We start from the raw sequence: 109219 nt of genomic DNA, 5'->3' as shown, positions 1-109219 counted from the left end.
GTATGGCCCTCGACCTGCTTGGTCACGTCGAGCAGCATGTCGATCTCACGCTTCTGCGCCTCGCCGCGCACCAGCCGCTCCATCACCCGCCACATCCAGCCGGTGCCTTCGCGGCACGGCGTGCACTGGCCGCAGCTCTCGTGCTTGTAGAAGTAGGAAAGCCGCGCGATCGCCTTCACGATATCGGTCGATTTGTCCATGACGATGACAGCCGCCGTGCCAAGGCCCGATTTCAGGTCGCGCAGCGCATCGAAATCCATCGGCGCGTCGATGATCTGCTCCGCCGGCACCAGCGGCACCGAAGCGCCGCCCGGAATGACCGCCAGCAGATTGTCCCAGCCGCCGCGAATGCCGCCGCAATGCGTCTCGATCAGCTCGCGGAACGGGATCGACATCGCCTCTTCGACGGTGCACGGATTGCTGACGTGGCCGGAGATGCAGAACAGCTTTGTGCCGACATTGTTGGGCCGCCCGAAGGACGAGAACCAGGCCGCACCGCGGCGCAGGATGGTCGGCGCCACCGCGATGGACTCGACATTGTTGACCGTCGTCGGGCAGCCATAGAGGCCGACATTGGCCGGGAATGGCGGCTTCAGCCGCGGCTGGCCCTTCTTGCCTTCGAGGCTTTCGAGCAGCGCCGTTTCCTCGCCGCAGATATAGGCGCCGGCGCCATGGTGCATGTAGATGTCGAAGTCGTAGCCGGACGTGTTGTTCTTGCCGATCAGCTTGGCCTCATAGGCCTCGTCGATGGCGCGCTGCAGCGCCTCGCGCTCGCGGATGAACTCGCCGCGCACATAGATGTAGGCGGCGACCGCGCCCATGGCGAAGCCGGCGATCAGGCAGCCCTCGACCAGCGTGTGCGGGTCATGGCGCAATATATCGCGGTCCTTGCAGGTGCCGGGCTCGGATTCGTCGGCATTGACGACAAGATAGCTCGGCCGGCCGTCGCTCTGCTTAGGCATGAACGACCATTTCAGCCCGGTCGGGAAGCCGGCGCCGCCGCGACCGCGCAAGCCTGATGCCTTCATCTCGTTTACGATCCAGTCGCGCCCCTTGGCGATGATGCCTGGCGTGTTGTCCCAGGCGCCGCGCGCCATCGCGCCGGCCAGCGACTTGTCGAAACGGCCGTAGATGTTGTTGAAAATGCGGTCTCTGTCCTGAAGCATTGTTCGTTCCTCAGACCGGCTTCTTGCCGAAGACGCGGATATATTCGGCGACCCCGCCCTTGGCGAGCGCCTTGGCCTGCTTGACCCAGTCTTCGCGGTCTATGCGGCCGTGAAAGCTGAGATAGCCGTCGACCCATTCACGCTCGGCCTTTTTCCAGGATGCGACTTGCGCATAAGTGAAGATGCCAAGCGAATGCAGGATGCCTTCGATCTTCGGGCCGATCCCCGAGATCAGCTTGAGGTCGTCGACCAGTGCCGGCTTTGCGATGCCGGCCGGACGGTTCTTGTCCTCGAGCGAAGGCTTGGTCAGCTTGGCGGCTGCGCCGAGCTGTGCGCCCTTGGCTTCGGGCGCCTTGAAAGCGGCGGCTGGTTCAGCCTTGATTATGGGACCGCTACGCTGTTTCGAAACCTTTTCGACCTCCGGCGCGGCCTTGTTGGCGTTGGCCGCCGAATGCCGCGGTGCGGCGACGCTCGCCGCCTTTTCCGTCTCTGGTGCGACCTTTGTCGGCGAAGGCGATCTCAGCGCCGGGCTGGTTTCAGGCGCATCGGTCTTCGGCTTGCTGGCTTTCGATGGCGCAACGGGGGCAGCCAGTGCCTGCGCGACCGGAGCCGGCACCGCGGCGGCAGTCGACGCTGCACCTTGCGCGGCCTTGGCCGCCGCCTTGGCTTCCCTGTCGCGGGTCGTCTTCAGGATTGCCTTTTCGTTCTTCAGCGTCGTCAGACCGCTGATCGGCTCTGAGGTGATGCGGCCGTTCTGCGGCCCCGGCGCCACCGAGGCGCCCTTGCCGGCGTCGTAGAGATCGATGATCTCGGCAAGCCGCTCCGGCGTCAGGTCCTCGAACGTGTCCTTGAAAATCATCACCATCGGCGCGTTGACGCAGGCGCCGAGGCATTCGACCTCTTCCCACGACAGCGTGCCCTTGTCGTTGGTGTGGAACTGGTCGTGATGGATTTTCGAGCGGCACACGTCCATCAGCGCTTCCGAGCCGCGCAGCATGCAGGGCGTGGTGCCGCAGACCTGGATATGCGCGCGGGTGCCGACCGGATTGAGCTGATACTGCGTATAGAAAGTCGCGACTTCGAGCCCACGGATATAGGGCATATCGAGCATATCGGAGATCGTCTCGATCGCCGCCTTGGTCACCCAGCCTTCCTGCTCCTGCGCCAGCATCAGCAAGGGGATGATCGCCGACTGCTCGCGGCCCTTCGGATACTTCTTGATCCATTGCTTCGCCGCTGCCGCATTCGCCCGGTTGAAGGCAAAGGAGGCTGGCTGGAGGCTGGCTTCTGCGAGACGGCGGACTGACATTTATCGATCGACCTCACCAAACACGATGTCGAGGGAGCCGAGGACGGCGGTGACGTCGGCCAGCATGTGGCCACGGCACAAAAAGTCCATGGCTTGCAGATGCGCGAAGCCGGGCGCGCGCAGCTTGCAGCGATAGGGCTTGTTGGTGCCGTCCGAGACGAGATAGACGCCGAACTCGCCCTTCGGCGCTTCGACCGCCGCATAGACCTCGCCCGCCGGCACCCGATAGCCTTCGGTGTAGAGCTTGAAGTGATGGATCAGCGCTTCCATCGAGCGCTTCATCGCCGCACGCTTCGGCGGCACCACCTTGCCGTCGAGGTTCGACACCGGCCCTGCGCCTTCCTTGCCGAGCAGCAAGTCGACGCACTGGCGCATGATTTTCGCCGACTGGCGCATCTCTTCCATGCGCACGAGGTAACGATCGTAGCAGTCGCCGTTCTTGCCGATCGGAATGTCAAAATCCATCTCGGCATAGCATTCATAGGGCTGCGACTTGCGCAGATCCCAGGCGACGCCGGATCCGCGCACCATGACGCCGGAAAAGCCCCAGGCCCAGGCATCGGCCAGCGAAACGGTGCCGATGTCGACATTGCGCTGCTTGAAGATGCGGTTGCCGGTCAGCAGTGCGTCGAGATCGTCGAGCGATTTCAGGAACGGATCGATCCAGCTGCCGATATCTTCGACCAGCTTCTGCGGCAGGTCCTGGTGGACGCCGCCGGGCCGGAAATAGGCCGCATGCATGCGCGAGCCGCTGGCCCGCTCATAGAACACCATCAGCTTTTCGCGCTCGACGAAGCCCCACAGAGGCGGCGTCAGCGCGCCGACATCCATCGCCTGCGTCGTCACATTGAGAATGTGCGACATGATGCGGCCGATCTCGCAATAGAGCACGCGGATCAGCTGGCCGCGCTTCGGCACCTCGATGCCAAGCAGACGCTCGGCGGCAAGCGCAAAGGCATGCTCCTGGTTCATCGGCGCGCAATAGTCGAGCCGGTCGAGATAAGGCACGGCCTGCAGGTAGGTTTTGGCTTCGATCAGCTTTTCAGTGCCGCGATGCAACAGCCCGATATGCGGATCGACGCGATCGACGACTTCGCCATCGAGCTCCAGCACGAGGCGCAAAACGCCATGCGCCGCAGGATGTTGCGGGCCGAAATTGATGTTGAAGTTGCGAACGGAGGTTTCAGCCATTTACTGCTTTGCCTTCTCATCCCCCGGAAGCACGTAATCCGTACCTTCCCACGGAGACAGAAAATCGAAATTGCGGAATTCCTGCTTCAATTCCACCGGCTCGTAGATGACCCGCTTGGCCTCGTCGTCATAGCGCACCTCGACGAAGCCGGTCAGCGGGAAATCCTTGCGCAGCGGATGACCCTCGAAGCCGTAGTCGGTCAGAATCCGCCTGAGATCGGGATGGCCCGAAAACAGCACGCCATAGAGATCGTAGGTTTCGCGCTCGAACCAGTCGGCGCCGGGATAAACGCCGGTGATCGACGGCACCACAGTTTCCTCGTCGGCCTGGACCTTGATGCGGATGCGAATATTCTGCTTCGGCGACAGCAGGTGGTAGACGACGTCGAAGCGCTTAGCCCGCGACGGATAATCTGCGCCACACACGTCGATGATCGAGATGAACTGACAGTTTTTATCGTCGCGCAGGAAGGTTACCACCTCGATCAGATCGTGCGGCTCGACAGAGATGGTGAGTTCGCCATAGGCAAACACCGCATCGCCGATCCGGCCGCTCAGCTTCTCTCCGAGATAGGTCGAGAGTTCATTTAACGACAGGCTCATCATCCCGCTCACCGTTCGATCGTGCCGGTGCGGCGGATCTTCTTTTGCAGCAGAAGGATGCCGTAGAGCAGCGCTTCCGCGCTCGGCGGACAGCCGGGCACGTAGATGTCGACCGGCACGACGCGGTCGCAGCCGCGCACCACCGAATAGGAATAGTGGTAATAGCCGCCGCCATTGGCGCAGGAGCCCATCGAGATGACGTAGCGCGGCTCCGGCATCTGGTCGTAGACCTTGCGCAGCGCCGGCGCCATCTTGTTGGTCAGCGTGCCGGCGACGATCATGATGTCGGACTGGCGCGGAGACGCGCGAGGAGCAACACCGAACCTCTCCGAGTCATAGCGCGGCATCGAGGTGTGGATCATCTCGACCGCGCAGCAGGCAAGACCGAAAGTCATGAACATCAGCGAGCCGCTGCGCGCCCAGGTGATCAGCGCCTCGGTCGAGGTGACGAGAAAACCCTTGTCGGCCAGCTCGTTGTTGATCTCGAGGAAGAAAGGATCACTCGCCCCCACCGGCTTTCCGGTGCTGGGGTCGAGAATGCCTTTTGGCTTCGGCGCGACGAGCGTGCCGGAATTGTCGCTCAATCCCATTCCAGCGCTCCTTTCTTCCATTCATAGGCAAAGCCGATGGTCAGCACCGCCAAAAACACCATCATCGACCAGAAACCGAGCATGCCGATCTGGCTGAAAGACACGGCCCACGGAAACAGGAAGGCCACTTCCAGATCGAAGATGATGAACAGGATCGACACCAGATAGAAGCGGATGTCGAACTTCATGCGGGCGTCGTCGAACGAGTTGAAACCGCATTCGTAGGCGGAAAGCTTTTCCGGATCGGGGTTGCGGTAGGCCACCAGGAAGGGTGCGGCAAGCAGCGCCACGCCGACGACCAGCGCCACGCCGATGAACAGGACGATGGGCAGGTACGAACTCAACAACGCGTTCATGCTGCGGCTTTCCGTTGGCGGCCAATCCACTCTGATTACAGCACCGGACCCACTTGCGGAAGCGTGACAGTTTAACCACTGAACCGTTTTAGGGGGCTCTATGCTGCAACGCGGCGAGGGTTAGCGCAGGCCTTTCGGCGAAGCAAGTCAAACCTTGTTCAAAACACGGTGCTGGACGGCATATCCGGATAAACTGGTCCGATCTGCTCCTGTTTGATTTCCTTCACTTTTTACTCCACTTTTCTCTCCTGACATAGATGCCGCCAAAACCCTGCTAGCATGGCGCGGAATCATCGCCCCAACCTTTGGTCGAACGCCAACAGAGTGCCGTCTGCATGAAGGAAAAAATCTCGATCGCCATGGCCCGGCGCATCGCGCTTGCCGCACAGGGCTTTACCGATGTCAGGCCGAACGGCACGCCCAATCGCCGCCATCTGGCCCGCGTCCTTGCCCGCACCGGCCTGCTGCAGATCGATTCCGTCAGCGCAGTGGTGCGTGCCCACTATATGCCGCTCTATTCGCGGCTTGGCCCCTACCCGCTTGCGCTGCTCGACAACGCCGCCGTGACGCGCAAGCGCACGGTCTTCGAATACTGGGCGCATGAAGCCTCTTTTCTACCGGTCGAAACCTATCCGCTGATGCGCTGGCGCATGGAACGGGCCGAGCGCGGCGAGGAAATGTATAATGGGCTGGCCAAGTGGGGGCGCGAACGCACCACTTACATTGAAGACATTTATCGCGAGGTTGTATCGCGCGGCCCGCTCGCCGCGTCGGCTCTCGAAGGCCAAAAGGGAAACGGCGGTTGGTGGGGCTGGAGCGACGCCAAGCACGCTTTTGAATGGCTGTTCTGGGCCGGCCGCATCACCACGGCATCACGTCGTGGCTTCGAGCGGCTTTATGATCTGCCGGAACGGGTGCTGCCGCCGGCAATACTCAGCTTGCCGGTGCCCTCCCCTGAGGATGCGCATCGCGAATTGCTGCGCATTTCCGCCCGCGCCCACGGCGTCGCGACAGCGGGAGACCTGCGCGACTATTTTCGTCTCTCTCCCGCCGACATCAAGGGCCGCATCGAGGAACTGGTCGAGGCAGGTGATCTTTTGCCGGTTCGCGTCGAAGGTTGGGACAAGCCTGCCTATCTGCACAAGGACGCCCGTTTTCCGCGCCGGATCGAGGCGCGCGCCCTGCTCGCGCCGTTCGATCCTGTCGTCTTCGAGCGCTCCCGAACGGAAAGACTGTTCGACTTCCGCTATCGCATCGAGATCTATACCCCTGCCGAAAAGCGCCAGTACGGTTACTATGTGCTGCCGTTCCTGCTCGGCGAAAGGATCGTGGCGCGCATCGACCTCAAGGCCGACCGTCCCGCCGGCGTGCTGCGCGTCCATGCCGCCTATGCCGAGCCCGGCGCCCCGCCGCAAACCGCTGCTAAGCTTTTCGAGGAATTGAAGCTGATGCAGGGCTGGCTCGGCCTGGAACGCATCGAGGTGACGCCGGCCGGCGATCTGGGGCCCGTGCTCGCCAACATTGCCGCCTCGTAGACGTGCGTTGACACGACTGCCTCCACAAGCCTAAATCCGGTCCAGACGGTCTCCTCTCGGCAAAGGGAGGAGCCAAGAGGGAATGCGGTGCGAAATTCCGATTTCAAATCCGCGGCTGTCCCCGCAACTGTAAGCGACGAGCCAAGGCCGAAAACCACTGGGACGGTCCCGGGAAGGCGGCACCAAGGCGATGACCCGCGAGCCAGGAGACCTGCCGTCTAAGACAGAAGAATCCGATTCGCCTGGCGGGTTTTCCGGGCAAGGAGCCTGATTTGAAACGCGACAGCAGTTTTTCGGCTGAGACAGCGGACGTATTGTCCCGCGATAGTGATGCCTTGGCCGGCGTTACCGTGATCGTCTGCGCCTCCTGCCGTGACGAGACCGGCTCCGATGGCCATCCCCGCGCCGGCGAACTGCTTGCCGATGACGCGCGCCGCGCCGCTTCCGGCGAAAATATCCGTATCCGCACCGTCGAATGCCTCGGCAACTGCAAGCGCCGGCTGAGCGCCGCGATCCTGCGCGACGGCTGCTGGAGCTATGTCTTCGGCGACCTGACCGCGACAAGCGGCGCCGATCTCGTCGCTGGCGCAAAGCTCTTCGCCACCTCGACCGACGGCCTCATTCCATGGCGCGGCCGCCCCGATTGCCTGAAGCGCGGCCTCGTCGCCCGCGTCCCTCCCCTCGACCTTTTGAAGGACCAGATATGACCGCTTCCGTCTCCCGCGTGCCCTGCACCGTCGTCACCGGCTTCCTCGGCGCCGGCAAGACGACGCTGATCCGCCATCTGCTCGAAAACGCCGGGGGCAAGCGGCTGGCCATCATAGTCAACGAGTTCGGCGACATCGGCATCGACGGCGAGATCCTCAAAGGCTGCGGCATCGACACCTGCCCCGAGGAAAACATCGTCGAGCTGGCCAATGGCTGCATCTGCTGCACCGTCGCCGATGATTTCGTCCCGGCGCTCGATCAGATCCTGTCGCTGACGCCGAGGGTCGACCATATCCTGATCGAAACCTCCGGCCTCGCTCTGCCCAAGCCGCTGGTCCAGGCCTTCCAGTGGCCGACGGTCAAGAGCCGGGTGACGGTCGACGGCGTCATCGCCGTCGTCGACGGACCGGCGCTGGCTGATGGCCGCGTTGCCAACGACATGGACGCCCTGCAGGCGCAGCGCGCGCAGGACGAGACGCTCGACCACGACGATCCGGTCGAGGAGGTGTTCGAGGACCAGCTGGCTTGCGCCGACCTGATCATATTGTCGAAGAGCGACCTGATGGACGCCGCCGGCTCAGCCCGCGCCAATGCCATCATCGGCGAGCACACCGCGCGCGCCGTCAAGATCGTGCCGACCTCGCAGGGCAAGGTCGATCCGTCTGTGCTGCTCGGCCTCGGCCTTGCCGTCGAGGACGACATCGAGAACCGCAAGACCCATCACGACGACGAGCTCGACCACGAGCACGACGATTTTGACTCGTTCGTCATCGATATTCCGTCGATCGCCAATCCCGATGAGCTGGCTTTGCGCGTCGCCACCGCGGCGGAGGAAGAAAACGTTTTGCGCGTCAAGGGTTTCGTCGAGGTCGGCGGCAAGCCGATGCGGCTGTTGCTGCAGGCCGTCGGTCGGCGCGTCAATCACTATTACGACCGCGCCTGGACCGCCGACGACGACCGCCGCTCGCGCCTCGTCGTCATCGGCCTGAAAGGGCTGAACCGCCCGGCAATCGAGCGTATCCTCGCCGGCTGACCTCAGGCACGAGCCGCGATGCACATCCTCACCACAACATCCGCCTCGCTCGACGATCTCGCCGAGCCTGTCGATCTCAGGCAGACGCCTGCGGATATCGTGGCGCTGTCCTTCACCGACAGCGATCTGGCCGGCTTGGCGGCGGCGTGGAAGGCGGACGCGGATCGCCTGCCGTCGATGCGGCTGGCGGCTCTACGCGATCTGCGCCATCCGATGTCCGTCGATCTCTGGGTCGACAGCGTCGCCCGCCACGCGAAGGTTATTTTGGTTCGCATCCTCGGTGGCTACGACTGGTGGCGCTATGGCTGCGACCAGCTCGCCTCGACCGCCCGCGCGCGTGGCATAAAACTGGCGCTGCTGCCCGGCGAATGCCGCGACGAGGATCTGCGGCTAATCGAATGCTCGACGCTGCCGCGCGAAGAGCTCGACGGCCTGCTCGGCTATTTCCGCGAAGGCGGGCCGGAGAATATGATGGCGCTGGTGCATCAGCTGGCAAGTCTCGCCGGATCAGGTGTGGCGGTCGCTGAACCTGTCAGCGTGCCAAAGGCGGGCTATTATCAACCGGGACTGGGGGTCGTCGAGCGCGATGTCCCCCTCCCCCTCGAGGGGAGGGTCCGGCCGCAGGCCGGGGGTGGGGTCGCCTCTGACGCGCGCCAACAGAAAAAAACGTCGAGCACTGCCGCAACGACCCCACCCGGCCCTTCGGGCCACCCTCCCCTCGAGGGGGAGGGAGACGCCGCGCCCATAATCCCGATCCTCTTCTACCGCTCGATGCTGCTGGCAGCCGACATCGCGCCCATCGACGCCCTTTTTGAGGCCCTGAGCGCGCGCGGCATGGTCCCCGTCCCCATCTTCGTCTCCAGCCTCAAGGACCCGGCCTCGCTCGCCTTTGTCGAAACCGCGCTGTCGACGCTTAAGCCCGCTTCCATCATCACCGCCACGGCCTTCGCCTCCGGTGCCGAGCCCGGCATCGAGACCCTGTTCGACCGCGCTGGCGTGCCGGTGTTCCAGGTCATCGTCGCGACGACACGCCGTGACATCTGGCAAAACAACCAGCGCGGCCTCGCCCCCGCCGACCTAGCCATGCATGTCGTGCTGCCCGAGCTCGACGGCCGCATCCTCGCCGGCGCCATTTCCTTCAAGGGCGAGAGCGAAACCGACCCGGCATTGGCCTTCCGCGGCTTCGCTAACCGGCCGGAGCCGGACCGCGTGGCGCAGGTGGCGAACCGTGTCGAAGCTTTCATCCGCCTGCAGCGGACCCCGCGCGCAGAACGCAAGCTCGCCATCCTCATCCCCGACTACCCGAGCGCGCCCGGCCGCACCGGCTACGCCGTCGGTCTAGACGTGCCGTCCAGCGTGCTTGCGATGCTGCATGACTTGAGGGAACAGGGCTACGCCGTTGAAGAGATTCCGCAAACGCCGCGTGCGTTGCTGGATGAGTTGGAGCGCGGTGACGAGGGGCTGAGGTTGGAGGACTATCTCGACTTCTTGGCGGAATTGCCTGCAGAAGCGCGAAAGACCGTAGAGGCGGCTTGGGGTCAACCGGCAACCGATCCGGTACCGGCTGAATCTCAACGTCGACCCTCTACGTTGCCCCCCTCTGTCCTGCCGGACATCTCCCCCACTTGGGGGGAGATTGTCCCTTCTCCGACAGTCTCACCCACGACCAACATTTCAGAAAGAGGCGGGACAGCAAAGCTGCCGATCTCCCCCCAAGTGGGGGAGATGTCCGGCAGGACAGAGGGGGGCGTGAAGGATCGCCTACGTCCGCAGCCGACCACCGCAAATTTCCCCTTCCGCGCCGCCACCTTCGGCAACATCACCGTAGCCCTCGCCCCCGATCGCGGCCGCTCCACGAACCGCCGCGCCGACTATCACGACCCGACATTGCCGCCGCGCCATGCGCTGATCGCCTTCGGTCTTTGGCTGCGCAAGTCGCTCGGTGTCCATGCCCTCATCCATGTCGGCGCCCACGGCACGCTGGAATGGCTGCCCGGCAAGACCGTTGCGCTCAGCGAAACCTGTTTTCCCGAGATCGTCACCGGCCCCTTGCCCGTCATCTATCCCTTCATCGTCTCCAACCCCGGCGAGGCAGCACAGGCCAAGCGGCGCATTGCCGCCGTCACCCTCGGCCATTTGCCGCCGCCGCTGACCGGCGCCGGGCTCGATGAGAGCCAACACCAGCTTGAGCGGTTCGACGAATATGCCCAGGCCGACGGGCTCGACCGCCGCCGCCGCGATCGCCTGGCAAAACTGATCGTCGAAACCGCGCAGAAGACCGGCCTCGCCTCCGAGGCCGGCGTTGCCAAAACCGACGCGCCCGACGAAGCGCTGCGCCGCATCGACGCCTGGCTCTGCGACCTCAAGGATTTCGCCATCAAGGACGGCCTGCATATCTATGGCCGCGCGCCTGAGGGCGAGACCGATCCGTTGCGCAAACAAAGTGCCGCAGCCGAGAAGGCAGCGCTCCTCGCTGCCCTCGACGGCCGCCATGTCGTTGCCGGGCCGGCCGGCGCACCGGCGCGGGGCCGGCGCGATGTCCTGCCGACCGGCCGCAACCTGTTCACATCAGATCCACGCACCATGCCGACGCCGACATCCTTCGATCTCGGCAGGGCGGCCGCCGACGAGGTCTTGCGCAGCTACATGCAATCGCATGGTGACTGGCCGCGCTCGCTGGTCATCGACCTGTGGGGCTCGGCCTCGCTGCGCACCGGCGGCGAGGAGATCGCGCAAGGCCTGGCGTTGATGGGCTGCCGGCCGCAATGGGATTCCGCGACCGGTCGCGTCACTGGCATTGAGGTGCTGCCGCCGGCAACGCTTGGCCACCCGCGCGTCGACGTCACCTGGCGCATATCAGGCCTGTTCCGTGATATGTTCCCGACCCAGATTGCGCTGATCGATGCTGCCGCCAATGCCGTCGCCGCCCGCGACGAGGATGCATCGGAAAACCCGCTCGCGGCCAAGACTCGCGCAGACGGAAAGACCAGCCCGCGCATTTTCGGCACCTCGCCCGGCACCTACGGCGCCGGTGTCGAGGATTTATTGTCGAGCGGCGACTGGGCCGCGCGCGAAGAGATCGGCCGCGCCTACCTCGACGCCACCTCGCATGCCTATGGCGGCGCAGAGGGCGAAGGGATTTCGGCGCCCGGCGCCTTCGAGGATCGTATCGCCGAGGCGGACCTTCTCGTCCATACCGGAGACGACCCCGGCCGCGACATCCTCGAAGGCTCCGCCGACGTCGCCTTCATCGGCGGTTTTTCGGCGGCGCTAGCCGCACTCGGCAAGAACGCCGATGTCATCGTGCTCGACACCACCGATCCGCAAAAGCCGAAGCCGCGCTCAGTTGGAGAAGCCGTGTCACGGGTCGTGCGGGCGCGCGCGGTCAACCCGCGCTTCATTGCCGGCCAGATGCGGCACGGGCCGCGCGGTGCCTCGGAATTCGCCGAGACGGTCGACCGTCTCGTCGGCTTTGCCGAGACCACCTATGCCATACCGGGCGCGCTGATCGAGGCCGTGCACGACGCCTATCTCGGCGACCCCATTGTCCGGGCGTTCATCCTGCGCGAGAATCCGGCGGCGGCGAAGGTCATCGCCGAGCGTTTGCTGTCGGCACGGCGGCGCGGTCTCTGGCATCCGCTGCGCAATTCCATCGATGACGATCTCGCCACACTGATCGCCGAGGCCCAGGCGCTGGGGGTGGCGGCATGAACGCCTTCTCCCGACGCGGCGCCTGCCCCGCTTTGTCGGCGCCGATGCAGACCGGTGACGGCCTTTTGGTGCGGCTCAACCCGGTCGCTGGAGGACTCTTGCCGAAAGCCTTGATCGGACTCGGTGAATCCGCCTTGCGGCACGGCAACGGCATCATGGAAGTGACCGCACGCGGCAGCCTGCAGATACGCGGCCTGACGCCGGCAAGCGCGCGGCTGCTGGCGGTGGAGGTCGATGCACTTGGCATTGCCGTGCGCACCGGCGTGCCGGTCGAGACCGGTCCACTGGCAGGGCTCGACACCAAGGAGATCGTCGATCCGCGCCCGCTGGCGGAGCGGATTCGGGCGGCAATTGATGAAGCTGGGCTGGCACAGCGCCTTGGCCCGAAGGTCTCGGTGATTGTCGACGGCGGCGGACGGCTGACAATGGATGCGGTTACCGCCGACGTGCGGCTCGTCGCAACGCGCACCAATGCGGGAATCAAGTGGCAGGTGGCTGTCGCGGGTGATGGGCAGAATGCGAAGCCGCTCGTTACGGTGGAAGACGATGCGGCGCGCGATATTGCAGTCGCGATGCTCAGGATGATCGCCGAAAAAGGCCGCGAAGCCCATGCACGGGATTTGACGGAAAGGCAGTTAATATCCCTCGCAAGCTGGCATTCCTTCGCGCCCCCCTCTGTCCTGCCGGACATCTCCCCCACTTGGGGGGAGATCGGCAGCTTCGCCGGCGGCTCCCCCTCGGCATCTTTGGCGATTGGCGAAAGCGGAGATGAGGGCGCAATCTTCCCCCAAGTGGGGGAGATGTCCGGCAGGACAGAGGGGGGCGCCGTAGAGCGCCTTCCTGTTCCGGCTCGCTTCCCCATTGGCATTTTCGATCTGACAGATGGCCGTGCCCTGGGCATCGGCCTGCCTTTCGGCAGCATGCCAGCGAAAAAGCTCATCGACCTCACGCGACACGCCATCACCTTCGGCGCAACCCAAATCCGCCCCGCGCCACAACGCGCGCTGCTTTTCATCGGCCTTTCGCCGACCGCTTGCCACTCACTTCAGCACGCCGCCGCCACCCTAGGCTTCGTCACCAACCCCACCGATCCGCGCACCAGGATCGCCGCTTGCCCTGGAGCTCCCGCCTGCGCCTCTGGCCGGATCGCGACGCGTGACATTGCCGAGACCATCGCCGCAGAAAATCGTGACATCCTCGATTCCTCCTTCATGCTTCATATCTCCGGCTGCGCCAAGGGCTGCGCGCATCCCGGCCCGGCGGCGCTGACACTGGTCGGCGGCGAAAACGGGGCCGGACTTGTCGTGGACGGGACGGCGAAGGCCCTTCCCGCCGGATACAGGCCAGGCTATGACGCCGCGCGCGGCGTTGGCCGCATTGCGGCTGCGATCCGCCGCACACGACTTCGAGGTGAAACCGCCGCCACTTGCCTGGCAAGGCTTGGCGCGGCCGAAATCATCGAAACTTACCGACAGGAATGAGCATGCCCGCCCACATCGCCTACGACTACATCCATGACGGCACGGCGATCTATGAGCGCTCCTTCGCCATCATTCGTGCCGAGGCCGACCTGTCGCGGTTTTCCGATGCCGAAGCCGATGTCGCCATTCGCATGATCCATGCCTGCGGACAGGTCGAGGCCAGCAGGCACTTCGTTTTTTCCGAGGATTTTGTAGCCGCCGCGCGCACGGCGCTGGCGGCCGGCGCGCCGATCTTCTGCGATGCGGAAATGGTCTCGCATGGCGTGACGCGCGCCCGGTTGCCGGCCGGCAACGAGGTGATTTGCACGCTGCGCGACCCGCAAACTTCAGACATCGCGAAAAAGATCGGCAACACCCGCTCGGCCGCGGCCATCGACTTGTGGGGCGAGCGCATGGCAGGTTCGGTCGTCGCCATCGGCAATGCGCCGACAGCGCTTTTCTACCTGCTGGAAAGGCTGCGCGACGGCGCGCCGAAACCGGCTGTTATCATCGGCATGCCCGTCGGCTTCGTCGGTGCTGCCGAATCGAAGGACGCACTGGCCGAGAATTCCTATGGCGTGCCCTACGCGATCGTGCGCGGCAGATTGGGCGGCAGCGCCATGACCGCCGCAGCACTCAACGCATTGGCGAGGCCGGGTCTGTGAACGCGATTGCAAAAGGCAGGCTTGTCGGCGTCGGCACCGGTCCCGGCGACCCCGAGCTGTTGACGCTCAAGGCCGTGCGCGCGCTGGCCGAGGCCGACGTGGTCGCGCATTTCGCCAAGCGCGGCAACAACAGCAATGCGCGCGCCATCGTCGGCGCCCATTTTCGTCCCGATTTGATAGAGTTGCCGCTGCTCTATCCCGTGACCACCGAAATCGACAAGGATCACAGCGATTACCGGTCGCAGATAACGGATTTCTACGAAGAGTCGGCCGAGAAGGTCGCTGAGCACCTCAGCGCCGGCAGAATGGTCGCCGTGCTTTCGGAAGGCGACCCGCTGTTCTACGGCTCCTACATGCATCTACATGTCAGGCTGGCGCACCGCTTCCCAACCGAAGTCATTCCCGGCGTCACTGCCATGTCCGGCTGCTGGTCGGCGACAGGTCTGCCAATCGTCCAGGGCGACGACGTGCTGACCGTGCTGCCGGGCACGATGAGCGAGTTCGATCTGACCCGCCGCCTCGCCGACACCGATGCCGCCGTCATTATGAAGGTCGGCCGCAACCTGCCCAAGATCAGGCGCGCGCTGGAGGCGACCGGCAAGCTGGCGCGTGCCGTCTATGTCGAGCGCGGCACCATGCCGGGCGGCATCTCGATGCGGCTCGCCGACAAGCAGGACGACAAGGCACCCTATTTCGCCATCGTGCTGGTGGCTGGCTGGTCCGGCCGTCGCGAAGCATTGATGGAGGCCGGGGCATGAGCGGCCGCCTGACCGTCATCGGCCTCGGACCCGGCAATGCCGACCAGGTGACGCCGGAAGCGAGCCGCGCCGTGGCGGAGGCAAAATTCTTCTACGGCTACAAGCCGTATCTCGATCGGCTCGACCTGCGCCCGGACCAGACCCGCGTCGCCTCTGACAATCGTGAGGAGCTGTCCCGCGCCAACGACGCGCTGGCAAAGGCTGCGCAAGGCCACGATGTCGCCGTCGTCTCGGGCGGCGACCCTGGCGTCTTTGCCATGGCGGCCGCCGTCTGCGAGGCGATCGAGGCCGGACCGGCCGAATGGCGTGCCGTCGATGTCGCAATGCTGCCCGGCATCACCGCCATGCTTGCGGTCGCTGCGCGCATTGGCGCGCCGCTCGGCCATGATTTCTGCGCCATCTCGCTGTCCGACAATCTGAAGCCCTGGGACCTGATCGAGCTGCGCCTGCTGGCGGCGGCCGGCGCCGGTTTCGTCATCGCGCTCTACAATCCAATCAGCAAGGCGCGTCCCTGGCAGCTTGGCCGCGCCTTCGAATGCCTCACAGCGATACTGCCCGGCACCACGCCGGTCGTCTTCGGCCGCGCCGCCGGCCGTCCCGACGAGCGCATCGAGGTTTTTCTGCTGGCCGACGCCGATGCGGAAAAGGCCGATATGGCGACCTGCATCATCATCGGCTCGCCTGAGACCAGGATCATCAAGCGCGGCGAAAAGCCGGCGCTGGTCTACACGCCGCGATCGGCAGCGGGCCCAAGAAAATGATTGACCATCGCGGCAAGAGCTTCGACGGTCTCAGCCGACGTAACGTCCGGCAGCGCCGGCCTACGGATCATGACCACCTCGATGCCAAGCGCCCGCGCCGCCGCGATCTTGCCGTAGGTCGCCTCGCCGCCACTGTTCTTGGACACGACGACATCGATGTGGTGGTCGCGAAGCAGCGCCTGTTCGTCCGCTTCCCGGAACGGGCCGCGCGCCAGGAGATAGGTCGCATCGGGCACAGCAAGCCTCGGCTCGACTGGATCGACGCTGCGGATAAGATAGTGATGCTGGGGCGCGGCCTCGAAAGCGGCCACCTCCTGCCGGCCGAGTGCCAGGAAGACGCGGCGTGGAGCCGATCCCAGCGCCGTCACCGCGTCGGTTACTCCATCGACGAGCGTCCAGCGGTCGCCTTCGGCTGGCTCCCAGCCTGGGCGCCAGAGCGCAATGATAGGCACACCGGCCCCATGCGCCGCTTCCGCCGCATTGGCGGAGATCTGCGCCGCATAGGGATGCGTGGCGTCGATCAGCAGATCGATCTGGTTTTGGCGGAGATATGCCGCCAGCCCATCGGCGCCGCCGAAACCACCCACCCTCGTCGGAACGCCTTGCGCCACCGGGCTTTCAGTGCGGCCGGCCAGCGACAGCGTGAGCGACACATCAGTGCGCGCGGCCAGCTTTCCCGCCAGTTGCCGGGCTTCGGTAGTTCCGCCGAGGATCAGAATGCGCTTCATTGGCACCACAATGGGCGACGCCGAGCAGCCCCTCACCCTTACCCTCTCCCCGTGAAGGACGGGGAGAGGGGGACGCCAGCGTTGCGGCCAGTTCCCTTCTCCCCGTCACTATACGGGGAGAAGGTGCCGGCAGGCGGATGGGGGGCGGCGCGGCATGTCAAATAATAAACAGCCAACACCCAAATGGCTCACAATCGTCGGCATCGGCGAGGACGGTGTAGCGGGTCTCGGTGACGAGGCCAAGCTGTTGATCGCCGAGGCCGAATTCGTCTTCGGCGGCACGCGTCACCTTGCCCTTGTCGGGTCACTCGCCAAAGGCGAAGCCCGCGCCTGGCCGACCCCTTTCGATACGGAGATGCGCGACGTGCTGGCACTTGCGGGCAAAAAGGTCTGCGTGCTGGCCTCCGGCGATCCGTTCTTCCACGGCGTCGGCGTCACCCTTACCCGCAAGGTTGCGGTTGACGAGATGCGCGTCATCCCTGCGCCTTCGGCCATGTCGCTGGCTGCCGCCCGCCTCGGCTGGGCGCTGCAGGATGTCGAGACCATTTCGCTGCATGGCCGCTCGCTCGACCTGATCCGGCCGCTGCTGCATCCGGGCACCCGCATCCTTGCGCTGACCTCGGACGGCGATGCACCAGCAGCGATTGCGCGCCTGCTGACCGAACTCGACTTCGGCGCCTCGCGACTGACGATCCTGGAGGCGTTGGGCGGCCCGAACGAAAAGCTGCGCTCGGCGCGCGCGGACGCCTTCGATCTCGAAATGATCAACCCGCTCAACGTGCTGGCGATCGAAGTTGACTCAACTCCAGAAGCACGCGTCCTGCCGCTGACCTCAGGCCTTGCCGACCATTTGTTCGAGCATGACGGCCAGATCACCAAGCGCGAGATCCGCGCGATTACCCTGTCCGCCCTCGCCCCCAGGCGCGGCGAGTTGCTGTGGGATATCGGCGCCGGCTCCGGTTCGATAGGCATCGAATGGATGCTGACCCATCCCTCGCTGCGCGCCATTGCCGTCGAGGCCGATCCGACCCGCGCCGCCCGCATCCACCGCAACGCTTCACACTGTGGCGTGCCCGACCTTGTCGTCGTTGAAGGCTCGGCACCAAAGGCGCTTGCCAAGCTAGGCACGCCGGATGCGATCTTCATCGGCGGCGGCGGCAGCGATAGCGGCGTGCTGGGCGCGGCCATCAAGGCCCTGCGTGTTGGCGGCCGGTTGGTTGCCAATGCGGTGACGCTGGAGATGGAGGCGCTGCTGCTTGTCCATCACGCTTCGCTCGGCGGCGATCTCACCCGCATCGCGCTATCGCGTGTGTCACCGGTCGGATCGATGCAGGCCTGGCGGCCAGCGATGCCGGTCACCCAATGGAGCTGGGTCAAGCCATGATGGTCGCGGGCATCGGCAGCCGCAAGGGCGTCAGCGCAAGGGATGTGCTTGCCGTCATTGAAACCGCGCTGGAAGCGCACGGGCTGGCGATGACGGCGCTTTCGGCGCTCGCAACTGCTTCTCTGAAGCAGAACGAGCGGGCAATCTTCTCTGCCGGGCGCGAGCTCGCCCTGCCCGTGATCATTGTCGAGGACGATGCGCTCAAGGCCGCGTCGTCGCGCGCAATCAGCCGCTCGAGCCTGTCGCAGGAGCGTGCCGGCACGCCGTCGGTATCCGAAGCCTCCGCGCTTGCCGCTGCCGGAAAAGACGCGAAACTGCTTGGGCCGCGCATTGTGCTTGGCCCGGTCACCTGCGCCATCGCCATCAGCGGAGACGCGGCATGACCGTCCACTTCATCGGCGCCGGACCGGGCGCGGCCGACCTCATCACCTTGCGCGGCAGCAGGCTGCTGGCAAGCTGCCCGGTCTGCCTCTATGCCGGCTCGATCGTCGCTCCCGAGCTGCTGCAACACTGCGCACCTGGCACGAAACTGATCGACACCGCGCCGATGTCGCTCGACGAGATCGAGACCGAGTACCTGGCGGCTCACCAGGCCGGCCACGATGTCGCGCGCCTGCATTCCGGTGATCTCTCAGTGTGGAGCGCCGTCGCCGAGCAGATCCGCCGGCTGGAAAAGCACGGCATCCCATATACACTGACACCGGGCGTGCCCTCGTTCGCCGCTGCAGCCGCAGCGCTACGCCGCGAACTGACCATTCCTGAAGTCGCGCAGAGCCTGGTGCTGACCCGCATCTCCGGCCGTGCGTCAAAAATGCCGCCCGGCGAAACCCTGGCCGGTTTCGGTCGCACTGGTGCGACGCTGGCCATTCATCTTGCCATCCACGCCATCGACCGCGTCGTCGCCGAGCTGACGCCATTCTATGGCGCCGACTGCCCGGTAGCGGTCGTCTTCCGCGCCTCCTGGCCGGACGAGCGCGTGCTGGCCGGCACACTGGCCACCATCGAGGCGCAGTTGGCCGCCGATCCGATGGAACGCACGGCGATCATCTTCGTCGGCCGCTCGCTGGCAGCGGAAGGCTTTGGCGAGAGTTCACTTTACGACGCCCATTACCAGCGGCGTTTTCGCGGACGGGATGGACTGTGAACGACGGCACCGGAAACAGAGGCGGAAACACCACAATCGAACAGGCTTTGGCCCGGCTGAACTTCAAACCGCGCCAGCTGGAGCCGGGTCATGTCTGGCTGGCCGGCGCCGGCCCCGGCGATCCCGGCTGCCTGACGCTGGAAGTGCTGGCGGCACTTGGGCAGTGCGATGCCCTCGTTTACGACGCGCTGGTGTCTCCCGATGTCGTGGCAGTGGCGGCGAGTGCCGAGCTTTTCTACGCCGGCAAGCGCGGCGGCCAGCCGTCGATGAAGCAGGACGACATCACCGCTCTGCTGGTGCGGCTGGCGCACGAAGGCCGGCGCGTCGTCAGGCTGAAAGGCGGCGACCCCTATATTTTCGGACGCGGCGGCGAAGAGGCGCTGGCGCTGGCGCGCGAGAACATTCCGTTCCGTGTCCTGTCCGGCCTGACCTCGGGCCTCAGCGCGCTTGCCGGTGCCGGCATCCCGGCGACCATGCGCGGCATCAACAAGGCGGTGATCCTGGCGACCGGCCACGCCGCCGGCACCGATGACGACCTCGACTGGGCGGCAATCGCCCGCACCGGCCAGCCGGTTGTCGTCTACATGGGCATGGCCAATCTGCCGCTGATATCAGCCTCGCTGCTCGAGGGCGGGCTGGCGCCGTCGACGCCTGCCGCGGTGATTGTTGCCGCAACGACGCCGCAGGAGCGCATCGTTGTCGCCACGCTCGCCACCATCGCCGAGGAAGCGGCTGCAGCCGGGTTGACCTCACCGGCGCTGATCGTCGTCGGCGGCATCGTTGCGATGCGCGCGGCATTGGCGGGCGAGCCATGACCCGCGCGATCATCATCGGCGCGCCGCGCTCTGGCTCGGGCAAGACCAGCGTCACCATCGGAATCCTGCGCGCGCTCGCCCGGCGCGGCCTTAAAGTGCGCGGCGCCAAATCCGGGCCGGACTATATCGATCCAGGCTTCCACACCGCCGCGACAGGCCTTTCCGGCGTCAATCTCGACAGCTGGGCGATGCCGCCTGCGTTGCTCAACGCGCTGGCCGGTGACGCGACTGAAGATGCCGATTTCGTCTTCCTGGAAAGCGCGATGGGCCTGTTCGACGGCATTCCTGCTGCTCCGGGCCGCACCGGCTCAGCCGCAGACCTTGCCCGGCTCTACGGCCTGCCGGTGCTGCTGGTACTCGACGTCTCCGGGCAGTCGACCACGGCGGCGGCCGTCGCCAAGGGTTTTGCTACATACGATCCCGATGTGCGCATGGCCGGCGTCGTGCTCAACCGGCTGGGTAGCGAACGCCACCGCCGGCTCTGCAGCGACGCCATCGAGGCAATCGGTCTGCCGGTGGTCGGTGCCATATTGCGCGACCCGACGCTAAACCTGCCGGAGCGCCATCTCGGCCTCGTTCAGGCCGGCGAATATGAGAATTTGATGGCGCATCTCGACCGCCTGGCCGACATGGTCGAACGCTCGCTCGACCTCGACGCTATCATGGCGCTGGCGGCGCCATTCGCGCCTGCATCGGGCAGTTTCGGCGATGCGCTACCGCCGCCCGGCCAGCGCATCGCATTGGCGCAGGACGCCGCCTTCACTTTCCTCTATCCACATGTCGCCACGCATTGGCGCAAGGCCGGGGCGGAAATCATTCCCTTCTCGCCGCTCGCCGACCAAGCGCCCAGCGACGATTGCGATGTCTGCTGGCTGCCCGGCGGCTATCCCGAGCTGCATGCCGGCCGCCTCGCGGCGGCTGCGAATTTCAGGGCCGGCATGGAAGCGTTTTCCGCAACACGGCCGGTGCACGGCGAGTGCGGCGGCTTCATGGTGCTCGGCGAGGCGCTGGAGGATGCATCGGGCGAGACGCACAGGATGCTCGGCCTGCTCGGTCACTCGACCAGCTTTGCCAAACGGAAGATGAATCTCGGCTACCGCGAGGCGCGGCTGCGGGCCGATTGCCCGCTGGGAGCCCAAGGCATGCTGATCCGCGGCCATGAATTCCACTATGCGCAGATGACCGCGACCGGCAATGACGAACCGCTGGCCGACCTCGCTGATGGCCAGGGCAATCCGCTCGGCGCCTCCGGCTATCGGCGCGGCCATGTCAGCGGCACGTTCTTCCATGCCATTGCGAGAGGCGAGAGCATGATCCCGAACCGAAGGACCGCGTCAGCGAAAAGTGGGAACCGGTTTTCGGTATAGATCATGCTCAAACTCCAGATCCCCTCGCCTCGGCAAATCCTCGATGATATCGCGCTCTGCCTCGTGTTCTTCACCCGGCTGCCGGTACCGGTCGTAGATTTTCGCGGCCGTAGCCTTGCCGACGCGATCTGGGCAGCGCCGGTCGCCGGCCTCGCCGTCGCTCTGATCTGTGCCTTGGTTTACGCGGTCGGGACTTGGCTCGGCCTTGCCGCCGGCCCGGCAGCGGCACTGACCCTTGCCGCAACCTTGCTCGCCACCGGCTGCCTGCACGAGGATGGGTTTTCGGATGTCGCCGACGGTTTTGGCGGCGGCAAGACGCGCGACAAGAAACTGGAGATCATGCGCGACAGCCGCATCGGCGCCTTTGGCGCCTGCGCTCTCGGCATCTCGCTGCTGATGCGCTGGAGCGTGCTTTCGGAATTCGCCAGCCCCGTCTACGTGTTCTTGGCTCTCATCGCCGCGCATGCCGCTTCGCGCAGCTTGTTCGGCGCGTTCATGCATCTGTTGCCGGCGGCTCGCGCTGACGGCCTCTCGGCCGATGCAGGCACCGTGTCGGCCGAAACTGCCATTGCCGGTGCCGTGCTCGGCGCCGTCGCGTTGCTGGCGCTAGGGTTCGGTGGCGCGGTCGCTGCATTCATCCTGCTCGGCCTGTTGTTTGCCGCGTTTCGCGCGCTTTGCCTCAACCAGATCGGCGGCCAGACCGGCGACACGGTCGGCGCCCTGCAGCAGCTTGGCGAAATCGCAATCCTGCTCGTCGCTTCCGCTTCCCTTTCCTGACTCTGTTTCGGAGACTTTGCCCCCATGCCTTTCAAATCGCTCGATGAACTGCGCGCGACCTGCCTCGATCTGCCTGCGGGCAGCGACGCCGCGGCCAGTGCCGTTGCCCGCCGCCAGGACACGCTGACCAAGCCGCAAGGCAGTCTTGGCCGATTGGAGAGCATCGCCGCCTGGCTGGCCCGCTGGCAAGGCCGCGACATGCCGCAGCTCGACCGCGTCAAAGTCTTCGTATTCGCCGGCAACCACGGCGTCACCGCACAGGGCGTGTCCGCCTTCCCGTCGAAGGTCACCGTGCAGATGGTGGCGAATTTCGCCAGCGGCGGTGCTGCCATCAACCAGCTCGCCCGCATCGCAGGTGCCGAACTCGATGTCATTCCGCTGGATCTCGATCGTCCGACCGGCGATTTCACGCAAGTGCCGGCGATGGACGACGAAGCCTTCCTCGCCGCCGTCTCGGCCGGCTACGGCGCGGTGACGAAAGACCTCGATCTCGTCTGTTTCGGTGAAATGGGCATCGGCAACACCACGCCGGCTGCCGCCATTTCGGCCGCCTTGTTTGGCGGCGGCGCGGAAAAATGGACCGGGCGCGGCACCGGCGTCGACGATGCCGGCCTGATACGCAAGATCACCGCCATAGAGGCCGGCCTCAAGCGCCACGCCGAGGCGCTTGCCGACCCGCTGAAGATCGCAGCCGCCCTTGGCGGGCGCGAACTCGCCGCCATCTTTGGCGCGACGCTGGCCGCGCGCCATTTAGGCGTGCCGGTGCTGCTCGATGGCTTCGTCTGCACCGCCGCCGCCGCACCGCTGGCGAAATTGCACCCTGCCGGCCTCGCCCACGCGCTCGCCGCGCATGTCTCTGCCGAATCCGGCCACCGCCGCTTGCTCGAGGCGCTCGGCCTGCCGCCGCTGCTCGACCTCGGCATGCGGCTCGGCGAAGGCTCAGGCGCCTGCCTCGCCGTCAACATCGTCCGCTCCGCACTCGAATGCCACGCCCGCATGGCAAGTTTTGCGGAGGCTGGTGTTTCGGAGAAGTAAATGTTCGCAAACTCGGGAGAGGCGACACACGCATCGGCTCGACACGGGGCGTGAGACGGCATTTTACCGCCTCACGTTCTCACCCTGTTTCAGGGTCTTTCCACCTAAGTCTTTGAAATCTTTGGTGGGTGCGACAGGGATCGAACCTGTGACCCGCTGATTAAGAGTTATCGCGCCAGCCATTCCAGCCGTGCCCGAACGGCCTCAAAGCGTATCGTTTCCGCGCTTTTCATAACTCATCCGATATCACCTATTTGCACCCGCTGCCAAAAATTTGATGGCAATGTGTTGGCAGACGTTGACAAAACGCAAACGCATTCGTATTCATGATGCATACCGATGTTTGCAAAAGATCAATGAGGATCGCCATGCTTGAACATACCCACGCCCATACCGACGAAGCTACCGCCTCGAAATCTGGCGGCAAGGCCGCTGCCAAGGCCGCCAAGGCAGGCCCCGCCTTTTCCGTTGACGTGGACGCCGCCCCGTTCCGTCGCGCGCTGTCGGCCCTCATGCCATACAGCGAGCCCCGGAACACAATTCCGATTCTCGGATGCGTTACCATTTCCATGGATGCCCCCGCACAACGCCTCGGCGTCTCGCTGTTCGATATCGACATGGCGATTGAAACGACACTGCCGGCTCTTTCCTCTTTTGGTTCTGGCGACGCGTTCGCGGTGCCGCTGCGCACCCTGGCGGCCTTCATGAACGGCGCCGATGGCGAGGTCGTAGAGATTCGCAAGGCGGCCACCGACGAACGCGTCACCTTCACCTGTGGCGATTTCAGCGCCGCCATAATCCCGATGCCTGCCGACGAGGCGCCGCGCCTCACCGGCCCGAAATTTTCCGACGCCGGCTTCCGCCGCATCCCGCTCGCCGAGGGCGTTATGTCATGGCTTCTCGGCCTCACCTTGCCTTTCGTGTCGACCGAGGAAACAAGGTACTATCTCAACGGCGTCGCCTTCGAATTCGGCGTTGACGATGACGGCATGTTGCGGGCCATAGCTACGGACGGCCACCGCCTCGGCTCGCGCCAGACGAAGACGACCGCCAATATCGTGGGCCGGCCGACCGTCATCATCCCCCGCGCCGCGATCAAGGCGGTCGCACACCTCGCCGCCGGTAAAGAGGTCGTGCTTTCCGTTGATGACATGAAAGCTGAATTGAGTTTCGGCGACACTGTCATTCGAACAAAGTTGATCGACGGCACCTTCCCCGACTGGCGGCGGGTCGTCCCCAAAGGTCCGTTTAAGGAATTCGAACTGGACGCCGGCAAGATCGGAAGGCTTCACCGCGCCTCGGGCGGCGTGAGGCGGGAGCGGGGAGTTGCCGTCAAGGTGAAACCCTGCGAGGGCGGCATGTCTGTTTCTGCAAACAACCCCGAGTTTGGCGAGGTGTCCGCCGTCTTCCGTGGTGAGACGCCCGAGGGCGTCGACGCGTTCGGCGTGAACAGCCGTTATTTCGCGGACATGGCAAAGGCCTTCGGGGCGAAGCGGATTCGGCTTGGCTTCACCGGCTCGGGCGACCCGCTCATGGTGAACGTTTCGGGCGGCCCTGCCGGCGAGTTTGCCGTGCTCATGCCTATGCGCGTGTAGTATGGCCGAGGAAAAGGACCGGCCGGCCGCCTCGGGCGCCCCTGGCACGGCATGGAACGACCCGAAGGTGCCAGGCCTTCGGCTTCGCTACCTCGCGACCAAGGCCGTCTATTACCTCTCCTATAGGACCAAGACCGGAAAACAACGCGCCTACAAAATCGGCGACGTCCGCTTCGTCACGCTCACCGCTGCCCGCACCAATGCGAAAGACGTTTTGGCGCGGGTTGCCAAGGGCGAAGACCCCGCCGGGGAAAAGGCAACGGCCGCGAGTCGGCCCACCATCGATCAATTGCGCGAATGGCACGCGGAACGCCATTCGGCGACCAAGAACAAGAAATCGTGGGCCGATGACGTCGCCGCGCTCTATGTCAATCACATCATCCCTCACCTCGGCCCCGACATGGCGGTGGCGGACGTCGCGGAGTCTCATATCGAGGCCTTGCACCACAAGATGAAGGCGACGCCGAACCAAGCGAACCGGGTCGCGGCCTGCCTGCACAAGGCTTTCAATCTGGCCGAAAAATGGGGGTGGCGGCCCCGCAAGTCCAACCCGGTGCATGTCGAGCGGTACAAGGAACGGAAGCGGAAACGGTTGCCGCAAGCTGATGAGGCTATCCGGCTATTGATCGCCCTCAATGCGATGCGCGAGAACGACCCGCACTTCGTCGGCCTGGTGGAACTCCTATGCTTCACCGGCGCTCGCTTAACCGAGATCATGCACGCGCGTTGGGATTGGGTGAAACCGGATGGGCTCCATTTGCCGGACTCGAAGAGCGGCGTAAAGATCCTTCCGCTGTCCGCCCTCGCACGCGAAGTCTTGAGGGACATTCCGCGCCTGCGGCGCAACCCTTACATCATCTGCGGCAGGCTTCACGGTCGCCATATGGTGAACGTCACGCACCCATGGAAACGGCTTATGGCCGCCGCGAACATCACCGAAAACTTGGTGCGCCATGATCTTCGGCGGTTCTTCGCATCGGCCGGCCTATCGGGTGGACTCGAGCTATCCCACGTCGGGAACTTGCTCGGGCACATGGACCCGCAAACGACCAAGCGTTACGCCTTCCTGCTTACCGGCGCCGCGCAAAAGATGGCGGACACCGCTGCGGAACAGGTCAAGGAAATTATGACCGGCGGCGGCAAGGTTGCGGTATTGCGGCGTTGAATGAAAACTATGCACAATGTATATTCAGCGCATGAACACTGCAGCCGACGACCAGCGCGAATTCGAATTGCTCTTTGAGAAATCGGGGCTTGAACAGAAACAGCTTGCCGGCTTGCTCGGCAAGACACCGGTTCAAGTGAATCGCTGGCTTACCGCGCGGAAGGACAGCGGCGCCCCGCCGTTCTATGCGATACAATTCCTGCGCATGTATTTGATGCTGCCGGTTTCGGCTCGGGCTCACTTGCCAGCCAGGATCATAGAATATCCTAAGAAAGCGGCGTAGTGGTCAATCCCGCTTCCGATGGCAAATCTACCCTAGTGAAAGTCAATCTTTTTTGACGGCCGCGCGGTGAGGCTTTTGAGACTGATGAGCGCAGGCGTGTCGATCTTCGATGCTATGCGCCGGGCGAGTTCCCGCAATTCGAAAAAGCCGTCAATACTCATCAGGCTCAATGGTTGGCCTGACGAAGTATCCCACCGCAAAGGTGCTTTGTCTTGCCTGTACGAAGATCCGTTCATCTCGCAAATGGCGTCGTATATCGCCTGTGCGATCAACATTTCGGCACGGATACGCTCTGCGTCTTTTTGGCTATTCACGAGAATTTTCCCCCAAACCCGCGCTCCCCCTTAGTCGGTTTTATTGGGCGCCGCTAGATCACGCGGATGTGACACGTCGGATAAAATCGATTGATATGGCGGGGGAGAGCACGCCGCTGCTCCCGAGTCCCACTGCTCACTAGTTTTAGGCCTAGACCCGCTTTCTAAGCGGCGCGTACAACGCGCATGATCGCTTCCCACCAATAGGCGAGGAACCCAACGGCGACGCCGCCGAGGGCCGTTCCAGCTATGCCAGACACGAACAGCGCACCGATCCCGCGTTGCTTCCATTGCTTCACCTCGTCGGTGATCGCTTTGGAGTCCTTGACATCGCCCTTCATGGCGGCGACTTCGACGCTTAGCTCGCCGATGCTTTCAACGACCTCGTCAACGCGGCGATGCACTACGGCGCGATGTTTGTCGCCGTCCGCAATGCTCTTTTCGATGCCCTCGACCTTGGCTAGCAAGATACCAAGCGTGCGCTCGACGGAGGTTTGCGCCATAGCTAGAGCCCTGCATTCCATTCGCGGACGCCATCCACCTGGCCCGAGCACGTATCGAGCCCGGCGCCGTTGACGTCGCCGCGCACGATCCAATCTTCTGTTTTCTCGGGGCCGCCCTTTTTGTGCCAGCGCTTCGGGCACGGCTGAATCAGATACGCCGGCACCTTCTCCCGAACCGTCACAGTCTTGACCACAACCGGCGGGCTAGTGGTCGTACAGCCGGCGCAAACTGTCAGGGACAGGAGCGTCGAGATAAGAGCGGACGTTTTCATCTTTGCCTTTCAGGTCGGCCCGAGCCGTGGTTGTTTCGATTAGCGCGGTGTTCGCGGCGGCAAGCTTCAAGGCTAGGTCCGCCGCGATCTTGTCGTTGGCGGCATCCTGCTTTTGCATCCTGTCAATGGTGTCAACGCTCACCTTGTTGGCATCGAGCGCCAGGTCGAGAGAAGCTTGCACCCGAGCGGCTTCCGCCTCGGCCTTGATGGCGTTTCCCCGATAGACGGCCGCCGCGCTAAAGAGCCCGAGGAAGGCGAGCGCGACGAGGCCAGCGATGATGAGCTTGATTTGCATCAGCGAAGCCCCGACACGCAAAGCTCGGCCTCGCCGATACGTTGGGCGTCACCCATTTCGCGGCGATTGATGAGGCCTTTGACTACTTGCCCGCCGGCCCGGTTGAAAGCGGTCTGCGCTTCGCACGCCTCGCGGTATTTGTTCGCGCGGGTGAAGCGTGCCGCCGATGATTTGCAGGCGGCGCCGACCCCGAAATTATAGGCGCCGGAAATGAGAGTGGCTTGAAGGCTGATCGGCTTGCTATCGAAACCGGTGATGCAATTCGTCAACGGCTTATAATAGTCGTTGGTTACGCGTGAGATCAGCATGTCATAGCACTCGGCTTTCGTCCTCGTCATGCCGGGGCCGATGCCTTTGGTTTCGCCGTAGCAGATGTCGTAGATCTTCGCGTACCGGTCCCAATGTGACTTGAGCACCAGGCCTTCCCACGGGATGATTGCGGCGTCGACGGCGAGCCGCACCGCCGCCGGGATTGGCTCGGGCTTCGCAACCATGTAACGGCCGCCGACAAGGGTCGCGACCGCCATGACGGCGGCAATTGCGTTGCGTGCGCGGTTGCTAGACTTGATCTTATTGATTGGCATCTGAGGGTTTCCCTGAAACGGTTTCTTGAGGAATGAGGCGGGCGATAGCCGCCGCGAGTGAGAGCAGGCCGGCAACCATGCCGAACACGGGCGGATCAATCGGGAGGTAGCCGAAGAAAAACGGCCACGCGGTATCGATGGCGCCGAGCACGGCGGCGATGACGGCGGCGACGTTGAGGCGGAACGACCAAGCGCGGCAGACCACTTTTCGCCAATTGCTGATGAGCTTCATGGCGCGCCCCTAGCTCGGAACATCGATAATGAAACCATCGGTCGGCGGCGTGGATTCCACCGGTTCCGCCGGGGCGTCCGGGTCGATCTTGTCGTCGTCGGTTGGCGTGGTTTTCTTGACGCCGGCCGGGACATCGGCCTGCGCCTCGGTGAACAGTTCGGCGTCGATGGCGGTCGTGTAGGCGCCGCTGGCCGAGAAGGTATGCGTCGCGCTCTTGATGCGCCATTCCGCCGGAATGTACGGCCGGAAGTTGGACAGGATTAGCTTTGCCTCGGCCTGGACCGATGGACGGCCGCCGATGGTGCAAGAGAATGAAGCTTTGCCGCGCGCGCTCTTGTTGCCATACGACTCGGCGGCGGCCTGTGCCTCGGCTTCGTTGTGATAGGTGTAACGGAGGTCATGGAACGGCTCTTCGCCGGTCGTGGCCTCTTTAAGCTCGCCGGTGCGAAGATCCGTCCAGAAGGCACGGACGCCGCCCTTGGCATCGGTTGGCGCGTCGTCCTGGGTATCAATGATGTATTCGCCTTCGGCTTGCTCGGCGGCGGTGTTGCCGGCGGCACCGGCGGCGCCTTGTGCGGTGGATCCGCCGCCATCAAGGCCGTTGGCTTCACCCGCTTCGTCTCGGGCGGAATACTTAAACGCCCAGGTCGAGCAATCCGCTTCGATAAGCGTGACCGTTGCCAGGGCTTCGCCTGTGACCGCCTTGGCAGTTCCGCGCTTCGCCACCGCAAGCTTGCCCGCCACGGGGCGCGCCACGGCGTCATGCCCGGCGGCGAGGCGAGTCGCAAAGGACATGTCCGACTCGTTGCGCTGGTCAATATGGCGCATGACGATGCCGGACAACGCGGGGTCAATCCTGGCCTCATATCCGTTCCGGCCGGCGATTTCCGACATGATCGCGCCGAGCGTCTTTTGATGATAGCTCTTGGTCTTCGGCGTCCGGAACGACTTCGGCATCGCTGCAGATCTGCCTGTGACTTTCAGCACCCGAGGCGGCGAGGAAACGTCGAGGTCATCGATAAGGTAGGGGCCGAAGGTGACCGCTTCGCCTTCGCGATAGCCGAGGGTCACAGTGACGGTCGAGCCGATAAGCGGCATCGCCGCTACGGCTCCGTCGCTCCACCTGGCGCGGTCGTCAAGTTCTATCGTGACCCGGTCGGACTTGTCTTCCGCCTCGTCATGGCACTCCACCGACAAGAGCCGGTCGGCGAGCCCGCCGGTGATGTCTTTGCCATCGGACGAGAAGGAAGCGAACGGGGTCATATCAACCCCAAATCCGAATTATTGGCGTGGCTTCCGGGCGCGGAAGTTCCGGCAGATTGACCAGAGTTCCGGCCGAGAGTACCGGCCCGAGGCGCGCCAAGCCGGGGTTTGCTTCGTACACGCGTTCGACAGCAAGCGGTTGCTGGCCCTTCTCATAGAAGCGCCAACAAATTTCATCGACCATGTCGCCGTCTTTGGCGCGGTAAAGGTCCACAAGCCACCTGTTTGCAATTGGCAAACACTGTACTCGACCCGAGCCGCCGGTCGTACCCACGATCCGGGAAAGCTGGCTTATCCGCCATCTGGCCCATAGCTTTTGAGGTCAATATTGAATTCCTGTTTTCGGGGCGCGCCGTTGTCCAGAAAGAACGTTTGCGTTTCATCGACACCAAGGATCACGAACAATCCGAAAATCCGGCCAAGACCAGAAACCAGCATGTTCGGTTGACCAAGCGAGGCAATGGCCCTCATGGCGTTCAATTGCCCGAGCCCGCCGCGAAAGGCCGGGTAGATCGTGCCGCTCAAGAGGAACGACGTATGGCCGGCGCCGATGAACTGCATCGCGGGATGGCGCCCGATTCTGTCCTGGGAAACCCACCTGTATTCATCGGAGCGCTCAAGCGCCTGATAGGCCGCCGTGGACAGGCTGAAACGAAACGGACCAAGACCCATCATTATCGACATCGCATCAATCCGACAGGCTTGATTGGAGGTTGGCCGAGTGCTGCGCCGCCGCCGCGCCGAGCGCGCGCGTGACCATGCCTTGCGCCTCGGCCGGCGTCATGCCCTGGACGTTGACGGTGACACCGCCAACATTGAACGGCGCGTTGACGGTCTGCGGCTCATGGGCGATCAGCGGTTCCGGCATCACGAAGCTGTTCGTGGTGACCGTCCCGGCCTCGACCTTGTCCGTCTTCTCGGTCGCTTTGCCGAGGTCACCAATCGGTTTCATCAGGTCGCGCCAGGCCGCCGTAAACCCGGCGGTCACGTCTTCCATGGGCTTGACGCTCGGGGCGAACGCTGGCGCCGCCGCCGGCCGCTGTTCCGCTGGCGGCTTCTTAACCATCCCGCCAACCCTGGCGCCGGCATCGCCAGCCGCCGCATTCGGTGCGACCGTGGCGAGGTCAAACCCGAGGGTTGACTTGATGCTTTCGGGAAGCCAGCCAATGAGGTCCGCAACGGCGCCTTTCAACCACGCCACGACATCGCCCCACTTCGATTTAAGGCCTTGCCAGATGGAGTCCACCATGGCGGCCCCGACGTCATAGAGCTTGCCGGGAATCGATTGGATATAGGCCACGGCAGACGCAAACAGGCCGGTGACATAATCCCAGAAATCACCGAAGAACTTCGCGATGGAATCCCAATTCGTATAGATCAGGTAGGCGGCGCCAGCGATGGCCGCGACGGCGGCGAGGAACCATCCGACCGGCGTCGCCATGATGGTGATGCCTAGGGTCACAAAGGCGGCACCAACGGCCGTTAGAGCGGTGATGAGCGGCGCCGCCGTCCATGCGCCGAGCACAATGAGGGTCGTCTGCATCGGCCCGCCGAGGAAATCCACAACAGGTTTGATGGCGGCCAGGAAGGCCGTAAAGTTTTCCGCGATGCCGCTGATTTCCTGCCGGATATCCGACGCCGGATTCATGAGGTCACGAAGGACACCCGCGAAGGTCTTGACCCAATCCGAGATAGTGGACCGAACCAAGGTTGCGTTCGCGTCAAACCACTTCGTGGTCGCTTCGATCATTTCGTTCATGACCGGCAAAAGCTGGACGCCGAGGAACAGCTTGAGGCCGTTCACCCGGACTAGCAGCGCGTCGAGGTTGTCGCCGAATTCATCGGCCGCCGCTGCGGCGCGAGCGCTCATGACGCTCCCGGTGCGCCGAGCCTCGGCCCTCAATTCGGCGAGCCCATCCGCGCCGTCCGTAAGCATCTTGACCATATCGACGCCGGACTTGCCGAAGAGCTTGAACGCGAGCTCGTTGCGGCGAAGCGGATCTTTGACGCGGGCGAGCGCGGACAACGTGTCGTTCAGTATGTCCTCGGTCGAACGAAGCTGCTTGTTTGGCCCCTTGAGGACAACCCCGAGCGCTTTAAAGTCCTTCGCGAGCGCCTTATTTCCGCGAGACGCGGCAGACGCATTGATCCCGAGCTTTTGAATTCCCTTGGTCAGGGACTCCGATTCTATGCCGCTCATTTTGGCGGCGAAGCGGTATTCCTGCAGCGCCTCGACGCCGACCCCGAGCTTGAACGCGGCTTCGCCGATCTCGCTGCCGAGGTCCGAAGCGCTCTTCGCCAGCGCATAGGCGCCAGCAACGGCACCGGCACCGCCAAGGCCAAGGAGTCCGACGAATGAAGATAGGCGGCCCGTCGTTCGCGCCAGGCCGTCACCAAGGCCGCCTATGGCGCGCCCGAGGCGCCCCACGGACGCGCCGATGCGGTCGAAGCCAAGACGGGAGCTAAGAGCGGCGAGGCGCGCCTGTAGCCGCTTAATCGGCCCGGAGATCCGGTCGATTAGCGATAGCCTTACGGCGGCTTCTGCTACTGGCTTCCCGGCCATTTACGTTTTCGCCTTTTGCCGCTCGGCGGCGCGAGCACGCCACATGACGATTTCCGAGAGGTCCATTTCCCACATTTCGGAAGGCGGCCAATGGAAGATGACGGCAATATCCGCCATAAGGTTAGAGACGGACTCGAGCGTTACGCCCGCTTCCGCCTCCCCATAAAACCCTCAATGACCTTGGACAGCCCGTCGATGTCTTCGGCATCCAAAAGGTCGAAGGCCTCGGGCGGCCACCCGGCGAGCCGGCAAATGATGAACGCGGTCTTGTCCAGGCCGGACTCCGCGCGTTCCATGTCCCGAATGTCTTTGCCCTTGATGCGCCGCAAAAGCGCCTCGGTGACTTCCTTGCCCTCAAGAGTGATCGGGTCGAGAAGGGGGAATTTCGTCTGCTTGCGAATATCGGTCATGACGGACTTTCTTAAAGGCCGATGGCGTTGCGCTGCGTCGCAAGCTGATCGACGCCGCCGATGCGGCGAACCATGTTGATGATGTCAATTTCCACGTACTCGACGTCGGCCTGGCGGTAGCGGAAGTAATCGAGTTCGTAGGTGAGCGTCTTGGTCGACTTGGTGCCCGGCTTCCATTCGCTGAATTCGGTCACCGCCAGGAGTCCGCGCATGTTCACAACGGCGGCTTCGGCGTTCTTGCCTTGCGCCTGCACGGCACCGCGAGCGGTAAGCGGAATGTTGTCAACGCCGATAAGGCTGATGATTGCGGGGTCGTAGTCGGAAAGGATGATGGTCGCGGTCATCGCCTCCATACCCATTTCCAGTTTCTTCGGCGCGTCCATGCCGCCGGCTCGGTGCTCTTCGGTAAGCAGCGTGATCGTCGGCAGCGTTATGGAATCGCAGCGGCCCGCAAAGGAACCGCCGTCGAGATAGAGATTGAACGCCTTTAGCTGGCGCGGAAGGGCAGCGGTCATATGACAAGATCCTCAAGGAAATCGTTGACGATGCGCGACCGGAAGATGACGTGCTCGGCCGGATAGGGCGGCGTGAAATCGATGTTGAACCACACCTTGCCTTCGGATATCGAGGCCGGCGAATTCAGATCCGGGTCGGCGTAGCACCGGCCGCCGATAAGCGCGCCCATCGCGACAAGGCTGCGAATGTAGGCGTTCACGGACTCCTCAACATCATCGATATAGGTCTTCGTGATGTTGCGATCCACGGCCCAAAGATGGGCGCGAAGGATGGAGTCGTTGATGATATCTGCCGTGCGCACCACGGACAGGAAGGCGAATTTCGCGTCGCTGGAAAGCGTGCGGTTGCCCCAAAGCCGGTAGCCATCTTCGCGGATGATGGTGGCGACGTTGCCCTCATTGAGAAGGTTGGCGCGGCTGTTGAAATCACCCAGGGCGAAGTCGATGGCGCGAGCGGTGCCGACGATCCCGTTGATGTTCTGGTTTGACGGCGACCACCAGAATCCGCGGTCATTGTCGATCTTGGCGATAAGCCCGGCCACGGCCGACGAAGCGGGCTCATTGACCACGTTGGCGCCGCGCGCAACCTTCACGTAGGGGTCGACCACATAGACGCGTTTCGAACCGAAGTCGTCGGCATAGGTGAGCGCGGCGGCGTCCGTGCTGTTCGGGCCGTCCGCGATTATGACGGCTTTAAGGCGTTCCGCGATGCCAATCAATTCGGCGACAACCGCGTTCGCTGTGGCGCCGAGGGTGACGGATGCGGCGGCGCCGGCAAGATTGGCCGAGGCAGCAAACGAGAAGGTCGGGGCAACCGTGTAGCGGCCCGCCGAGGTGATGGCGATAGCGGTAAGCGCGCCGCCGGCAACCGTGAACGTGCCAGCGGCACCGCTGCCCGTGCCGCCGACGAAGGCGAGCGGGAACGTTCCATTGGTGCCAGTCGCGCCGGGCGTGATAGCGCCGTGGCCGGTGACGCCGAGCGGACGCTCCCCGGTGAACCCAGGCGCAATAAGAATGCGAGGGGTGACGCCAACGGCGGACTGCGAGTCCATGGCGATGTGGACGCCATCAAGGATGTTCGCCAGCGTTTCGCCGTCGTCTTCGCCTTCCTCGACGCGGCAAACCACGATGACGGCGCCGATCTGGTCAAGGATGAGGTCGACCGCGTTTGGCAAAGTGCCGAGGCGGGTTGCCCCAACCGAAACGTCCAGCTTCGCGGCCTCGCCACGACTTCCCGCGATGAGAACAGGAGTCAGAAGCGGGTAGACCAGCGGGTCAGCGTCCGGTGCGGTCCCAACAATGAAAATGACCGAGGAACGGACAGTGCGGACCGGGCGCGGCCCGTCATCGATCTCGATGAGTTCAACGCCGTGAAGGAAGCCGGGCATATTTGCAAATCTCCGATGTCAGGATTTGCTATAGGCCCGCGTTGACGTTTCGCAAACGAAGAATGCGGGGTTTGCGGCCAGCCGCCGTTAGCTGGCAAGTGCGAGTTGCTTTAGGCGAGCGTATACGATCCTCGCGGCCAGCCAGTTTCCACGATAGCTAAGATGGATTTTGTCCTTGCGAATGCTTGCCGGTAGAACGTCATCGGGGTTGTGCCCGCCAACGCGAGCGATCAATGCTTCTCGAATATCCAGAAAGTGGTCGCCGAACCTGGCGGCCTGCCTCGCATTGTAGGCGGTGATCTTTTTATAGCCAGCTTCGCCGAAGCGACGGCCAAGATAATCGCCGTTTACGAGGCCGACCACGAGAAGCTTTGCGGAGTCGCCATGTAACGCCGCAATAGCATCGACGTCCGCCTCAACGGCTTCGGGATCATCGAAATTATTGTTTCCGGCCCAAACCACTAAAACCCCATCTTGACGTGCAGTTTCTCGATAGCGTTCTAGGATATGATCTGAAGTCTTCCCGCCGAAGCCGAGACGAGTGGCCTCTATTCCCAACATGTAGGATAGAAAGTGCGGGTACACTCCCAACGTGAGGCTGTCACCAAGACACGTAATTTTAAAAGGCGTGTGAACGCCGCGCGCCGCTCGCGCCATGCGCAGTAGACCGCGCCTTAAATCTTGCCCGCTCACTGTATCCCCCTAAGCCCAAGGGGATTGTTACCCTACAACTATTAGGCGAGGCAAGAGCGGCGGTCATACGAAAGCCCCATTGAACGCCGCCCATTCCATAGCGACGGCCTGGCTGGCCGTGCGGTGGGTCGAACTCGCCTCCGCCGCGATCTCCTCGATTGCTGCACGATAGATCGTGCCTTTGGTCGTAAGGGACAGCCAGATGTGGCCGGTGGGGACTTCGGCCAATGCTAGGGGGATGGCCGACGAACTGACGCCGACCTGCACGCCGTCGTGAAACAACCTCGCCTCCGTTCCGGGGACGAATGAAAAAGCGACTAGGTGAGCGGCGCCTCTCGCCAGCACGGGCGGGGGGGAAACGGCTACAAAGGCTTCAACGTCGCCGTCACCGTCAGTATCACCCGTGGCTTGGCCCTCCGCGCGGGTTCCATCCGAACCATAATCGAACGAGAACTGGCAGGTAGCCACGTTGGAAGATGTCACGCCAAGCTGACGCCGAAACCATGGGATATAGGAGGTAACCGACCCATCAGCATCCTGCTTGAACCACAGCATAAACAGGGCAGCCTTCGTGCGATCAAATCGCTGACTTGTTCCAAGATCAAGATTGTCAAAGGTGACGTTGGAGCCGATGCGGTCATACACTAGTCCGTGCCTATCGGCTGTCTGCTTGATGCGATAGTTGGTGCCCGCAAGGATTGACGCACCGGCGCCGCCTGCGAGATCGTTGAAGGTCGCGCTGGTGGGAATTGTCGTCGCCGAACTCGGGTTGCAAAGCGGGTTGGTGAAGTCGAACAGGCACTTCGTCCCCTGCGCCTGGTTCTTGTCCTTGAAGCCCTTCGGCGGCAGGTCGCCGCCAACGAGGGTAGTGCCCATGCTGATGATGCGCGATGCCATGTTACCAACCTTTTCCTGTGATGAATGCAGCAACCGCCACACCCAAAACGGTGTTGCAGGCGGGGCTTAGGTGCCGATTGTCGACGCGAAGGCCAACGGGGGTGATGTCGCGGCCAATATCGATTGAGTTTTGGTCGCCTGGGACCGGCGTTATCCCTAGTGCCGTAAGCCCGTGGTCGATCAACCACCTTCGAGTGTCGAAGAAATTGTCGGGAAAGCGCTTTGCCAAATTGCGGTTGAGCGTGTTGATGTCTGCATAATTGGCACCTCCGACATACTCGACCGGATATTCGCCATTGGGGAGGCCCATCACCACGAATTTGTTGTTTCCGAAACGAATGAGCTTATCGACCATTTCGGTGACGTAAGTCGGGATTTCGTCTGTTGCCCAAACCTCACGGGCGCCGTTCATGCCCGCCCAAATGACTTGAATGAGGGAACGATCAGTATCCGCACTGCCCTTTACGAACATTGGCGTGCGTGGCGGACATTGGACCGGAACTGTTTGATCTGCCGCCGGGGTAAAGGTGTAAGTCTCGACGCCGCCGCCCGCCGAGCGTTGCAGCGTTCCGGCCACGCCAGCAATCACCACTGACATTGTGCGGGTTACGTTGTCAGCAGCAGTGCTTAGCGGTAGCGTGTCACCGTCGACCGTGGACACGATGTTGTTGAAGTGGGTAACGGAGTTCGACCCTGAAACGATCTGGTTTGATCCGATTGTTACATCAAGCACATGCCCTCCCTGCCGCGCCGCTATCTTCTGCGCGACCTGGGAGCCGATGCCGCGATTGTTGACCGTCCGCCCCAGGGCGGTTCCGAGAGCAGCCGCAAAGCCATTGGCCGTAAGACTGTCGCCATAGACGGCGCCTGATGTAGCCGGCGACTCCGGCTCCGGCTCGGGGTCCCCATTCGGATTGTAGCCGTGGACATACGCGCTGCCGTCGTCAAAGACCGCGATGGGGAAGCGCTCGTTATCATCCCTAAAGCCAGACGCGACCTTTTTGCCGTCGATATAGTAATCTGCCGGCTCGATCAGGATATCTTGCAGTTCTTCGATGTCACCTCCGTATTCGGGCAATTCGGAAGCCGGTACATAGCCTTTCAAATACAAGCTGCCATCGGGGAAAACCGCGACGGGGAACCGGAAGTTGTCATCTCTGAATCCAGCGACCACACGCTTTCCGTCGATGTAGTAGGTTGCTTCCTCGGTCATGAGTGCAGCGAGCGCCGCCACGGACGCATCCAGGCCCGCCTTGCTTGGGTAGCTAGCTATCAACGTTGCGACGCCGGCAGCGTTCTTGTACATCAGGGCATAGGTCGCGACACCGTCGCCCTTGACGATGAAGAATTGGCCATTGGTGGTCGCCGCAATACCCAGCGCCATCGTGTCGTAGATGACGCCGCCAACTGCGGCTGCGGCCAGCGCTGCGCTATCGGCGGCGTTGGTTTCGCTGCCCTCGGCGGCGTCAGCTTTCTCGACTGCGATATCGCGTGCGTCAATCGCTTCGGACGTAGCGGCCGCCGCAATATCGTTTACATAGAAATTCAGCCATTCCACTTCGGTCCCAACAAACCCGTTGTCGACCGCGACTTGGTATGCGCTCTTTCCCTGCGGGCCTGGCTCGCCCTCGCCTGCTTCTCCCTTTGGACCCCTGTCGTCGGTCGCCTCGGCGATGTCAGCCACAAGCCCGAACTGCCCGAGATAGCCGCCGACGTCCGGCTTAATACCTTCCCCGCCGGTCCAATCGATTAGCTGCCTTACGCGGCGTTCACCATCGGCGACAAGCGCGGTCACCATCGACCAGCCATGATGCCCGCGAAGGCCGGATGCCAGGGTTGGATCGACCTCAACGCCGGAGTCGCCGTTTTCGTAAATAGCGTTAGGCATTTTCGGTCACCTGAATATCAACGGGCCAATGGAATTTTCCGGGGATAGCTCGGGCGTCATCGCCAACGCTTCTCACGAAATCGAAAGTTACCGGCTTCGGCAGCATCAACGCCGAGGCGGAAGCAGGAAGAGAGATTTCAAGCTTGCGATTGCCCGGCCTCACTATCGAAGCGTCGTCTGTGTCCGCCGTCCAAAGTGTCTTTCCGTCCTGGGAGAAGCCGGCTCTGATACGGCCGGTGTCCATTTGTTCCGCGTCCCAAAACGCTTGTCCGAAACCGACCTCAATTGTGGTTGAAAAGCCGACCTTGATTGACTCAACGTTGGTGAAAATGATCTTCACGACGGCCACCCGCTTTCGATATCGAGCGCGTCGAGCGAGGCCGAATTCGCCGCCAGAATAGCCGCCGTCAATTCGTCCTCGCGGTCAAAGCACGCTTGAACATGCTCCCGTACCGCCGCAGCCAGGGCTATGATCTGCGGTGCCGAGACGGTGACAAAAACACCGTTCTGGACTTTCCAGCGGATCGAATATTCCGGGTCATTGCTTGCCACCACGAAAGCGGCGGTAAGCATCGACGTTGTCTCGCGGTCGGTGGAAATTGAGACCCCGTCGACAACCACGCCGGCCGTCTCGGCCTGCCACCGGCGGGCCGCGAGACGGGCGAGCGCCTTTTCGCGAAGCGTGGCGATAGTATCGGCCGGCACAGAGAAGACCCCGCCGCTGTAGCGGTAGCCCGGCACGACGTTTTCCTGCGCGGGAATGAAGCCTTCCGGTGGCTTGCCCGAGCGGTCGGATTGAACGACAAGCCCGCCGGAAACCAAGACGTGGTTGCTCATTGTGCCCCCCAAAATAGTACGCGCGTGTAGACTTCTATATCTCCGCTTCCAACGGGACTGCCAAAGTCGCTTCCCCCTAGAAAGTCAGTACAGTAGTGTTGAAGCTCATATGCGTTGCCCGCGACGACAGGCGCGCCGCCTACGCTGCGGCTCGCGGCCCGGTTTCCTTTATTCGTGTACTCAGAACTGCCCGCGCCGACTGTTGTTCCTGCCGTAATATTGCGAAGCCTAGTTTTGTGGTTGTCGATGGAATAACCCGGCGCATCCCATTCAACCCACCCGGCAACAGATGGTGTGAACCGATTTGCCGCCAGCGAAATGGTGGAAAATGCGTCCTTGACTTTTGTGTTGAGAGTTCGGGGATTCCAAACTCCAATCGAGGCCGACCCGCCACCTGTTCCGGAGAGTTTTTGATCCTCCAATATTGCGTCCGGGCCGCGCCCCGCCGCACGCGCCGCATCCCTCAAATCGGTCGCACGCCAGGTCCGCTGTATCGCCTCGACGCCGGCCCGAGCGCTGGCCTGCGTGCCGTCCGCCTTCGTCGCCTTGCCGGCAAGCAAGGTCGTCATGGTGGTTGCGAAGTTCGGATCATCCCCGAGCGCGGCGGCGAGTTCATTCAATGTGTCGAGCGTGCCCGGTGCCGCCGCGACAAGGGCGGCGACCGCCGCATTCACCTCGGCCTTGGAAAAGACGTCGAGGGTTGTGCGAGCCTCTGCACCCGAATTCTTGGTAAGCACCGTCCGCATAAAGGACGCCACCTGAAACGAAAGGCGGGCGTCATTAATCGTCCCGATCAGACTTTCCGCGTTCACAACGGGCGGCGAAAACGAAAGCACCGCCGCCGCTACAAAGGCGGTTGTGGCGAGCAATGAGCTGTTGTCGCCGGGGTCTTGCGTCGGCGCTGTTGGCGAGCCCGTGAACGCCGGGCTATTGAGCGCTGCCCGCAACGCCAGGGCGGCGAAAGCCGCTGCGACGTCGCCGTCTATCGCCCCGAGCGCGGCCACGACCTTGTCGAAAGACTCTTTCAGGTCCGCCTTGATGGGCAATTCGTAATTGCGATTTGGAGTCTGTGCCATTGCTCAACCTCAAATCGAAAACGAGCGGAAATCGGAAACGGATGGCCGAGCCGCCGGTGTTCCCGTCAGCGTCAACCGAAGCCGGCCTTGAACCGCGGTATAGGCGGCATCTGAATAGGTCCGCTCAAAAGTGCCATCGGAGAGCGCCTCAACAGCGACCTGCGGGAGCACTTGCCAGACATCGTCGGCGGCATCGTTTTCAACGACCAAGGTGGAGCCCGAGGGCAACTTGGTCTTCATGACGGCGTCGAGCCGGATAGCGGTGCCCATCGGCATGGCTCGGCTGACATACACACCGGTCGCCTGCATCTTTCCGGCGATGGCGAGGACATCGCGCCCCATCACAGGCGAAACCTTCTCTGTGCCCGTCAGAATGGCGCGTAGGGCCACAAGACCACTAAAGAAGCCCTGCCGTTCCCAAACCTGGCCGGGCTCGATACGCACCGGCTGTTCGCCTTCCGGTTCAACCTCGAAAAGCATGCGGGTATCACCGGTCGGGAGGAACACTTGCGCCTCGGCGATGAAGTCGGACATATCAACCGCCGGGAAGGTGCCGAGGGCCACTGTCTTGGTGACAGGCGCGAACTTGGCACCGTTGATCCGGCACGTAAGATCTTCGTCCTGATGCGCGGTCCAAGTGCTCGCGTTCGAAGAACTGAAACGGACGCCGACCGTGTAGGGCTGCGCGCCAATCCATTCCTGCCGAGCCGCATCAAAGCCACCGCGCGCCGCGAAGGAAACCGAGTGATCCGGGTCGTTTGTTTTCAGCACAAAGGCTGTTTCCACGCCGGCCGGGATGAACACGGGCGGGTTGAAAGAGAACTTGTGCCAAGCGCCGACAAGCGCCGTGTTCATATCGGTTTCGGTTTGCGCGATGACATCAACGGTCGGATAGCCGTTGTCCATCGTGACCAGCTCACAAAGGACGGGTTGCGAGACGTCTCCGAGTACACAAAACTTGACCTCAATCGAGGATACGTGACGCCCTTCTGTGAACTGGAAGGACTGCGCAACCGGGTCGGGGCTACCGCGACCGCCACCTTCGCCACCCCGCCCGCCGCGTGCCGGCGCCTCTTGGAAACGTTGAACGGTCGTCACTTGCTGATTTGTGTTGATGTCAATTCGGCCTTGACCGATAAACGACGCCTCGGCGGTGGCCCCGCTGCCGCCCGTGGCGTCAACAAGTTTCGATCCGGCGGCCACATTGGCCGGAATAACAAATGATCCCTCGACGCGCCCGTTTGCATCGCCAACAAGCGGGCCGGCCGGGGTCACCGCGATGCCATCGAACAAAAGACTGCTGAGGGTTTCGCCGGGGCCGAACCCGTCAATGACGAAGGCGACCGAGATCTGCCGAAGAAAGCGCGCTGTTACCTCGCGCGTTGAAGTGACGACCTCGACCTCGGTGACGCGGCTGCGGTTGCCTTGGCCGAATACCTGGGTATCCGGCGAAAGCCAGACATCCTGCGTTTCCGTCCAGAAATCTTGCGAAGGCGTCAAGCGCATCTTCGCCGGCAGCGGCGCGAATGCTTGATATGGATTGATCTTTGTACAGCCGGTCACCGCCTCTTGAGCGACGACAACTTCCTCGGAAAAATTGAGGCAGACCGGCGCCGCAAGCGACAGTTCGTTGAACGTCGGAACAATCGGAATCTGAAACGAACCGTTGAACACGGCGCCGTTCTGTGCCTCGCCGGCATCGCGGTAACGGTCGCTGTTGAAAGGATCAACGAAGACGCCTTTTTTGGCGACGGGCTCACGTGCCGAAATGTCAAGCTGCAACCTGGCAAGCGCAACAAGGCCGATGGTGTCGACCAGCTTGTTGTACATGCGGTCGATCTGCCAAAAGGGATAGGAGCGGATGCCGTTGTTAATGACAACGGGAGTGCCGAACCAATCGTTTTCGACCACGCAAAGCGGCAACAAGGTCGCGGGCGCCGCTGGCGGCTGCGGCTGCTCAACGGCGGGAATGCCCTTGAGATAGACGATAAGGCCGTTTCTATCGAGGCAGATAAGATCATGGCGCGGTAGGCTGTAATTGTAGCTCACGAAAACCGCGCCGCCGGTCACACCGCCGGCCACGGTCAGAGCTTTCGGCCCGACTGCCGAGGGAACCACGTCGTCAAGATAGCGATAGGTCACATCATAGGAAGACCCGCCGGCCGGCTCGATGCCGCCGGGCGCCCAATCAACCCGATCTCCCGTGAGGATATAGTCGGCCGTCACGTCATAGGTTGTGGCGCCTTGCACCACTTGGGAGATCGAGACAACGCCGGGATGGCCGAGAAGATCGGTGGTGTTAGCCACGGCGCCACGCGGGATAGTTTCGGTCACTTCCTTGGTGATGATGACGGACGAAACCGAATTGATCGGCGTGCGATTTAGAGTGATGACGGCCGTTCCGGTGCCGCCGTCATCGAATGTGTGAGGTTCCGAAGCAATGTTGAGAATGTCCGGCGCTTCGGTTTCACCGTAACGCGTCGCGGTGTTGCGCGTGCGCTTGAAGCCAAGAATATTTGCCGTGCCTTCCTCAATCGAAAACCATTGCTTGCCGGCGGACAGCCCGAGCGGCGTTACCCGGCATCCGCGAGCGATGTAGTTTTCGTGCGCGTCATAGTCATAGACCGCGAGGGCTTGGTTGAAGCCTGACAGGCTCGGCGGTGCGGTTTGGTCGACCACGAATCCGTCGCGGATCTGATACACGCGGTAAAGGTCACCGTCCTCGCCGTCACCGTCCCATCCCCATGTAAGCGAAAGCTCTTCGCGAACCGCGCCTGGCTCGCCATAGGAGCGGATCGCTTCCTCATGCAGGCCGAGGAGCGAAGGATCTTCCTCATGGGTGATGATGTCTGACAGCACCCGGACGCCTACGACGACATCACCGAGGATAGGCAGGCCAGCGAAGGTCGCCGCATCAACGGGGCGGACGTCGCCACGCACGTAAACCTCGCCCGCCGCAAGCGTTGAATCGCCGGTAAACGGGTCCAAAATGATATCGCAACCCTTCACCCGGTCGCCGTCATGGGCAACCAAATTGCCGATGTTTGTACGTTTCCGGCTTTCGATTGAAAATGCTTCGTTGATCTCGCCGCCCTGCGCAAATTTGCGCTCGCGGATAAGCACGCGCTCACGCGGCACGCTCACTTTCGAGCGGTCGTAAATGTCATTGAGATCCGGGCGAACCGCCGGATCAAATGCAAGATATTCTTCGTTTTCCGCCATGTCAGATTTCCATTGTGATGGTGACGTGCTGGCGCACCGTCCGGCGGAATGCGAAATTGGCGGCCACCGTGCCCACCGTCATATCGGCCGCATAAAACCCGTCTTCAAATTCGAGTTCGCTTGGCTCAAGCCAGAGCTTGCCCGGCTTCTCGGCGTCAACGTTGCCGGCGCGAAAAACCAGAGCAATGGAAGTGCAATGCGCACCCTCGCCGTCGCGAAAATCTGTCCTGGCCTCGATCTCGAGGAAAACGCGATCCGGCGCGGCGTCGTGGTTGGCCGTCATGTCACGGACGGCAACCGGCCGGCGGTAGCCGATGGCCTCGCCGTCCGCATCGAAGAAGCCGACATAGACGGGCAAGCGGCGCACAAGAAACGACTTGAAGGCGGCGACGTCTGTAACGCCTTCCCACGAAATACCGGGCGCGTCCCACGGGAATTCGCCCCACTCCAATTCGTCGCCGAGCGCGATATCTACGCCGAGTGCGTTGCGGTGATCGTCGTCCACAACGACGCTGCCGACGAGGTCTTCGCCGTGACTCCACTTGACCGAACCGCCGTCAAGGCGCTCGCCGCTGTCATCCCCCCAAAGCGAGTCGCCCCAAAGCCCGTCGCCATATTCGAGGGTGCGAACGTCGTAGCCGTGCCACCCACGAATGAAGACGGAGCGAGCCGGGTCGGACAAGCCGACAAGGTATTCGGCGTCACGAAGCACCGGCAGTTCCGAACCGGGAATCGAGCCCATGCCAACCTGATAACGGTTCCATTTCCGGCGGCGGTCGTTCTGATCTTCGATGAAAGGAACGGGGTAACCAATCCATGACAACGACATGGCGACGCCAAGCGGCGTTCCGCGCACGCGCTGCCAGGCGATGCCGGCCACGATCAGCATTCCATCATCAAGGAAGTATTCCGAAATCGGGCCAAGACCGTATTCGGCAATGACCCAGGGCGAGAAGGTCGCCGGGATCACAGGGCCATATTTCAAGCCCGCAATAGTGTCGATGTACGGCCCGAAAAATGGCGTCCGGTCCAGCGACTCCGAAAGCGCGCGCTCAAGGGCCGTGGAATTGTTTGGGAGAAGGTGAAGCGCTGTCAACGCAACCTCCCCGCGTAATTGATGGTGATCGTTCCGAGCACAATGGCTTGGTTGTCACCGGCCACAACAGGCGCGGCTGGCGTCACGACGTCAACCTTTGAAACGCCAGGGATATGGACGCGAGAAGCGATCCACGATGGATTGAGATCGAAGCCTATTCCGCCCTCGTCAAACCACGCGGCGCGGATCAGCGCTTCCATGCTGTTCGTGATGGCAAGCGGCGCATTCGGCAGGAGCCAGACGTTCAAGACGATGTTTTGCGGCGCCTGGGTAGCCGACAGGACTTCGACAACGTCATTGACAGCACGAACGCCGGCACCGGTCACCGCGTCCGTTACGGCCGCCAGCATGGCCGCATCAGGCACGCCGCCATCGGCCGAGGACAGAATCGCAATGCGGATTCTCGGGCCGCCATCAACCTGATAGACAGCCACGTCTTTGACCCGCAAGTCGGCGGTGCGCGCGATGAACGAATAGCGTTCTTCGGTGCCCGCCGTCGACCGCCCCTGTATCGCCAGAACGGTACGGGTGCGAAGCGATTCATCTGTCTCGCCGACAAGCCGGAACACGTCATAAAAAATGGAAAGGTGGTCGAGGTCCGAGCCCGCGGCAAAGAACAAAAGGTTTGCCTTGGCGACGTCGTTGACGCGCTCGCGCAACACGATGTCTTGATAGGACGACGCTTCGATTACCTTGATCGCGGGGTCGCTTTCGAGCAACGCCGAGTAAGCCGGGTCGATTTCGATTAGCTTATTGATCGTTTCGAGGCGGATTTCCTCATACGAAAGCGTGGCAATAATCGCCGGGACTGGTAGTCCGTCCAGCGTATATTGCGCTTGAGTCATTTGATGACGATTCCGTTGAGGGAAATGATCTTTCCGTCCGGCAGATAGTCGCCGGATAGACTGAATTCTATAGCCCCGTCGCCGAGCGGAACAAACGAAGTTTCCCGCAATCGTAGGCGCGGCTCCCATCGCTCCAACGCCTCGGCGAGCGCCATATAGATGTCGACGGGAAATTCCGCGGTGACCGGTCGATCAATAAGATTTGGAATGTTGGAACCGTAGTCACGGCGCATCACGCGCGTACCGATGCGCGTCGACAAAATGTCCGCAATGGATTGTTTCAGGTGGTCGAGCCCTTCAAGCTCTTTGCCAGTTCCGGCGTTCATTCCGCGCATATCAACCTCCTACGCGACGGGGCCGGTGGTGCCGCCGCCTGGCTCAACGCCGGTATGCTTGTGCTCAAGCGAGATATCTTTGCCGTTGTGCGTGAGTTCGGCGGACTCGATATCGAAGGCCCCAGGCGCCTTGATCTTGATGTCGCCGCCGCTGGCTTTTATCGAGACGCCGCCGCCGATGTTGAGCGCGAAGCTGCCGCCTTCGGCGACATCCATTTTGTAGGCCTTGGCCTCGTCGTCGTATTCAACGACCGTGCCGTCCGGGTAAACTGTCCGGTGAATGTTGCCCTTGTCCGCCGCCTGCTTTGCCTGGGTAGCAATGGACCCCACGATAACGGCCTGTGACGGGTCGCCAGACGGCGAAACCATTACGACCTGTTCGCCTTCGTCCAGGCTGTCATAGGTCCGCGTGTTGCCCGCCCTGGCGCTGGTAAACGGTAGCCAGTCGCTTTCGAATTCTCCGGCCTTGACCCGGTAACGAGCCTTCCCATGATCGACTTGCGAAACCTTCCCGATAAGGACGGTGTTCGAAACCCGGCGTTCAAGATCCGTGAGGTTTTTGTCGCGGCGCTCAAGCATCAGATCTCGCCCGTGATGTCGGTGTAATCCGGCTCATGGCCTGGCCCTGTTTCAGGGTCAAAGCCGAGCAAGACAGTCGTCGGGCGGCCAGTCTCGTCGGCGACGAGGTGCGTGTAATAGATGACTTCGAAGGTAAGAATCGCGGTCCAAAGCGACACCTCGCCTTGTTCCGCGAACGCTATTGCGGTGCCCGTGAGGGTACACCACTCAACAAGGTTATTGATCGTGGGGTTCGCATGGATCGCGCTTTCAATCTCAAAAGCGCCATCGTCCACGGCCTCGGCCCCGGCATCGCCGACACCATAGAATTCGACGCGTAGCTCCATGATGCGGCGGCGCACCCCGCCATCGTGGCGGAAGTCCGGGTCGATGCGTTCGTCGGCGCTGTAGACGACACCCACGGGCATGGTGCGGACATCAAGGGAGAAGTCGCGGCTATCGTAAAAGCGCGCCTTCGCGCTCGTGGGGAACACCGGCGGTTCGCTTTCGTCCGGCGTCACCAGCAAGGCGGCAACAGCGGCGCGGATGATCTTACGCGGGTGCGCCGCCATCGCTAAATCTTTCGAAGGTGAAGCTTCGTGTTCTTCGAAGAATCGCGAAGCGTGTCGATGACGCGAAAGACGCCGTGACCCGAGATCGTCACTTCGTCATCTGGCAACGGTTCGAAGCCGAGATCCGCGTTGCGCACGTCGAGGACGGGAATGCGAGATCTTGAGGGAAGGCTACCGCCGGCCTCAAGCGCCTCGGGGTTGTAATCGAAAATCGCGGCGAGGTCCGTCTTGATGGCGCCGGTTTCTGTCCGCTTGTAAATGACGAAAACGGACTCCTTGAAAGTATTCCGCACGACTGCGGTCATACCATCTAGGAGCCCGTCCCAATCCATGGCGAGCCGGGGTTAGCCGGCGGCCTTTTCTTTGGCGGTCAAGAGCATTTCCGGCCGCGTGCAGATATACAGCGGGTAGGAATAGACCTCGGGGCGCACCCAAAAATTGCGCTTCTCGTCGCGGATCATCATCGCGTAGAGCGGGCGACCCAGGGTGTTGACCATGTCGAAAGCTTCGCCCGGTGCAAACGTCTTCTGGAATACGTCTGGCGCGCCCATCGGGAAGAACTTGCACTTGGTCGACCGGATGCCAAGGCCGGCCTTGGTGCCCGGCGCGGCGCCATCACTGAAATCGTCGGTGCCGCGATAGTTGATGAACAGGATGCCGCCGTAGTCGAAGACGGCGTAGGAACCGGCGTTGAACACGGACTGCGTCGCCACGCCGAACGCCCGGCTAAGCGTCTGTGCCTGCGAGGTGTTCAGATACACTTGCTTGACGGTGACGTGCCCGGTGAGCTTGTCGAAGAAGCTGTCGCCGCAAAGACCCACAACCCGAGTGCCCATGGTCCAGGCGCCGCGCGCCGCTTTCATCATGAGGCGGATGACGTCGCGGCATTTCTGTTCGACGTTGGTGCCGGCGGTGTCCAGCGCGAAGTCGATTTCTGCCGGTTCCGCGATGCCCCATTCATCGAACCAATCGACAATGACACTGCCGTCCGCGTCCAGCACTTTGCCCTGCAGCGCACCAAGCTGCATGTTTTCCCAGGTCAGTTCGACGTCGCCGATAAGGCGCTGTTCGTAGCGGCCGACATAGGTGATCATGGTTTCGAGGTCGGACTCGGTCCCGAACGCCCGCATGCCCTGAATTTCGGATGCCTGAATCGTCTGACCCTTGGCGATTCGGGAAGTGCCGTACTTGCGAAGATTGGCACGATCCCTCTTGCCTTCGTCCAGGGGCGCGCCGCGTTCCGAAGTCTGGATGATGGAAAGCACGTTGCCGGCGCGACGCTCGACCGAAATGGTGTCCGTCATGGTCGGAACATCGCCGAAGAGGTTCATCGAGCCGATCAGGTTTGGCTTGAATTCGTAGTCCTCAAGCGCCGTAGTCATCGAGACGGTGGAAAAGGCGTCGTCGTTGAAGATGTCCATATGCATAGTAGCGATTCCCCGTTTTCCCCGTCGCCGCGTTAGCGAACGATGATCCCATTTGCGGCGAGAGCCGCGATTGCCGCCGTCTTGGCGCCGCCCGAGATACCTTCGGGCCAGGTGATTTCTTCGCCGTTCACTTCGGTTTCGCGAACGCTCACAACAGCGTTCTTGTCCGCGAGCGTGGCGTCGACATTGCCGAACAGAACGGCGCTGGCGACTTGGGAGCCGTCCACCCCAGCGGGGTCGAGCGCCTTGAATTTCTTGGTTCCGGCCGCCACGGTGATATTGAAGCCGTCACCCGCAACCATCGGCGTCGCGCCGACCGTGATGGTGAAGCCGAGGTCGTCCGCGTAGGCGGCACCGGTGGCGCCGGATTTGATCTTGAAGCCGTCCGGGTCAATCACGTCGAACTTGGTCGCCGCCGTGAACTCCACCGAGTAAACGCCGGACTTCGCGCCGGCACCGGTGACAACTGCGGAGATCGTCGCGTTGCCGGTGTTGCCGCCCTTAGCGGCAGCAACGGCGGCGCCGACACTGACCTGGCCGAGCACGGTTCCGTCGACCAGCGATGCGGCACCCGTGATGACGCCAACTTCGCGGGAGCGCATCCCGCCGGTCGCGCCTGCGGCCTCGCTAACGATGTAAGCGCCGTGGCGGCGGCCTTCATTGAAAATGGTGGGCATTTCGGTCGACTCCTGTTGATGCGCTTACCGGCGCTTCATTGCCTTTTTCCACGCGGACACCTTGGCGCCCTCGTCCAGAACTTTGGTCGTTTCGGCTTTCGCCTTCGGCACTGCGATTGCGGAAATCGGCGCGGCGTCGCCGGCTGCGGCGGCGTCCAGAACCTTGGAGCGGGCGTCGGCGACGCTCATGCCCTTGGAAATGGCTTCGCTCACATTGAACGTGACGCCGAGGCGGTCGGCCTGGGCGGTGATGGCGGCGAGGCCTTCGCATCGGGTGCGTTCCGCCGTGGTGGCTCTTTCGGCGTCCGTGGCGTTCGCCTCGGCGGCTACCCTGGCGGCTTCCGCGTCTGCCTCGGCCTGCACTCGGGCGGCTTCGGTTGCGGCGGCGGTCACGGCGGCGGCGTCTGCCTCGGCCTGCACGCGAACAACTTCGGCGGCGGCGGCGATCTCGGCGGCGGAAAGAAGCTTCGGCATGAGTCCAACCTTCAATTTCGATTTTGACGTTTGCGGTGACACCGTTTGCAATTCGTCAACACTGGCCGCAAATGCTTCAAGGGCTTCGTCAAAGGTGCCGGACATATCGGCTAGACCAGACTCGACCGCCTCAACACCGCGATACATGCGAGCGTTGGTAGCACGGATCGCGGCGGCGTCGATTCCACGATGCTGCGAAACGAGTTGCACGAACATTTCGCCGAGGGCGTCGACATCGGCCTGCACGGCATCCCGAGCGCGATTGCTCAAGGGCTCATGCATGTTGCCGTCCGCCTTCTCGTCGCCGTAGAAAATATACGTCCAGCGGACACCAGCCATTTTGTCGGCCTCGCTCACGTCCACATGGGCGGCGAGACAACCGATTGATCCGAGTTCACTAGTGGTAGTGGCCCATATTTGGGCCGCCGAGCTTAGGATGCCGTAACCCGCTGATGCCGCGACCTCGTTAGCGTGTCCCCAAACGGGCTTGCCCGTTGCTTCGCTCGCGCTGCGAATGAACCGTGCCAGGTCAAAGCATCCGTTGGCTTCGCCGCCGGGCGAGTCGACTTCCAGCATGAGGCCGCGCACCGCCGGGTCGTACATGATTTCCGTGACTGCATCGGACAACGCGGAATAGCTGGTAAGGCCGGACTCGGAGTCCAGCCAAGACCCGCGCCGAATGAGCGTGCCGAGCACGGGCAGCACGGCGATCCCGTTGTCCGCCATGTAGCCGCCGTTACGGAAGGCTCGACCCGTTCCCGCCCGCGCCTCGCGTTCCGGGCGCGGAATGTCACTGACTGACACCGCGAGGCCGTCGAGGATGCGCGGCCCGATGGCGGTAAGGATCGTGTTCGCCTTGCCGCGATGGATAAGCAGCGGCGTGTCGAAAAGCAGGCTGGCAACCAGCGGAAGATCACGCGGCATTTTTTACGTCCTCATCATCCGGGTCGACATTGGCACCCGGACCCGGCGGCGGGGCCGCTGGCGCCGGCACGCTGCCATCGGTGTCAAACACAAGCCCGGCGAGTTTCGCCGCTGCACGCTCTTCTGCGATCTCGGCGTCGATGTCCTCGCGGTCATAGCCGCGTTCCGCGACGCTTTGCGTCCGGCTCTTGAGGCCGCCGCTGATCGCTTCCTTCTCGGCCTTGATATCCTTCGCCGGGTCGACCCATTCCTGCCGGGGCGGAAGGTGGTCGCATGCCCAATATTCGGTCGGGTCCGTGTCGTAGCCGGGAAGGTCCGCCATGCCGGCCATAACGGCACGCTCGACAAACGCGACCCATACCGGACGGCAAAGCTGGAAGATCAGCGTATGGTTCTGCCACTGCGAAATGCGGCGGCGGAACCGGATGATGTCAGTTCGGACGTTAGAAAAATTGCCCTTGGTCGTGTCGCCGGTCATGTAGGCGTAGGGCACCCCGAGGCCGGCCGCGATCTTCAAAGTCGTTCGGTATTGGAAGGCCTCATATGATCCGCCAACCTCGGCCGGCGTGGAAAACTTGATGTCTTTGTCCATCCCGAGGTCGATGATGGCCCCAGGCTCCATGCCGGCAATCGGCGTGTCTTCGTCGTCGCCGTCCACGTCTTCGTTGACAGAGATCGGGTTGTCGCCACGACCGATAAGAAACGCGGTGAACAGCGCGGCCGTTTTCTTCCGCTCGATTTCGGCGTCGTCATAGACCTCGAGTCCGAAGATCTTGACGAGCACTCGGGCGACCCGAGGAACGCCACGGATCTGCCCGCCCTGGCGGCCATCGAAAACGTGCAGCACTTCGGCCGCTGGCACCCGTACACGGTCACGCGCGTTCGACGTATTGGGCGGCCGGACATCGTTCGGATGGTAGCGCCAGAAATGATAGGCGACGCGGGCGCCGATGGCGTTGAATTCGATGCCGGCCACGATGAAGTTCCCGCCGGGTAGCGTGGCGGTGAAGGCCATGTCGAGCATTTCGGACGGCAGCATTTGCAACTGAAAAGGGACCGTCCACATATCGGAACGGCGCCGCGAGCGGATGCGGACAAAGCATTCGCCGGCCATGTAGGCTTCGCGGGCGATCTTCTCTTGAAGGCCGAAATAGTCGGTCAAGCCCTCGGCGTCGGCCTCTTCGGTCCAGCGCCAAAACAGGTCGAGCAACGCGGCCTTCTTTTCCTTTTTGTTTTTGAAGCGGGGGCGCGGCTTAATGCCGTCACCAACTGCGGCGCTTGTCCATTCATCGATACCGTTTCCGGCGTGGCTTTCGTTCTCGTAAAGCCAGCGGGCCCGAGCAACAAGTGTCGGGCCGGCGGCGCGGATCGCGACGTTGACGTGGTTTTTCGAAGGATTGAAGCCGCGCAAGCGCCGGCCATTTCCGGCGGCCTCAAACGAATTGTTGCCGCCTCCGTTCAATCGGAACGCGCTCATGACCCGCGAGACAACGCTCATCAGTAGCCCCGCCTGACATCGAGATAAAAGACTTTTTTACGTGGCTTGCCTTCGGCTTCCGCGATCTCGTCGTTGAGCCCGGCGAGCGCGTCTTTCATTTCCGCGATGCTGCGATACTGGACGCTCTTGTCGCCGTGCCGGACGATAAGCGCGCCGGTGCGCATCGCAGCCAGTAGCGCCGCCTTCGTGGCCAGGAGCAATTCCAAATCGGGCATGACATCACATGAACGGACTGCCGACGACGCGACGGCGTTTCCGGTTCACCTTAACACCTGGCTTCGGCGGCTGGATTCCACGATGCTGCGAAACGTCATCGTCTAGCGGTAGCGCCACGGGCGGCGGTTCCGGCTCATCGCCGCGCCTGTCCTTCAGTAGGCGTTCCACCTTGGCGGCCTCGCGGTTCAAGACGAAGCCGGCGGCGACAAGCCCTTGCAACGCGGCGTAGGCGTAGACACGGCAATCCAACGCCTCATTCCTGGCGTGGTCAGGCTTCCACCAAAACACATCTTTGAAGCCTTTGACGTACCGGGTTTTCTTTACCTCGGCTGTCATCTGATCAAAGTAATCTTTGTCGCGTTCCATCGGGAAGTGACAGGCACCGGCACCGCTCACGGTGGCGCCCGTCTTTTCGAGCCGCTTGACGATGGTCGCTTTCGCGCTATCCACGCCGATGGGGAAAAGGTTGATCCTGCCTTTGTTGTTTCGGGTCGGCTTCTTCGGCCAGACAGCCCGAGCACCGGCATAACCCTTGATACCCCAAATCCGGCGCCCCTCGCGCGGCTTCACGAATCGATAAACGTCCTGGGTGTTGGCACCGCCGGTGTCCACCGCCGTCGCCGCGATAGCCATCCCGTTTTCAAAGGCGGGATGCGGCCAGCGCCTAAACAGATAATCGTCGAGTTGATCCCAAACCTCTTGTTGCGACGGGTCACCGACAAAGACCTGGTAGTCGATGGACCACGACTCCTCGTCTCGGCCCCATGCCACGGCCTCGACCTCAAGGCGATCCGGCTGGACATCAACGCCGGCCGTCATGAGTGCGGCGCCGGCCTGGCAATCCGAGAATGCTTCGCGCTTCGCCATCAATGTGTCCGGGTCCGCCTTCTCGCCGCCGGTATCTTCCCAGGGCTCGCCAAGCACGGTGTTGACGAAGATCTGCAGCAGCGCGGGGTCGTCCTTCGCGCTCATGAATTCGGACACGCATTCCGACCACTTGAACCAAGGCGAATAGAGAGCGGATAGGTGATAGCTGCGAATGTTCGGCCGCACCGGAACAGCGGTTGGCACCCAGGCGGCGCCGCGCTCTTCCGAAAGCAGGAACTTTTTCCGCGCCTCGGTATGGCGGTGCTCGCAAAGCTCGCCGGTGTCCGGGTCCGATGCCTGGCAGACGAAGGCCGCCGTTTCCGGGTGTCCCGCTTCCCATTTGATGGCGGCCCAAACTATGGGCTGCGCGGTGCCGCACTTCTCGCACTTCACGTTGTAGTACCGCTGGTCGCCATCGGCGAAGGACTTCGCGATGCGGCTGTTCAGCTTGAGCTTTGGCGACGACGTTATGAAGATCTTGCGACGCGGAAAGTTCGCGGTTCGCTTGATCGCGAGCATCGCGGGGTCGCCTTCGTCATCCGCTGATGCCGGGTAGGCGTCGACTTCGTCAAGCACGAGCCGGGACACCGGGGAGCCGCGAAGGCCGGAGCCCGAGTTCGCCCCGGTCATGAATAGGGCGCCGCCGTCGAAATCCTTCTGCATCACGGTATTGCCGGAATCCCGTGAGCGCGCCGGCTTGATCTTTTCTGCGAGCGCCGGGCTTTCCGAAATCATCGGGTCGATGCGGGTTTTCGAAAACTTTTTCGCCATGTCGATGGTGGGCAGCACGTACATAATTGGCCCAGGCGAATGGTGGATGGTGTAGCCGACGAAGTTGAAGCCGCCTTCCGAGTTGTGCGTCGGGATCATTGCTCGTCCGCAGAGGTAGAGGTGCGAGGCGGACTCCACTTCGATGCACTGGACCGGGCGCGACGGGACCGGCATTATCTCGACAATGCGCCGCCGCGTCGTTTCTGTTGCGCGCCTACCTTCGCTTGGATTCAGTCGCGCCACCTTGCGCTTGAGCCGGAACACCGGCGTTTCCGCGTAGGCCAGGAACGTGACGCGGTAGGTCGGCAGCTTGCTTATGACCTCGCCTACCGACTTGCTCGGCGGACGAAGCTTGATGACAGGTTTCAGGCCGAGGCTCGCCGCCAGTTCATAGACGCCGTTCGCAATGTTTTCGTTCGTATTGACGAACTCGGCGGCGCCGAGTTTCGAGCAATGGCCGTCCGTGTCCATGAGCCCTTGCAGGAGCCGTAGGCGTTGGTCGCGCGAGGCTCGCATGTAGGCTTGCGGGACCGCCTTGGCGCCGAGGATGCCGAGGCGGCGAAGCTCTATCGCCATGCCCTCTTGGTGACGAATCACCGGGTCCATGACGAAGCCGTATTGATGCCGCTTCGAGTGCTGGCGCATGCACTCCGCGCAAACCGGCTTCCTCCCGCCCTTGCGGTCATAGGTGCCGACATCCGCTATGACGTGGCCGCGAGTGCATGTCTCCCGGTCGCGCTCGATAGCGTCGATGTGGATGACTGACATTCCGTCATTCGACGTTGCCGGCCTGGCTACGGCACGGTGCCCGTCTTCGCGGAAGTAAGACGCCATTTCTTCGGCGTCATTCGTGATTTGCGCGACCTGGGTTGCGTAGGTGTTGCCGTCGCCAAGCCATGCGCCGAGCACGTAAGGAGCGATGGGCAACGCCGCGTCTTCGGCTTCAATGGCGCCGGCAACCTTCACGGCATACCGGTTGTGCCCGCGAGCGTGCTTGACGTTCCCGGCCATGTCCCGAGTCGTCAACGTCACAGTGCGCTTGTAGGAACAACGGTGATCGTATTCGTCCACCGTCCAGCGGTGTCCGGCGTCCGCAATGATTTCCGACCCATCCGAGAAGTTCACGGCGAAGCAATCGTGATTCTCCATGTGGCCGGACTTCCAAGCCACACGAGTCGGCCTGCCTGATTCGTCAAAGACGGTATCGCCGACCTGAATGTCACCCATGCGGGTCCAGCCCGTAGGCGTCGGCAACGGCGTATCGAGGTCGAGCGCGGCGCCGATCTGGACGCCCTTCATGAGCGCAACAGTTTCAATGGCCGAGTACGTGGACAGCGAGTCCATGATCTCGCGTAGGTACGGGGTCCGCGAGGTCCGCCACTTGCCGGGCTCCGAAGACGATACCGAAGTCAGGTGGCGGTGTTCGTCCGCCCATTCCGAAACGGTGAAAGGCGGGTCCGGCTCAACAGCCGCGATCCCGTCTTCAAATAGAAATTCGTAGGCGTCGGCTAGCACGCGGAGTCACCGAAGGCGCCGGCATCCATCGGCGCCCGCGTCTTCGCCAGTTCGGCGAGGGCGACCCGCATCTGTGTTTCGAGAACGCCGGCAAGTAAGACTGCGTCGGCGTCGACTTCCGCCGCGATATCGGACGCATACCGGTTCGCGAAATTCAGCATTGCGGCCCGGAAGACACGCATCAACGAACGGATCGCGCGGCGCGCCTCTTCCTTGTCAACGGTGGTTTCTTTGAGCCGTTCAAGATTGATCTTGGCGGCCTCAAGGTCGACCTGCATCCTCTCGACTTTGAGATCGTATTCGCTGGTTTCCTCGGCGCCCTCGGCATCGGCGCGAAGCTTAGAAGTCTTCGTCGGCGCCTTCCGTCGCTGTTGGTTCGGGTTGCAATTCGCAAACCAATCGACCCGCGCCACGACGGAATCAATGGAGCCGTCCGGCAGGACAGCCTTTGCAAGCCTCCCGCTCTTCACTCGCTGGCGCACCGCGTTAGGAGAAACGCCCATTTCTCGGGCAAACGCGGCAAGGCTGATACCCTCAACTTTTTTTCGCCCCGCCACTTTTCTGATCCTAAGCTATATACATCACGCATATCGTGCGCTACATGTCGTTTGCGAATTGCAAACACTCTAGCTGAATCGGAAACGACAATGAAGTCCTACAACGTGAAGTCGAATGCGAAGCGTTTCGCCCGCCAACTCGCGGCGAAGTATCCCGGCTACATCGCTGATGAGCCGATGCCTGTTATCCCTGGGGCAATGGAATGGTTCCCGCATGTGGCGGCACCAACCAAGGTGCTCGCTGCCGGCATCCCCGAAGAGATCAGCGGAACCGCGTACGTCAACGGCAAACAGGCGACCCCCGTCATCGTCGCCGAGGCGGTCATTGCCGGCGGCGACACTGCCAGCCACGATATAGACCTCGCCGCCGAGGTCGCGAACGCCAGCAAGGCGAGAGAAGCCCGCAAGGCGCCAGCGCTGCGGCCCTACCAGCAAGAGCTCGTTGACGCGATGACTGAGCCCGCGCCTGCCGCCATGAAGATCGGCAAGTCAACCATGATCGTCCATAAGGCGGAATTGGTGGCGATGACGCCGGCCGCGATGAAAGCGGCGGTTGCGGACCTGCCCCCAACGAAGTCGACACCGGAAGAGATAGCGGCGAGACGCGCGGCCCGAGCCTCACGCGCGGCGGAACCGAAGCTGGCGAAGGTGGCGAAGAAGTCGACCAAGGCTGACACCATCCTTGAACTGGTTTCGCTCGCGGATGGCGCCACGATCCGCGATATCATGGCCGCCACCGATTGGCAGGCCCATACCGTTCGCGGCTACATCGCCGGCACCTTGCGGAAGCGCGGCCACAACATCGTTTCGAAAAAGATCAAGGGCGAAGAAACCCGCTACGTGATCCCGCGCGCCGAGGTGGAAGCGTGAGCGGGTTTCCGCAACCAAGCCGGCGCGACGGCAAAGAGCCGTGCGGCGAGTGCCATATTCAAGCGGGCGAAACGTGCGACATCTGCGGAGCTACCCCCGGCAAACAACCGATCACGTCTGCCGAACTTATCGCGCGGTCTGACAGGCCAGAAGTGCGAGACGCGATCCGCGTGCCGCCGGGCGTACGTGACCCATTTGGGCCGGCCGCTACGGTTGTGGCCGTCGACCCGGAATGGCGGCTTGTCATTCTTGAGTCGCCCTATGCCGGTGAAGTCGAAAGGAACGTGGCCTATGCTCGGGCCGCGTTGCGGGACTGCTTGAAGCGCGGCGACGCACCGGCGGCAAGCCATCTGCTCTACACGCAACCCGGCGTCCTAGACGATGACGACCCGGCGGAACGGGCAACGGGCATCGGCGCCGGGCTGGCGTGGGGCAGGAAAGCCGAGGCGACCGTTGTCTACACCGACCGGGGCATCTCGCGCGGCATGGTCGCCGGCATCGAGCGCGCCCACGCCGATGGCAGGCCGGTCGAGTACAGGACGCTTGAGGGATGGCAGTCATGAGCGGCATTCCCGGCTACGACGAATGGAAGCTGATGACACCGGAGGAAGACCGCGAGTCCAGTAGAGGCAAACCCTGCCCGGTCTGCGGTGCCTACTCCACCGAACAATGTGAGGACTGCGACCGCGATAGCGGCATCTGTCCGGCGGAAGAAACCGAACCGGACCCGGACGATCTGCGAGACCAACGCGAAGAAAACAAGCGGCTGGAGTCGAGGCCATGACGCCGGCACAGATGCGAGTCCTTCGCGGGTTGTCCGATGATTGGACCGATGCACCGGCCGATGGGCTCGGCAAGGTGTTCATGGCCTTGGTCGACGCAGGCCTCGCTGATATGAGACAGGGCAATTGCTGGCAACGGCGGATCACCTCGGCGGGCCGCGCCGCGCGCGGGGCATCATCGTGGAAGGCGCGAAGCTTGGACACGGCGGCATGAACTTCACAGACGATCAAGTCGAGGGCTTCATTCTGTCCTTTATGGGCTCGCGGTGCGCCGTGAGCAGTCAGCACAAGTTGCCAGGCCTGGCCGAGATCTTGGGCACCGTTACGGTCGAGTTCATCGGCGTGGAACGCGCCAAGACCTTGATTGAAAAGATGGTGAAGGATGGCCGGCTAATCGAGTACGGGCCGTATCTAAGCGACCACGAAATCGACGTGCTGTAGGAGGCCAGAAATGGGAGCCCTTGAAGAATTGCAGGCCAAGCGCCCCGAGCTATTCCAGTGGCGCGACAGGGTCACGGCGGAAATTGAAAAAGCCGAGTTGGCGGCGCACGAGCACCGCGAACGCCTGCACCGATCAAACTTAGAGGGTGACGAGTTGGAGCGCCAGGTGCAAGACTCCTTCGAGCGAACGCATCGCGCCCTTTCGGCGCTTCGGCAACATTTGGACCAGATAGAAAGCGAGGTCGCCAGGGAATTGGCGCGCGCGCCGATCCCACCGTTTGTCTTGCGGTAAAAGTTTCGGAACCATTTTAGCTAATGCTGAATTGAATCACGGTCCCGTGAGTCAGTTCATGCGCCTAGCGTTCATCCCGCCAATGAAGCCGAAGCTTGTTGATAGCCCGCCCCTCGGGGATGGCTGGACGCATGAGATCAAGCTTGACGGCTACCGAACCCAAATCATCATCGAGGGCGGCGAGGTCCGCGCCTATTCGAGTAGCGGTGCGGACTGGACGAAGCGATACGCCGGCATCGTTGAGGCGGCCCGAGAGCTTGAGGTGGAGTCCGCGATCATTGACGGCGAGGCGGTTGTTCCCGACGAGAAGGGCCGCCCGGATTTTCACAAGATGCAACGGGTTATCCAGAAAGACCCTTACGCCGCCATCCTCGGCGCCTTCGATATCTTGCATCTGAACGGCCACGACCTCCGCGACATCGGCTGTAAGGCGCGCCGGGAAATGCTGCATGGCATCGTCAAGCCAGACACCCGGATTCAATTCAGCGAGGCCATACCAGGGGACGCGAAAGCGATCTTCTATCTGGTGGAGCAAGCCGAGCTTGAGGGCGTTGTTTCGAAGCGCGCGGACAGCAAGTATCGCAGCGGCCCGACCACGAATTGGGTGAAGGCGAAAAGTTTTATGTACAGTGATCTTGATCTAATTGGATATCAGCGGGAGCGAGGCAAGGCGGCTCAAGCCCTCTTCGCCGAACCGGGCACCGGGCACTATATCGGAACCGCTGTAATCACCCTCGGCCGCGACATGCGTGACCGGCTTTGGCAGCGGGTCCAGGCCAAGGCCGGCGGCGCCCCGCCTAACGCCGTTATGAAGAAACGGCACCCCGCGACGCAATGGATCAAGCCGGGAGTGAGGGCCAGGGTGAAGCACTTGCGAGGTGAAGTGATCTTGCGGCACGCATCAGTCAACGCGCTGCTAGACGATGGCGAAGAGGGCGGCGCCTAGACCTCATATCGGCCCACGCCAGGCCTCGCCCCCGCGTCATCCTGCCAAGCTATTGATCCGATTGAAGGATTCCGCCGGGGAAGTGAGCCGCGGAAATCGTGGACCCATTCACAAAAGCGATGGCCGATCAACGTGGCGAATAGAATAGGTATGCTTTCCTAGATTTCTGTCGCTAGTGAAAAGGTGCGATGCAGCGCTCCCCTCACCCTGCCACCGCCTGGGAAGGACCCGCGTTTTTCATAACGGCTTGAAATGGTTGAGGTTTTCGGTTTGAGGTCGATGGGCATTGATCGCGAGGCGACGCGATGGCTCAGGGACGAGCCATTTCAACACATCAATATTCTTGATGGATCAACCTTTGAAGGCGGCGCGCTTAAGCTGCCTGACAACGTTGGTCAACAGCTTGTCTTGAGCTTCCGCCATGATCCCGCCGGACTCAATCGCCTGTGTCATCACCTGGGTGACACCGGCCCCCCATAGCTCTTTTACGGGAACCCGCTTCTTTGTTTCCCGGACGAACACCCCGGTATGCCCGGACCGCATCGTCGCAATGAAGGTGCCCTTGTAGAGCTTACGTGTTCCCCAGGCGTTGGCGGTTACACCTGGCTTCGTCTGGCGTGCCGCGAACTTCACCAGCGCTATGGGGCGCCCCGAACCCCGAACAGTAGCGGTGAGCGTTGACGGTCGGGAATAGGGATAGATGCGGATCGAGGGGTCAACATCACCGCGCTTCAATCCGCCTGCTTTAGCAACGATGCGAGCCGCAAAGGTGCGGACCTGTTTCGCTGTGGTGTTGACGGCAATGTTGAGCGCATGGTTCAGCTTCGGGGGCTGCAGCTTGCGCATCAAGGCGCGGACCTCAGCGGTTTTCCAATCCGCCCTGATCTCAAGCTCGGCCATGCCTACTTAGCCTTGCCCTTCGGGGCCGGCTTCATCACGGCTTCGGCCTTCACGGGAGCAAGCGCACCGGCACGACGCAACCGGCCCACGGTATCGGCCCCGACGTCATCGGGAACAGGCCCTTTGAGGAACTGCCTTGCCTTCCCTCGGTCCGCGACAACCATGTTCCTGATGAGATCAACCACGATGCTAGCTCCCGAGCGATTCGAACGTTGGTGCATTAAGGGCCAATCGTTGAGGAAACGTCAACGTTCCGCTTCGCAAAAAGATGTATTAGGCCTATTTTCCTAAAAACCGGAACATACAGGGAATACATACACCTAACCCACTGTTCTATATATATAAATGTATTTGTATAGAAATATATATATAAATAGAGCCTTATACGCATGCCTCTATGCGCATCCCCGCTATGCGCTATGCATGTATAGCTCTATGTTTTTCGCAAAAATCCATACATCTAAATATTCGCAATAAAATCAGCGGGTTGACTGTATTTTAGCGTGTATTTCAGGGTGTATTTTTCCCGATGTATACGCCTCGGGCCTGTCCTGGCTCGAAAAACGTTCGCATTTCGCAAACTTTCCTCTTGTGTCCCCGATATTCGCGACGTATATCAGAGTTGTTGAAACGCAAACGGAAGCCGCCCCGATGTCAGACTCCGCATTCAAGACCGCCGCTTACCCCGCCTACTCGACCGGCCAGCTTCGCGACATGGTGCTGAACAAGCGCAATGACATGATGGAGGCTGAGATCGCCCGCCGCGAGCGTGTTGCCGCTGGTGACATCACCGTGATGACGGATGGCGAACGCCTCCGCTTCGCCCGCAAGTCATAAGGAGCCGCCCCGATGTCCCCGAAGACCGCCGCCGCCCTCGCCGAAATCAAGAGCGCCGTTGCATCAGGCCAAGCCCGCTTAGTGCCGGCCCTGTTCTCATGGCAGTTCGGCCGCGCCGCTTCCTCGGCCGCGTTCAAGGCTGCGAAGGCGGCGGGCATCATCGAGGTCGCCTATCACAGCATGTACGGCACACCGGTCTATCAGGCCGCCGGGATACATGCCGCTCTCGCCACCTTCTCGACCTCAACAAAGCACTAGGAACCGCCATGAACGCCATCGCTCGGCAAAGCACGGTCACTGACCTGATCGAAGAATACGACCAGAAGCGAGCCGCCATTGACGCCGAGGTGCGGTCATTCGAGGCGGCTTACACCCGCCTTGAAATGGCGGCCTGCATCCAAGGCAAGTTCGTCGGCCCGGTCTCCCAACACCGCCCCTACGTCAACGCTGATAGCCTCAAGCGCAATCTGTGCAAATCGGGCTGGAAGGCTATCTATGACCGCCTACAGATTGACCGGATCGCCAGCGCTCGGGACCGCAAGCTTTTCGACCAGACGGTTGAGAACCCGCCGGATCTGACGTTCGACAACGCCAAGGCGACGTTTGGCGACTATCTGGAACGTCCACGCCATCACATCTTGCGTGGCCTCGCCGAGGTCTTCGCGGATCTCGATCCCGCCTACAAATCGCATTCCAAGGTCAAGATTGGCGTAAAGGGTCTGCCCAAGCGGGTGATCCTGTCGAGCTTCGGGAGCTATTTCGGAACCTACGGCCGGGACAAGCTACGCGATATCATCAACGCGCTCGCCGCCTATGGTGGGCAACCTCTCATGGACCATGCCGAGTTCGGCGCAATCGAGGTTGCGCATAAGACTGGCGACGATGCTGTTCTTGACGGTCGCGCCTACACCAGCGAGCCGCGATATGGAAAAGCGGACGAATACCAGACATTTGATCGCGGCATCACCATCCGAAAGTATGGGAACGGCAACGCGCATGTTTTCTTCGCACCCGCCACGCTGCTCGACATCAACCGCGCGCTTGCCGAGTTCTATGGCGAAGTGTTGCCAGACGCCGAAGAGGAAGGCGCACAGAAGCGCCCCGGCACCGAGATAGCCAAAGACCTGCAATTCTACTGGTCGCCCCAGGCCGTCATTGAGAAGGCGCTTGACCACGCCGGCATCTATCAGCCTAGCGACTATTCGCGAGGATCAACACCGCCAGCGCATCGCGTGTTGGAACCGTCATGTGGCGACGGGCGCATCCTCGACGCCCTCACCGCGCGCGGATGCCGGCCGTTTGGTATCGAGGTGCATCGGGGTCGCGCCGCCGAGGCCCGCGCCAAGGGCCACAACGTCTTGACTGCCAATTTCCTCGAATGCCCCGCAAAGCCTGAATTTGATTTCGTGGTGATGAACCCGCCGTTTTACGGGCGGCACTACCTCAAGCATGTGCGTCACGCCCTCGCATTCTTGAAGCCCGGCGGCACTCTGGTTTCGATCCTGCCCGCAACCGCCTGGTACGACCATGGCGAGATCAAGGGCGATTGGCACGACTTGCCCGCCGGAAGCTTTTCGGAAGCCGGCACCAATGTGCCAACCGGCATTCTCAAAATGCGGAAGCCGGCAGAAAAAGATCACGTCTAGTTTGTTTGCGTATTGCAAACACGATATGCATAGCGTATATCGAGGTTATCGAAACGCAAACGGAAGGCCTGCCAACATGTCCAACCTTAAGACCCTGATGCAAGCCGAGGCCAAGGCACACCGCGCCCTCATGAACGACCCGCGCTGTCTGGCTGACCCGAAGGCGGAACACACACCGGCCATTCTCGCGGCATGGGAAGCGGCGGCCGATGCGTTGCGCGCCCACCGGCAACAAATCGCTGCCTGACAGCTTCGGTTGCCGGCCCCGAGCGGCCGGCTTCCCAAACTGTCATCAAACCGAGGAGTCCCCACGATGCAAACACCGACCTTCAAGCGCGCGGTTCGCGTATGGGATGACGGCAGCAAGAGCTTTGTTAGCCGTTTCATCGAAATCACGATTGATCTTCAAAGCGTCGCCGACGCGCTCGCCCCAAAGGCGATCAAGAACAAGTCCAAGCAATCCAAACTCGTAGCCGGCGCCATCGTCGGCAAGTTGGTCTAGCGCCATGGCCGTAATGTCCGACGCCGAGGTCCAAACCGCGGAACACGCCTTGCTCGCCGCCAAGGTCCGCCTCGCCCTCTTGGCGGAATGCCACGTCTTTGAGCGTGCGGGGCGGCCCGAGGTCGCCGCCGCTCATTCCTCATTCGTTCACGCCCTTTCCTATGATCAGATCTTGCGCCTTCGCCGCGCCATCCTGGGCGCCTGACATGCAGCCGATCAATCCGCTTCGCGTCCTCGTCGCCTGCGAATTCTCGGGCACCGTCCGCAACGCCTTTCTAGCCGCCGGGCATGACGCCTGGTCATGCGATGTCCTGCCCTCGGAAGACGGCAGCAACCGCCATATCAGGGGCGACGCGACAACCATCCTTGATGATGGATGGGATCTCCTCATGGTGGCGCACCCGCCTTGCACCCGGCTTTGCAATTCCGGCGTCCGATGGTTGACGAAGGCACCGCCGGGGAAGACGGTCCCGCAAATGTGGGCCGAACTGGACGAAGGCGCCGCGCTGTTTTCCGCGTTCTGGAATGCTCGGATCGACCGGATCTGCATTGAAAATCCGGTGATGCACAAGCACGCCAAGGAAAGGATCACGAACTACGAACCTTTCGCGCAAAGCGTCCAGCCCTGGCAGTTCGGGCACGGCGAGGTGAAGCGAACCTGTTTTTGGCTGAAAAACCTTCCACCACTGACACCGACCAGCATCGTCGAGGACCGCGAGGCCCGAGTCCATCGCTCCACCGGATGGGGCAAGCACGCCGCTAACAGGTGGCGGGAGCGCGCCCGCTTCTATCCTGGCATCGCCGCCGCCATGGCGGACCAATGGGGCGGCCTGCAGCCCATCAACAGACTTGCCGAGGCGGCGTGATGGCCGCGCTCAAGCACGTTGCCGGCGAATTCTATTTCCGCGCCTGGTTTGATGACGAGACAGGCAAGGTCGAGATAGACGAATATGGGTTGCGGTCGATCATCAAAGGCCGCGCCTATTTCACGGTCAAGGCCCCATTCACATGGGGCAAGAGATCAACGAAGCATGGCGACTTCGGATGGTTGCCGAACATACCGGCTTGGGCGAGGTCCGCCGAGGGCGTCGGTGGCGTCTACATCAAAGTATATGCCAAAACGAAGGTGCAGGCCCTACGGGCCGCCATCGCTGAAAAAAGGCGCTACCGGAAGGGCTGCACCCTTCCCGATGTTTTCGCCGAGTGCGACGCCGCGATTACCGCTTTTCAGGCCAGATTGAAGAGGACTCCGAAGTGACCCGCCGCGACCCGCCGTGCAAAACGTGTTTCCACTGCTACCGCATCGTCTATATCGCGACGGCGCGGTGCCCTGGGTGCGGCCTCGGCCTCACGTTCAAGGGCCGAGAGAAGGTGAGAGCCGAGCACCAAGCCGCGATGCAAGCGGCATGCGACGCCTTCAACGCCGCGCACCCGGTCGGATCAACCATCATGTGTTGGCCTGGCATCATCGAAGGCGAGCCCGTGGAGCGGACTATCAAAGCCCCAGGCGCTACCATTCTAAGCGGACATACCGCCGTTGCGTATGTGTCCGGTGGTGGCGGCTGTATCGCGCTAAGTCACATTAGCGGCGTGTGAAGTAATACAGTCGGTACATACTTACGTTCACAAATTGTTACCGACCGAAACTTCTATTGCGACGCCCCGCGTTTATGGTAGGACCACACCGGGCTTAGCAACCCTGATCGAGACTGAGGCGCATCACGCGCCGAGACGTGCGAACGCTTAGCGGCGCCGCACACCCTGGCTTTGGCCGGGGGCGGCGCGCGCATGTCCAGTGCTGCGAGAGCAGCTAAAGGCGCGTCGGCTCGTCGTCTCGATGAGTTGCTAACCCCCGGCTTGGTGCCCCGACGCAACAATCCGAAGATATGGGCGATTTAAGTTTAGCTCCGGTGATCGTTTGAGTTCAGCGATTTCGCTTGAGTTATGCTTTTATCCCTTGTACGAACAGAACAGGAACAAATTCCTAGCCACGCATGCATTGCCTTTCTCATAAGAACCGGCGCCGCGCGCCCAAAGAGGAAATACCGTGACACATGCCAGCCCGCAAACCAGCTACAGCAACATCGCCGAACATCGGGCCGGCGACGCGATCAGCGTTTACACCGGCGGCGTCTTTGTTGGCCGAGGTGGCATGAAGGTGGGGCCGCTCCGCCCCTTTCGTGACGAAGAGGACGGCGCCACTTCGGACGCCGCCGGGCGCTCCGCATGGTTCATCGCCGAAGGCATCGGCGCCTATGACAGATACGGCTGTATCCTGTCCGGGGTCACCCACGAAAGTCCGCTGGACTGCGTCGCGTTGTGGCCTGTCGAACCCATTGAAATTGATCTAGAAATTTTGTTTTAGCCCATTGCGTTCTGATATTCGTAATGTATATTACGGATACCAACAAGGGAATGCAGCCATGACCTCTTTCGAAGCCGGCAAGACCTACAAAACCCGCTCAATCTGCGATAGCAACTGCTGGTTTTCGATCACGGTGGCGTCTCGCACCGCGAAAACCATCAAGACCGAAAAGGGCAAGACTTTGCGTATCGGCTCCTATGACGGCGCCGAGTTCGTCAAGCCGATGGGCTCTTATTCCATGGCGCCCATTATCCGGGCCGCGTGAGGAGCTATGAACATGGACATCGCAACTGCTCAAAGGCTCACCGGCGCCGCTGTTGATATCAAGCTGGTCGGCCACAAAATCGGCAACGCCTATGAGATATGGGTTTGGGCCGATGCCACGGGGCAAGGCTACGTCACCAAGGATGAAGGAGTCCGGGACCAAAGCATCTACAAGAGTGCCCGCCCGCCCTACGGGTGGAAGCTGGTTGCCCCGCACTGGACCGCCGACTCCTTTCTCAAAAACAACAAAACCATCACGCGGGTCGAGGCGTGACGGCCCCGAGGCGAACCACGGTCGATGTGCAGGGCATCACGTACCGGCTCTACACAACCCGGAGCGCGGCGGTTCGCGCCGCTCGGGCCGCCTGCCGCAGGGTGCTTGGTTCCGCCATCTATGAGGCCTACGAAGGGCCTGACTATGAGATCCACCCGCAAGCCCGCCCCGGCGAATGGTGGGAACAGGACTACTATTTCAGGCTACGGGGTCCCGCTGGCGACGCCGCGCCCGCCGGCCGAAGCGGTTGAAAAAAGATCATCGGCCAAGTGTTTGCGTATTGCAAACCGATATTCATAATGTATAGTGAGCATATCGAAACCGGAGCCGACGCAAATGACCATCGCAAACGAAATCCTCGCTCAACTCGGCGGAAACCGCTTCCTCGCCATGACCGGCGCGAAGAGCCTGGTCGATTGCGGCGACGCGCTGCGCTTCGCCCTTCCTCGCGGCTTCGCCGCCCAGGGCATCGACCGCGTTGAAATCAAGCTGACCACAATGGATGTCTACGAACTCACCTTCGGCAAGTGGAACGGCCGCAAGCTTGAGGTCGCCGAGGTGTCGAAGTCCAGCGGCGTCTACGCCGAAGACCTTCGCCGGTTTTTCAGCGGCGCCACCGGCCTGGATTGCACCATGGGGCGCGCGTAGCGCCCCGAGCAGCCGGCCTTTTTATTTCGCCTTAGTGTTTGCAAAACGCAAACACTTTTGCTAGCATTGTTGACGGATTGGAGATCATCACATGACCATTCAAACCTACCACTACACCGACGCCGAACTCGAAGAGCCGGCGGTGTCCGGCAAAGATGTCGCGATGGTCTGTCTCGGACTCGTCCTCGGCACCGCCGCGCTCGCAATCTTCCTTGGCGCCGTCATGTTCGGCGGTGCGCTCGGCGCCATGATGTTCGGAACCGGCCTGTGAGCGACGCTGTCCTGTTCTGCCCGCCGAGTCACGCCGACAACGTGGCGCGCGTCGACAAGGGGTGGACGCCAGCGCCAGGCGCTACGCGGACCCGGCCGGCATGGATGACGCCCGAGGGAGAGCGCGTCGAGCACGTCGCCAGCCTGAACGCCTTAAGGGGCCACGCCCCCGGCCTTCGTATCCACCTCGGGTTCGGCTGCGCATGGGAGGACATCAGAGAGATCCGCGTCGAGGCCCGAGCGGGCAGACTTACAATCGTAGGAGAAGAAAGACCATGACGACCCAGGCGGTTCAGGAATCCTTGAGTGGCGCCCATGCGCCGATGTCAAAGGTGTTCCCCGGCAAGATCACCACAACAGTAGGAACGCGTAACGCCTACGTCCAAAGCGATGGCGACGTCGTTGTCATGTGTGTCGGTGAAGACGCCGAGGAGCGGGCGAAGACGGTGGCCCGCGCCATCGCCTCGCATGACAAGCTCGTCGCAATGGGGAGGCTTCTGCAGCCCGCCTTTGGCGTCGACGGCGTCCGGTTCACGATTACGCCGGACTCCTTCAACCGCCTCGAATCGCTGTTGCGGCCGTCCCCGGTCCTGGACCGCAAACTATCGAACGAAGAGCTTCAAGAACTGATCGCCGCCGGCGCCAGCGAAGTCGTCTTTATGTCGTCAACCGACGATGACTATTCTGCCGAATTCCCTTCGACGGAGATCAGCCGCCAGCCGCCTTATTCCGGCTACACTGTCGATGATATCTGCTTCACCATCGGCGCCGCCATCCGCCGCCGGAACCGCTCACTTACCCGCACCGAGCAACCGATAGCGCCGAGTTGCGAACTGGCCGCAACCGACTTGGTGCTCAAGGCCCTGGCCGAGTGCGGCTACAAGGTGTCCCCGCCGCAACAGGCAGCGGCCGAGGATCTTTGCAGCACCGCGCTAGCCGAAATCGTGGCCGAATGTGACAAGGTGCAAGCCGCGCTAAAGGACACCGGGCACGCCCACGAAGGCGCTTCCCTGTCCGCCCTTGTATGGGGCGCCATTGACCGCGAGCGCTCGCTGCGCCACGAAGAGGTTCAACGGTATAGGCGCTTCGTGGTCGCCATCCGCGAGGCCCATTCAAGCCTGAATCTGGCGGCCTAGCCCGCCCTGTTCCCGTAGGCGCGGACGATTCCGTTTGCCTTGCCTTGGCACGGGTAACACGGCCGCTCGCACCTGCTATCGCAGATCATTAGCGCGACCTCGGCGGCCGTTGGCTTCGCCGAGGCCGTGATAAGCTTTAAGGCGACGAACATCGCCGTTTCTGGCGACAGTGTCACCCGCTTCCCCGCGTTGGCGCGCGTCATCATGAGCGCGGCTAGTTCGGCCTCATCAGCCCATCGCCTCGGCATCGTCTCTTCCGCTTGAATTTATTCCTATGTGTACACATCAGGAACATCGGTCAAGACCGGCGCAACAAAAACGCGTCGCCCGCGTTGCCGTTTGATGCGACGAGAATCAAAGAATTCGGACCTGCCGAAGCGGCCACCAACCAACAATGCGGGGACCGGCTACAAGGGCGTTGACCATGACGCGCCCTATAAGGACGACGCGAAACATTTTCAGATATGCCCGGTCTGCGGCCAGGAAATGGACATGCGGGATCTCGGCGAGGCTCTTCACCACGGCACGCCAGGCCACAAGCCTTTGAGGTACGTTCGCGCCACTCGGCAATGAAAAAAGCCCGGCGTTTGGCGCGCCGGGCTCGGGATACATTAGAGGCTGTCAGACTTCCCAGGGAACCGCGAAAGTTCGGTGGCGGCCGATGGCCGGGGCGGTGGTGCTGTAGACGGCGAAGTAAACGGAGGCGGTGCTTTCGGCGCCGCTGGCCCGCGTTCGGCTCGAGTCTTCCGTGGCCGAGACGATGGCGAGATCCGCCGGAACCGCAATGGCGGCGGGCTGGTGTTCCACGCTGGCGGCGGTGACGGTGACACGCTCGAATTCGAAAGCCGGCGCCGAGCATACCGAAAAGGCGAGCGCGACGACGGCAAGTGCAGACATAAGAAATCTGGTCTTGTGCATCTTGGTTCCTCTTTTACCCGCCGGAATGGCGAGACTGATTGCCAAGGGAATCAACTGCCTTACCCCCTGGCCGTAGCTGCTTCTCGCCGAGTCGTTCCACCGGGCTGTGCAGTGCTTTTGCGAACTGAGTAGACGCGAGTCGTTTGCGTTTTGTCAACGCTCATTCGTCGTCTTCGCCGGGCTCCCGCTCCCCGAGAAGCGCGTTGAGCGGAACAGTCACAAACGGCGTGTTGATGCCGCTGGAAAAATACCGGTTCCCCTTGCCGCTGTAGGCCCCTGGGATCGCCTTGAGGATGTCCCGGTACTTCGTGGACGCCCATTCGGTGGACCTCAACACAAGCCGCTTGAAGCTTTCGTGCGACGTGGTGATGTCCACCATGAGGCCGGACTCCGCGCCATGCCAAACCCTGATCCCCATGCGTGCCAGCGCGGCAACAGCGGAACCCTTTTTCTTGTTCGGTTCCTTGGTGCCGTAGCCATCATTCGACGGCAGCATATCGGCGGCGTAGGCGGCAAGCTCTAGAAGCTCGCCGATGGTCCGTTCCCAGGTTCCGCCCTCGGGCGTGTTGTGGCGGACAAGATAGCCGGTGACGTGCTGCAGGAACCGGTCGGAGTCCTTGGTTGCGCCCTTCGCGCTGTGATCGGTCCAGTCATTGCCACGAAGCCATTCCAGCGCCATTTCAACCGTGACCGGCTTCGTGGTGTTCAACAGATAGGCGCCGGCAAGCATTGGTCCCAACTGGTCACCTAAGCGTTGACTGCCGAGGTGTTGCGCCGCCGCGACGGTGAAGACATCGACATAGGCGCGAAGCGTGGGCAGATGCTTGATAGTCCGCGCCAGTAGCCGTTTCGAAAAAGCCGGTGTGAGAAGGTCCACGATGTCGGACAGCAGCTTTTCGTAGTGCTTTTTGTTGATCGCCTTCTCTTCGTCTGTGTCTTGGGCGGGGTCCGCCAGGGTCAATTGCGTGATGCGGGATTCGTCCGCATAGCCTTCGATCTGTGTGACAATCGAGGCGAACACAAACATAGACCTGGCGCGAAATCCCTTCGTCTTTTGGTTCGCGGTGCCCTTGAGAATGAGGCCGTCGCCTTCCGAGGCCGCGACGCGCGCGAGATCCATGATTGCCCGTATCCGGTTTTGATTGTTCTGGTCTTTCGGCTCCACCTCGTCAAAGATGATGGGCAGCGCATCCATGCCAAGCGCCCCACGCACGCCGGCTTCCGTGGTGTTGCCAACCACGCTTAGCGCGGTGGCGGCGAGGCAGCGTTTCACAATCTGATCCATCACGGTCGACTTGCCGGAACCCGAGGGACCATTGACCCAAACGTGAGGCCGCCATTTCAGGAAGCCGCAGACAGGGGCGACAACGCACCATCCCGCCAGCAAGTAGCCGGACAACGGGGAAACCCACCTCAGGCTCTTGGAAAGCGCCAGGAACTTCCTTGCCTCGGCGGTCGAGATAGGCGCATCCATTTCGACGGCCATGGACTCGCCTTCGTCATAAACGAACCGGCTCTTGTGATCGTGAAACGAAGTCTCGTCGCCGTCCACAATGAGGCGGTCGCCGGCATGATAGATCGCGGTTTCGCCTTCGAACCATGCGCCTCGCCCCCGCACCGAATTGTGAGGCACAAACTTGCGGCGGAACATGCAAGCCTGCATGCAAGCGTTGATCGCGGCTTGCCAGTCGACGCCAGTTTTCGCGCCGGGAAATTCGGACTCCCACCATTGCAGTTTCGCGAGCCGCATCATGTTCGAAGATGACAGCGCCGAAGCGTTGAGCCCGATGACTTGCGCCACGTTCGCGGGCTGAAAAAACAACATCGTTTCGTCAACGCCGAGGCAACGGAAATGAGGATCGCCGAAGCTTGCCAGCGGGTGCTCGACCTCGCCATCGGCGCCGCGCGGGCTCCCGCCTCGGGTGTCATCCTCGCCGCCATGGTCTTGGTCGTCCGGATGGTATCCGCCGTCATCCTCGGCCGGCGGCGGGTTGCTTTCGTTCGGCCCGACCGGCGGATCAACCACGGCGGCGATAACAGCGCGAACCCGGTCAAGGCCGTATTTCTGCGCGAGGTCATCGAAGTCGGTTAGCTCGATATCGGCGGCGTCGAACTCGGGGAACGCCACGATACCACCAACGGTGTCCGCTGCATCGCGTGCCTTGGTGAGGCCGGGATTCATCCGGCCGTCCGGCATCGGGGTGAGCCGGTCATTGTCCGCCGCGAAGAGTAGCCGGGACTCCGGATACTTCGCACGGATCGCCTTTGAGACAGACGCCAGGTTGCCGGCGTCAAAGGCGACAATGGTGAGGTAGCCTGTTGCCTCATGGACTCGAGCGCCGGTGCTGTAGCCCTCGGCTATGGCGATAACAGCGCCAGGCTCTTCCGGTTTCTTGCCGATGGAATGGTAGTTCCCTTCCTTCGCGGTGCCCTTCAAGAACCGCTTGGTGCCGTCATTGCCGATAAGCTGGACGCTGACCAGCGCGCCGGCCGGCGTGTAGATCGGCACGACGAGGGAGCCGGCCCGAGCGGTGCGGGTGTCTTCCTCGGGGTCGATGACGTACCGAACATTTGTCTTGAGGTGGCGAAGGCCAGGGAACGGCGGCAACCGCTTTTTCGCTAGGTACGCGTGAGTAGCCGGCGCCTTCTCTGTTTGCGCCATGATAGCGGTTGCTGCGGCCGTGGCGGCGGCGTGCAGCGCGGCGCGCTCTTCGTCCCGCTGGCGTTGCGTATCCACCATGCGTTGTTTCAGGGCGGCCCGTTCCGCCGGTGTCATTGAGGACGGCCGCTTCTCCGTCCATGTGTCCTGTACTCCGGTTTGCAGATCGCCGAAGGCGCCCGAGGCCGGGGAGTCGCAGTGGAGTACATACCAGATATGCTGATTTTTGGCCTTCGCCTTGCCTTGCGCGTTGGCCCGGTGGATCTTGCCGTCCGCTATGGGATGGGATGAGCCCCGCACGTTCGCGGTGTCCAGATAAACGCCGGCCGACCGCATCGCCTCGACAAATTCGAGGATCTTTTTCTCGTCACTGTCTGCCACGGTATGCCTTAATTGTTTCGAGCGCTTCCGCTTCGCTTCTTATGATCACGCCGATGCCGCCCGCCGCCGCAACGAAGCCGGCGAAATGGGTTTGCTTCGGTGTAGGTCGGCCCTGGCCGTCTTTGACTTCCCATGAGCAGAACACCGCAACATGGGTGCCGACCATGTCCGGGGTGATCTCTATTGTGTTGAGGCCGATGATATCGCCGGACCCTTCACAAAGGCCGGCCTTGATAGGATAGGCGTCAAGCACGACTCGCTCGCCGCCCCGAGCATGGTAAACCTCACCGCGCGACAACGAAAACGATTTGCCAGCCCATCCCGCCGCCGTGGTGTTCCGCCATACCGTTGCCCCTGCTTTGGACAGCGCGATCAAGCACCGGTTCATTAGGTTCGTTCCGGTGCTCATAGCAGCGCCGGCCGTGGCTTAAGCTCGGCTTTCAACTCGTCTTCGGCCGGCTTCCATTTTTCAAAGTCCCCCTCGATCTGCCCGTAGTTCACCGGATGGGCGGCGCGAAGGTTCAAGGCGCTGCGGCCGGCGATGTAGCGGCCCCGGTCATCAGTATGCGCAAGCCACCGCATATCAAACCAGCGCTTCCGGTCGATGCCGACCCGCTTGAAATCGCCGATGGTGACGAAGCCTCGGCGCTCCAAGATTATGCAAATCTTGATCGCCTTAATCTTCCATTCCGAAAGTTGAGAAGGCCCCGAGGCGCCCGCGACAACATCGGGAACATAAGCCGGAACCTTGCACCTTTCCGCCGGGCAATGGTCCGCCCATAGCCTGCGCCAGTCATGGCCGATAACCGGCAGTTCCGGGGTAAACCACGGCTTGTCGTTGACGTGAGCACGGCGATAGGAAACGCCGAACTTCTCGGCGAAGGCCTTTTCCTCGGCCTCGCGTTCCGCCTCGCTAGTCATCGCGATCACGACAACGCCGAGGTAGCTTGCAACGGTTTTCAGTTCCGCCCCGGCGGCGCCAGACGGCACCAAGGCAGCGCGGAAGTCCGGTGCCGGGTACTCGCTGCCTCGGCCCGAATAGATGCCTTCCACGGCCTGCAAAAGCACCTTTGCATTGAGGGTCATTTTCGCCTCAACGCCGATTTGCGCGCCATCGGCACCACGCACCAAGAGGATGTCGAAACCGGCGGTTTCCGGGTAAGCGGTCCAATCCTTCGGCAACTGTGCTATGAAGGCGGCGCAAAGCGCGGCCTCCGACTCGAACACGGACTTTAGGGCTTTCATAGCGCGAGCCCTCGCCGCTGCCGTTCCTTCCATTTCAGCCAGTCGCCGAACGGAACGTCGTAATCGGATTCGAGATAGTCCGCGTAACGTTGCTTGCTTCGCGAAAGCTTCGGCGGCGGCGGGCTGTTCTCAATGGCGGCTTTCTTGCCGGCGGGGGTGACGCGGAAGAAATCGGCGCCGCCGAACATTTCAACGGCGGCGCGGCGGATCATGAACCCGAGTTCAACGAGCTCGACGCAAGCGCCGTGGTCCTTGCTACCCTCGTCGGTAACGAAGTGATCGCGGTTCGAGGTCCCACGCCCGTATTGGTCCAAGCCAAGCGAGTGTTGCAGAATTTGAAGGTGCGCCGGTTTCATGCGTCCACCTTCGCGACCTGGCGCTCGCAAACCTCGGCGTAATGGCGCAACACCTCGCCGGCAGCGGCGGGGCCATACCACTCGACCAACTTGACCGCGATTGTGTCGAGGACGCCGAACGCGGCGGCATCAGCGGGCAGGCCGTCGCGGGCGTGAGCGGCCAGCGCGGCGGCAATCGCGACGCGGCCACCCTGGCGCACCGTGTTGTGCTTGATGGCCTCCAAATCGGTCATTTGGCCGGTCTTGATATAGTCGTTGTATGATCGCGGCATAGGGCAACCTTTCATCGCACATAGCGGGTTTGAGATTTGGACATTCGGGCGGCGTGGACGTGCTTCGCCCACCCGTGCGGGTTCTTCATTCCCCGCATTTTTCCGAGGGCGACGAGGTCTTCCAAACTCTTCGCCGAGGCTTGTTCTTGCTTCGCGACGACGCGGGCGGCGCGCTCGACCTCGGCGAGTTCACCGGCAAGCTCTTTCACCGTCCGCCCCATCGTCGGGTAGACGTGATGGCACTGCGGGCATGTCGGTGCCGGCGGATGGACCCGGAAGCAGTTCGGGCACTGGCGGGACGTAACGGCGGGCTCGTCGTCCTCGTCTTCGTCCTTGGCCCGCTTCTTTTTCTTGTGACCCTCAAGCGTCCATTCCCGGTCGTCATCGGGGAGACCGTGGCCGCGACCGCCTTGATCCTTCGGAATGCTGTTGCCGGCGTGGTCGAGAATGAGGGCGTAAGGCTTCGGCCCCGCCGCTATCGCCATGAGGCGGCCCGCCTGGGTGTCGAGGTCAAAGCCGGGCGCGTAGACGGGGCGAAGGACGCGGCCGACTTGCTGCAAAAACAGCGGCAGCGAATGCGTCGGTCGCAACAGAATGGCGACCTCAATCGCCGGCAAATCGAAGCCCTCGGAAACGAGGTCCACCGATGACAGGATCTGAATTGCGCCGCGTTCATAGGCGCGAAGGATGGCGTCGCGATCCGGGGAGTCGCCGTCGATATGAGCGGCGGTGTAGCCGGCGGCTTGGAATTGCGCGACCACGCTCAAGCTGTGCTTGATGGACACGCAAAAGATCATCGCCTTGCGGCCATGGGCGAGGCGCCGGTAATGCTCGACCGCGTTGCCGGTGATCGCGGTGGCACCCATCCGCTTTTCAAGTTCGGCTTTATTGAAGTCGCCGCCGGTGCGTTTGACCCCGCCGAGATCCGGCGAGGTCGGGGCAAACATGCGATAGGTGGCGAGGTAGCCTTGCTCCATGAGCCAGGCCGGGCTCGGCCCCGTCACCATCCGCCCGAACCATTTCCCTAGCCCGGTACCGTCCATGCGTTCCGGCGTCGCGGACAGCCCTACGATTTTGGATTTCTTGCTCGCGTATTCCTCAATGATGTCGGCCCACGATTTCGCCCCGGCGTGGTGGGCCTCATCCGGCACGTAGAGGTCGGGCGCGCCGTATCGGTCCATCCGCTTGCCGAGCGTTTGGATACTGGCGATCTGCACAGGTTGACGGCGGTCGCCAGTCATGCCCGAAGCAATGATGCCGTAGGGGATCCCGACCTTGTCGAAGGTGAGCGCGGTTTGCTTGATAAGCTCGCGCCGGTGGACGCCGAACACGACCCGTTTCCCGCGCTTCGCCGCTGATAACGCCATGAAGGCGGCGAGGCCCGTCTTGCCGCCGCCCGTCGCCATCTGGACAAGAACGGAATTGACCTCGCGAAGCGCGTCCCGCGCCTCGACAATAAGCTCTTGCTGGTAGGGGCGAAGGACGAAGGCCATTATGCCGCCACGGCCTCACGGGCGTCGACCACGATGGCGTCACGCACCGCGCGGCGCTCGCCCGGAGTCCCCTTCCCGCCGGTGGCGAGAGCATGGAAACCGCAGTATGGGCGGCGGCTGTCTGGAATCCGCGGTGCGCCACAAAACAGCGAAGTCGAGACGTCAAATTCTTCGTGATGGCCCCAAAGCGGGTACTGACAGCCGCAAGAGGTGAGCCGGCCGTGCGGAACGCCGCCATAGCCTGGCGCCTTCGATGGGAACCACACCTTGAACGGCTTCGGCGCCGGCCCTTCGAATTGCGGCGGTGCCGCCGTCTTGCGAGGGCGTGCATTGCCGTGACCCCGAGGGCGGAACAGGACAGGATTGCGGCGCGCCAGTCCGTAAAGTTCTTCCGGCGAGGAACCGACCACAACAGCGATCTCGGTTCCGGTCATTCCCCTCGACCATAGGCGTGCCGCCTCGGCCTTGTTTTCGGCAGTCCATTTCATGTGATTTCCTTCGAAAGTGTTTGCGTTTCGTCAACACTCAATGCGCACTAAAGCGCTGGCTGCGAGCTTTTCGTTTTGCGTTTTGCTCGGCCTTCGACATGGAGTCTTCGGCGAAGCTCCCGTAGACCCGCCGGTTGCCCCCCCCCGTTGATCTTTGCGACGTGGGCGACCGTATCTTCGCCGAAGAGCGGCAGACCCTCGGGCGGCTCAAGCTTGGTCCTCGCCCGTTTCTTCGTGTCAGGGCCGGACAGCACAAGCGACATGCGTTTCGCGATATCGCGCTGGTATTCGACCTCACGCTCAATGAGAATGGCGTTGCAGCCCTCCCAAAACGCGGCCTCGCCCGTGGTGCCTGTTCCGGCGAACGGGTCAAGCACGGTGCCGCCCTTGCGGCAGACGAGGCGGACAAGCCAGCGCATGACATCAACCGGCTTGACGGTCGGATGCATTGACCCGAGACGGTCGTCGCCGTCCGCCTTCGCAGAATAGAAAAATCGCACTGCGGAACCGGAATCGTCTCGGGGCTCGCTTTTGGCCCGCGCCTCATATTTGCCGTGGGTGTTCTTAGTGCTTTCGCTTGGCTCCCGCCCGGTGACGCGGCCTTGTGCCCCTGCAGCACTTGGGAAGGCCGCCGTTACCTCGGCGCTGCCGTCCGTGATGATGTTCGCCGGGTAGCGCCCCTCGGAAGGCCTGGCTTCACCATCTTTGCAAAGGCCGCTGTTCTCATCGGTCCATGTGCCGCCACCGGCCGCGTTTCCGCTCCATCCCGTGACCTTCTCGGCGTCTATCTTGCAGGCGCCAACGTTGATTCCGCCGGTGCCGTGGGTAAGGATGTTCTCGGCAACGGTGCCATATAGCGGCTTGCGAGCCATGCAAATGGGCTCCCATGCCGGTTTCAGGTTCGTATTCCAGCCCTGCCATTCCCCTGCTTCTGGCGTCACCGCGACGTCGCCGTCGACCATGTGGTCAGGGTCTTCCATCCATGGCCGGGTATTGCCGACGCTGCGCTGGTAGGCCGGGGCGCCGCTAACCGGCTTCTTTTCGCGCTCCGCGCCAAGGTGCTTATCGATGGCCTTCGAAACGTTGAGGCCGTGAGGCATTCCGGTGCCGTAGCACCACGCCAGCATTCCGCCGAACGTGCTTTCCTCCAAGCACCTAAAGAACGCCTCGACCTGTTCGGCTGACAGCGTTTCCAAGAAACGGATCACAGCGGTATCGCTGGCTATCATGTTCAGCATCGAGTCCCGGACTTCGAAGCCGGCGGCGTCAATGGCGGCAGTCATGTGGTGATAGGTACGGGTGCCAGAAAAGGCGACGAGGAAGCCGCCAGGTTTTAGGACGCGAAGCACGTCGCGCCAGAATTCGGGGTCAAACGCAACCTCGCCCGTATCCCATTGCTTCCCCATGAACCCCCGGCCGAGGCGAGCGAAGGCGCCATCCTTGCCATGTTGAGCAGGCGCCGCATTCTCGCCGCCGAACCGCTTCCGGATGGATTCAAGTGCGTAAGGCGGATCTGTCACAACGGCGTCGACAGAGTTGTCCGGCAACGATTTGAGTCGCTCCCGGCAGTCGCCGGAAAGCAGCGAGACGCGGCCGTCCAAGAATTCGGTGTTGCCCATCATGTCAGAACAGATCCCCTTGATTTGGAGGCGGCGGCGGTGGCGCCGGTGCCGTCTCGACTCGGTGCTCGGGTTGGCGAGGTGTTTGCGTTTCGTCAACACGGTGCGCAAAGCAACGCCAGTTCCCGAGCCGTCCGACCCGAATTTTCACATTGTATCCGAAGCTTGCGGACTTACCGCAGACCTCGCACCTAAAGTCCCAAAGCCTGCCGTTTTCGTCCACGTTTGCTATAATCCGATAAACGTTGACATAATGCAAACACTTTCGGTTTACAAACGCAAGCCCAGAAATGGCCGCAATCGAAAGATCAACTCGGGAAAATTTTAGAGAAATCCAATTTGATTCCGCGCTGTGCCGCTATTTTGAGCAGTTTGGACATGTAGGCGGCAGGGATTGTCCCGCCCATCCCATCGGGGCGGCGGTCCAAATTGTCCCATCCTGTCACAGTTGAACGGCTTACACCAAGCAATCGTGCCAGTTCGGCACGCCTTCCGTTCGCGAACAATTCAGTGACGTATTGCAAAGGGGAATTAACTTTCATCATTGATATCGTTTGCTAAATGTTAACAAGTTTGATATGGCAGATCGATAACAGTGCATGAGTGAGGGAGTGAGTTGATGAAACCGAATGTTGATTGGTTTCGCCGGAAGCTTGAAGAGCACCGGCTTTCGCAATCCGGTCTTGGCCGAATGCTCGATATCGACAGGTCGACAATGAGCATGCTCCTGTCCGGCAAGCGGAAGCTCAAGCTTGAGAAGGCCGCCGACATGGCGCGGATACTTGGCGTCACCGTGTCCGATGTCATCGAAAACATGGGCATCCGGGTCGATGGCATCAAAGCCGGCGACGTCTCGGCGCCTCACCTCCTGCCGTTCGAAGGCTGGATTGACGAGAGTGCCCGCGTCCACAGCGAGCCCGGCGCGAGGCGAAAGAGAATCGACATCGGTGTCAGCGTCGAGCCCGGCGCAACCGCGTTTCAATTCAGGACACCTCAATCCAACATGGATGTCCTCGACGGCTGGATCGTGGTGTCCGGCGCGAGGCGGGAGCCCGACGACAGGATGGTCGGGCGGGGATGCGTTGTCGGCACGAAGGACGGGGAAATATTGCTGCGCACGATTCGGCGCGGCTACACCCCTGGCAGCTACAATCTTCTTCGCCTCGGCACCGCCGAACCAAAGGAAGCGGAGATTGAGTGGTACGCGCCGATCCTGCTGATGAAGCCCGCGTCGGCCTGATAAAACCGCTGGTCGGTTAATAACTTCGAATTTTATCATTTGGTTGCAGAATCCAGTTGACGCCATCGATAGCGTGTTTGCATATTACAAACAGTTAGCAAAACGCAAACGAAGGATTCGGGTAACATGCTGGTTTCTACGGGGGGTGTTTACCGCACGCGGAGCGGTAAACAGGTCGGGCCATTGCGGCCTTTTCGGGATGGCAAAGACGAGCCGACCCGGGACATCATGGGTCGCTCCGCGTGGTTCTACGCTGACGGTGTCGGCGCTTTCGATAAGCACGGCGAATACCTCACCGGCGGCGCCGCATGCCCTAATGACATCGTCGCTGAATGGGAAGGCGGCGGCGAAATCGACCGCTACATCCCCGTAGCGGAAGGCGCCCGCGAGCTTACGGTCGGCACCACGATCCCGATGGGAACCTTACTCGCCGAGGTCCACATATCTGGCGACAAAATCAGGATTTCCAAGGCATGGGTTGAGCCTACGGGCGGCCTTACCCATCGCCTCGACGGACAAGGCGTCGACACGCTTGGCGTGTTCCATTCCGGCCGCTGGCGGACCTTCCGCAGCATCATTGCTGCCGCAGCTGTAGCCGAGGTGGCGTCATGAGCAAGGCAGCTTATTCAGCCGACGCGGAATGGTTCTGGCCGCGCAAGGAGTCCACCTGGCACAAGCTCCGGAAACCGGACATCACCGCGACGGGCGCCGCTGCGCTGTTCGGGTGTAGCCCCTACATGACGCCGTTCGACATGTTCCACCAGATGGCCGGCAACATCACAGTTGAATTCACCGAAACGGAGCGAATGACTTGGGGCAAGCGTTTGCAAAACGCAATCGCTTCGGGCGTCTGCGCCGACAATGGTTGGCAAATCGTTGACGCCCACCCCTTCCTTTACGCCAGGTCCAAGGTAGTGGCAGGCATGGGGGCTTCCCCCGACTACGTCATCACTGACCCCGCGCACCCGGAACTCGGCTTCGGCTGTCTCGAAATCAAGAACGTCGACTTTTTCATCGCGGGCAAAGATTGGTCCGATGATGAGGCGCCGCCGCATATCGAGTTTCAGGTGCAACACCAACTCGGCGTCACCGGCTTTCTTTGGGGCGCCGTGGCCGGCCTTATCGGTGGCAACTCTGTGCGGACGTTCCGCCGGGACCGCGACGCCGAAGTGATCGGCGAAATCTTCAAGCGGGTCGAGGACATGCACGGCCGGGTCGCCAGGAATGAGGCGCCTCAAGCCGACTACCTCGCGGACTACGAAACCATCCGCACCCTGTACCGGCACGCCACGGTCGCGAAGTCCTTCGACTTGGACAACCCAGGCGAGGAACCCGCGCTGGACCCTGTGAAGCTCAAGGCCCTCATGACTGCGAAGTACGACGCCGACATCGCGGAAAAGCTCGCCAAGGAAGACAAGACCCGCGCGGCGGCGGAACTACTCGATTTCATCAAAGACACCGAAACGGTCTTCGGCGGCGGCTTCAAGCTTTCCGCATCCACGACGCACCGCGCCGCCTCGGTCGTGAACTACCCCGAAACTACCTATCGCAACCTCCGGCTGTCCAAGCCGAAGCCTAAGAAAGGCTCATAAAGTCATGACAACCGGTCAAGCTGTCGCCCTGGCGACCCCACCGTCACACCGCGCAATTTCGGTATTCTCAAGCGAGGCCGATTTCGCCGCCGGCCAGCGCCTTTGCAAAGCGCTTACCAGTTCGAACCTTGTTCCCGCCGCCTACCAGGGTGAGGGCAACATGGGTAACGCCCTGATCGCCCTCGATATGGCGAACCGGATGCAGATCCCGCCCATCATGGTTATGCAAAACCTCAACGTGATCGAGGGCCGGCCTTCCTGGGCATCGCAATTCATCATCGCCGCGCTCAATGCTTGCGGCCTGTTCTCGCCGATCCGCTTCCGCAAAGTGAACCTCGGGCAGCAAGAGGTTTCCAAGACCGAATGGACCGGCCCGAAAGGCGCCCGGCAGAGTCGCATTGTCAAAGCGACCGTCATCAACAAGGAATGCACCGCCTACGCGGTCGAGAAGGCCACCGGCGAGGTGCTTGAAGGCCCGACCGTGTCCATCGCCATGGCGGTAGCGGAAGGCTGGTATTTCCGCCCCGGTTCAAAGTGGGTGACGATGGACGACTTGATGCTCATGTATCGGTCGGCCGCTTTCTTCGGCCGCCTCTACGCCCCGCATATCCTCAACGGCATGTCAACCGCCGACGAAGCCATGGACATGGCCGAGATCAAAGACATCACGCCGAAGGCCGAGACGGTAGCGGCGGAAACGGAAACCAAGCCCGAGGGCAGGCCGAAGGGCGTTCATGCCGCTATGGCAGCGGCCAAGGCAGCGGACAAGCCGAAGCCGGCGCCGACAGTCATCGAAGCCGTGGCGGACGAACTGCCCGCCCATGATGAAGACGGCGTGTTGCTTGAGGTCGGCGAAGGTAACGCCGGCGGCGCCGATGGTGCCGACGATGTCTTCGGCACCGATGACGACGACGACAACTACGACCCGGCATAAGGAGCCCTCATGTCCGGTGTTGATCTCATTCGCGACCTTCGCATCGCAACGTCCGGCGCTCGCCGGGCGCTAGCGATATGCGAGCGTGCCGTCGCCAACGTGGCCGAGAAAACCGAGGCCGTGGCGCTGGCAATCGGACAAAGCAACGAAGCTCGCGCGGTGGCCTTTGCCGCCACCGGCGAGGTGCTTCTAACCGTAGATGACGTCGCAAGCGTTCTGCACGTCAGCAAGCCCACGCTCGCCCGCTGGCGGGTCCTGGGAACCGGCCCCGGCTACGTCAAAAAGCAGGGCCGGATTCTCTATCGGGCCGAGACAATCGAAAACTTTGTGACTTCGAAAGAGCGCACCAAGACGCGCGATGAGGGGGAGTGACATGGCCGCCGAGAATGAAGCCATCACCCGCACAGTAAAGCTCATTGTCGGAACCGACCGGGCCGCATTGGTCCGGTGTAGCGAGACGGGTCGCGAGGCCTTAATTCCTCTTGCCCTTGTGGACCTTGCCCCGGCGGGGCCGCTGCACGTCTTGACGGTGCCGGCGGACCTGGCGCGGGAAGCGGGTTTGCTGTGACCGTCCGCGACCTCGCCCACTTCGAGTCGTGGCTAACCGACCGGGGCGCCGAGGTGCTGGACGCGTCGAGCGAACGCGAGATCATCCGGGTTCGCTCATCAACCGGAACGCATGTTGTTTATGCGGACAAGACCGGAAAACAGCGGTGGCCGAAAGAACTTCTCGCCATCGTGAGCGAATACAACGCGGGCCGGACTCCGAGCCTTGCCGCGACCAAGAGGGGCGGCGCGGCGAGGCGGAAGACACGCGGCAGATACGTCGCGCTCACCAAGCGGGACGGGCCAGGGTGTTTCTATTGCGCCCGCATCCTGCCCGCCCCAGGCGCCCACTCTTCGCCGGATGACGAGGTAACCACCGAGCATCTTGTGTCGCGAGCGCATGGCGGACCCGACCACATGTCGAACTGCTTTCTTTCGCATTTCGCCTGCAACCAAATAGCCGGCCACATGAGCGCGCCGGAAAAGATCAAGCTTCGGGAAATGATGCGAGGGGCGAAATGACCGCGAAACCGGTTGAAGATTTTTCCGAGATCGATGAATTCGATCTGTGCAACCAACGCCGCTCAATGGCCGCGCTTAACGCGGAACGGAAGCGCGTCGGGATGCCAATCGCGGACATGGAAGACAAGTCCGGGGTGTCTATGAATTCGTTCTATGCGTGGAACGGCGGGCAACGCGAACCGACCCTGGGATGCCTCGTCGCGGTGGCGCAAACGCTCGGCTTCGATGTCGTGATGCGTAGGCGCAAAGCATGACCACGCTCGCGGAAATCAAATCAGAGATAGTCCTTTGACCTTCCCCGAGGCCATGCAGGCCGTTCTTGACGGTCACACGGTCCAGCGCACCGCGTGGAACCCTCGCCGCACCGTGCGTCTCTGTGGTGCCGTGGAACGGCGTCGATGAAGCGCTAGTCGTCTTCGACAAGAACAAGCTCGGCGACGTCCCGCCGTTCCCCTTCACCGCCAAAGGCGCGGACGTGCGCGGCGCGGACTGGCTAATTGTAGAGGTTACCGAATGACCAGGCACCCGCTTACCGACGAGCAAATCGCCGAATTCTGGCCCGACGCAGACCCGTCCGATATCCGCCGGCAGTTCGACGCCCTCATGGCCCATTTGACCATTTCCAAGGCGAGGCCCTTCCCGCGATTTCCCGAGCATATGGCCGAGATCGTGGCAGAAAAGGCGCGGACGCTGCCCGACCGCGTCAACGGCCTCAAGGCGGCTCTTGCCGGCATCCCCGAGCACTGGCGACAATACCAATGGTCCGCCGATGCGAAGCAATCTTTCGGCGAGAAGTATGTGCGCGTCATCGGCGATAGCGGGCACGGGACAGGTCGGCAGTGGATTGCAGCGATCCCCGCCGGGCCGAAAGGCAACTTCGGCACCGTCGCCGAGTACATCGCCGCCGCCAACCCGGACACAATCACAATGCTGCTGTCCGTATATGACGGCTTCGGATCGGACGCCGCTCGCGACGTCATCGCCGAACGCCGCCGGCAGATTGAGGTTGAAGGCTGGACGACCGAGCATGACGATAAATGCCACAACGATGGCGACATGGCCGATGCCGGGGCGTGCTACGCGCTCGCTGCGCATGTGCCGAGCGGCTTGCAAACCGGGAGCCGGCTTATCCAGAATCACTGGCCTTGGGTGTTCTCTTGGTGGAAGCCCGGCACGCCGCGCCGGATGCTTGTCAAAGCCGCCGCGCTGATCATCGCCGAAATCGAACGGCTGGACCGGCGAGACGCGAAATGAATCGCAGCGAAAATTTGCTTACGTCGCTTGCCGAGGAATGCACCGAAGTCGGGCAGCGCGTTTCAAAGGCGCTTCGCTTCGGCCTGGCCGAGGTGCAGCCTGGGCAACCGCTCACCAACGCCGAGCGGATATCGCAAGAGTTGACGGACTTGATCGCCGTCATGCGGATGGCGACCAATGAGGGCTTGATTCCGAAGCCGGACCTTAGCGGCGCCGCCATCGCTGCAAAGCAGGCCAAGGTCGAAAAGTTCATGGCCTACGCCCGCGAGTGCGGGGCGCTCGAATGAGCAGATACTACGACTACGACGACGCCTACGATTACAGTGATCCCGATGAGTGGGAGCCGGAACCGTGCAACGGGTGCGGCGCGCCCCACTATGGCGAGCATTACCGGCGCTGCCAGCTTGCGCCGGGACCAAAGACGATCTTGCAACGCCTTCGGCGTGCATGGTTCGACCGCTTCTACTATCGCCGCATGCTGTTGCCGTCGATCTATGATCTCGACATGAAGCTTCGCCGTTCCTGGCGCAAGCTACTCCGCCCCTCGCCGCCGAATCTGGACGACGACATTCCCTTCTAACCCTCGGAGATTTTTAGATGAACCTCAATGAATATGCCCGCGAGAGCCACGCCGATAACATGCAGTGGTGGATAGGCTTGGACGGCAAGAAAATGCAGCGGAACAAAGGTGAGCTTCTGATGCTCATGGTGTCCGAAATTGCCGAGTGCATGGAAGGTGAGCGCAAAGACCTCATGGACGGCAAACTGCCAAACCGTTCAATGGCAGAGGTGGAGCTTGCGGACACGCTCATTCGCATTTTTGATTATGCAGGAGCGCACGGGTACGACCTCGAAGGAGCCTATCAGGAAAAGCGCGCCTTCAACAAAGTCCGGGCGGATCACAAGATCGAGGCGCGGCTAGCCGCCGGCGGGAAGAAGTGGTGACGCCAGACAGGGCCGAGCGCATCATGAGAATCAAATCCGCCGAGGCGCGCGCCTCGGCGGATTTTTCGTTTCTAGCAGCGCCGTAAGTTCGCTATAAAGATGCCGGCTAGGCGGAACAAACAGGAAAAATCAGGCCATGGAATTTGTTGGCAGAGTGTTGGCAGGGCGTTTTTCGCTCTACACCTCGGAAACCCGCAAAGCCTTGAGAAATAATGGTGGGTGCGACAGGGATCGAACCTGTGACCCGCTGATTAAGAGTCAGCTGCTCTACCAACTGAGCTACGCACCCACTCGCCGGTAAAACCAGCGTCGGCGGGCATATAGCCGCCGCCATCGGCCATGTCCAGCCCTGCCGGATTCATTTCCCGACAAATCGCCTCGAGCCAATGGCGATCAGACAAACAACCGGCCTTCCGCCACCTTGACGGCATGGCCGCCGATACGGGCGGCGGCGAGTTTGCCGCCTTCGACAGTCAGTTCGAGGCGGATGCGCGAAGGCCGCCCCATCTCCAGGCCTTGCTCGATCCAACGCTGGGAAACACCCTCCCTCGGGCCGTCGAAATGCATGATCGCGCCGGCAAAGGCCGCCGCCGCTGAACCGGTCGCCGGATCTTCATAGGAAGGATTGCCCGGCACAATCATACGGACATGGAAGGCGCTGTCGTGGTTCACCGTCTCGCGACAGTAGACATACGGACTGGCGAAGGCCCAATCGCTCTTGCGTGGTGCCAGTTCCGACCACGCCTGGTTGTCCAGCCTTATCCGGGCCGCTGCCTCGAGGTCGGCGACCGGAATGGTCACATAGGGCACGCCGGCCGACCAGAACGAGACGCGATGATTCTCGAAGCCGATTTCGTGCGGCCCCAGGCCAAGCGCCGCCCCGATCGCCTCCGGGTCGGCGGACAATTCCAGCTGCTCCGGCAGTTTGGCCAGGTCGAACTCGGCAAAGGTGGCGCCGCCGTGCTTGCTGACGGCGCAGCGCACCGGGCCGATGTTTTCTTCCAGGACAAAGATGCCGGCGGTGTCGCCATCGCCAGCCATTTCGGCAAGCGCGATCGCGGAGCCGACGGTCGGATGGCCGGCGAACGGCATTTCGTAATCGGGCGTGAAGATGCGGATGCGGGCGCGGTGCTTGGGATTATCGGGCGGCAGCACGAAGACCGTTTCCGACAGGTTGAACTCACGTGCGATGGCCTGCATCGCGGTCATGTCCAGCCCCTTGCTGTCAAGCACGACGGCCAGCGGATTGCCGGCCAGCCGCTCGGTCGTGAACACGTCGTAAAGTAAGTAATTCCGGGTCAGCATTGTAGAAAGCCTTCTGCCTCAATCCCAACATGGGCGAAATTTAATTTGATATTTGAACCATTAGGCCTGATCTGTGCACTGATTGGGACATCACTGATATTATAGGGGTCCGGCGTGGACCAGATTGTCAATCTGCCAAAAGTGGAATCCGCTTCCACCATCGAGACGGCGCTCGGGCTTGACCACCAGGGTCTGAAGAAGAAACGCCGCCGCTTCTGGCTCTATGGCCTGCTTGCGCTGATCGTCATCGCGGCTGGCATCGCCGGCTACCAATGGTATGCCGGGTCTCCCGCCAAGATCGACTATACCACGGTGCCGGCCGCTGTCGCCGACCTCACGGTCGAGGTATCGGCGACCGGCACGCTGCAGCCGCTCACCCAGGTCGACATTTCGAGCGAGCTGTCTGGCGTCGTCCGCTCGGTCGCTGTCAACGAGAACCAGCAGGTGAAGAGGGGAGATGTGCTGGCGGCGCTCGACACGGCCAAGCTGGAGGTGCAGATCGAGCGCGCCGAGGCTTCCGCCAAGGCGGCGGCCGCCAATGTCGAGGACGCCACGGTAACCCTCACCGAAAACGAACGGGCGCTTGTGCGCGCGGCGGCACTCACCAAGCGCGGCATGGCGACGGACCAGTCGCTTGAAGCGGCGACCGCGACGCGCGACCGTTCCAAGGCAGCGCTCGACAGCGCCAAAGCCAATCTTGCCATCGCCAATGCCGATCTCAAGGCGCAGCAGACGGACTTCGCCAAGAGCACCATCTATGCGCCTATCGACGGCATTGTTCTGACGCGCTCGGTCGATCCCGGCCAGACGGTTGCCTCCTCGCTGCAGGCGCCGGTGCTGTTCGTCATCGCCGCCGACCTCAGGAACATGGAATTGAAGGCAGCGGTCGACGAGGCCGACATCGGCGCGGTCAAGCCCGGCCAGCATGCCCGCTTCACCGTCGATGCCTTTCCGGAACGGCCGTTCGATGCCGAGATCCGCGACATCTCCTATGCTTCGGTCACCACCGACGGCGTCGTGACCTATGACGCGCGGTTCGAGGTCGACAACAACGAGCTTCTGTTGCGGCCCGGCATGACTGCCACCGTTTCCGTCGTCACCAGAGAGGCCAAGGGCGTGCTCACCGTGCCGGCCATCGCCTTTCGCTATCGGCCGGCGCAAACAGCCGCCCGTGCGTGGAGCCTGAGCGACCTGTTCACGGGCCGCATGGGCCGTCCAGGCGGCAACCGCCAGCGCCAGGCGACGGCGCAGCCTACCGATGGCTCGCGCACGCTCTACGTGCTCGAGAATGGCCGGCCTCAGCCGGTCAACGTCAAGGCCGGCTCCACCGATGGCGAACTGACCGAGATCACCTCCGGCCTCGAAGAAGGAGCGCAAGTCATCACCGCCGCTCAGCAGCGGAGCTGAGACCGTGGCGGCGGGCGCGACCCTCATCACCTTCGACAAGGTCTGGAAAAGCTATGGCCAGGGCGAGGCCAAGGTCCATGCGCTGGCTGGCGTCGATCTTGCCATCCGCAGCGGCGAATTCGTCGCCATCATGGGTCCGTCCGGCTCGGGCAAGTCGACGGCGATGAACATCATCGGCTGCCTCGACACGCCGACCGCCGGAACCTACAGCTTCATGGGCATCGACGCCGGCCGTCTCGACCGCAACCGTCGCGCCATACTGCGCAATCTCTATGTCGGCTTCGTCTTCCAGGGCTACAATCTGCTGCCGCGCACCACGGCGGTGGAAAATGTCGAACTACCGCTGATCTATCGCGGCGTCGCCGCCCGCGAGCGCCACGACCTGGCCATGAAAGCGCTGGCCGAGGTCGGCCTTGTCGGCCGCGAGCATCACACACCGGCCGAGCTCTCCGGTGGCCAGCAGCAGCGCGTGGCGATCGCACGCGCCATCGTCACCAGGCCGACCCTGCTCGTCGCCGACGAGCCGACCGGCAATCTCGATACCGCCCGCACCCACGAGATCATGGAACTCTTGACCAGGCTGAACACTGAGCTTGGCCTCACCATCGCCATGGTCACGCATGAGGCCGATGTCGCTGCCTATGCCGAGCGCACGATTCGCTTCCTCGACGGCCACGTCGCCTCCGACACCGTGAATCTCGAGATGGTGTCACCATGATCTGGGAAACCGTCCGCCTCTCGCTGCTTTCGGTCCGCCGCAACGTGCTGCGCTCGTTCCTGACGCTGCTCGGCATCGTGATCGGCGTTGCCGCCGTCATCGCCATGCTCACCATCGGCTCGGGCACCACCGAAAAGGTAAAAGCCGATATCTCCAAGCTCGGCAGCAATCTGCTCGTTGTCCGTTCCGGCCGCCCGGCCGGGCCCGGCGGACCGGGAGGGCTCGACCAGGTGGTCCGTCCGCTTGCCCAAAAGGACCTTGCCGCGCTCGTCACCCATCTGAGCGGCGCCCGCGCCATTTCGCCGGCCTCGCAGAAGCAGGTCCGCGTCATCTTCGGCACCGAAAGCCTGACATCGGGTGTCACCGGCACCGATAGCGCCTATCTCGATGCGCGCGACTGGAAGCTGGTTTCGGGCCGCCCGTTCAGCGATTCGGAGACCCGCTCGGGCACCGGCGTCTGCCTGATCGGCGAAACGGTGCGCCAGCAGTTCTTTGGCGCAGGCGACCCCGAAGGCGAGATCATTCGCGTCAATCGCACATCCTGCAAGATCATCGGCCTGCTCGAGCCGAAGGGCTATACCGGCTTCGGCCAGGACCAGGACAACGTCGTGCTGATGCCGCTCGCCGCCTATCAACGCCGCATTGCCGGCAATCGCGACATCGAGTCGATCTACGTCGCCGCCGATGACAGGACGCCGACCACCGAGCTGCTGCCGCGAGTCGAGGACATCTTGCGCGACACACGCCGCATCACACCCGACCGCGAGGACGATTTCTCGATCCGCGACATGACCCAGATCGCCGACGCCATGGCGAGCGCCACCACGACGATGACCGGCATGCTGGGCGCGGTCGCCGGCGTCAGCCTGCTCGTCGGCGGCATCGGCATCATGAACATCATGCTGGTGTCGGTCACCGAACGCACACGCGAGATCGGCATAAGGCTGGCCATCGGCGCGCATGAAAAGCACATCCTCATCCAGTTCCTGGTCGAGGCGACCGTGCTGTCGCTGCTCGGCGGCATTATCGGCATCCTGATCGGCCTGGCGCTGGCCGGCCTGGCCTCGCTGACGCTGGCCATCCCGTTCGCGCCAAGCCCGGCGGTCATCCTGCTCGCTGTCGGCTTCTCGGCGCTGATCGGCATGGTGTTCGGCTTCTTCCCGGCGCTGCGTGGCGCACGGCTCGATCCGATCGACGCGCTGAGGCATGAATAGCGCGGCGCAGCGTGCGCCGCCTTCAGACGTTCCCCGAAATTTTTATCCTGCCCCCACCTTGCCCTCTGTCGCCGCACGGTTTGCGGTGATAGCAATCGCCTTGGGGACATGGGGGGAATAGTGGGATGAGCAAGAAAGAGCGAGTAATTTTGATAACGGTGATCGTCGAGGCCGCATTGGCGGGGCTCTGGTGGTACTTGGCCAGCTATGGCATGGCCAACCCCGATCATGTCACCGCCGATTTCCAGCAGGTTGTCGGTCAGACGATGGGAACGGCGATGGGGGCGCTGCTCGGTGTCGGCGTCATGCTGTTTTTCGTCGCCGCCCGCAACGATCGCAAAACCATCGAAAACAAAATGCGCCGTTAGAGCGACGTGCATCCACTTGGACGCACAAAGTACGCTCTAACACTTTGAACCTGTGCATCGCGCTTTCCGAAAATCGATTCCGATTTTCGGGCCGATGCATTAGTCCTTGTCGGCAAAATGCCACTCGATCAGTGGCTTCATATGCGGCATCAGCCCGTCCGGCAGGTCATCGGCGTTGCGGATGATGACAGGCCCTTCGATTTCCGGCTCGGCCTCGGCCGCGACAAAGGCGCTGATGCGCTGCGCGATCTCGTCGGCGGATGCCGTCTCGCGATAGCGGCGAAAGATCACTGTGCCGCTTGCTGTCGACAGGGCGTAATAACGCTTGCCGCGTGTTACGCCGGCAAGGTCGAGGCCGGTTTCTTCCCGCACCTCGCGGATCATGTTGAAGTCGACATCGACAAGGCCGCCGCGGAAGTCGGTTGGCTCGAATGAGCCGGCGGCGAAGTAGACGCGGCCGGCATTGACCGTGTGCGACGCCATGCGGATCGCGACCAGCGCATTGTCGCCGGCGACCAGCATGGCATGGGCATAGGCGTGCTCTGCCCCAGCCACCTGACGATTGCCGCGCCAAAGCATGAAGGTCGAGTAGCGCACCGCATGGCAGCGGCCGACAAGGCTGTTGTCGCGATAGCTGAGCGCCGAAAGCAGCACAACGGTGCCGTCGAACAACGCCGGATTGGCCGCGATCTCACGGCCCCAGTTCTCGGCGATCGCTTGCGCATTGTCGCGTTCGAACGGATGCGGGCCGGGGTCGAGCCTGACATTGACGGCGTCGACCGGCAGGATGACGTTGCGCGGCAGGTCAAAGGTCATCTTACTCTGAGGTGTGTTGAGATTCAGGTCAGGCCGAGCCGAAAATGGTGATTTCCGAGAACCGGAGCGGAGCGTACTTTTGGGTACGTGAGCACCGGAAGCGCAGGAAGCCGCCGTTTGCAGGCCGGCATCACCTGAATATCAACACACCTCAGGCCATGTCCAGGGTGATCGCCACCGGACAGTGGTCGGACGCCTTCGGCCGGTCCCAGCCGGCACGCGGAAAGCGGTCCACCTCCTGGCCCGCCGGAAAAATCGTGCGCCAGGGCTGGCCGTTGCGGATGATGTCGGGAACGGCTGTCGTGTTCTTGCCGGCCAGGCCCTTCGACAACAGGATGTAGTCGAGCTGGCACAGATGCCGCTCCTCCGGCCCGCGCGTGTGGTAGAAGGTCCAGCGATCCATCTCCGGCCGCCGCTCGACCGCGTTTTCGCAAAAGCCGCCGGCGGTGAGCACGTTGAGGCAGGACTGGCTCTCGTTGACCACCTCGAAGCGGTAGCCGTCAAAGGCGTCGCCGGAAACCTTTACGCGCTGCCGATAATCGTTCATGTCGCCGCAGATCGCCCAGCGCTTGTCGGCAGCATGATCCCCACCGAAACGCTCCTCGATGATCCGGCGCACCGCTTGCGCCTCGGCGATGCGCAGCGGCATCGTCGCCTCGCGCCCGTCAAGACCGTTGCGGGGCGAACCCATCGACTTGAAGTGCACGAGATAAAGCGTCAGCGGCACGCCGCCTACCTTCAGGTCGATTTCCAGGCAGTCGCGCCGGAAGATGCGCTGATTGGCCTGATGCCCAAGCGCCGCCAGTTCAGGCGTGTGCAAGCCGAACTGCTCGAACGTGACATAGGCGTGGCTTGTCATGCGCACGAATTCGATCGGCTGGCCTTGCGCGGTCTCGTTGCGCATCATCACGGCGACGTCGATGCCGCGCGAATCGTTGCCGGCGGTGGTGTATTTCTGCCGGTAGCCGTGCCCGACCATCTTGAACAGATAGCCGTATTCGAATGCCTTCAGCGCCTCGATGTTGTCGACTTCCTGCATGCAGATGATGTCGGCGCGGGTGGCCGCGATGGCCAGCGCCGTCAACTGGCGCGTATCGTCGGATTGCGCGATCGCCCGCGCCTGCTCCAGCATCTTGTATTCGGCCTCGCTCTGAATGTCGAAGAGCGCCAGCGTGCGATCTTCGTTGAGCTGGTTGCGGTATCCGGAAAAATCAAACCTGTTCATCAGGTTTTCGACATTGAAGGTGGCGAGGCGCAGCGACATGGCGGTGACCTTTGCCCGCAAGCAAGCCCGAAAACAAGGGCCTGCCCTGCCCGCTATGGTTGACGGAACCTTCCGTTCATCCTCCGTTCAGGCGCGAAGTTCCATGAATGATGTTCTTCCCCGGGGTATTCTGGGCGTGGGGCCTGAAATCTCTTGGAGAGTGCAATGAACTCGCTCTTTTCTTCGACGGTCAAATCCGGGCTGATAGCCCTCGGTCTCATCTCCGGCATCGCCGCGCCGTCCGCCGCCGGCCCGATCATGCAACCCGAAATTTCGGTGCCCGCCAGCACCGTTGCACCGACAATCACGCCTGTCCGCGATAGCTGGGCTGGCGGCAACGACCGACGCTTCAACAACTGGCAATGGCGTCGCCATGACGGCCGCCGATTCTCAAGGTCGGGCAATTGGGACCGCGGTAACTGGCACCGTAGGCACTGGAATCGCGGAGACGACTGGCGTTGGCGTCATCATCGCCGCCATTACCGCGGCCGCTACTACGATGATGGCGCGGGCGCCGCGATTCTCGGCCTCGGCCTCGGGCTCGGCCTTGGCAGCATGTACAACAACAACTACAACTATTACGATGCGCCGCCACCGCGCCGCTATTATCGTGCAGGGTCGAGCGCTCACGTCCGGTGGTGCTATAATCGGTACCGCTCGTATCGCGCCTGGGACAACACATTCCAGCCCTATGGCGGTCCACGCCAGCAGTGCTGGTCGCCCTACAGCTGATCGACTGATGCATTCCGGACGGCGCCGTCCCCTCGCGGCGCCGTTTCATCTGCCCCATCTTCTCCTGAAACTATTCTCTGTCCGGCCGGGACACCGCGAAATCGTTTTCGCCGCCGACGATAACGCTATGTTTATCAGGCAGGCCTAATTATCTTGCCGATCGCACCACATGAAATGCGACGATCGCCGGGGATTGGGCGCGCGATGGCTGAAGACGAACACAGGGATCAACGCAGGCAGCGCGTCTTCAAGGGCGCGACGATCCTGACCGGCGTGACCAATTCCGAGGTCACATGCACGGTGCGCAACATGCATGCCGGCGGCGCCGAACTGAAGGTCTCGATCGACGCTCGCGTGCCCGACGAGTTCCTGCTCTATGTGCCGACCAACGGCATCGCCTACAAGGCAGCGGTCCGCTGGCGTCGCGAGGACCGCATCGGCGTCATGTTCACCGGCACCGCGCCAAAGCCCCACTGGCACTACGGCTAAATCCCTGAACCGCGCCCTCTAAGCAGTCGGCGAAATTAGGGGAGAGAGCCTCCTAGACTACCCCGACGAGCAGTGCCGCCCCGGCAAGGAAGGCAGAGGCGGAGACCCACAGGACCCAAAGCCCTCGCACCCTGCATTCGAGAACGGCCGCAGCGGGATTGGCGGGATCGTAGCGGACCTCGACCTTGTCACCCTGGAGGTAGCGCTCAGATTGACCGCTGACGAGGCTTGGCAGCGAGGCCGTCACGTTCGAGCCGAAAGCGATGCGATCGGCGGCATAGCGCTGGCCGACGACGCTATAGCTGTAGACGACGCGGGATTTGAAGACCGTTCGCCAAGGCCGGTATCCACCGCCCTGCAACCTGTCGCGGATCTGGAATTTCTGCAGGCCCGAAGCGTCGATGCGTCCCGTGGTGATAGGCCATTTGGCCGCCCGTTCTGCGAGCGACTTCTGGGCAAAGCCCATGCGCAGGATAAACAACCCCATGACAAGCAGCAGGGCCGCCGCGCCGAGGTTCTGCGGCATGGGCAAATGCGGCCCGATCGCCTCAAGGAGGCCGCCGACGGAAAAGACCAATACGAGGGCGCCAATTACCAGCCCCGCCGAAAGCTGGGCCATGAACTTGAGGGCGCCGTCAGGCATGGTGCGCTCGATTACCGCCTTGGCTGGATCGGACGGGTCGTAAAAAACGGTCACGTCGGCCCCCTTGGGAAACCGCGCAAGGGTTTCGGGAACGGCAAAATTTCCGAGATTCTCCTGCACGCTATAGCTCGAACTGCGGAATGTTTTCCCGCCGACCTTGTACTCGAAGGTGATCGCCGGAAAGTTTCGAGTCTCGGTTGAACCTCTGCGTTCCGAGCCGGATCCCAAACTGGTCACCACGCGAGCCTCCGCTCGTGACGAGACGATCTTTCCAGGTGCCGGAAGCCAGCGGCTGACCGCCCTCACCTCTCGCCATTTCAACAGGGTGGCAACGGTCAGCATGCCGGCGACCACGCATGCAAACCCGATCAGTAGAAATTTGAGTTCCAACTTGCCCCCTCGGCAATGCACGCCATACGCCACGCATGTATACCACGACGGCGAGAATACCGCGTCTGTTCAAAGGCCGGCGAGATCAGACGGCCATTGATGTGAAAAAGCCGGCAGAGCGCTCCGCCGGCTTTCCTTGCGCATCGATAGAATTGCGAATTAATTTTAGCCTTGTCGACCAGCTTGTTCCCCCGCGCGACCGCACGGCGAAGCCCGAGGACGCGCAAGAAGACAAACGTGGATTCGATCAGTTCTTGGCCTTGTCGACCAGCTTGTTCTTCGAAATCCACGGCATCATCGCGCGCAGCTTGGCGCCGACTTCCTCGATCTGGTGGCTGTCATTGTTGCGGCGGATGCCCTTGAAGCGCGACATGCCGGCGCGGTATTCCTGCATCCATTCCGAGGTGAACTTGCCGGTCTGGATATCCTTCAGCACGCGCTTCATCTCGGCCTTGGTGTCGGCGGTGATGATGCGCGGACCCGATACATATTCGCCCCATTCGGCGGTGTTCGAGATCGAGTAGTTCATGTTGGCGATGCCGCCCTCATAGATCAAATCGACGATCAGCTTGACCTCGTGCAGGCATTCGAAATAGGCCATCTCCGGTGCATAGCCGGCTTCCACCAGCGTCTCGAAACCGGCGCGGATCAGCTCGACCAGACCGCCGCACAGCACAACCTGCTCGCCGAACAGATCGGTCTCGCATTCCTCGCGGAAATTGGTCTCGATGATGCCCGAACGGCCGCCACCGACGCCGCAGGCATAGGACAAAGCCAGATCGAGCGCGTTGCCCGAAGCGTCCTGGTTGACGGCGACCAGGCACGGCACGCCGCCGCCCTTCTGGTATTCGCCGCGCACGGTGTGGCCGGGTCCCTTAGGCGCGATCATGACGACGTCGACCGAGGCCTTCGGCTCGATCAGGCCGAAGTGCACGTTGAGGCCGTGGGCGAAAGCGATCGCCGCGCCGTCGCGGATGTTCGGCGCGATCTCGTTTTTGTAGATGTCGGCCTGCAATTCGTCCGGCGTCGCCATCATCATCAGGTCGGCCCACTTGGCGGCGTCCGCCACGCTCATCACCTTGAGCCCGTCGGCCTCGACCTTCTTGGCGGTCGCCGAGCCGGCCTTGAGGCCGATGGCGATGTCCTTGGCGCCGGAATCCTTGAGATTGAGCGCATGCGCCCTGCCCTGGCTGCCATACCCGATGATGGCGACCTTTTTGCCCTTGATCAGGTTGAGATCGGCGTCGCGATCGTAATAGACACGCATTTTTCTTCCTTCCCGTTTTTGAATTCAGAGCATGATGCCGAAAAGTGTGAAGCGGTTTTCGGACGACATCATGCTCTATCTCTTTGATTTAGAGCCGGATTCCGATTTCAGGTCGACTTGACCTGAAATCATCCGGCTCTAGGGGCCTTGCGGCCCGGTTTTTGCTCCGTAGAGAGCGAGAAACTGCTGCGTCGCCCGGACGGCATCGCCGCCGATCGCCGCATCAGTCATTTCCAGCCGGTCGCCGAGCAGAAGGCGAATCTGCACGTCACGGGCGACCAGCCCGAAAAAGGTGCGGAATGCCGCTTCGGCATCCGAGAACTCGAGAAGCCCGGCCTGCTGGCCAGCTTCCAGCACCGGCTTCAGGCGCCTGGCCAGCGCGAAGCGGCCGTTCTCCAGCACGATGGCGCCGAGATCGTCCTTGCCGGATCCGGCGTGACTGACCGCGACGCGGTTGAGCGCGATCGAAGTGTCGCTCGAAATCACCTTGAGCCAGTCAGAAGCGAAGCGCCCGAGGCTCGCCGTCAGCGAGACAAGGTCGAGCCCCTTGCGGTCGACCGGGACCACGCGCACCTTGGAGGCCTGCCATTGCACCGTTGCAGTCAAAAGCCCGTCGCGATCGCCGAACCATTTGTAGAGCGTTTCCTTGGAACAGCTCGCCCGCCGCGCCACGGCGGTCATGGTCAACTGATCGCCCTCCTCGACCAGCAGGCGAAGGGCAGCGTCGAGCACAGCTTTCTGCCGCTCCGTCAGCGCTTCGCTGGTGTCGATGTCGGCGCTTGCCTGCAACAAACTCTTTTCCTGCTCGAAGACGGCGGCATTCACTCAGAGGCCAGTACCGTACGTTACGGTTCGGCACTTCTATGGCGTATTGTCCGAGCCGGTGCAAGCCCCTATCTCCATTTTGACGCCTTCCAAAAAGGACAGCCCTTACGGAGAACGGCGTATCACGGAGGGAAGATGCTCATCGGCCTGCTCGCCTTGACCGTTACCGCCGCTTTCGCCGGCGCCGCCATCTATGTCAGCGTCGCCGAGCAGCCGGCGCGGCTTCGCCTCGATGACCGGGCGTTGCTGCAGGAATGGCAGCCTTCCTACAAGCGCGGCGCCGCAATGCAGGCGTCGATCGCCGTGGTCGCCTGTGTTCTTGGTGTCGTTGCCTGGTGCAGACCGGCAGTCTCGCCTATCTGGTCGGGGCGGTGCTGATCATCCTACCCTGGCCATGGACGCTGATCGCAATGATGCCGACAAACCGATTGCTGGAGGCGATGGACGCGGCTGCCACCAATCCGCGGGCCAGGGAATTGATCATCAAATGGGGCAATCTGCATCTGGTTCGCGTCATGCTTGGCGTGCTGGCGGCACTGGCATTCCTCTGGGGCAGTATCTGAGGTCGCGCCAACGGCCACATCACTCCAGGGCGGCTGGATAGCGCAGCCGCCCAAGTAGAGCCGACAAGGTTTCCAGGTCATCGTTGGAAAGCCTGGCACCGACCAGCTCCACGATCGATCGTCCGTAGACGGCCCACATGCGGCGGCGCGTCTCGCGCCCCTTGCCCGTAATGCGGATAGTCTGTCCTCGCCCGTCATCGGCAACCCTGAGCTTCTCGACCAGCCCGTCCGCTTCGAGCCGCGCCAGCAGCCGGGAGATGTTGTATTGCGCAAACAGTGTGCGCTCGATCAGCTGGAATGGCCGCAACCCACCCTCACCCGCTTCGGCTAGCTCATGCAGCACGTCGTACCAGGCAAGCGGCGGTAAGCTGCTGTCCTTCAGCGCGTCTTCGGCTCTTTCCACCAGCTGGCGCGAAACGCGCATCAGGCGCGCCCAGGCCTTGATGGCCGCGGGCGAAGGATTGGTTTTCTCCGTCATGATTGCAGCATAGGCGATAGATGCAACTGCATCAAGCTTGCCAGTGGATGCAAATGCATCTATATAGATGCAACTGCATTGATAATGGAGGGTGCTACCATGAAACATGAAATCTGCAAGACCGCCGACATCCCGGAGACGGGCAGCCTGGTGGCCGACAAGCTCGTTCTCGTCAGCCACCACCTTTGTCCCTATGTGCAGCGCGCGGCGATCTCGCTCGCCGAAAAGGGCGTGCCGTTCGAACGCCTCACCATCGATCTTGCCAACAAGCCGGCCTGGTTCAAGGCGATATCGCCGCTCGGCAAAGTGCCGCTGCTGCGCGTGCAGCAGAATGGCGAAGAAACGGTGATTTTCGAGTCGGCGGTCATCCTCGAATTCCTCGAGGAAACGCAACGGTCCCCACTCCACCCTGCCGACCCGCTGGCCCGCGCCCGGCATCGCGCCTGGATCGAGTTCGGCTCGGCCATCCTCAACGCAATCGGTCGTTTCTATTCCGCACCGAGCGAGGCCGCCTTCCTTGCCGAAAGCGAAGGTCTGTCGGCAATGTTTGGTCGTCTCGAAGCGGAACTGGCGACTGGCCGAGCTGGACCATGGTTCGCCGGCGAGCGCTTTTCATTGGTCGATACCGTCTATGGACCAATCTTCCGCTATTTCGACGCCTTCGATCGGATCGGCGATTTCGGCATCCTGAGCGGAAAGCCGCTTGTCGAGGCCTGGCGGAAGGGATTGCACGAACGCAAAGCGGTGAAGAACGCTGTCACCCCGGATTATCCACAGCGCCTTCATGCATTCCTGCAAGCGAGGGGTTCACATCTTTCGACCATCATCCGCCGCAACGAGGCGGCCACTGCGCTTTTTTGATCCCGATCCGCCTGAACGGATCGACCACGGCTCCAGCCACCATCGAGGCAAGGATGTTTGGCGCCGGCGGGATTTTTGCCACTGACGCCACCAGCCTGTCGCGGACGAACGGCATCACGGTCGAAACCGACTGGTAGAACGGCGTCAGCATCAGCGACAGCGCCTGGAAGACCCGCACGTGCCACCGCCGCCCATGGGTTAGGCCCCGGTAGCGTCAAAAGCGTTCCGCGCGTCACGCACAGCACCATGATTGAGCTCGGCCCACTGAAGCAGCTGGTGCAGCGGCCCGAACATCGAGCGTCCGAGATCGGTCAGACTGTATTCGACGCTCGGCGGCTTGGTCGGGAATACCTCGCGATGGACGTAGCCGTCGCGCTGCAAATCGTGCAGCGTCTGGGTGAGCATGCGCTGTGAAATGTCAGGCACCAGCCGCCGTAATTCGCCGAACCGGTACGGCTTTTCTGCCAGCGCCATCATCAGCAGCGAACTCCATTTGTTGCTGATGCCCTGGATCACATCGCGAACGGGACAGTCCGCAATGTTGCCCCCGCCGCTGCCCGCTTTATAGATCTCGAGTTTCGATCTCAGACTGACGATCTTGCTGTCCATCGCTGGTTCCCTGCGCCTGCCTACCTCCCGCAAAACTGCCTTCTTTACGAGGGTCGGTCAATTCCTATTTTAGTGCTGGTCTCTTTTTGAGACTTATACAAGCACCCGCCGCTCCGGCGCAACGACAGGACTTCCCATGACCGAAACCCTTCTCGTCACCGGCGCCTCCGGCCAGCTCGGCCGCGGCGTCATCCGTCATCTGCTGGATACGCTCAAGGTCCCGCCCGCACGCATCATCGCCACCACACGCAACCCGGAAAATCTCGCCGAGCTGGCGGCGCGTGGCGTCGCCATCGGAGCCGCCAACTTCGACGACACGGCGTCGCTGGCCAGCGCATTCAAGGGCGCCGACAGGGTTCTGATCATCTCGACCGGCGAAATCGACCTGCTTCACGGCAAGCGGCTGAAGCAGCATCAGAACGCAGTCACCGCAGCCAAGCAGGCCGGCGTTTCGCATTTGCTCTACACCTCGATGCCCAACCCGGAGCCGGGATCGCCGGTGCTGTTTGCCGGCGATCACTACGGCACCGAGCAGGCTATCAAGGCGAGTGGCATCCCCTTCACGATTTTCCGCAATGGCTGGTACCAGGAGAACCTGTTCATGTCGCTGCCACACGCCATTGCCTCCGGGCAGTGGCACACATCGGCGGCCGACGGCCGCATCGCCCATGGCGCTCGCGACGACATGGCCGCGGCGATCGCTGCCGGCCTCGCTTCCGGGGCGACCGAAAGCACGACATACACGCTGACGGGTCCGCAGGCCTATACAGTCGCCGAGATCGCAGCCCTGGTGACCGACGTCACCGGCAAGCCCATCGAGGTCGTCCAGCTTTCGGATGAAGCGCTCACCGAGGGGCTGAAGGCCGCCGGCGTCCCCGAAGGTTTCGCCCCCGTCATCACTTCCTTCGACACCAACACGCGCTCCGGTCGGATCGCCATGGTGACCGACGCGGTCGAGACGCTTTCAGGCAAAAAGCCGCAATCGCTGAAAAATTTCATCGAGGCGAACAAGGCAGCTTTGGCTGGCTGACCGCGGAGGTTGCGACAAAGGCCGTGCCCCTTCGACAGGGCACGGCCTTTCGACTAGATAGCCACCTGCGTTCCGATCTCAACCACACGTCCGGTCGGGATCTGGAAGTACTCGGTCGCATCCGCTGCCGTGCGCGCCAACCCGATGAACAGCTTGTCCTGCCATACCGGCATGCCGGAATTGGGTGATGCCTTGAGCGAGCGCCGCGACAGGAAGAAGGAGGTCGTCATGATGTCGAACTTCCAGCCCTGCTTGCGGCAGATCGCCAGCGCACGCGGAATGTTGGGCTGTTCCATGTAGCCGAAGGTCAGCGTCACCCGCATGAACAGCTCGTTGATCGTTTCCATCTTGACCCGATCGCTATCGGGCACGAGAGGCTGCTGCGCAGTGACCACCGACAGGATGACGTTCTGTTCGTGCAGCACCTTGTAGTGCTTCAGGCTGTGCATCAGTGCGGTCGGCGCGCTGACTGGATCGCTGGTGAGGAACACGGCCGTACCGGACACCAGCTGCGGTTTCTTCTTCAACAAATTGCCGGCAAGGAAATCGAGCGGAATCTCGTTCCTGCGCGTCTTGTCGAAGAGATAGTGACTCCCGCGTATCCAGGTCCCCATGATCAGCCCCATGAGGCAGGCAACAGCGATTGAAACCCATCCGCCTTCCACGAATTTCACAATATTTGCCAGGAAGAAGCCGGTATCTATCGTGCCAAAGAGCAGCGCGAGCGCCGCAGCGAGCGCGATCTGCCATTTCCATTGCCACCGCATCACCACAAATAGCAAAATAGTCGTCATCAGCATTTCGCCTGTCACCGAAATTCCATAAGCGGAAGCCAGGGAACTCGAACTGCCAAAGCCGACGACCAGCAGCATTACGCCGAGCGCGAGAATGAGATTCACGCGCGGCATGTAAATCTGGCCGAGTTGCATCTCGGAAGTATGCTGAACTTCGATTCTGGGCAGAAGATTGAGCTGCACCGCCTGCCGGGTCAGCGAAAACGCCCCGGAGATGACGGCTTGACTGGCGATGACAGTCGCCGCTGTTGCGAGCCCGACCATCGGTATCAGTGCCCAATCTGGCAGCATCTGGAAAAACGGATTGTCGGGCACCCCCCCGTGAGCAAGAACGAACGCGCCTTGCCCAAAATAGCTGAGTAGCAGGCATGGGAAGACGATCCAGAACCAGGCTAGCACGATTGGACGGCGACCGAAGTGCCCAAGATCGACGTAAAGGGCTTCAGCACCGGTAACCGCCAGAAAAACCGCGCCGACGGTGAGAAATGCGCCCGTTTTGGCTTCGGCAAGATAGACGACTGCATAGTAGGGGTTGATTGCCAAAAGCACCGACGGATCGTCGTGAATGTGCACCAATCCGGCAATGCCGATCGCCAGAAACCAGAGCGCCGTCACCGGCCCGAAAACGGAGGCCACTCTACCGGTCCCGAAGCGCTGCACGGCAAACAAGACGGCAAGAATCACCAGTGTAATGGGAACCACGTATGGATCGAACGCCGGGGTCACGACGCTCAGCCCTTCCACTGCTGAAAGCACCGAGATGGCCGGCGTTATGATCGCGTCGCCGAAAAACAGTGCGGCTCCGCAGAGACCAATGGCAAGAATGATGCCAGAACCGGCCGGATAAGCTTTCCGGGCCAGCGCCATAAGCGACAGGGTACCGCCTTCACCCTTGTTGTCCGCCCGAAGCACGAAAGCGACATACTTTATTGTCACGATAATCGTCAGTGCCCAGACGATCAGCGACAGAATGCCCAGAACGGCACTGCGCGGATCGGTGCCGGACGAAGCATGCAGTGCTTCGCGAAGCGCATAGATCGGGCTGGTGCCGATATCGCCGTAGACCACGCCGAGCGCGCCAAGCATCAGGACCTTGGTGCTGTGCTGTTCGACCTTAGAATGGCTTGATTGTTCGACGGGTTCTGCCTCACTACCACTGTTGGTAAGGGCCATGGACAACACTCCGATAAGCGCGCGGTGCTCTACGCTTGCTGCGATGCAATATCAAGTGCCCCAACGTGATGGCTGCCATGTAAGCAATGCGAGGCTTCCATCTCTACCACCCACAGGCCTTCAGAAATCTCTTGACCGTGCCGGCCATGCCATACTCCAACGCATCGGCTGTCAACCCATGTCCGATAGACACTTCGGCCAACGCCGGGATGCGCTTTGCCAATGCCGGCAGGTTGTTCACCACCAGATCATGCCCGGCATTGACCTGAAGCCCGGCGGCAAGTGCGGCATCGGCGGTTTTTCCCAATCTTTCCAGCTCTTTCGCGGCCTTTTCCGAATCGGAATGATAGCTGCCATACGGACCCGTATAGAGCTCGATCCGGTCCGCGCCGGTGTCGCGCGCGGCCTTCACGCCTGCTGGATCCGAATCAGAAAACAACGACACGCGAATGCCGGTTTTCTTCAGGCGTTTGACGATCGGTGTCAGGAACGCCGCGTCGGCAACGAAGTTCCAGCCATGGTCGGAGGTGGCCTGCGCCGGGTCATCCGGCACCAGCGTCACCTGCTCAGGCTGGTTCTTTTCCACAAGCGCCAGGAAATCTTCGCTCGGATAGCCCTCGATGTTGAACTCTGCCCTGGGGAATTCGTCGTCGATCAGCGCCCGGATCTCCGGCAGGTCGGAATGCCTGGTATGCCGTTCGTCGGGCCGCGGATGAACAGTCAGCCCATGGGCGCCCGCGGCAAGCGCGATGCGTCCGAGCCCGGTCACGCTTGGCCACGGCAGATCGCGCCGGTTGCGCAGCATGGCAATGGCATTGAGATTGACGGAAAGTTTTGCGGGCATTTTGCGGGTCCGGGCTGATCTTGTCGCGCATCTATACCGCCTTTGACGGGAACAGACAGGGGGTTTCCGGTGTTCCAGACGGATGGATAATGGCCAGCAAGAGGAAGAGCCGTGAACTATCTTGAAGCCGTGCCGGCGGTTCGCCGCATCGACACCGACCGCGACGACCTGTTCGCCATCGACGTCGTCGGCCATGTGGCGGCGGCCGACGCCGAAAATCTGTTCGGTTTGCTGGAGGCGGCTTACGCGCTGCACCCGAAAATCGACGTGCTGGTGCGCTTGATCGACCATGATGGCGTCGACTGGGTCGATGTGTCGGACGAAACGCTTGAACAGGGCACGGCCCGTGCCGTGGAGCATGTCGGCCGCTGCGCGGCGGTCGGCGAGCCGAACTGGGTACCCGACGCGCAGCGCTTGCTGCCTGCTTCCTTGCCCGTCGACCTCAGGCATTTCGAGGCCAAGGACGAAGCTTCCGCCTGGGAATGGCTCGGCGCCAGACCGATTGCCCCGCGCTGACGCAATCCCAGTCCACGGGGCTGCGGCTCGATCGGCCTATCTGACGATCGTCAGCCGTTCGGCCGCTCGCGTGATCGCGGTATAGAGCCAGCGCTGGCGGGTTTCCTTGAACGCCCAGCTTTCGTCGAAAAGCACGATCTCGTTCCACTGCGAGCCTTGCGCCTTGTGCACGGTCAGCGCGTAGCCGTAGTCGAAATCATCAAAGCGCTTCTTCTGCTGCCAGGGAATATCGGCGTCCGGCTCCTCGAACGCCGCTTTGAGCAGCTTGATCTTGGCGACGCCGCGGTCCGGATCGTCCTCCTCCGGTGAGACCAGCAAATTGATGCCGGGTTTCACCGTCTCGCGCGACGAGGTCATCACCTTCCACAGCGAACCGTTGAGCAACCCCTTGGCAGGGTCGTTGCGCAGGCAGACGAGCTTGTCGCCGGCCTGCGGATAGTCGGCATTGAACCCCTTCAGCTCGCGCAGCCGCTTATTATAGCGACGTCGCGTCCTGTTGGTGCCGACCAGCACCTGGTCCGCCTTCAGCACCAGCTCCTGGGTGACGTCTTCCTTGCCGATCACCTGCGCTGTGCCATAGTCGCCGCGCATGAATTCGCGGCCCTCGCGCACGTCGAGCGCCAGCCGGAGGATCGGGTTGTCGCGCGCCTGCCGGTGGATTTCGGTGAGCAGAATATCCGGCTCATGGTCGGTGAAGAAGCCGCCGCCCGAGATCGGCGGCAACTGGCCGGGGTCGCCGAGAACAAGGATCGGCGTGCCGAAACTCAAGAGGTCACGGCCAAGCTGTTCGTCGACCATCGAGCATTCGTCGATGACGACCAGTTTCGCCCGCGATATCGGGCTCTGCCGGTTGAGCGAAAAGGTCGGCGACATCGAGGTCTTGCCGGTCACCTCGTCCGCTACCGATTCTTCGCCCTTCGGCCGGTAGATCAGCGAGTGAATGGTGCGGGCATTGAGCGCGCCCTTGGAACGCAGCACCTGCGCCGCCTTGCCGGTGAAGGCGGCGAACTGCACCTGGCCGTCGACATGCTCGGCGAAATAGCGCGCCAGCGTCGTCTTGCCGGTGCCGGCATAGCCGAACAGCCGGAAGAGCTGCGGCTTTCCGGTCTTGAGCCAGTTGGCGACCGCTTTCAGCGCATCGTCCTGTTGAGGGGAGAATTCCATCAGCGGGAGAGACCGGATTCGCGAGGGAAAGACAAGGCCGACAGCCACCGCCACCGATCATCGGCGGCAGGCCGCACCGCTCCAATGACGCAAGTTATCAGGCGGGAGGCGGAACGTAAAGAGAACGAAGTCGGGCCGCCACGACCTAGCCGGTCGGGTCGCCACGACCTTCGGTCGGCCTGGGATCGTTCTCGAGCAGGATCGGCTTGCCATGCGGCGTCGCATGCGCGGCGCGTTCCCAGGCGGCGGCGAGCGCATCGACGTCGCCCTTTCCGGCAACCCTTTTGGCCGACAGCAAATTTTCCAGCGCCGCCAGCCAGTGCTCGTAATAGTCATGGCCATCGCTTGCGGCACCCGGCTTCTTGACCTCGGCGGACAAGGCGTCCGCCCATTCGCTCCAGGAAAACAAGCCCTTGTCGTGCAGCGCAACCGTCATGGCGAAGGCTTCCGCTTGCCATGGCTCGGCGAATACCGGCGCATCGAGGCCCGCGGGCAGCTTGGCAGCGTGTGACTTCGCCTCACGCTGGCTCAAGGTAGCTCTCCCAGGCGTCGATCGACACGGTCAACGTCGGATCGGCGCCATCGCCCCAAATCTCCGCGCCGTCGAAAGCCACCGTATAGACCCATTGCGGGTTTTCGCCCTGGCCGTGCGCATTTGTATCAGGGAAGACAAAACCATCGCGCACAGCCTCGACGACGCCCTGCTTGCCGCGTGCGTAGCGCGGCAGCCTCGTGTGGCCGGTCGGATGAAAATTCTTCGTCCGCACGAGGTCGCCCAGTTTGAACCGCGCCGATGTGGCAATCGGCCGGTCGCAGGGGCCGCCCTTGGCCAGCACCGCCGGCACGTTTTCGGCCTTCAGCACTCGCTTTGGCGTCGCCGCAGGGTCGACCGCCTTGCCCGTGGCCAGATCGCTATCGCTGACGAAGCCGTGTCGCTTCAGCAAGGTTTCGAGCGCCTTGATCCAGATCTCATAATAGCTGGAGGCATAATAGTCGGCGGGATGCAGCGATTCCCGCGCATGCCGGCTCTCGTCGATATTCCAGGCGCCCATAGCGCCGGCGCACAGCGTCACGCCCAGCGCCCGCCTTTCCCAGTCGGCATGGAAATAAGGTTCGTCCTTTTCGGGCGCGACCGGCCCGAACCCCATCTGTCCGCCGAGATCCTGCGGCCCGTTCATGCCGGCTCCCGCGCCAGTCCGGTGCCGATCATGGAGTCGCGCGTCACCAGATCCGCCAGCCGCTCCTCGCTCCAGCCCTCGGTGCCTTCAGGCCGCATCGGCACGACGAGGTAACGCAACTCGGCGGTGGAATCCCATACCCGGATTTTTGTCGTCCTCGGCAGTGTCAGTCCGAATTCCTCGAGCACGCTGCGCGGATCGATGACCGCGCGCGAACGATAGGGCGGCGCCTTGTACCACACCGGGGGCAACCCAAGCACCGACCACGGGTAGCAGGAGCACAGCGTGCAGACGACGAGGTTGTGCGTGTCTGCCGTGTTGAAGACAGCCCGCATGTGCTCACCCTGCCGGCCGGTGTAGCCGAGCGAGCCGATCGCCGCCGTCGCGTCGCGCTTCAGCCACTCGGCATAGTCGGCATCGACCCACGCCTTCGCCACCACCTTGGCGCCGTTGCGCGGACCGATTTTTGTCTCGTAGGTGTCGACGATCACGTCGATCGCGGTCGGATCGATCAGCCCTTTCTGGGTGAGGATAGTCTCCAGCGCGCGCACCCGGGCGGCAAAAGGATCAAGCTCGTTATCGTGGTGGTGATCATGGTTGTGGGACATGGCCATAAAACTACGACTGCAAGCATCTCATCGCAAGCGCCGCGGCTTGGGCCAGCCCATTGGCCTCTATTCCGCTGCCGCCTTCTGCGGCTCGCCCTGCAACTCTTCTTCGCCCTCGAACAGCGAAGGCTGGTCGACGGCTTCGACGGGTGGCTGCTCGTCCCGACGCCTCGGCCACAGCCTGACAAGCCAACCGGAAAGATGCTCCATGTAGACATAGATGACCGGGGTGACGAACAGCGTCAGCGCTTGCGATGCGACCAGGCCGCCGACCACCGCCACGCCGAGCGGCTGGCGCAGTTCGGCGCTGGCGCCGGTGCCGAGCGCGATCGGGATCGTGCCCATCAGCGCCGCCAATGTCGTCATCATGATCGGACGGAAGCGCATCAGGCAGGCTTTGTGAATGGAATCGAGCGGCGACATCCCGTCGCGCCTGAGCTCGAGCGCGACGTCGATCATCATGATGCCGTTCTTCTTGACGATGCCGATCAGCATCAGGATGCCAATGACCGCAATCACCGACAGGTCCATTCCCGCAAGCCGCAACGCAACAAGCGCGCCGAGCACCGCCGACGGCAGTCCGGTCAGGATGGTCAGCGGATGGATGAAGCTTTCATAAAGGATGCCGAGGACGATGTAGATGGTCAGGATCGCGCCGCCGATCAGCAGCCCCTGGTTGGCAAGCGAATCCTGGAACGTTTTCGCCGTGCCCGAAAAAGTAGTCGAGATCGTCGCCGGCATGCCGATCTTTTCCTTCAGCGCATTGATGCGGGTGACGCTGTCGCCGAGCGCGACGCCCTGCGGCAGATTGTAGGAGATGGTCACCGCCGGAAGCTGGCCGAGCTGATTGACGGTCAAGGCACCGGCGGTCCGATCGACACGAGCGAAGGCGCCGAGCGGCACCAGGCTGCCGCTGGCCGTTCTCACCTTGATCGCCAGCATCCTTTCTGGCGACCACTCGATTCTCGGGTCGAGCTCCATGATCACCTCGTAGCTGTCGGCTGAGCCGAAGATGGTCGACACCTGCTCGGTGCCGAAACCGCCATAGAGGCTGGAGCGCAACGTATCGGTGTCGACGCCTAGCGTCGCCGCCTTGTCGCGGTCGACCACCAGCGACGCCTGCAAGGCGTTGTTCTGCAAATCATTGGTGACGTCGGTGAAGGCTGCGTGATCGGCGGCCATCGCATCGGTGAGCTTCTGCGCCCAAACGTCCGCCGCGCCTATGTCGAGGCCCTGCACAACGAGCTGATAGGCGCTGGCCGAAGCGCGCGCGCCGAGCCGCAGGTTCTGCACCGGCTGCATGAAGGTTTCGATGCCTGGGACATTGGCCAGCTGCCGCCGCAGGTCCGAGAGCACCTTGTCGAGATCGGGGCGCTGGTCCTTATCCTTCAATTGCACATAGAGCCGGCCCTGGTTGAGCGCATTGTCTCCGCTGCCTACCGACCACCCGACATGCGAGACATGGGGTGAATGGGTGAAGACATCAGCCACTTGCCCCTGCAGCTTCACCATGGCGTCGAACGAAATGTCCTGGCGCGCGGTGGTCGTCACCGAAATCTGGCCGATATCCTCCTGCGGGAAGAAGCCTTTCGGCGAGGTCTGGATCAGCCAGACCGACATTGCGGCCGTCCCGACGAAGACGAGAAAAACCAGGAAACTGTGCCGCAGGCAAAAGGTCAGCAGCCAATCATAGCCCCGCATGAAGAAACCGTGCCTGCCGCCTTCGCCCTGGGCTGCTTCGCGGTCGGCTTTCGACACCGACAAAAGCCGCGAGCACAGCATCGGCGTCAGCGTCAGCGACACGAACATCGACGCCAGGATGGCGACCGTCACCACCACCGCGAATTCGTTGAAGATGCGCCCGATCACTCCGCCCATCAAAAGCACCGGAATGAACACCGCCACCAGCGAGATCGAGATCGAAATGATGGTGAAGCCGATTTCGCGGGCGCCCTTGAGCGCCGCATCGAGGGCCGAGAGCCCGTCCTCCTCCATGTGGCGAAAAATGTTCTCCAGCATGACGATCGCATCGTCGACGACAAGGCCGACCGCCAGCGTCAGACCCATCAGCGAGATGTTGTCGATGGAAAAGCCGAACAGGAACATGGCGCCGAGCGTGGCGATCAGCGAGATCGGCACCGCCACCGCCGGGATAATCGTCGCCGTTACCCGGCGCAGGAACAGGAAAATTACCATCACCACCAGCGCGATGGTGAGCAGCAGCGTGAACTGCACGTCGTCTACCGCCTCGCGGATCGAAGTCGAGCGGTCGTTGAGCAGCTGGATGCTGGCCGCCGCCGGCATCTGATCCTGGAACGACGGCAGCATCGCCTTGACGCGGTCGACGACGTCGACGGTGTTGGCATCGGGCTGGCGCTGCACGGCCATGATGATCGCGCGAGTGCCGTCGTACCAGCTGGCTGTCGTCGTGGTCTCGACTGAATCGATGACGCGTGTCACCTCGCCGAGCCGCACCGGACGGCCGTTCTTGGTGGCTATGATGATGTTGGAAAATCCCGCCGCGTTGGTCAGCTGCGTATTGGCGGTGATCGTCAGCTGCTGCTTGTCGTTCTGCAGCACGCCGAGCGGCGTGTTGCTGTTGGCCGAGGCGATCGCCGTCTGCAGCTGGTCGATCGAAATGCCGCGTGCGGCGAGCGCCGTCGGATCGATCTGGACGCGCACGGCGTACTTCTGCTGCCCGAAGATCGAGACCTGCGCCACGCCGTCGATCGTCGACAGCGACGGCGAGATCACATTCTCGGCAAAGGCATCGAGATCGGTCAGCGGAACCGTGTCGCTGACCAGCGACATCAGCAGGATCGGCGCATCGGCCGGATTGACCTTGCGGTAGCTCGGCGGGCTGGTCATCTCGGGCGGCAATTGCCGCTGCGTTCGCGCGATCGCCGCCTGCACGTCGGCCGCCGCGGCGTCGATATCGCGGTTGAGCACGAACTGAATGGCGATCGAGGTCGAGCCGAGCGAGTTGGTGGTGGAGATCGAATCGATGCCGGCGATGGTGGCGAACTGCTTGATCAATGGCGTTGCCACCGAGGTCGCCATGGTTTCCGGCGAGGCGCCGGGCAGCGAGGCCGAGACGTTGACCACCGGAAACTCGGCGCTCGGCAGAGCGGCCACCGGCAGGAACTTGTAAGCGAACAGCCCGCCCAGCACGAGCGCGAAGGACATGAGTAGGGTGGCGACGGGCCTGCGGATGCAGAATTCGGAGATCATGGACGCGCCTCGCCAGTCTCGGCAACCTTGGGAGACGCTTTATCACTAGGCCTAGTCGAAGCTTCGGCTTCGCGGACCGGCGAGCCGTTCTTCAGCCTTGTCTGGCCCTCGACGACGACACGTTCGCCGCTCTTTAGCCCTTCGCCGATAGCGCTGCTGTCGCCTTCGGTCAGTGCGACCTGCACGGGCCGCATCTCCACCGTGTTGTCAGGCTTGATCACATAGACAAACGGCCCCTTCTGGCTGGGCTGGACCGCAACCGTGGGAACGGAGGTCATTTCCGGCATGATGCCGGCATCAAGCACGACATTCACATATTGGCCTGGCCACAGCGAAAGATCGGCATTGGGCACGCTGGCCCGCGTTGCGATCGTGCCGGAGGAGGTGTCGACGCTGGAATCGACGAAATCGAGGGTTCCCTTGCCGATCGGCGTCGGATCGCCGTCCCTGGTCAGCGTGACCGCGCCCTCCTGCGGCGCCGCCAGCGCCTTGTGCAGCAAGGCAAGATCGCTTTCCGGAAGATTGAAGTTCACCTGCAGCGGGTCCACCTGGGTGATGGTCACCAGCGGGGTCGACGAGCTGTTGCCGTTGCTGGTAGTGACGAGATCGCCAATCGTGACGCTGACCGCGCCCAGCCTGCCGGAAATCGGCGCCGTGATCGTGGCAAAGCCA

At 62.2% G+C, this 109219-nt stretch carries 128 protein-coding genes, 1 tRNA gene, 2 pseudogenes and 1 riboswitch (2 of these 132 cut by a window edge); of the genes and pseudogenes, 61 read left to right on the top strand and 70 right to left on the bottom strand.

What is annotated here, in order from left to right:
- The 6 genes in view from nuoF to EJ075_RS24290 are tightly spaced (at most 10 nt apart) and all read right to left on the bottom strand, a layout consistent with a single transcriptional unit that may run on beyond the window.
- A protein-coding gene (gene nuoF / locus EJ075_RS24315; RefSeq protein ID WP_126106061.1) for an NADH-quinone oxidoreductase subunit NuoF crosses the window boundary here: on the bottom strand, positions 1–1166 show its 5' portion. The gene continues 139 nt to the left of window position 1, outside the view; only the first 1166 of its 1305 coding nucleotides appear in the window; it begins with the start codon at positions 1164–1166; its stop codon lies beyond the left edge, outside the window.
- A gap of 10 nt (positions 1167–1176) precedes the next feature.
- On the bottom strand, positions 1177–2475 hold the full coding sequence (locus EJ075_RS24310) for an NADH-quinone oxidoreductase subunit E (protein WP_126106060.1): 1299 nt from the start codon (positions 2473–2475) through the stop codon (positions 1177–1179).
- Entirely contained in the window at positions 2476–3666 is a 1191-nt protein-coding gene (locus EJ075_RS24305) for an NADH-quinone oxidoreductase subunit D (protein ID WP_126106059.1), read from the bottom strand.
- Entirely contained in the window at positions 3667–4269 is a 603-nt protein-coding gene (locus EJ075_RS24300; RefSeq protein ID WP_126107439.1) for an NADH-quinone oxidoreductase subunit C, read from the bottom strand.
- An 8-nt stretch (positions 4270–4277) separates the two neighbouring features.
- Positions 4278–4859, bottom strand: coding sequence for an NADH-quinone oxidoreductase subunit B (locus tag EJ075_RS24295; RefSeq protein ID WP_095483435.1), 582 nt, complete (start codon positions 4857–4859; stop codon positions 4278–4280).
- A complete protein-coding gene (locus EJ075_RS24290) occupies positions 4850–5215 on the bottom strand; it encodes an NADH-quinone oxidoreductase subunit A (protein ID WP_095483434.1) in 366 nt (121 codons plus the stop codon). Before EJ075_RS24290 ends, EJ075_RS24295 begins: the two co-directional genes overlap by 10 nt.
- Before the next feature lie 335 nt (positions 5216–5550).
- On the opposite strand from EJ075_RS24290, the gene EJ075_RS24285 reads away from it, so the two are divergent.
- From EJ075_RS24285 to EJ075_RS24250, 8 genes are all read left to right on the top strand, one after another.
- The gene (locus EJ075_RS24285; protein ID WP_126106058.1) at positions 5551–6750 is read left to right on the top strand and encodes a winged helix-turn-helix domain-containing protein; all 1200 of its coding nucleotides are present in this window, start codon (positions 5551–5553) and stop codon (positions 6748–6750) included.
- A 29-nt stretch (positions 6751–6779) separates the two neighbouring features.
- Positions 6780–6984, top strand: a riboswitch (cobalamin riboswitch).
- Between the two features lie 38 nt (positions 6985–7022).
- Complete coding sequence (locus EJ075_RS24280; protein ID WP_126106057.1) at positions 7023–7457, top strand: DUF1636 family protein; 435 nt, start codon at positions 7023–7025, stop codon at positions 7455–7457.
- Complete coding sequence (gene cobW, locus EJ075_RS24275; protein ID WP_126106056.1) at positions 7454–8491, top strand: cobalamin biosynthesis protein CobW; 1038 nt, start codon at positions 7454–7456, stop codon at positions 8489–8491. The genes EJ075_RS24280 and cobW overlap by 4 nt, the downstream gene beginning before the upstream one ends.
- 18 nt (positions 8492–8509) lie before the next feature.
- Complete coding sequence (gene cobN / locus EJ075_RS24270) at positions 8510–12202, top strand: cobaltochelatase subunit CobN (protein ID WP_126106055.1); 3693 nt, start codon at positions 8510–8512, stop codon at positions 12200–12202.
- Complete coding sequence (gene cobG, locus EJ075_RS24265; protein WP_126106054.1) at positions 12199–13683, top strand: precorrin-3B synthase; 1485 nt, start codon at positions 12199–12201, stop codon at positions 13681–13683. The genes cobN and cobG overlap by 4 nt, the downstream gene beginning before the upstream one ends.
- 2 nt (positions 13684–13685) lie before the next feature.
- Complete coding sequence (locus tag EJ075_RS24260) at positions 13686–14327, top strand: precorrin-8X methylmutase (RefSeq protein WP_126106053.1); 642 nt, start codon at positions 13686–13688, stop codon at positions 14325–14327.
- Complete coding sequence (locus EJ075_RS24255) at positions 14324–15085, top strand: precorrin-2 C(20)-methyltransferase (protein WP_126106052.1); 762 nt, start codon at positions 14324–14326, stop codon at positions 15083–15085. The genes EJ075_RS24260 and EJ075_RS24255 overlap by 4 nt, the downstream gene beginning before the upstream one ends.
- Entirely contained in the window at positions 15082–15846 is a 765-nt protein-coding gene (locus tag EJ075_RS24250) for a precorrin-3B C(17)-methyltransferase (RefSeq protein WP_126106051.1), read from the top strand. Before EJ075_RS24255 ends, EJ075_RS24250 begins: the two co-directional genes overlap by 4 nt.
- Here EJ075_RS24250 and EJ075_RS24245 read toward each other — a convergent pair.
- On the bottom strand, positions 15810–16574 hold the full coding sequence (locus EJ075_RS24245; protein WP_126106050.1) for a cobalt-precorrin-6A reductase: 765 nt from the start codon (positions 16572–16574) through the stop codon (positions 15810–15812). The two genes, EJ075_RS24250 and EJ075_RS24245, sit on opposite strands and share 37 nt — an antisense overlap.
- 154 nt (positions 16575–16728) lie before the next feature.
- Between EJ075_RS24245 and cbiE the strand changes: the two genes are divergently transcribed.
- From cbiE to EJ075_RS24190, 10 genes are all read left to right on the top strand, one after another.
- A complete protein-coding gene (gene cbiE / locus EJ075_RS24235; RefSeq protein ID WP_126106048.1) occupies positions 16729–17958 on the top strand; it encodes a precorrin-6y C5,15-methyltransferase (decarboxylating) subunit CbiE in 1230 nt (409 codons plus the stop codon).
- Positions 17955–18341, top strand: coding sequence for a cobalamin biosynthesis protein (locus EJ075_RS24230; RefSeq protein ID WP_126106047.1), 387 nt, complete (start codon positions 17955–17957; stop codon positions 18339–18341). The genes cbiE and EJ075_RS24230 overlap by 4 nt, the downstream gene beginning before the upstream one ends.
- Positions 18338–19102: a precorrin-4 C(11)-methyltransferase gene (gene cobM / locus EJ075_RS24225; protein WP_126106046.1), complete on the top strand. Its 765-nt coding sequence runs from the start codon at positions 18338–18340 to the stop codon at positions 19100–19102. Before EJ075_RS24230 ends, cobM begins: the two co-directional genes overlap by 4 nt.
- A complete protein-coding gene (cobA, locus tag EJ075_RS24220) occupies positions 19099–19917 on the top strand; it encodes a uroporphyrinogen-III C-methyltransferase (RefSeq protein ID WP_126106045.1) in 819 nt (272 codons plus the stop codon). The genes cobM and cobA overlap by 4 nt, the downstream gene beginning before the upstream one ends.
- Positions 19914–21284, top strand: coding sequence for a cobyrinate a,c-diamide synthase (locus tag EJ075_RS24215; protein WP_126106044.1), 1371 nt, complete (start codon positions 19914–19916; stop codon positions 21282–21284). The genes cobA and EJ075_RS24215 overlap by 4 nt, the downstream gene beginning before the upstream one ends.
- Before the next feature lie 3 nt (positions 21285–21287).
- Complete coding sequence (locus tag EJ075_RS24210; RefSeq protein WP_126106043.1) at positions 21288–22061, top strand: adenosylcobinamide-GDP ribazoletransferase; 774 nt, start codon at positions 21288–21290, stop codon at positions 22059–22061.
- 24 nt (positions 22062–22085) lie between these two features.
- The gene (gene cobT / locus EJ075_RS24205; protein ID WP_126106042.1) at positions 22086–23096 is read left to right on the top strand and encodes a nicotinate-nucleotide--dimethylbenzimidazole phosphoribosyltransferase; all 1011 of its coding nucleotides are present in this window, start codon (positions 22086–22088) and stop codon (positions 23094–23096) included.
- A 368-nt stretch (positions 23097–23464) separates the two neighbouring features.
- A complete protein-coding gene (locus EJ075_RS24200) occupies positions 23465–24691 on the top strand; it encodes a DNA polymerase III subunit beta (RefSeq protein WP_164547175.1) in 1227 nt (408 codons plus the stop codon).
- Between the two features lies 1 nt (position 24692).
- Entirely contained in the window at positions 24693–25856 is a 1164-nt protein-coding gene (locus tag EJ075_RS24195; RefSeq protein ID WP_126106040.1) for a site-specific integrase, read from the top strand.
- Between the two features lie 16 nt (positions 25857–25872).
- Positions 25873–26139 (top strand): hypothetical protein, encoded by a 267-nt coding sequence (locus tag EJ075_RS24190; RefSeq protein ID WP_126106039.1) that lies wholly within the window; start codon positions 25873–25875, stop codon positions 26137–26139.
- A gap of 32 nt (positions 26140–26171) precedes the next feature.
- On the opposite strand, the gene EJ075_RS24185 is transcribed toward EJ075_RS24190, so the two are convergent.
- The 33 genes from EJ075_RS24185 to EJ075_RS24015 form a co-directional block, all read right to left on the bottom strand.
- The gene (locus EJ075_RS24185) at positions 26172–26453 is read right to left on the bottom strand and encodes a hypothetical protein (RefSeq protein WP_126106038.1); all 282 of its coding nucleotides are present in this window, start codon (positions 26451–26453) and stop codon (positions 26172–26174) included.
- Between the two features lie 164 nt (positions 26454–26617).
- Complete coding sequence (locus EJ075_RS24180) at positions 26618–26956, bottom strand: DUF1515 family protein (protein WP_164547174.1); 339 nt, start codon at positions 26954–26956, stop codon at positions 26618–26620.
- A gap of 2 nt (positions 26957–26958) precedes the next feature.
- The gene (locus tag EJ075_RS24175; protein WP_126106036.1) at positions 26959–27138 is read right to left on the bottom strand and encodes a hypothetical protein; all 180 of its coding nucleotides are present in this window, start codon (positions 27136–27138) and stop codon (positions 26959–26961) included.
- 22 nt (positions 27139–27160) lie between these two features.
- Complete coding sequence (locus EJ075_RS24170; protein ID WP_126106035.1) at positions 27161–27523, bottom strand: hypothetical protein; 363 nt, start codon at positions 27521–27523, stop codon at positions 27161–27163.
- Positions 27523–28107 (bottom strand): lysozyme, encoded by a 585-nt coding sequence (locus EJ075_RS24165; protein ID WP_164547173.1) that lies wholly within the window; start codon positions 28105–28107, stop codon positions 27523–27525. Before EJ075_RS24165 ends, EJ075_RS24170 begins: the two co-directional genes overlap by 1 nt.
- Entirely contained in the window at positions 28094–28339 is a 246-nt protein-coding gene (locus EJ075_RS24160; RefSeq protein WP_126106034.1) for a hypothetical protein, read from the bottom strand. Before EJ075_RS24160 ends, EJ075_RS24165 begins: the two co-directional genes overlap by 14 nt.
- Before the next feature lie 9 nt (positions 28340–28348).
- On the bottom strand, positions 28349–29602 hold the full coding sequence (locus EJ075_RS24155; protein ID WP_126106033.1) for a contractile injection system protein, VgrG/Pvc8 family: 1254 nt from the start codon (positions 29600–29602) through the stop codon (positions 28349–28351).
- 1 nt (position 29603) lies between these two features.
- Positions 29604–29834, bottom strand: a complete 231-nt coding sequence (locus tag EJ075_RS24150; RefSeq protein ID WP_281033474.1) for a tail protein X — start codon at positions 29832–29834, stop codon at positions 29604–29606.
- 59 nt (positions 29835–29893) lie between these two features.
- On the bottom strand, positions 29894–30277 hold the full coding sequence (locus tag EJ075_RS24145; protein WP_126106031.1) for a phage tail protein: 384 nt from the start codon (positions 30275–30277) through the stop codon (positions 29894–29896).
- A 13-nt stretch (positions 30278–30290) separates the two neighbouring features.
- A complete protein-coding gene (locus tag EJ075_RS24140; RefSeq protein ID WP_126106030.1) occupies positions 30291–32165 on the bottom strand; it encodes a hypothetical protein in 1875 nt (624 codons plus the stop codon).
- Between the two features lie 140 nt (positions 32166–32305).
- Positions 32306–32575, bottom strand: coding sequence for a phage tail assembly protein (locus EJ075_RS24130; protein WP_126106028.1), 270 nt, complete (start codon positions 32573–32575; stop codon positions 32306–32308).
- A gap of 11 nt (positions 32576–32586) precedes the next feature.
- Complete coding sequence (locus tag EJ075_RS24125; protein ID WP_126106027.1) at positions 32587–33090, bottom strand: phage major tail tube protein; 504 nt, start codon at positions 33088–33090, stop codon at positions 32587–32589.
- On the bottom strand, positions 33087–34478 hold the full coding sequence (locus tag EJ075_RS24120; RefSeq protein WP_126106026.1) for a phage tail sheath subtilisin-like domain-containing protein: 1392 nt from the start codon (positions 34476–34478) through the stop codon (positions 33087–33089). The genes EJ075_RS24125 and EJ075_RS24120 overlap by 4 nt, the downstream gene beginning before the upstream one ends.
- Positions 34479–34565: 87 nt before the next feature.
- A complete protein-coding gene (locus EJ075_RS24115) occupies positions 34566–35171 on the bottom strand; it encodes an SGNH/GDSL hydrolase family protein (RefSeq protein ID WP_126106025.1) in 606 nt (201 codons plus the stop codon).
- Between the two features lie 63 nt (positions 35172–35234).
- Positions 35235–36068, bottom strand: a complete 834-nt coding sequence (locus tag EJ075_RS24110; RefSeq protein WP_126106024.1) for a hypothetical protein — start codon at positions 36066–36068, stop codon at positions 35235–35237.
- Between the two features lies 1 nt (position 36069).
- Complete coding sequence (locus EJ075_RS24105) at positions 36070–37956, bottom strand: hypothetical protein (protein ID WP_126106023.1); 1887 nt, start codon at positions 37954–37956, stop codon at positions 36070–36072.
- The gene (locus tag EJ075_RS24100) at positions 37949–38296 is read right to left on the bottom strand and encodes a hypothetical protein (protein WP_126106022.1); all 348 of its coding nucleotides are present in this window, start codon (positions 38294–38296) and stop codon (positions 37949–37951) included. Before EJ075_RS24100 ends, EJ075_RS24105 begins: the two co-directional genes overlap by 8 nt.
- Entirely contained in the window at positions 38293–38793 is a 501-nt protein-coding gene (locus EJ075_RS24095) for a DUF4376 domain-containing protein (RefSeq protein ID WP_126106021.1), read from the bottom strand. Before EJ075_RS24095 ends, EJ075_RS24100 begins: the two co-directional genes overlap by 4 nt.
- Positions 38790–39869: a hypothetical protein gene (locus tag EJ075_RS24090; RefSeq protein ID WP_126106020.1), complete on the bottom strand. Its 1080-nt coding sequence runs from the start codon at positions 39867–39869 to the stop codon at positions 38790–38792. Before EJ075_RS24090 ends, EJ075_RS24095 begins: the two co-directional genes overlap by 4 nt.
- Before the next feature lie 9 nt (positions 39870–39878).
- On the bottom strand, positions 39879–43091 hold the full coding sequence (locus EJ075_RS24085; protein ID WP_126106019.1) for a DUF4815 domain-containing protein: 3213 nt from the start codon (positions 43089–43091) through the stop codon (positions 39879–39881).
- Between the two features lies 1 nt (position 43092).
- Positions 43093–44187 (bottom strand): phage tail protein, encoded by a 1095-nt coding sequence (locus tag EJ075_RS24080; RefSeq protein ID WP_126106018.1) that lies wholly within the window; start codon positions 44185–44187, stop codon positions 43093–43095.
- Entirely contained in the window at positions 44184–45032 is an 849-nt protein-coding gene (locus tag EJ075_RS24075) for a baseplate J/gp47 family protein (protein WP_126106017.1), read from the bottom strand. The genes EJ075_RS24080 and EJ075_RS24075 overlap by 4 nt, the downstream gene beginning before the upstream one ends.
- Positions 45029–45358 carry a GPW/gp25 family protein gene (locus tag EJ075_RS24070; RefSeq protein WP_126107437.1) on the bottom strand — a complete coding sequence of 110 codons (330 nt, stop codon included), beginning with the start codon at positions 45356–45358 and terminating at the stop codon, positions 45029–45031. Before EJ075_RS24070 ends, EJ075_RS24075 begins: the two co-directional genes overlap by 4 nt.
- Positions 45359–45376: 18 nt before the next feature.
- The gene (locus tag EJ075_RS24065) at positions 45377–45946 is read right to left on the bottom strand and encodes a phage baseplate assembly protein V (protein WP_126106016.1); all 570 of its coding nucleotides are present in this window, start codon (positions 45944–45946) and stop codon (positions 45377–45379) included.
- Positions 45946–46497 carry a hypothetical protein gene (locus EJ075_RS24060; protein ID WP_126106015.1) on the bottom strand — a complete coding sequence of 184 codons (552 nt, stop codon included), beginning with the start codon at positions 46495–46497 and terminating at the stop codon, positions 45946–45948. Before EJ075_RS24060 ends, EJ075_RS24065 begins: the two co-directional genes overlap by 1 nt.
- 2 nt (positions 46498–46499) lie before the next feature.
- Positions 46500–46829 (bottom strand): hypothetical protein, encoded by a 330-nt coding sequence (locus tag EJ075_RS24055; protein ID WP_126106014.1) that lies wholly within the window; start codon positions 46827–46829, stop codon positions 46500–46502.
- A gap of 12 nt (positions 46830–46841) precedes the next feature.
- Positions 46842–47924 carry a major capsid protein gene (locus EJ075_RS24050; RefSeq protein ID WP_126106013.1) on the bottom strand — a complete coding sequence of 361 codons (1083 nt, stop codon included), beginning with the start codon at positions 47922–47924 and terminating at the stop codon, positions 46842–46844.
- A 32-nt stretch (positions 47925–47956) separates the two neighbouring features.
- Positions 47957–48601 (bottom strand): head decoration protein, encoded by a 645-nt coding sequence (locus tag EJ075_RS24045; RefSeq protein ID WP_126106012.1) that lies wholly within the window; start codon positions 48599–48601, stop codon positions 47957–47959.
- Between the two features lie 24 nt (positions 48602–48625).
- Positions 48626–49999, bottom strand: a complete 1374-nt coding sequence (locus EJ075_RS24040; RefSeq protein WP_126106011.1) for a S49 family peptidase — start codon at positions 49997–49999, stop codon at positions 48626–48628.
- A complete protein-coding gene (locus EJ075_RS24035) occupies positions 49989–51497 on the bottom strand; it encodes a phage portal protein (RefSeq protein ID WP_126106010.1) in 1509 nt (502 codons plus the stop codon). Before EJ075_RS24035 ends, EJ075_RS24040 begins: the two co-directional genes overlap by 11 nt.
- The gene (locus EJ075_RS24030) at positions 51497–51712 is read right to left on the bottom strand and encodes a hypothetical protein (protein WP_126106009.1); all 216 of its coding nucleotides are present in this window, start codon (positions 51710–51712) and stop codon (positions 51497–51499) included. Before EJ075_RS24030 ends, EJ075_RS24035 begins: the two co-directional genes overlap by 1 nt.
- Before the next feature lie 4 nt (positions 51713–51716).
- Positions 51717–54866 carry a terminase gpA endonuclease subunit gene (locus EJ075_RS33825; protein ID WP_245458000.1) on the bottom strand — a complete coding sequence of 1050 codons (3150 nt, stop codon included), beginning with the start codon at positions 54864–54866 and terminating at the stop codon, positions 51717–51719.
- Positions 54860–55423 carry a hypothetical protein gene (locus tag EJ075_RS24015; protein WP_126106008.1) on the bottom strand — a complete coding sequence of 188 codons (564 nt, stop codon included), beginning with the start codon at positions 55421–55423 and terminating at the stop codon, positions 54860–54862. The genes EJ075_RS33825 and EJ075_RS24015 overlap by 7 nt, the downstream gene beginning before the upstream one ends.
- Before the next feature lie 90 nt (positions 55424–55513).
- Here EJ075_RS24015 and EJ075_RS24010 point away from each other — a divergent pair, with 90 nt between their 5' ends.
- The 6 genes from EJ075_RS24010 (at position 55514) to EJ075_RS23985 (ending at position 58754) form a co-directional block, all read left to right on the top strand.
- Positions 55514–56293: a DUF3489 domain-containing protein gene (locus EJ075_RS24010; RefSeq protein ID WP_126106007.1), complete on the top strand. Its 780-nt coding sequence runs from the start codon at positions 55514–55516 to the stop codon at positions 56291–56293.
- 152 nt (positions 56294–56445) lie between these two features.
- Positions 56446–56856, top strand: coding sequence for a hypothetical protein (locus EJ075_RS24005; protein WP_245457999.1), 411 nt, complete (start codon positions 56446–56448; stop codon positions 56854–56856).
- Positions 56853–57077: a hypothetical protein gene (locus EJ075_RS24000; protein ID WP_126106006.1), complete on the top strand. Its 225-nt coding sequence runs from the start codon at positions 56853–56855 to the stop codon at positions 57075–57077. The genes EJ075_RS24005 and EJ075_RS24000 overlap by 4 nt, the downstream gene beginning before the upstream one ends.
- 124 nt (positions 57078–57201) lie before the next feature.
- Complete coding sequence (locus EJ075_RS23995) at positions 57202–57516, top strand: hypothetical protein (RefSeq protein WP_126106005.1); 315 nt, start codon at positions 57202–57204, stop codon at positions 57514–57516.
- A gap of 10 nt (positions 57517–57526) precedes the next feature.
- Positions 57527–57808, top strand: a complete 282-nt coding sequence (locus tag EJ075_RS23990; RefSeq protein WP_126106004.1) for a hypothetical protein — start codon at positions 57527–57529, stop codon at positions 57806–57808.
- Between the two features lie 58 nt (positions 57809–57866).
- A complete protein-coding gene (locus EJ075_RS23985; protein ID WP_126106003.1) occupies positions 57867–58754 on the top strand; it encodes an RNA ligase family protein in 888 nt (295 codons plus the stop codon).
- A gap of 351 nt (positions 58755–59105) precedes the next feature.
- Here the strand turns inward: EJ075_RS23985 and EJ075_RS23980 are convergent, their stop codons facing one another.
- Both EJ075_RS23980 and EJ075_RS23975 read right to left on the bottom strand, forming a co-directional pair.
- Positions 59106–59654 carry a phage tail protein gene (locus EJ075_RS23980; protein WP_126106002.1) on the bottom strand — a complete coding sequence of 183 codons (549 nt, stop codon included), beginning with the start codon at positions 59652–59654 and terminating at the stop codon, positions 59106–59108.
- A gap of 2 nt (positions 59655–59656) precedes the next feature.
- Positions 59657–59839 carry a hypothetical protein gene (locus EJ075_RS23975; RefSeq protein WP_126106001.1) on the bottom strand — a complete coding sequence of 61 codons (183 nt, stop codon included), beginning with the start codon at positions 59837–59839 and terminating at the stop codon, positions 59657–59659.
- Between the two features lie 466 nt (positions 59840–60305).
- On the opposite strand from EJ075_RS23975, the gene EJ075_RS23970 reads away from it, so the two are divergent.
- The 14 genes from EJ075_RS23970 (at position 60306) to EJ075_RS23910 (ending at position 67596) form a co-directional block, all read left to right on the top strand.
- Positions 60306–60491, top strand: coding sequence for a hypothetical protein (locus EJ075_RS23970; protein ID WP_126106000.1), 186 nt, complete (start codon positions 60306–60308; stop codon positions 60489–60491).
- 12 nt (positions 60492–60503) lie between these two features.
- A complete protein-coding gene (locus tag EJ075_RS23965; RefSeq protein WP_126105999.1) occupies positions 60504–60749 on the top strand; it encodes a hypothetical protein in 246 nt (81 codons plus the stop codon).
- Between the two features lie 8 nt (positions 60750–60757).
- A complete protein-coding gene (locus EJ075_RS23960; RefSeq protein WP_126105998.1) occupies positions 60758–62137 on the top strand; it encodes a DUF4942 domain-containing protein in 1380 nt (459 codons plus the stop codon).
- Positions 62138–62213: 76 nt separating this feature from the next.
- Complete coding sequence (locus EJ075_RS33260) at positions 62214–62384, top strand: hypothetical protein (protein ID WP_164547172.1); 171 nt, start codon at positions 62214–62216, stop codon at positions 62382–62384.
- A 66-nt stretch (positions 62385–62450) separates the two neighbouring features.
- Positions 62451–62639 carry a hypothetical protein gene (locus EJ075_RS23955; RefSeq protein WP_126105997.1) on the top strand — a complete coding sequence of 63 codons (189 nt, stop codon included), beginning with the start codon at positions 62451–62453 and terminating at the stop codon, positions 62637–62639.
- 206 nt (positions 62640–62845) lie between these two features.
- Positions 62846–63505, top strand: coding sequence for a hypothetical protein (locus EJ075_RS23950; RefSeq protein WP_126105996.1), 660 nt, complete (start codon positions 62846–62848; stop codon positions 63503–63505).
- Positions 63505–63897 (top strand): hypothetical protein, encoded by a 393-nt coding sequence (locus EJ075_RS23945; RefSeq protein WP_126105995.1) that lies wholly within the window; start codon positions 63505–63507, stop codon positions 63895–63897. The genes EJ075_RS23950 and EJ075_RS23945 overlap by 1 nt, the downstream gene beginning before the upstream one ends.
- 789 nt (positions 63898–64686) lie before the next feature.
- On the top strand, positions 64687–65004 hold the full coding sequence (locus EJ075_RS23940) for a hypothetical protein (RefSeq protein ID WP_126105994.1): 318 nt from the start codon (positions 64687–64689) through the stop codon (positions 65002–65004).
- 58 nt (positions 65005–65062) lie between these two features.
- Positions 65063–65269, top strand: a complete 207-nt coding sequence (locus tag EJ075_RS23935; protein WP_126105993.1) for a hypothetical protein — start codon at positions 65063–65065, stop codon at positions 65267–65269.
- 12 nt (positions 65270–65281) lie between these two features.
- Complete coding sequence (locus EJ075_RS23930; protein ID WP_126105992.1) at positions 65282–65542, top strand: hypothetical protein; 261 nt, start codon at positions 65282–65284, stop codon at positions 65540–65542.
- The gene (locus EJ075_RS23925) at positions 65539–65793 is read left to right on the top strand and encodes a hypothetical protein (RefSeq protein WP_126105991.1); all 255 of its coding nucleotides are present in this window, start codon (positions 65539–65541) and stop codon (positions 65791–65793) included. The genes EJ075_RS23930 and EJ075_RS23925 overlap by 4 nt, the downstream gene beginning before the upstream one ends.
- A gap of 85 nt (positions 65794–65878) precedes the next feature.
- Positions 65879–66190 (top strand): hypothetical protein, encoded by a 312-nt coding sequence (locus EJ075_RS23920; RefSeq protein ID WP_126105990.1) that lies wholly within the window; start codon positions 65879–65881, stop codon positions 66188–66190.
- 91 nt (positions 66191–66281) lie between these two features.
- Positions 66282–66461, top strand: a complete 180-nt coding sequence (locus EJ075_RS23915; protein ID WP_126105989.1) for a hypothetical protein — start codon at positions 66282–66284, stop codon at positions 66459–66461.
- Positions 66462–66735: 274 nt separating this feature from the next.
- Entirely contained in the window at positions 66736–67596 is an 861-nt protein-coding gene (locus EJ075_RS23910) for a hypothetical protein (protein WP_126105988.1), read from the top strand.
- A gap of 621 nt (positions 67597–68217) precedes the next feature.
- Here EJ075_RS23910 and EJ075_RS23900 read toward each other — a convergent pair.
- The 10 genes from EJ075_RS23900 to EJ075_RS23855 form a co-directional block, all read right to left on the bottom strand.
- On the bottom strand, positions 68218–68514 hold the full coding sequence (locus tag EJ075_RS23900) for a hypothetical protein (protein ID WP_126105986.1): 297 nt from the start codon (positions 68512–68514) through the stop codon (positions 68218–68220).
- A gap of 160 nt (positions 68515–68674) precedes the next feature.
- On the bottom strand, positions 68675–71554 hold the full coding sequence (locus EJ075_RS23895) for a toprim domain-containing protein (protein ID WP_126105985.1): 2880 nt from the start codon (positions 71552–71554) through the stop codon (positions 68675–68677).
- Entirely contained in the window at positions 71541–71930 is a 390-nt protein-coding gene (locus tag EJ075_RS23890) for a hypothetical protein (RefSeq protein ID WP_126105984.1), read from the bottom strand. The genes EJ075_RS23895 and EJ075_RS23890 overlap by 14 nt, the downstream gene beginning before the upstream one ends.
- Positions 71931–71959: 29 nt before the next feature.
- Positions 71960–72781 (bottom strand): hypothetical protein, encoded by an 822-nt coding sequence (locus EJ075_RS23885; RefSeq protein ID WP_126105983.1) that lies wholly within the window; start codon positions 72779–72781, stop codon positions 71960–71962.
- Between the two features lie 14 nt (positions 72782–72795).
- Positions 72796–73011 (bottom strand): hypothetical protein, encoded by a 216-nt coding sequence (locus tag EJ075_RS33820; protein WP_245457998.1) that lies wholly within the window; start codon positions 73009–73011, stop codon positions 72796–72798.
- 140 nt (positions 73012–73151) lie between these two features.
- On the bottom strand, positions 73152–73388 hold the full coding sequence (locus EJ075_RS23875) for a hypothetical protein (protein WP_126105981.1): 237 nt from the start codon (positions 73386–73388) through the stop codon (positions 73152–73154).
- A 50-nt stretch (positions 73389–73438) separates the two neighbouring features.
- Positions 73439–74920, bottom strand: a complete 1482-nt coding sequence (locus EJ075_RS23870; protein ID WP_126105980.1) for a DEAD/DEAH box helicase — start codon at positions 74918–74920, stop codon at positions 73439–73441.
- A complete protein-coding gene (locus tag EJ075_RS23865; RefSeq protein WP_126105979.1) occupies positions 74920–75408 on the bottom strand; it encodes a hypothetical protein in 489 nt (162 codons plus the stop codon). Before EJ075_RS23865 ends, EJ075_RS23870 begins: the two co-directional genes overlap by 1 nt.
- 47 nt (positions 75409–75455) lie before the next feature.
- The gene (locus EJ075_RS33815) at positions 75456–77030 is read right to left on the bottom strand and encodes a DNA methyltransferase (RefSeq protein ID WP_245457997.1); all 1575 of its coding nucleotides are present in this window, start codon (positions 77028–77030) and stop codon (positions 75456–75458) included.
- Between the two features lie 305 nt (positions 77031–77335).
- Positions 77336–77572: a hypothetical protein gene (locus EJ075_RS23855; protein WP_126105978.1), complete on the bottom strand. Its 237-nt coding sequence runs from the start codon at positions 77570–77572 to the stop codon at positions 77336–77338.
- 74 nt (positions 77573–77646) lie between these two features.
- On the opposite strand from EJ075_RS23855, the gene EJ075_RS23850 reads away from it, so the two are divergent.
- The 13 genes from EJ075_RS23850 (at position 77647) to EJ075_RS23790 (ending at position 84060) form a co-directional block, all read left to right on the top strand.
- Positions 77647–78267, top strand: a complete 621-nt coding sequence (locus EJ075_RS23850; RefSeq protein WP_126105977.1) for a helix-turn-helix transcriptional regulator — start codon at positions 77647–77649, stop codon at positions 78265–78267.
- 228 nt (positions 78268–78495) lie between these two features.
- Positions 78496–78879, top strand: coding sequence for a hypothetical protein (locus EJ075_RS23845; RefSeq protein WP_126105976.1), 384 nt, complete (start codon positions 78496–78498; stop codon positions 78877–78879).
- Positions 78876–79859, top strand: a complete 984-nt coding sequence (locus EJ075_RS23840) for a YqaJ viral recombinase family protein (RefSeq protein WP_126105975.1) — start codon at positions 78876–78878, stop codon at positions 79857–79859. The genes EJ075_RS23845 and EJ075_RS23840 overlap by 4 nt, the downstream gene beginning before the upstream one ends.
- Before the next feature lie 4 nt (positions 79860–79863).
- Positions 79864–80793 carry a hypothetical protein gene (locus EJ075_RS23835; protein ID WP_126105974.1) on the top strand — a complete coding sequence of 310 codons (930 nt, stop codon included), beginning with the start codon at positions 79864–79866 and terminating at the stop codon, positions 80791–80793.
- A 9-nt stretch (positions 80794–80802) separates the two neighbouring features.
- Complete coding sequence (locus EJ075_RS23830) at positions 80803–81165, top strand: helix-turn-helix domain-containing protein (RefSeq protein ID WP_126105973.1); 363 nt, start codon at positions 80803–80805, stop codon at positions 81163–81165.
- A gap of 1 nt (position 81166) precedes the next feature.
- The gene (locus EJ075_RS23825; RefSeq protein WP_126105972.1) at positions 81167–81361 is read left to right on the top strand and encodes a hypothetical protein; all 195 of its coding nucleotides are present in this window, start codon (positions 81167–81169) and stop codon (positions 81359–81361) included.
- Positions 81358–81861 carry an HNH endonuclease gene (locus tag EJ075_RS23820; RefSeq protein WP_126105971.1) on the top strand — a complete coding sequence of 168 codons (504 nt, stop codon included), beginning with the start codon at positions 81358–81360 and terminating at the stop codon, positions 81859–81861. Before EJ075_RS23825 ends, EJ075_RS23820 begins: the two co-directional genes overlap by 4 nt.
- A complete protein-coding gene (locus EJ075_RS23815) occupies positions 81858–82115 on the top strand; it encodes a helix-turn-helix transcriptional regulator (RefSeq protein WP_126105970.1) in 258 nt (85 codons plus the stop codon). Before EJ075_RS23820 ends, EJ075_RS23815 begins: the two co-directional genes overlap by 4 nt.
- A gap of 65 nt (positions 82116–82180) precedes the next feature.
- Entirely contained in the window at positions 82181–82378 is a 198-nt protein-coding gene (locus EJ075_RS23810) for a hypothetical protein (protein WP_126105969.1), read from the top strand.
- A complete protein-coding gene (locus tag EJ075_RS23805) occupies positions 82375–83115 on the top strand; it encodes a hypothetical protein (RefSeq protein ID WP_126105968.1) in 741 nt (246 codons plus the stop codon). The genes EJ075_RS23810 and EJ075_RS23805 overlap by 4 nt, the downstream gene beginning before the upstream one ends.
- Positions 83112–83402: a hypothetical protein gene (locus EJ075_RS23800; protein WP_126105967.1), complete on the top strand. Its 291-nt coding sequence runs from the start codon at positions 83112–83114 to the stop codon at positions 83400–83402. The genes EJ075_RS23805 and EJ075_RS23800 overlap by 4 nt, the downstream gene beginning before the upstream one ends.
- Entirely contained in the window at positions 83399–83695 is a 297-nt protein-coding gene (locus EJ075_RS23795) for a hypothetical protein (protein ID WP_126105966.1), read from the top strand. Before EJ075_RS23800 ends, EJ075_RS23795 begins: the two co-directional genes overlap by 4 nt.
- Positions 83696–83712: 17 nt before the next feature.
- Positions 83713–84060: a hypothetical protein gene (locus EJ075_RS23790; RefSeq protein ID WP_126105965.1), complete on the top strand. Its 348-nt coding sequence runs from the start codon at positions 83713–83715 to the stop codon at positions 84058–84060.
- 213 nt (positions 84061–84273) lie between these two features.
- On the opposite strand, the gene EJ075_RS23785 is transcribed toward EJ075_RS23790, so the two are convergent.
- A tRNA-Lys gene (locus EJ075_RS23785) sits at positions 84274–84349 on the bottom strand.
- 104 nt (positions 84350–84453) lie between these two features.
- Positions 84454–85365: a PhzF family phenazine biosynthesis protein gene (locus EJ075_RS23780; RefSeq protein ID WP_126105964.1), complete on the bottom strand. Its 912-nt coding sequence runs from the start codon at positions 85363–85365 to the stop codon at positions 84454–84456.
- Between the two features lie 114 nt (positions 85366–85479).
- Here EJ075_RS23780 and EJ075_RS23775 point away from each other — a divergent pair, with 114 nt between their 5' ends.
- From EJ075_RS23775 to EJ075_RS23760, 4 genes are all read left to right on the top strand, one after another.
- Positions 85480–86772 carry an efflux RND transporter periplasmic adaptor subunit gene (locus tag EJ075_RS23775; RefSeq protein WP_126105963.1) on the top strand — a complete coding sequence of 431 codons (1293 nt, stop codon included), beginning with the start codon at positions 85480–85482 and terminating at the stop codon, positions 86770–86772.
- A 4-nt stretch (positions 86773–86776) separates the two neighbouring features.
- Positions 86777–87490, top strand: coding sequence for an ABC transporter ATP-binding protein (locus tag EJ075_RS23770; protein ID WP_126105962.1), 714 nt, complete (start codon positions 86777–86779; stop codon positions 87488–87490).
- Positions 87487–88704, top strand: a complete 1218-nt coding sequence (locus EJ075_RS23765) for an ABC transporter permease (RefSeq protein WP_126105961.1) — start codon at positions 87487–87489, stop codon at positions 88702–88704. Before EJ075_RS23770 ends, EJ075_RS23765 begins: the two co-directional genes overlap by 4 nt.
- A 125-nt stretch (positions 88705–88829) precedes the next feature.
- Positions 88830–89072, top strand: coding sequence for a hypothetical protein (locus EJ075_RS23760; protein ID WP_095483416.1), 243 nt, complete (start codon positions 88830–88832; stop codon positions 89070–89072).
- 99 nt (positions 89073–89171) lie between these two features.
- On the opposite strand, the gene EJ075_RS23755 is transcribed toward EJ075_RS23760, so the two are convergent.
- Together EJ075_RS23755 and EJ075_RS23750 are read right to left on the bottom strand one after the other, a co-directional pair.
- Positions 89172–89888 carry a hypothetical protein gene (locus EJ075_RS23755; protein ID WP_126105960.1) on the bottom strand — a complete coding sequence of 239 codons (717 nt, stop codon included), beginning with the start codon at positions 89886–89888 and terminating at the stop codon, positions 89172–89174.
- 151 nt (positions 89889–90039) lie between these two features.
- Positions 90040–91152 (bottom strand): endonuclease/exonuclease/phosphatase family protein, encoded by a 1113-nt coding sequence (locus EJ075_RS23750; protein WP_095483414.1) that lies wholly within the window; start codon positions 91150–91152, stop codon positions 90040–90042.
- A gap of 165 nt (positions 91153–91317) precedes the next feature.
- Here EJ075_RS23750 and EJ075_RS23745 point away from each other — a divergent pair, with 165 nt between their 5' ends.
- Positions 91318–91884: a BA14K family protein gene (locus EJ075_RS23745; protein WP_126105959.1), complete on the top strand. Its 567-nt coding sequence runs from the start codon at positions 91318–91320 to the stop codon at positions 91882–91884.
- 204 nt (positions 91885–92088) lie between these two features.
- Positions 92089–92373: a PilZ domain-containing protein gene (locus EJ075_RS23740; protein ID WP_126105958.1), complete on the top strand. Its 285-nt coding sequence runs from the start codon at positions 92089–92091 to the stop codon at positions 92371–92373.
- A 52-nt stretch (positions 92374–92425) separates the two neighbouring features.
- On the opposite strand, the gene EJ075_RS23735 is transcribed toward EJ075_RS23740, so the two are convergent.
- The 3 genes from EJ075_RS23735 to EJ075_RS23725 form a co-directional block, all read right to left on the bottom strand.
- A complete protein-coding gene (locus tag EJ075_RS23735) occupies positions 92426–93406 on the bottom strand; it encodes a DUF3592 domain-containing protein (RefSeq protein ID WP_126105957.1) in 981 nt (326 codons plus the stop codon).
- Positions 93407–93653: 247 nt separating this feature from the next.
- Positions 93654–94673: a ketol-acid reductoisomerase gene (ilvC, locus tag EJ075_RS23730; protein WP_008876557.1), complete on the bottom strand. Its 1020-nt coding sequence runs from the start codon at positions 94671–94673 to the stop codon at positions 93654–93656.
- Positions 94674–94811: 138 nt separating this feature from the next.
- Positions 94812–95465: a TetR/AcrR family transcriptional regulator gene (locus EJ075_RS23725; protein ID WP_164547171.1), complete on the bottom strand. Its 654-nt coding sequence runs from the start codon at positions 95463–95465 to the stop codon at positions 94812–94814.
- A gap of 168 nt (positions 95466–95633) precedes the next feature.
- Here EJ075_RS23725 and EJ075_RS23720 point away from each other — a divergent pair.
- Positions 95634–96061: pseudogene (locus EJ075_RS23720) on the top strand (DUF1772 domain-containing protein).
- A 19-nt stretch (positions 96062–96080) separates the two neighbouring features.
- On the opposite strand, the gene EJ075_RS23715 reads toward EJ075_RS23720, so the two are convergent.
- Positions 96081–96539 (bottom strand): MarR family winged helix-turn-helix transcriptional regulator, encoded by a 459-nt coding sequence (locus EJ075_RS23715; protein ID WP_126107433.1) that lies wholly within the window; start codon positions 96537–96539, stop codon positions 96081–96083.
- Positions 96540–96689: 150 nt separating this feature from the next.
- Between EJ075_RS23715 and EJ075_RS23710 the strand changes: the two genes are divergently transcribed.
- On the top strand, positions 96690–97400 hold the full coding sequence (locus EJ075_RS23710) for a glutathione S-transferase family protein (RefSeq protein ID WP_164547317.1): 711 nt from the start codon (positions 96690–96692) through the stop codon (positions 97398–97400).
- On the opposite strand, the pseudogene EJ075_RS23705 reads toward EJ075_RS23710, so the two are convergent.
- Positions 97363–97590: pseudogene (locus tag EJ075_RS23705) on the bottom strand (FAD-dependent monooxygenase); the annotation flags it as partial. The gene EJ075_RS23710 and the pseudogene EJ075_RS23705 overlap by 38 nt on opposite strands.
- 8 nt (positions 97591–97598) lie before the next feature.
- Positions 97599–98009 (bottom strand): helix-turn-helix domain-containing protein, encoded by a 411-nt coding sequence (locus EJ075_RS23700; RefSeq protein ID WP_126105955.1) that lies wholly within the window; start codon positions 98007–98009, stop codon positions 97599–97601.
- 136 nt (positions 98010–98145) lie between these two features.
- Here EJ075_RS23700 and EJ075_RS23695 point away from each other — a divergent pair, with 136 nt between their 5' ends.
- The gene (locus tag EJ075_RS23695; RefSeq protein WP_126105954.1) at positions 98146–99039 is read left to right on the top strand and encodes an SDR family oxidoreductase; all 894 of its coding nucleotides are present in this window, start codon (positions 98146–98148) and stop codon (positions 99037–99039) included.
- Between the two features lie 53 nt (positions 99040–99092).
- On the opposite strand, the gene EJ075_RS23690 is transcribed toward EJ075_RS23695, so the two are convergent.
- Both EJ075_RS23690 and EJ075_RS23685 read right to left on the bottom strand, forming a co-directional pair.
- Entirely contained in the window at positions 99093–101006 is a 1914-nt protein-coding gene (locus EJ075_RS23690; protein ID WP_095483405.1) for a potassium transporter Kup, read from the bottom strand.
- Between the two features lie 103 nt (positions 101007–101109).
- A complete protein-coding gene (locus EJ075_RS23685; protein WP_126105953.1) occupies positions 101110–101850 on the bottom strand; it encodes a pyridoxine 5'-phosphate synthase in 741 nt (246 codons plus the stop codon).
- 111 nt (positions 101851–101961) lie between these two features.
- On the opposite strand from EJ075_RS23685, the gene EJ075_RS23680 reads away from it, so the two are divergent.
- Positions 101962–102366: an STAS/SEC14 domain-containing protein gene (locus EJ075_RS23680; RefSeq protein ID WP_126105952.1), complete on the top strand. Its 405-nt coding sequence runs from the start codon at positions 101962–101964 to the stop codon at positions 102364–102366.
- 36 nt (positions 102367–102402) lie between these two features.
- On the opposite strand, the gene EJ075_RS23675 is transcribed toward EJ075_RS23680, so the two are convergent.
- From EJ075_RS23675 to EJ075_RS23650, 6 genes are all read right to left on the bottom strand, one after another.
- On the bottom strand, positions 102403–103530 hold the full coding sequence (locus tag EJ075_RS23675) for an ATP-dependent RecD-like DNA helicase (RefSeq protein WP_126105951.1): 1128 nt from the start codon (positions 103528–103530) through the stop codon (positions 102403–102405).
- A gap of 145 nt (positions 103531–103675) precedes the next feature.
- The gene (locus tag EJ075_RS23670; protein WP_126105950.1) at positions 103676–104062 is read right to left on the bottom strand and encodes a nitrile hydratase accessory protein; all 387 of its coding nucleotides are present in this window, start codon (positions 104060–104062) and stop codon (positions 103676–103678) included.
- Entirely contained in the window at positions 104049–104708 is a 660-nt protein-coding gene (nthB, locus tag EJ075_RS23665; RefSeq protein WP_095483400.1) for a nitrile hydratase subunit beta, read from the bottom strand. Before nthB ends, EJ075_RS23670 begins: the two co-directional genes overlap by 14 nt.
- Positions 104705–105316 (bottom strand): nitrile hydratase subunit alpha, encoded by a 612-nt coding sequence (gene nthA, locus EJ075_RS23660; protein ID WP_126105949.1) that lies wholly within the window; start codon positions 105314–105316, stop codon positions 104705–104707. Before nthA ends, nthB begins: the two co-directional genes overlap by 4 nt.
- A 66-nt stretch (positions 105317–105382) precedes the next feature.
- On the bottom strand, positions 105383–108547 hold the full coding sequence (locus tag EJ075_RS23655) for an efflux RND transporter permease subunit (protein ID WP_126105948.1): 3165 nt from the start codon (positions 108545–108547) through the stop codon (positions 105383–105385).
- Positions 108544–109219: the 3' portion of an efflux RND transporter periplasmic adaptor subunit gene (locus EJ075_RS23650; protein WP_126105947.1), read on the bottom strand. The gene runs 560 nt beyond the window's last position; only the last 676 of its 1236 coding nucleotides appear in the window; its start codon lies beyond the right edge, outside the window; it ends in the stop codon at positions 108544–108546. Before EJ075_RS23650 ends, EJ075_RS23655 begins: the two co-directional genes overlap by 4 nt.

The organism is Mesorhizobium sp. M6A.T.Cr.TU.016.01.1.1 (assembly GCF_003952585.1).
In the GTDB taxonomy this organism is placed as follows: domain Bacteria; phylum Pseudomonadota; class Alphaproteobacteria; order Rhizobiales; family Rhizobiaceae; genus Mesorhizobium; species Mesorhizobium mediterraneum.
The sequence above is the reverse complement of the archived record's forward strand: the minus strand, read 5'-3'. Positions and strand labels throughout refer to the sequence as shown.

What these genes read in the sequence shown, in the direction of transcription:
- EJ075_RS23790 (WP_126105965.1), top strand. Translation starts at nt 83,713, where the DNA reads ATGAACCTCAATGAATATGCCCGCGAGAGCCACGCCGATAACATGCAG.
- EJ075_RS23655 (WP_126105948.1), bottom strand. Translation starts at nt 108,547, where the DNA reads ATGATCTCCGAATTCTGCATCCGCAGGCCCGTCGCCACCCTACTCATG.
- EJ075_RS24000 (WP_126106006.1), top strand. Translation starts at nt 56,853, where the DNA reads ATGAGCGGCATTCCCGGCTACGACGAATGGAAGCTGATGACACCGGAG.
- EJ075_RS24170 (WP_126106035.1), bottom strand. Translation starts at nt 27,523, where the DNA reads ATGCAAATCAAGCTCATCATCGCTGGCCTCGTCGCGCTCGCCTTCCTC.
- EJ075_RS24260 (WP_126106053.1), top strand. Translation starts at nt 13,686, where the DNA reads ATGCCCGCCCACATCGCCTACGACTACATCCATGACGGCACGGCGATC.
- EJ075_RS24195 (WP_126106040.1), top strand. Translation starts at nt 24,693, where the DNA reads ATGGCCGAGGAAAAGGACCGGCCGGCCGCCTCGGGCGCCCCTGGCACG.
- nthA (WP_126105949.1), bottom strand. Translation starts at nt 105,316, where the DNA reads ATGTCCCACAACCATGATCACCACCACGATAACGAGCTTGATCCTTTT.
- EJ075_RS23945 (WP_126105995.1), top strand. Translation starts at nt 63,505, where the DNA reads ATGGCCGCGCTCAAGCACGTTGCCGGCGAATTCTATTTCCGCGCCTGG.
- EJ075_RS24145 (WP_126106031.1), bottom strand. Translation starts at nt 30,277, where the DNA reads ATGATGGGTCTTGGTCCGTTTCGTTTCAGCCTGTCCACGGCGGCCTAT.
- EJ075_RS23805 (WP_126105968.1), top strand. Translation starts at nt 82,375, where the DNA reads ATGACCAGGCACCCGCTTACCGACGAGCAAATCGCCGAATTCTGGCCC.
- EJ075_RS24070 (WP_126107437.1), bottom strand. Translation starts at nt 45,358, where the DNA reads ATGAACGCCGGAACTGGCAAAGAGCTTGAAGGGCTCGACCACCTGAAA.
- EJ075_RS24200 (WP_164547175.1), top strand. Translation starts at nt 23,465, where the DNA reads ATGCTTGAACATACCCACGCCCATACCGACGAAGCTACCGCCTCGAAA.
- EJ075_RS24045 (WP_126106012.1), bottom strand. Translation starts at nt 48,601, where the DNA reads ATGCCCACCATTTTCAATGAAGGCCGCCGCCACGGCGCTTACATCGTT.
- EJ075_RS24305 (WP_126106059.1), bottom strand. Translation starts at nt 3,666, where the DNA reads ATGGCTGAAACCTCCGTTCGCAACTTCAACATCAATTTCGGCCCGCAA.
- EJ075_RS23780 (WP_126105964.1), bottom strand. Translation starts at nt 85,365, where the DNA reads ATGCTGACCCGGAATTACTTACTTTACGACGTGTTCACGACCGAGCGG.
- EJ075_RS24210 (WP_126106043.1), top strand. Translation starts at nt 21,288, where the DNA reads ATGCTCAAACTCCAGATCCCCTCGCCTCGGCAAATCCTCGATGATATC.
- EJ075_RS24310 (WP_126106060.1), bottom strand. Translation starts at nt 2,475, where the DNA reads ATGTCAGTCCGCCGTCTCGCAGAAGCCAGCCTCCAGCCAGCCTCCTTT.
- EJ075_RS24095 (WP_126106021.1), bottom strand. Translation starts at nt 38,793, where the DNA reads ATGAGCAACCACGTCTTGGTTTCCGGCGGGCTTGTCGTTCAATCCGAC.
- EJ075_RS23965 (WP_126105999.1), top strand. Translation starts at nt 60,504, where the DNA reads ATGTCCCCGAAGACCGCCGCCGCCCTCGCCGAAATCAAGAGCGCCGTT.
- EJ075_RS23850 (WP_126105977.1), top strand. Translation starts at nt 77,647, where the DNA reads ATGAAACCGAATGTTGATTGGTTTCGCCGGAAGCTTGAAGAGCACCGG.
- EJ075_RS24035 (WP_126106010.1), bottom strand. Translation starts at nt 51,497, where the DNA reads ATGAGCGTTGTCTCGCGGGTCATGAGCGCGTTCCGATTGAACGGAGGC.
- EJ075_RS23935 (WP_126105993.1), top strand. Translation starts at nt 65,063, where the DNA reads ATGACCTCTTTCGAAGCCGGCAAGACCTACAAAACCCGCTCAATCTGC.
- EJ075_RS23700 (WP_126105955.1), bottom strand. Translation starts at nt 98,009, where the DNA reads ATGGACAGCAAGATCGTCAGTCTGAGATCGAAACTCGAGATCTATAAA.
- EJ075_RS23920 (WP_126105990.1), top strand. Translation starts at nt 65,879, where the DNA reads ATGACCATCGCAAACGAAATCCTCGCTCAACTCGGCGGAAACCGCTTC.
- EJ075_RS24165 (WP_164547173.1), bottom strand. Translation starts at nt 28,107, where the DNA reads ATGCCAATCAATAAGATCAAGTCTAGCAACCGCGCACGCAACGCAATT.
- EJ075_RS24290 (WP_095483434.1), bottom strand. Translation starts at nt 5,215, where the DNA reads ATGAACGCGTTGTTGAGTTCGTACCTGCCCATCGTCCTGTTCATCGGC.
- EJ075_RS23690 (WP_095483405.1), bottom strand. Translation starts at nt 101,006, where the DNA reads ATGGCCCTTACCAACAGTGGTAGTGAGGCAGAACCCGTCGAACAATCA.
- EJ075_RS23825 (WP_126105972.1), top strand. Translation starts at nt 81,167, where the DNA reads ATGGCCGCCGAGAATGAAGCCATCACCCGCACAGTAAAGCTCATTGTC.
- EJ075_RS24180 (WP_164547174.1), bottom strand. Translation starts at nt 26,956, where the DNA reads ATGGCGCAAACCTCCGTCGAGCGCACGCTTGGTATCTTGCTAGCCAAG.
- EJ075_RS23960 (WP_126105998.1), top strand. Translation starts at nt 60,758, where the DNA reads ATGAACGCCATCGCTCGGCAAAGCACGGTCACTGACCTGATCGAAGAA.
- EJ075_RS23840 (WP_126105975.1), top strand. Translation starts at nt 78,876, where the DNA reads ATGAGCAAGGCAGCTTATTCAGCCGACGCGGAATGGTTCTGGCCGCGC.
- EJ075_RS33260 (WP_164547172.1), top strand. Translation starts at nt 62,214, where the DNA reads ATGTCCAACCTTAAGACCCTGATGCAAGCCGAGGCCAAGGCACACCGC.
- EJ075_RS23910 (WP_126105988.1), top strand. Translation starts at nt 66,736, where the DNA reads ATGACGACCCAGGCGGTTCAGGAATCCTTGAGTGGCGCCCATGCGCCG.
- EJ075_RS24105 (WP_126106023.1), bottom strand. Translation starts at nt 37,956, where the DNA reads ATGCCTAACGCTATTTACGAAAACGGCGACTCCGGCGTTGAGGTCGAT.
- EJ075_RS24030 (WP_126106009.1), bottom strand. Translation starts at nt 51,712, where the DNA reads ATGCCCGATTTGGAATTGCTCCTGGCCACGAAGGCGGCGCTACTGGCT.
- EJ075_RS23955 (WP_126105997.1), top strand. Translation starts at nt 62,451, where the DNA reads ATGCAAACACCGACCTTCAAGCGCGCGGTTCGCGTATGGGATGACGGC.
- EJ075_RS24075 (WP_126106017.1), bottom strand. Translation starts at nt 45,032, where the DNA reads ATGACTCAAGCGCAATATACGCTGGACGGACTACCAGTCCCGGCGATT.
- EJ075_RS24110 (WP_126106024.1), bottom strand. Translation starts at nt 36,068, where the DNA reads ATGGCATCGCGCATCATCAGCATGGGCACTACCCTCGTTGGCGGCGAC.
- EJ075_RS24245 (WP_126106050.1), bottom strand. Translation starts at nt 16,574, where the DNA reads ATGAAGCGCATTCTGATCCTCGGCGGAACTACCGAAGCCCGGCAACTG.
- EJ075_RS24060 (WP_126106015.1), bottom strand. Translation starts at nt 46,497, where the DNA reads ATGGCGGCGCACCCGCGTAAGATCATCCGCGCCGCTGTTGCCGCCTTG.
- EJ075_RS33815 (WP_245457997.1), bottom strand. Translation starts at nt 77,030, where the DNA reads ATGATGGGCAACACCGAATTCTTGGACGGCCGCGTCTCGCTGCTTTCC.
- EJ075_RS23795 (WP_126105966.1), top strand. Translation starts at nt 83,399, where the DNA reads ATGAGCAGATACTACGACTACGACGACGCCTACGATTACAGTGATCCC.
- cobG (WP_126106054.1), top strand. Translation starts at nt 12,199, where the DNA reads ATGAACGCCTTCTCCCGACGCGGCGCCTGCCCCGCTTTGTCGGCGCCG.
- EJ075_RS23815 (WP_126105970.1), top strand. Translation starts at nt 81,858, where the DNA reads ATGACCGCGAAACCGGTTGAAGATTTTTCCGAGATCGATGAATTCGAT.
- EJ075_RS24010 (WP_126106007.1), top strand. Translation starts at nt 55,514, where the DNA reads ATGAAGTCCTACAACGTGAAGTCGAATGCGAAGCGTTTCGCCCGCCAA.
- EJ075_RS23865 (WP_126105979.1), bottom strand. Translation starts at nt 75,408, where the DNA reads ATGAAATGGACTGCCGAAAACAAGGCCGAGGCGGCACGCCTATGGTCG.
- ilvC (WP_008876557.1), bottom strand. Translation starts at nt 94,673, where the DNA reads ATGCGTGTCTATTACGATCGCGACGCCGATCTCAACCTGATCAAGGGC.
- EJ075_RS23855 (WP_126105978.1), bottom strand. Translation starts at nt 77,572, where the DNA reads ATGATGAAAGTTAATTCCCCTTTGCAATACGTCACTGAATTGTTCGCG.
- EJ075_RS24065 (WP_126106016.1), bottom strand. Translation starts at nt 45,946, where the DNA reads ATGCTTGAGCGCCGCGACAAAAACCTCACGGATCTTGAACGCCGGGTT.
- EJ075_RS23745 (WP_126105959.1), top strand. Translation starts at nt 91,318, where the DNA reads ATGAACTCGCTCTTTTCTTCGACGGTCAAATCCGGGCTGATAGCCCTC.
- EJ075_RS24140 (WP_126106030.1), bottom strand. Translation starts at nt 32,165, where the DNA reads ATGGCCGGGAAGCCAGTAGCAGAAGCCGCCGTAAGGCTATCGCTAATC.
- EJ075_RS24055 (WP_126106014.1), bottom strand. Translation starts at nt 46,829, where the DNA reads ATGGATTGGGACGGGCTCCTAGATGGTATGACCGCAGTCGTGCGGAAT.
- EJ075_RS23755 (WP_126105960.1), bottom strand. Translation starts at nt 89,888, where the DNA reads ATGACCTTTGACCTGCCGCGCAACGTCATCCTGCCGGTCGACGCCGTC.
- EJ075_RS23765 (WP_126105961.1), top strand. Translation starts at nt 87,487, where the DNA reads ATGATCTGGGAAACCGTCCGCCTCTCGCTGCTTTCGGTCCGCCGCAAC.
- EJ075_RS24085 (WP_126106019.1), bottom strand. Translation starts at nt 43,091, where the DNA reads ATGGCGGAAAACGAAGAATATCTTGCATTTGATCCGGCGGTTCGCCCG.
- EJ075_RS24040 (WP_126106011.1), bottom strand. Translation starts at nt 49,999, where the DNA reads ATGCCGCGTGATCTTCCGCTGGTTGCCAGCCTGCTTTTCGACACGCCG.
- EJ075_RS23845 (WP_126105976.1), top strand. Translation starts at nt 78,496, where the DNA reads ATGGGTCGCTCCGCGTGGTTCTACGCTGACGGTGTCGGCGCTTTCGAT.
- EJ075_RS24250 (WP_126106051.1), top strand. Translation starts at nt 15,082, where the DNA reads ATGAGCGGCCGCCTGACCGTCATCGGCCTCGGACCCGGCAATGCCGAC.
- cbiE (WP_126106048.1), top strand. Translation starts at nt 16,729, where the DNA reads ATGTCAAATAATAAACAGCCAACACCCAAATGGCTCACAATCGTCGGC.
- cobN (WP_126106055.1), top strand. Translation starts at nt 8,510, where the DNA reads ATGCACATCCTCACCACAACATCCGCCTCGCTCGACGATCTCGCCGAG.
- EJ075_RS24120 (WP_126106026.1), bottom strand. Translation starts at nt 34,478, where the DNA reads ATGCCCGGCTTCCTTCACGGCGTTGAACTCATCGAGATCGATGACGGG.
- EJ075_RS23870 (WP_126105980.1), bottom strand. Translation starts at nt 74,920, where the DNA reads ATGGCCTTCGTCCTTCGCCCCTACCAGCAAGAGCTTATTGTCGAGGCG.
- EJ075_RS23950 (WP_126105996.1), top strand. Translation starts at nt 62,846, where the DNA reads ATGCAGCCGATCAATCCGCTTCGCGTCCTCGTCGCCTGCGAATTCTCG.
- EJ075_RS23990 (WP_126106004.1), top strand. Translation starts at nt 57,527, where the DNA reads ATGGGAGCCCTTGAAGAATTGCAGGCCAAGCGCCCCGAGCTATTCCAG.
- cobT (WP_126106042.1), top strand. Translation starts at nt 22,086, where the DNA reads ATGCCTTTCAAATCGCTCGATGAACTGCGCGCGACCTGCCTCGATCTG.
- EJ075_RS23875 (WP_126105981.1), bottom strand. Translation starts at nt 73,388, where the DNA reads ATGACCGATTTGGAGGCCATCAAGCACAACACGGTGCGCCAGGGTGGC.
- EJ075_RS23685 (WP_126105953.1), bottom strand. Translation starts at nt 101,850, where the DNA reads ATGCCCGCAAAACTTTCCGTCAATCTCAATGCCATTGCCATGCTGCGC.
- EJ075_RS24050 (WP_126106013.1), bottom strand. Translation starts at nt 47,924, where the DNA reads ATGCATATGGACATCTTCAACGACGACGCCTTTTCCACCGTCTCGATG.
- EJ075_RS24295 (WP_095483435.1), bottom strand. Translation starts at nt 4,859, where the DNA reads ATGGGATTGAGCGACAATTCCGGCACGCTCGTCGCGCCGAAGCCAAAA.
- EJ075_RS23695 (WP_126105954.1), top strand. Translation starts at nt 98,146, where the DNA reads ATGACCGAAACCCTTCTCGTCACCGGCGCCTCCGGCCAGCTCGGCCGC.
- EJ075_RS23760 (WP_095483416.1), top strand. Translation starts at nt 88,830, where the DNA reads ATGAGCAAGAAAGAGCGAGTAATTTTGATAACGGTGATCGTCGAGGCC.
- EJ075_RS23835 (WP_126105974.1), top strand. Translation starts at nt 79,864, where the DNA reads ATGACAACCGGTCAAGCTGTCGCCCTGGCGACCCCACCGTCACACCGC.
- EJ075_RS24300 (WP_126107439.1), bottom strand. Translation starts at nt 4,269, where the DNA reads ATGAGCCTGTCGTTAAATGAACTCTCGACCTATCTCGGAGAGAAGCTG.
- EJ075_RS23715 (WP_126107433.1), bottom strand. Translation starts at nt 96,539, where the DNA reads ATGACGGAGAAAACCAATCCTTCGCCCGCGGCCATCAAGGCCTGGGCG.
- EJ075_RS23740 (WP_126105958.1), top strand. Translation starts at nt 92,089, where the DNA reads ATGGCTGAAGACGAACACAGGGATCAACGCAGGCAGCGCGTCTTCAAG.
- EJ075_RS23800 (WP_126105967.1), top strand. Translation starts at nt 83,112, where the DNA reads ATGAATCGCAGCGAAAATTTGCTTACGTCGCTTGCCGAGGAATGCACC.
- nthB (WP_095483400.1), bottom strand. Translation starts at nt 104,708, where the DNA reads ATGAACGGGCCGCAGGATCTCGGCGGACAGATGGGGTTCGGGCCGGTC.
- EJ075_RS24090 (WP_126106020.1), bottom strand. Translation starts at nt 39,869, where the DNA reads ATGGCACAGACTCCAAATCGCAATTACGAATTGCCCATCAAGGCGGAC.
- EJ075_RS24215 (WP_126106044.1), top strand. Translation starts at nt 19,914, where the DNA reads ATGACCCGCGCGATCATCATCGGCGCGCCGCGCTCTGGCTCGGGCAAG.
- EJ075_RS23675 (WP_126105951.1), bottom strand. Translation starts at nt 103,530, where the DNA reads ATGGAATTCTCCCCTCAACAGGACGATGCGCTGAAAGCGGTCGCCAAC.
- EJ075_RS24160 (WP_126106034.1), bottom strand. Translation starts at nt 28,339, where the DNA reads ATGAAGCTCATCAGCAATTGGCGAAAAGTGGTCTGCCGCGCTTGGTCG.
- EJ075_RS24230 (WP_126106047.1), top strand. Translation starts at nt 17,955, where the DNA reads ATGATGGTCGCGGGCATCGGCAGCCGCAAGGGCGTCAGCGCAAGGGAT.
- cobW (WP_126106056.1), top strand. Translation starts at nt 7,454, where the DNA reads ATGACCGCTTCCGTCTCCCGCGTGCCCTGCACCGTCGTCACCGGCTTC.
- EJ075_RS23985 (WP_126106003.1), top strand. Translation starts at nt 57,867, where the DNA reads ATGCGCCTAGCGTTCATCCCGCCAATGAAGCCGAAGCTTGTTGATAGC.
- EJ075_RS23980 (WP_126106002.1), bottom strand. Translation starts at nt 59,654, where the DNA reads ATGGCCGAGCTTGAGATCAGGGCGGATTGGAAAACCGCTGAGGTCCGC.
- EJ075_RS24155 (WP_126106033.1), bottom strand. Translation starts at nt 29,602, where the DNA reads ATGACCCCGTTCGCTTCCTTCTCGTCCGATGGCAAAGACATCACCGGC.
- EJ075_RS33820 (WP_245457998.1), bottom strand. Translation starts at nt 73,011, where the DNA reads ATGATCCGCCGCGCCGCCGTTGAAATGTTCGGCGGCGCCGATTTCTTC.
- cobM (WP_126106046.1), top strand. Translation starts at nt 18,338, where the DNA reads ATGACCGTCCACTTCATCGGCGCCGGACCGGGCGCGGCCGACCTCATC.
- EJ075_RS24190 (WP_126106039.1), top strand. Translation starts at nt 25,873, where the DNA reads ATGTATATTCAGCGCATGAACACTGCAGCCGACGACCAGCGCGAATTC.
- EJ075_RS23970 (WP_126106000.1), top strand. Translation starts at nt 60,306, where the DNA reads ATGTCAGACTCCGCATTCAAGACCGCCGCTTACCCCGCCTACTCGACC.
- EJ075_RS23750 (WP_095483414.1), bottom strand. Translation starts at nt 91,152, where the DNA reads ATGTCGCTGCGCCTCGCCACCTTCAATGTCGAAAACCTGATGAACAGG.
- EJ075_RS23900 (WP_126105986.1), bottom strand. Translation starts at nt 68,514, where the DNA reads ATGCACAAGACCAGATTTCTTATGTCTGCACTTGCCGTCGTCGCGCTC.
- EJ075_RS23930 (WP_126105992.1), top strand. Translation starts at nt 65,282, where the DNA reads ATGGACATCGCAACTGCTCAAAGGCTCACCGGCGCCGCTGTTGATATC.
- EJ075_RS24125 (WP_126106027.1), bottom strand. Translation starts at nt 33,090, where the DNA reads ATGACCGCTGCCCTTCCGCGCCAGCTAAAGGCGTTCAATCTCTATCTC.
- EJ075_RS23830 (WP_126105973.1), top strand. Translation starts at nt 80,803, where the DNA reads ATGTCCGGTGTTGATCTCATTCGCGACCTTCGCATCGCAACGTCCGGC.
- EJ075_RS23915 (WP_126105989.1), top strand. Translation starts at nt 66,282, where the DNA reads ATGACCATTCAAACCTACCACTACACCGACGCCGAACTCGAAGAGCCG.
- EJ075_RS24130 (WP_126106028.1), bottom strand. Translation starts at nt 32,575, where the DNA reads ATGACCGATATTCGCAAGCAGACGAAATTCCCCCTTCTCGACCCGATC.
- EJ075_RS24285 (WP_126106058.1), top strand. Translation starts at nt 5,551, where the DNA reads ATGAAGGAAAAAATCTCGATCGCCATGGCCCGGCGCATCGCGCTTGCC.